The sequence below is a fragment of the Sphingomonas sp. 28-62-11 genome, from assembly GCF_002278865.1.
GTDB lineage: Bacteria > Pseudomonadota > Alphaproteobacteria > Sphingomonadales > Sphingomonadaceae > Sphingomonas.
Genome location: NZ_NCGB01000002.1, coordinates 1 through 109074, shown reverse-complemented (window position 1 = coordinate 109074; position 109074 = coordinate 1). Strand labels below are relative to the sequence as shown.

Sequence of the window (109074 nt, the reverse complement as noted above, 5' to 3'; positions counted from 1 at the left end):
GGTCCGTGGGCGGCGCGAAGTGCGGCGGTTGGCCTATCTGTCGTTCACGGCGCCGGGGCTGCCATGGGGGAAGAGGGCTTGAACTCGCTTTCCTCAAGGCCGATGTAGGCATTTCAGCGCGCACAAGGACCAGCGAGACCCCCATGCATAATCCATTCGAAACCGGCACCTTCACCAACCCCGAGACTGGCGGCCTGGTCCCCATCGTCATTGAACAATCAAATCGCGGCGAACGCAGCTTCGACATTTATTCGCGGCTTTTGCGTGAACGCATCATCTTCGTGACCGGCCAGGTCGAGGATCACATGGCGTCGGTCATCACTGCCCAGCTGCTGTTCCTCGAGTCGGAAAATCCGAAGAAGGACATTTATATGTACATCAACTCGCCGGGCGGTGTCGTCACGGCGGGCATGGCGATTCATGATACGATGCAATATATTCGTCCCCGTGTCGGCACGTTCTGCATCGGTCAGGCAGCATCGATGGGCAGCTTTCTGCTCTCGGCTGGCGAACCCGGCATGCGCGTGGCGCTCACCAATGCGCGGATCATGATACACCAGCCTTCTGGCGGTGCGCAGGGCATGGCGACCGATATCGAGATTCAGGCGCGCGAGATCCTGCGTATTCGGCACAATCTGAACCAGCTATACGCGAAATACACCGGTCAGCCGCTCGACGCGATCGAACTGGCCATGGACCGCGACAAGTTTTTGAGCGCTGATGAGGCCAAGACCTTCGGCCTGATCGACGAAGTGATTGAAAAGCGGCCAATGCCAACCGAAGATGCATCGACGGTAGCCGCCTGACCTGCCCAGATCGTAACGCGATTTTGGTGATTGTACGATTGAAGCGGGGCGGTCTAGTATGATCGCCCCTCGAACGCGCGCGTATTGCGCGAAGGATGGATTGAATGACGAAGCTCAGCGGCGGCGATTCGAAGAGTACGCTCTATTGCTCGTTCTGCGGTAAATCGCAGCATGAGGTACGCAAGCTGATCGCCGGCCCCACGGTGTTCATCTGCGATGAATGCGTGGAACTCTGCAACGACATCATCCGTGAAGAGACCAAATCAGCATTGGTCAGCAAGAAAGATGGCGGCGTGCCGACGCCCCAGGCGATCTGCGATGTGCTCGACGATTATGTCATCGGCCAGAAGCGCGCCAAGCGTGTGCTCTCCGTGGCGGTGCACAACCATTACAAGCGCCTGAACCATGGCCAGAAGGGCGCCGATGTCGAACTGGCTAAGTCGAACATCCTGCTCGTCGGCCCAACCGGCTGCGGCAAGACGTTGCTGGCGCAGACATTGGCGCGCATTCTCGACGTGCCCTTCACCATGGCTGATGCGACCACGCTGACCGAAGCGGGTTATGTCGGTGAGGATGTTGAGAACATCATCCTGAAGCTGCTTCAGGCGTCTGACTACAACGTCGAACGCGCGCAGCGTGGCATCGTCTATATCGACGAGATCGACAAGATCAGCCGCAAGGCCGAAAACCCGTCGATCACGCGCGATGTAAGCGGCGAAGGCGTGCAGCAGGCGCTGCTCAAGCTGATGGAAGGCACCACCGCGAGCGTGCCGCCACAGGGCGGGCGCAAGCATCCGCAGCAGGAGTTCTTGCAGGTCGACACGACGAACATTCTGTTCATCTGCGGCGGCGCTTTTTCGGGCCTCGAAAAGATCATTGGCGATCGCCTGCAGGGCAAGTCGATCGGTTTCGGTGCCTATGTTGCTGCGTCGGAAGAACGGCGCACGGGCGAGGTACTCAAGTCGGTCGAGCCCGAGGATCTCCTCAAATTCGGCCTGATCCCTGAATTTGTCGGCCGCCTGCCGGTGATTGCGACACTGGAAGATCTCGACGTGCCTGCGCTCGTCACGATCCTGACCGAGCCCAAGAATGCGCTGGTGAAGCAGTATCAAAAGCTGTTCGATATGGAATCGGTCCAGCTCGATTTTACCGACGATGCGCTGGTGACGGTCGCCAAAAAGGCGATTGATCGCAAGACCGGTGCGCGCGGACTTCGTTCGATTCTGGAAGGCATCTTGCTCGATACGATGTTCGATCTGCCCGGCATGGACGGCGTTGATGAGGTGATGATCGATAAGGACGTCATCGAGGGCCGCAAGGAACCGATTCGCGTCTATACCAAGAAGGAAAAGGCCGGCGACGCAGCGTGATCGATTGGCGGTCGGTAACCGCGTAGATGCTGCCGGCCGTCCACCTCGCCCGGAACGATCAGCGCCGGATGATTGCCGCGATGCTGTCGCGGGCGTTTTTCGATGATCCGGCGATTGGTTGGATTTTCCCTGATCCGGTGCTGCGATCCAAGCGACTTCCAAAGCTTTTTGCGCTTTTATTCGATTCGGATGCTGACAAGGGCATGCGACTCGTAACCGATCGTGGCGAGGCAGCGACTTTCTGGCGCGCGCCGGGCCAGGTACACACCAGCCTGTTTGAGACATTGCGCTATCTGGTGCCGATGCTGGGGTGTTTCGGATCGGCCATCGGGCGCGGTATGGCCGTGGGCGATGCGATAGATGCACACATGCCCGCGGGCGACTATTGGTATCTGCACATTGCCGGTTGCGATCCCATCCATCAGGGCAAGGGCATTGGCGGTGCGGTGGTGCGGGCTGGCCTGGAACGGGCGGTCGATGGCCGTTTCCCTGCCTATCTCGAAACGCCGCTGGAAAAGAATATCAGCTTTTATCAGGCGATGGGTTTTGCCGTGATTGACGAGTGGACGGTGCCCAAGGGCGGACCACGTTTTTGGTCAATGATGCGGCCCGCCTAAGTGTCGTCAGGGTGACGTGCACTCGAACACGCGAATGTCTCCGCCGCTGGCGCTTTCCCGCCAGGCCGGCCGTGCAGCGACCAGATCGCCGAATTGTGGATTGACGTAGGCGAGCAGGACGGGGCGGGCGCGATCACGCGACTTGGCGACTTCGAGACGTTCGAGGCACCCGGTAAGAATTTCCGCGCCGAACGAGTTGTAAAGATAGCAAAACAGCGGCCCCGCAGGCGGCACATAATCGGCTGCATTGCCCTGCCAGAACTCGGGGGGCACTTTGGCGCCGCCACGTTCGGTAAAGATGATGCTGTTGGTGCGCGCGATCGCCGTCAGCAAGCCCGAATATTCGACACCAATCGCCCGCGCGAACGGCTTGGCCGCGGCGAGCAGAACAACGCGGCCCTTGCCGCAGCCATAATCAATGAAGCTGTACTCTGCAGGATCGATACCGGCGATGCCGATCACCTCATCCAGGATATGTGCGCCGCTTGCCTGATAGTGAAAGCTTCCTTTTTTCAGCTCGGTTGGGAAATCGAGTGCGTTCATGCCGATCTGGCGGCTGGTGTCCGTGCCCCATTGCCGATCGAATGCAGCATCCGCCCGAGCCGCTGCGCGCGCTGCTGGCGTCGCGTTTTTGATGAAGGTGGCGATGGTCTTGAAGCCAGCGGCCGCAAGCTGGGTGGGGGATCGCCCAACCACACCTTGCTTCAGCCGTGCGAAGCGGGACGGAAACGGCGCTGGCCTCATCGACATTGATCAACTCATCGCGGCAGAACAAGAATAGGCCTGTTACTGCAATGGTGGTTGCATTTGCCTTAATCCCGCCGACAGCGGCCCCGTCAAAGCGTCGCTTCGATGGCGCGGGCTGCGAGATCGGGGTCGCTCGCCGCCGTGATCGGTCGACCGATGACGAGGATCGATGCCCCAGCATCAAGCGCGGCACGCGGCGTGACGACCCGCTTTTGATCACCGGCCACGTCATCTGCCGGGCGGACGCCGGGCACGACCAGAAACCCGCGCGGCCACAACCGGTGCACCGCAGCCACTTCAGCGCCGGAACAGACGATGCCATCGACGCCGGCCGTCATTGCCAGCTCGGTTAACCGCATCACCTGATCATGCGGCGTCCCGCCAACCCCGATCGACACCAGGTCTTCGTTGTCCAGGCTCGTCAGCGTCGTGACGGCGACGACTTTGGTGCCGGTGGGGGCAGCGGCCTTGGCGTCTTCGAGCATCGCCCGGCCACCGGCGGCGTGGACCGTCAGGATTGCGGGTTCGAGTCCGGCTAGTGCCTGCACGGCCTTGGCAACGGTGTTCGGGATGTCGTGGAGCTTCAGATCGAGAAAGATCGGCAGGCCGAATTCTGCCATCTCCCGTACGCCTGCGCGACCATTGGCGACGAAAAACTCGAGACCCAGCTTGATCCCGCCAACATGGTGGCGGACCTTTGTTGCCAAAGCGCGCGCGCGATCGAGATCAGGCGTGTCGAGCGCGACATAGATTTTGGTCCTCATCGGGCTACACTCACGTCATGGCTGGCGGGATAGCGGCAGGGGGCAGGGCGGGCGTATCGGGCGCTGGCGTCGATGCGGAAGGTGTCGCTGCCGCCGCAGCACGCAGATCAGCCAGGGCGCGCTCGGCGGCCGACAGCTTCTGGCTCATCCGCCACTTCACCGCATGATGATAGAGCAGCACCGGAAACAACCCGGCAAGAAAGGTCAGGACCAGCAATAGCGGCAGGTTTACCTCGGCAATCAGCCCCGCCCAGAGCCTGATCGGCACCGTCGTCCAGTTCCCGATCGAGAAGACCGCGACCATCACTGCGAGCAGGAACCAGAAGAGCGTTTTCAGAAACTGCATTGGATGCTCCATGCCACCTGCATAGGGTTTAGGACCAAGGCGGCACTTTTGCCAGCCTAGCCAATTTCGGTGCGTAACGATGCGATCAGCGCACCGATTTGAGTCAGCTTGGGCTCCTCTTCGTCGAGAATCGCAAGGAACGCGTCTCGCTTGATCGTGGCAACCCGCCCCGGCTTCATCCGCATCGATGGGGGCAGGGTGGAGATGACGATATCGATCAGACGTTCGGCCCCGTGAAGGCGACCCCAGAGATAATCATTTTCACGATAAGCCCGGCTGAAAAAGGCACCGAAGCTGTTGAACTGAATGCCTTTCAGCGTTGCCTCTGCGCCCCCGGCCCGAATTGAGGTGGCATCATCCGGCGCGATCCGATCGACCTTGATCGCATCGAACTCATCCATGCCTTCGCCCTGCAGCAAGGGGAGCGTGGCAACATCGAAATAGGGAAAGCCGAGATAGGCGAGCAGCATCGGCCGCCGGACTTCGCGCGATGATTGCGCCAGCGCCGCCGACAACCGAACCTCGGTTTCGTCATCAAGCGGCTTGAGGTTGAGCGAGTCGGCGAGGCGGGCGAGGAGAGGGGCTGCATCACTGCGCAGGGCGCGGACATCGCGCTGGAGCGCCAGATGTGTCTCGGTGCGCTTGCACTCGAGATAATCGGCAAGCGATGCATAGACCGCCTCGCGAAGCGGAGCGAGCTGATCTTCGTCGAACCCGCTTTCGACGTCGCTCAGGCGCCGCGCCATCATCCGTAGCCGTCGAATGCGGAATCCGAGATCATAGGAACGCAGGAATGCAATCGTCGCTGCGTTGGTCCCGCCTGCGAAGGTGGGGCCCATGTCATTCATACCCTGCGCCTTCACCGTCGCGGCGATGTGGCGGCGGATCTGATCGAGCCGATCATTCCCCTGTTCGCCACCGACACTGTGAAGCAATTGGGCGATATATTCGATAACACCGGCGAGCTTGAGATGGCCGTAAGCTGCATAGCCATAACCCGCTTTGCTCGCTGCGGCGATCTGGGCACGACGTCGCCACGCCCCCAACCGCGCCACGGTTGGCCGATCGAGGAAAAGCGTATAGCCGAACAATCCTTCGACCTGCTTGTCGACCTCCGGACGGATACCGGCAATGATTTCCGCCATGCGTTCAATGCGATGTGACCGATCGGCGATCGCTTCCAGATTGTCGCGGATCGGCTGTTGGCGGGGAAGCTCGGAAACCGCGCCGATGATCGTCTGGAAAAAGCCCGGCACGCCGCCCTTGCGACCACCGAAGTCCAGCTTTCCGCCCGGATAAGGATCGATATAAACAAAGCGCCGATCAACCTGTCGTCGTGCCGGGCGTTCGCGCAATGCTTCGATGGCGGGGCGGAAAGGCGCGTTGGCGAGCACCGATCCGTCAATCAGCACGGCCTGCTCGGCGCTGTTGGCGGCGAAATGGCGCGGCAGATTGCGTTTCAAAAAGGCCTGGCGCTCGGGCCAGGCGACATCCCGCGCTGACAGTACCTTGTCGATCTCGCCGACGGTGCAGGGTGGAAACGCCCCCGGAAAACTCGATGTGGCACGCGCCGCAAACGTCAATTCACCCGGATGCGCCAGACTGTCGGTCGGGTTGCCGTGATCCGTGAACGAGAAGATCAGCCGATGCTCAGTCTCGATCACCTCTGCCGGCGAATTCAGCGCCAGTCGTTCGGGATGGCCGGCGAAATCGGTGACGGTGACGAACAGGTCGAGCGGTTGATCCTTGGGCAACAAACGTGGTCCCTTGGGCGCCGCTGCCATTGCGTCAAACGCATCGAGCACGAGGTGGCTGAAGCGCTCGCCGCCAAAGGGCGGCTCGAACCAGCGCGAACGGACAAATTTGGAGAGTTTCGTCCGCACTTCGTTACGCGCACCGGCTTCGACGAGAGCATCGATCCGGTCGCCGGACCGGCGCTGCGCCATCCAGGCGATCGGTAGCGCCCAGATTTTTGACATGCCATGTTTGGGCCCCTGCGTCGGATCGATCAGCGCCTCGATATCGGCGCTGTCGAGCCACAAATCGGTCAGCGGTTCGAGCGACTGGCCGGTCGAGATCGCCTGGCCCAGGAAAACGCCGTTGATTCCGCCAGCGCTGGCGCCGGCGATGATATCGACCAGCACGCGCACCCGCAGCCCGTGATCCTGTTCAATTTCCTGCAGCAACGCGCGGTACACGCCCTGGCTGCCGCTGGCAGGGACCCGACCCTCGAGAAACGCGCAGCTGGCGCGGGCGAGCCGCCAGATTTCCTTTGAGATGCCATGCATGTACACGGCCAGACTGATCCCGCCGTAACAGACCAGCGCCAGCCGCAGCTCTTTCTCGCGAATCATCGCACCCCCTCTATCCGCGCCCAGATCGGCAGGTGATCGGACGCCACCTTCGCCAGTTTCCCTGTTTCGACACCACAGGCCGCGATTTTCAGGTCGCGTGATACCATGATCCGGTCGAGCCGCGCCACAGGCCGGCGCGCGTGGAAGCTAGGGCCCGTCTCTGCAATTCGGTAATGGCGGGCGAACTCGTGGAGGCAGCCTGTCGTGGCGCTCCATTCATTGAGGTCGCCCATCAGGATCGTGGGCAATGGCTGCGGGCGGGAGGTGATCTGGGCGATGATCGCCTGGGCCTGGCGCGTTCGGCGCAGGCCGGAAAGGTCAAGATGCATGCCAACGATCCGCAACTGCTGGCCGTGCCGCGTCCGCACATCGGCCATGATCGCGCCGCGCGGTTCGAGCGAGGGGAGGGGAATGGCGGTCTGATCGACCACAGTCATGTCCTTGCGCAGCAACATTAGGTTGCCATGCCAACCCATGCTTGCCGGCCGCGCACCGAAGGTAACGGGTGCCCAGCCGAACCGGTCGAGCAGCGTTCTAGAAAGCACCGCAGCGCGTTTGCCGAACCGCTGATCGGCCTCCTGGAGTGTCACGATGTCGGCATCGATTCCGGCAAGCACCTGCAAAATGCGCTCGGGCATGGCTTGGCGATCGGTGCCGATGCCTTTGTGCATATTGTAACTGGCAACCGTTATCATCGCCGCACTATCAAGCGCGGGGCTCCGCCTGCCAAGCGGATAGCGTGCGCGTCGGTATTTTTGCGGTGGGGGTGGTGCCGGTTGCAGGAATCGAACCCGCGACCTTCGGTTTACAAAACCGCTGCTCTACCAGCTGAGCTAAACCGGCATTTCGACTGATCGACACGCCTCATGCGTCAGACGACGCCGAAGGTCCAGCCCTCGGTACGGGCAATTTCGGGTTTCAGCGGTGTCGGGTTCCAGAGGGCGATGTCATTCGCGCGCGCGCGCAGCCACGCGGCGGTCAGGATCGCATCGGTAGCGTGATCGTCATAGCGATCGAGCCGATCATGTGGGCGGCTGCCGATCGCGGGGTGCGTAAGTGCCGCGTCAAGAGCCGCGGGGCCGCGCATTTTGCTGATCCCCTTGCGCAAACCGGCTGCCCGCGCGGCAATGGTCGTGTAAATTTCCACCACCAGCGCGCCGGCGGGCGGTACCGGATCGATCGGCCAAACCGGCACGTCCCGCCCTAGCTGATGCAGCAGGCGCATGCCCGCAAAACTCGCCTTGGCGACCTGTGCTGCGCCGATCGCATCATATACCGTCGAAGGTTTGCCGCCGCCGCTCGCGTTGAAGTGCGCCTCGCACCGGCGAAAATGCATGAAATCCGCCTTGGGGCCGTCGGCGGCACCAAGGTAGAAATGCCGACCGCGGCGGCTGTGCAGGAATGATGCTGCGCCAAGATCATCATCGTCGCATGCCGCATCGACATAGGCCCAGAAGGGGCGGGCAGTGTCGGGGGTCGGCTCACCGGGCAAATAGGCGCGGCGTTCGATGAACGGCGGCGCAAAGCTGAAATCGAAACCGACCAGCAGGCGTTCGCCGGCCTGTGTCCGCAGCCAATTGAGGATTGCCGTCCGCGACCAGACGCCGTTGGGTGGCTCGATCAGCCGGGGCGCGGCATCACCGGCCTCGCACATGGCGAGTGTAATACCCCGATGGCGGCTGCCCTTGGCGCCTGACCAGTCGATGGCCGCAAATCGATCGAACGACCTCACTTTTTCTTGCGCGGACGGGCCATAGGTCGCGCCGCTGCCTGATCGCGGGCGCGCTCGATCATGGCCCTTACCCTGTCTGGGTCAGTGCTGTCGTAGCGGACGAGCAGCGCGGGCCAGCCTTGATAATGCGGTGTTTCCCAATAGGTATCGGGATCGGTTTCGATCAGCAGTGCCTTGGTATCTTCGTCGATCTGCAGCACGAACGATCCGTCCTCGCGGCTGGGCGAAAGAAAGGCGCGTTCATTGGCGATCACCTTTACCGCCGGCTTGCCGTAATAGGGTGCAACATGTGTACCGGGGAGCGAGAGCGCATAGGCGACCAGCGCGTCCCAATCGCCAATCGGCGTCGTCATTGCACGGCCGACAGCACATCGGCCGTGAATTTGGCGATGTCGAAACTCCCCGGATCTTCGCCGCGCCGGACGATCACGATGCCGCGACTGGGGACGATCACCACGAACTGCCCGCGATTGCCGTTTGCCGAATAGGTATCGGCAGGAACCCCGGGGGACTTGTTCATCAGCCAGAAGGTTGCGCCATAGCCGAAGTCGCCGGGCGGCTGCGGGCCGCTGGGGGTGGTAACATATTTCACCCAGCCGGTGGGCAGCAGTCGTTCACCGTTCCAGACGCCGTCGTTCAGGTAAAACTGACCAAAGCGCGCCAGATCCCGCGCCGTCGTCCAAACCCGGCTCGACAGGATGTAATCACCGCGCAGATCGGCCTCGGCAAAGCTGTGGCGCATCCCGAGCTTGGCAAAGAGGGCGGTGTGCGGGAAAAACTTGTAGCGCGCCTCGCCAAGGCCTGTGCGGATCGAAAGCGTTGCCAGCAGGATATCGTTATTGGCATAACGGAAGCGCGTGCCGGGCTTGGCCTCGAGCGGCCATTGCGCGACATTTTCCTGCACGCCGGTGCCACCAAAATAGATCGCATCGGTGCGGTTGCCCGCCGTGTCGCTGTGCAAGCCGCTGGCCATCCGCAACAGATTGTCGAGCGTGATCGTGCGGCGCGGATCGCGCGGATCGGCCCAGGCCGCAATGGCGACCGGCTGATCGACCCTCACCGCGCCCGCCAACACCGCCATGCCGGCCAGCGTCCCCGTCATACTCTTGGCGACTGACCAGGTGCGTTGCGCCGTGAAGGGACCGAAGCCGGGGGCATATTGTTCGGCGATAATCTGATTGGCCTTGACCACAACCACGCCGGTCGTCTTCGTTCCCCTGCCATAGGCCATTGGATCAAAAGCGCGCGCAACGGGCTCGAGCGGCAGGAGCGCCGTGTTGGGCAGGGCATCGCCGCGCGGCCACATGCCTGGGGCAGGGCCAGCCGGACCGGGGGTGCCGCTGGCGGGCGCCGGCACGGCCTGAACCGGGGTGCCGATCGGCAGGGTGGTGCACCCGGTCCGCGCCGACCAGATCGCGATGCGGGGCGGCAGATCAGCGGCGAAGGGCACCGACACGGCACGGCTGCGCTGGTCGATCGTGGCGGTAAGGGTGGGGACGATCGCAGCATATTCGGGATAGATACCGGCGAGCTCGTCGGCTGCGATCTGCGCCTCGTTCCGTCCCGCGACGAAGACCGCCCCACAGGTGATCGTCGCCTTGTACCCGGCGGCCAGCGCCAGGTCATAGGCCGATGGTTGGCGTGCCACCTGCGCGCTCGCCGGGAGCGCCATTACCGCCAGTGCGATGCCCAGAACGTTAGTCGTCAGCCGCATGTTTCAACCCCTCCCAATAGGCGATGCGTTCGGCGATACGCTTTTCAAAACCGCGATCGGTTGGCCGGTAGAAAATCTGCGCCCCCATCTCCGCCGGCCAGTAATTCGCCCCCGAAAACCCCGTATCGACATCGTGATCATAAGCGTAGCCCTTGCCATAGCCGATATCCTTCATCAGCCTGGTCGGCGCATTCAGGATATTCTGCGGTGGCATCAGCGACCCGGTGTCGCGGGCCGATTTCCAAGCTGCCTTTTGCGCCTTGTACGTGGCATTCGATTTCGGTGCCGTTGCGCAATAGAGGCATGCCTGCGCGATAGCGAGCTCCCCCTCGGGCGAGCCGAGGAAATCATAGGCATCCTTGGCAGCGAGGCACTGAACCAGCGCCTGCGGATCAGCAAGGCCGATATCCTCGCTCGCAAACCGGGTGATCCGGCGGAGCACGTAGAGCGGCTCTTCGCCCGCCGTCAGCATCCGGGCGAGATAATAAAGCGCTGCTTGCGCATCGGAACCGCGCATCGATTTGTGGAGCGCCGAAATGAGGTTGTAATGCCCCTCGCGATCCTTGTCATACACCGGCATGCGTCGCTGGAGGAACGCTGACAGGGCGGCGGGATCGAGCGGTTCGGGCAAATCGACGGCGAACAACGTCTCAGCCTGATTGAGCAGAAACCGCCCGTCGCCATCCGCCCCCGCGATCAGCGCTGTCCGGGCGTCAGGCGTCAACGGCAGCAAGCGTTGCTCGAGCGCTGCAGCGCGATCGAGAAGCTGTCCAAGGGCCGCCTCGTCCAGCCGATTGAGCACCAGCACCTGCGCGCGGCTGAGCAAGGCGGCGTTGAGCTCGAATGACGGGTTCTCCGTCGTCGCGCCGACCAGAATGACGGTGCCGTCCTCGACATAGGGCAGGAAACCATCCTGCTGGGCGCGGTTGAATCGGTGGATTTCATCCACGAACAACAAGGTGCGCTTGCCGATCCGAGCGTGATCGCGCGCCTCGGCAAAGATTTTCTTCAGGTCTGCCACGCCCGAAAACACCGCCGAGATGACCGCGAAACGCAGGTCGACGGCTTCGGCGAGCAAACGCGCAATCGTCGTTTTGCCGGTGCCGGGCGGTCCCCAGAGGATGATCGAAGAGAGTCGGCCTGCTGCGACCATCCGCCCGATCGCGCCCTCAGGGCCGGTGAGGTGATCCTGCCCCACCACTTCGGCAAGCTTTGCCGGGCGCAGTCGGTCCGCCAGCGGTGCACTGGTTGGTGTGGCGGGGGCGGGTTGATCGGTGGGGGGAAACAGGTCGGCCATGCGCCCAAGATAAGCGCGTTGAATTTTATTGCAGCACCTCTTGTATCGTGACGCTCAAGATATATCTTCAACCCATCATAGACACTCAAGAGGATAATAGAATGTTTCATGCTTACGGAAACCGCCATTGCGGTCCGCGCGGATCACGCCGTTGGGGGCCATTTGCGGTCACCTGGGAAGTCGACGCTGCCGACATGGCTGGGCGGGGTCGCGGTCGGCGAGGCCGGATGTTCGACGGCAGCGAGCTGCGGCTCGTGCTGCTCAAGCTGATCGCCGATCAGCCTCGTCACGGCTACGACCTGATCCGCGAGATCGAGGAGCTGACTGGCGGGGCCTATGCGCCGAGCCCGGGCGTCGTTTACCCTACGATCACGTTGCTGGACGATATGGGGCTGATCGAGGAGCAAAAGGCAGAAGGCGCCAAGAAGCAATTCGCGGTGACGGAGGCGGGGACGGCTCATTTGGTTGAGCGGGCCGAGGAGGTCGCTGCCCTTTTCGCGCGGCTGGCTGAATTGGGCGAAGAACGCCAGCGGACCGACAGCGCGTCTGTAAGGCGCGCCATGGGGAACCTCCGCTCCGTGCTGATGCACCGGTTCAGCCGGGGAGATGTCGACAACGCGACCCTGCACCAGATCGTCGCGTTGATCGACGAAACGGCGCAGAAGATCGAGCGGCTGGATTGATCAAGCGCGTGGCGGTGCGGGTTATCCCGCCCGCCGCGCCATCACCTCGAGATATTTGTCGAGCACCTTCTGGTTGATCGCGTCCCAGCCATAGGCGGCACTGCGCGCTTCGCCCGCCAGCCCATCATTATCGGCGAGGTCCCGGTCCTCGGCATAGGCCTGGAGCGCATCGGCATAGCCGGCGATGTCAGTCGGTTCGACGAGCCTGCCGGTAACGCCGTGTTCGACCAGGCTTGAGCTGCCGGTAGCGATGGCCGCGACCACGGGGACGGCGCAGGCCATTGCCTCCAGCGTCACGTTGCCGAAGGTCTCGGTGACGCTGGGATTGAACAAAACATCCATCGAAGCGACGGCCCGGCCCAGATCGGCGCCTGCTTGAAACCCGGCGAAAACTGCATCGGGCACGCGTTCGGCGAACCACTCGCGCGCTGGCCCTTCGCCGACCACGAGCACCCGGTGCGCTACGCCGCGTCGCTCGAGTTCGGCGATGACCGCGGCGAATACATCAAGCCCCTTTTCGAGCACCAAGCGCCCGAGGAAACCGATCGCAACCCGATCGTCCCTGATCCCCAGTTCGCGGCGCCAGATCGTGCTGCGTGCGGCAGGGGTGAAGATCGTCCGGTCGATGCCGCGCGACCAGATGCCGATATCATCATTCATTCGCTGATCGCGCAGCAGATCGGCCATCGATTGCGAGGGTGGCATGATCGCGTCGCAGCGCCGGTAGAAACGCCGCAACAGCGCCACCGCGCCCGGCTCCAGAAAACCAAGGCCGTAATAGGCCAGATACGTCTCGAACCGGGTGTGCACCGAAGCGACCACCGGAATGCCCTTGCCGCGCGCATAGCTGACCGCGCGGTGGCCGAGGATGTCGGGGGCCGAGACGTGCACCATGTTGGGTGCGAACGCATCGAGATCGCGCCGTACCTTTACGGGCAATCCCCGCGCGACTCGGTATTCCTTGCGTGTTGGTATCGCGAACGCGGGTACATCGACCAGATCGCCGGTGGGCGGAAACGCAGGGTTGGGGATGGTCGGCGAATAGACCCGGACCTTGCACCCTTGCGCCAGCAAATGCCCGACCAGCCGGTTCAGCGCCTGGTTCGCGCCGTCACGGACATAGTTATAATTGCCGCTGAACAGGGCAATGCGGAGATCGGTCGCTTTCATCGCGGCGAGCCATAGCGCGCGCGGCTCGGCATGACTATCTCCCGCGCAACCCCGCCCGTTACAGGAACTGTCTCATGGCTGATCTGTCCGCTTTCCCGATCACCGCCCGCTGGCCTGCCGCACAAAAGGATCGGCTCCAGCTTTACGCGATGCCGACGCCCAATGGCGTGAAAGTGTCGATCATGCTCGAGGAAGTGGGCCTGCCTTATGAGCCGCACTTCATCGACATCATGGCGGGTGAAAGCCAGTCCGACGCCTTTCGATCGCTCAACCCCAATGGCAAGATTCCCGCGATCCTCGATCCCGATGGGCCGGGTGGTGCACCGATCGCGCTGTTCGAAAGCGGCGCGATCCTGATTTATCTCGCCGAGAAAATGGGGCGTTTGCTGCCCGAAGACCCGATCGCGCGCTATCAGACGATCCAGTGGGTGATGTTCCAGATGGGCGGCCTTGGCCCGATGACCGGGCAGATGGGCTTCTTCACCAAATTCGCGGGCAAAGACTGGGAAGACAAACGCCCCCGCGACCGCTTCGTCACCGAGGTAAGGCGCATACTCGGCGTGATGGACGGCGTGCTGGCCGACCGCGAATGGTTCATGGGGGAGGATTATACGATCGCTGATGTGTCGATGATCGGCTGGGTGAACGCGATCCCGAATTTCTATGGGGTGTCTGATCTGGTTGGCTTCGACGGCTTCACCAATGTGAACGCGTGGCTGGAACGCGCACTCGCAAGGCCTGCGGTGCAGCGCGGGTTGGGGATTCCGGCGCGGGGGTGACCTGAGCATACGCCCAGAGATTATTTGTTCCCCTCTCGTTCTCATTCTGCTAGTCCCACCCGATGGCCAAGCCGCAGAAACGCTATGTCTGTCAGTCGTGTGGATCGGTGTCGCATCGCTGGGCGGGGCAGTGTGCTGATTGCAGCGAGTGGAATACGCTGGTCGAGGAGACGGGCGGGGCGGTGACGCCGTTTGCGGCGAAGCATAATCTGCAATCCGGCGGGCGGACGATGCAGCTGGTGGGGCTCGACAGCGAGATTGCGCTGCCAGAGCGACTGCCGACTGGCATCGCCGAGCTTGACCGGGCGCTGGGTGGCGGGTTCGTCGAAGGATCGGCCACGCTGATCGGCGGAGATCCGGGGATCGGCAAATCGACATTGCTGTTGCAGGCCGCTGCCAAGCTCGCGCTGGCCGGGCATTCGGTCGCTTATGTGTCGGGCGAGGAAGCCGCCGATCAGGTCCGATTGCGTGCGCGTCGCCTTGGGCTGGGCAATGCGCCGGTGCAGCTTGCGGCGGCAACATCGACCCGCGACATCCTGACGACGCTCGGCATGGACAAACCGCCGGCATTGCTCGTGATCGATTCGATCCAGACGATGCATTCCGACCTGATCGAAGGGGCGCCGGGCACGGTGAGCCAAGTGCGGGCATCGGCGCAGGAATTGATCCGTTTCGCAAAGGAACGCGGCACTGCGGTCGTGTTGGTTGGTCATGTAACCAAGGACGGTAGCATCGCCGGACCCCGGGTGCTCGAGCACATGGTGGACACCGTACTGAGCTTTGAAGGCGAGCGCAGCCACCAATACCGCATATTGCGCGCGATCAAGAACCGGTTCGGCGGAACGGACGAAATCGGCGTGTTCGCGATGGTGGAAGAAGGGCTGGCTGAAGTGTCGAACCCGTCCGCTTTGTTTCTGACCCAGCGTGACGAGGGCGTAACTGGCACCACGGTATTTCCCGCACTGGAGGGCACGCGGCCCGTGCTCGTCGAAATTCAGGCACTGGTGGTGCGGCTGGCGAGCGGGGCAACGCCGCGCCGCGCGGTGGTGGGATGGGATTCGGGACGGCTAGCGATGATCCTCGCGGTGCTCGAAGCACGCTGCGGGCTCAGCTTTTCGAGCAGTGAAGTTTACCTCAACATCGCCGGCGGATATCGTGTGCAAGACCCTGCCGCCGACCTGGCGGTGGCCGCCGCGCTCATATCGGCACTCAGCGAACGACCGGTGCCGATCGATTCGGTCGCGTTCGGCGAAGTCGCGCTATCGGGCGAGATCAGGCCTGTGGCGCATGGGGCATTGCGGCTGAAGGAAGCGGGCAAACTTGGCTTCGAACGCGCACTGGTGCCCGCCGCGTTGGTGGGCGAAAAACAGCCGCTAAAGCTCTCTGGATTCAAGAGCCTCGCCAGTTTCGTTGACCATATGCTCGGGCGTGGCTAGCGCTTCAACCATCGGCACCCCATTTCCCGGTTTCGGGGAACCCTTTGGGGCGCAAGAGGGATGAGCAGATGGGACTGACCGCACTCGATATTGTCGTGCTCCTGCTGGTCGGCGGCGGTGCCGTGCTGGGGCTGAAGCGCGGCTTCGTGACCGAGGTGCTGTCGCTGATGGTCTGGATCTTCATCGTCTTCGCGCTGAAGTTCCTTCACGCACCCGTCACCGCGATGCTGACCGGGATTGTCGGCACGGCGGCAGGAGCGGCGGTGCTGGCCTTCGCGCTGGTAGCGGGCGTTGTGTATTTCGGCGGACGATTGGTCGCGAATATGCTGGGCGAGCGCACGCGCAGCTCGATCCTGGGGCCAATCGACCGTGCGCTCGGTTTCGGTTTCGGGGCGCTGAAGGGCCTCATTTTGGCAAGCCTGGGCTTCCTGCTGATCATCCTGGTCACCGATACGATCGGTGGCGGGCCGAACCGGCGCCCAACCTGGATCACAAAATCGCGCACCTATCCTGTGCTGAACATCACCAGCGCGGGGATCGCCGATTTCGTCGATAAACGCCGCAAAGGCGAAGCGGTGTTCCCGATGGAAGGCAATGCGAGCGCTGCTAACGAAAGCGATTCTGCCCCGTGAATGCGCCGCTCTACAACACGGAAATATTGCGGTTGGCGGCAACGATCCCGTTTGCCGATCGGCTCGATGCGCCGATGGCAAGCGTTGAGAAGCGATCGCCCGTGTGCGGCAGCCGGGTGACGGTCGACGTCAATGTCGATGCGGAGGGGCGCGTGACCGAGATCGGTATGCTCGTGCGTGCCTGTGCGCTTGGACAGGCATCGTCTTCGTTGATGGCGGCGCACGCCATCGGCAAGACAGCGGCGGATTTCGCTACGACGCACACAGCTCTGGCCGATTGGCTGGCTGGCGGGCAGGCCGCCCCCGATTGGCCAGGGCTCGATATCTTCCAACCCGCCCGGCCACATAGCGCGCGCCATGCATCGATCCGTCTCGCGTTCGAAGCGGCAGCAGAAGCCACGGCAATGGCGGCGGCGGCACGGGGCGAAATGCGATGATCGGGTCAACTCTGCGCGATGGTGTGATCCTGCTCGGCTTCGCGCTCGTTTTTGTGTTGTTGTTCCGTCGTCTCGGGCTCGGGGCGACGCTGGGCTTTCTGGTCGCGGGCGCCATGGTCGGGCCGCAGGTGCTTGGTCTGGTGGGGGATGCCGAGCAGAAAATGGGCATTGCCGAGCTTGGCATCACGCTGCTGCTGTTTTTGGTTGGTCTTGAACTGAACCCGTCGCGTTTGTGGCGGATGAAGCAGGACATCTTCGCATTGGGGGCGTTGCAAGTCGCCTTGTGCGGGGCGGCGATCGCGGCGATTGTTTGGATTATCGCAGGCTTCTCCCCCGCGGCGGCGCTTGCGGTGGGTCTGCCGCTCGCGCTGTCATCGACGGCGCAGGTGCTGCCAATGCTGCAATCGGCCGGTCGCTTGAAGACGCCATTCGGCGAGCGCGCTTTTTCGATCCTGTTGTTCCAGGATCTGTCGATCGTCCCGATGATCACGATCGTTGCTGCGCTGTCCCGTGCGCCAGCGCCAGCGGATGCGCCGCCGGGGTGGCTGCTGGCGGTATATACCGTGCTTGCGATCGTCGGGCTGGTGGCGTCGGGGCGGTTCCTGCTGCGGCCGATGTTCCGGCTAATTGGGGTGTTGGGCGAGCGCGAGATGTTCGTGTTTGCGGCCCTGTTCACCGTCATTGCCAGTTCGGCGGTCATGGAAGCGCTGGGGCTCTCCACCGCGCTTGGGGCGTTCATCGCCGGCGTCATGCTGGCTGACAGCCCGTATCGGCACGAGCTCGAAGCCGATGTCGATCCGTTTCGCGCGATCCTGCTTGGGCTATTCTTCCTCAGCGTGGGAATGATGCTCGATCTGAACGCAATCGCCGAACGGCCGATATTCGTGATCGGCATGGCGATTTTGCTGATCGTCACCAAGACGGCGATCATGACCGGCATCGGGATGCTGTTCAAAATGAACTGGCGGCCCGCCCTCGCGCTCGGGCTGTTGCTCAGCCAGGGGGGAGAGTTTGGCTTCGTGCTGTTCGCCCAGGCAAAGGATGCGCTGCTGATCGAGCCCGAGGCCGCTAGCCTGTTCGGCGCGGTTGTGACCCTTTCGATGGCGACGACGCCGTTCCTGATGATGTTCACGCGTCGATTCCGGGCCGAGCCGACGACCAGCACCGAGGGTCTCGACGAGCCGCAGAGTGACGGCGCCAGCGCGCTGGTGATCGGTTATGGCCGCTTCGGGCAGACAGTGGCGCAGTTGCTGATCAGCCAGGGCATCACGGTATCGCTGATCGATCGCGATCCCGAAATGATCGAGACGGCGGGCAGTTTTGGCGCAAAGGTTTATTATGGAGATGGCACGCGGCTCGATCTGCTGCGTCAGGCAGGGGCCGAAAGCGTGCAGCTGCTGCTGTTTTGCATCGACGAGGATCAGGTCGATGCGCCATTGCTGCATGCGGTGAAGGAGTCCTTCCCGTCAGCGTCGGTGTTCGTTCGGGTTTATGATCGCCGCAGTCTGGTGAAGCTGAAGGACGCGCCAATGGCAGGATCGGTGCGCGAAACGCTCGAATCGGCAGTGGCGATGGCGCGGCAGGCGCTGAGCGATGTCGGCGTCGACAGCGAGGAAATCGGGCGGACCGAAGCAGCGTATCGCCAGAAAGATCTTGACCGTTTGAAGGCGCAGGCTGTGGCAGGCGATATGCATGCGGGCGACAGTCACTTGATCAGGGGGCGGTTGAATCCCGTGGAGGAGGCAGGATGAGCTTGCTGTTGGCATTTGCCGCGCTGTCAGGCGCAATCGCGGTCGCAGCGGGGGCATTCGGCGCGCATGGCGCATCGGGGGACGCCGCTGACTGGCTGAAAACCGGGGCGCATTATCAGCTTGCCCATGCGCTTGCCGCGATGGTCGCCGCGCAACTCGGTGGACGTGGCCCGGGCTGGCTGTTCGTTGCGGGCGGCGCGATTTTTGCGGGCACGCTGTATCTGATGGCGATCGGCTTGCCCCGCTGGTTGGGGGCGATTACCCCGATCGGGGGCGTGTTGCTAATTGCGGGATGGATTTGGCTGGCCTGGATCGTGGCATCCAGACCAGCCTAACGTAACCCTTGCCGATCAGTCGATCAGGCCGCGAACCGGGACAATTCGGCCTCAAGCAACCCACCCAGATCGGCGAGTCGTGCACGGTCCCTGTCCGAAAACTCCCGAGGGCGGTCATCGAGGATGCATAACGTGCCAATCGCATGGCCGCTGGGCAGCACCAGCGGCGTGCCGGCGTAGAACCGCACATTGGGCGGCCCGACCACGGTTGGATTGTCCCCAAATCGCGAATCGGTGAGCGCGTCATTCACGACCATCACATCTGGCGCATGGATAGCATGGGCGCAGAACGACACGTCGCGCGGGGTTTGCTCGATCTCGGTACCGTATTTCGATTTGAACCATTGCCGCTCGTCATCGACGATCGAGACCAGCGCATAGGGCACGTCGAACAGCGCCGCTGCAAGGCGCGTATAGCGGTCAAACCGCTCGTCCCCGCTTGCTTCCACGAGATTGAGAGCGCGCAGCGCCTTCAGCCGCTCACTTTCATTCTCCGGGATGCTCGCGCGGAGCCAACGGAAAGCGCCGCGCATCGTCCATGTGCGGATTCGCGAGCGGGCATATTCGACCGAAAAAGGTGCCCGCAACCATTCCGAATGCTCACCGAAATTGCCCAATGTCGGCTCGGTGCCGCCCAGGAACAGGATCGGCGTTGTTGCCATTTCAGGCCGAGCGCGGATTGCGCGAGCGAGCGCCAATGCCCCTGCCGGCAGTTCCCCATCGATCAAAATCAATCCGGCAACTGGCTCATTCTCGCGCGTTTGCGGGACAGAGGCGCTCTCCCGCGCGTGCAGGAAGATCGGCTCGTCAGCGACTGACTGACGCATTTTTTCGAGCAATGCTTGATCCTGTGTGATCAGCAACACGATGGCTTCGCGAGACCCCAGGGCCTGATCGGCCGTGGCGGTATCCTCTTCGACAATGCTGGAGCGGGTGCCGCGATAGTCGAGGATCATGCCCTCGGCAGCCCCAAAAACCTCGATAGCACCCGCTGGGGTGATCGATTCTCGCAGCTTCGCAACAACCTGGTCAATCGCGTCGTCGGTCCGCAACGGATCATGATGCGTGATCGCCAGCTGCTTCACATTGGCGCTCTGGCAAACCTGCAGCGTATATTCGACCGTGCTGTGGCCCCAGCCGACCTTGCCGGCATATTCCGACGCCAGATACTGCGCATCATGGATCACCAGATCGGCATCTCGCAGAAATTCGGCGTGTGCCAGATCCTGCCCGTCGAGCTGACCGACACCGTCCGCCGCTTCGCGCGAATGCGGTTCGTGATCGCATGCATAGATCACCACCGCGCCATCAACTTCGATGCGGAAGGCGATGGTGAGTGCCGGATGGTTCAGATAGCGCGTGCGGATGACGACGTCATCGATGCGGAAAACGCCTTCGGAGAGGTTATTGTAGTTGAGTTCTGCGCCGAACGCCTCCGGCGTGATCGGGAAATAGGTATATTCCATCTGGCCCGCGAGCGTTTCTCGCAATGACTCGCCAAAGCCTTTGGGTGCGTAGAAATCCCATTTGTTGCCGGGGATGAAGAATGGCGTGAAAAAGGGAATGCCCTGAATATGATCCCAATGGGTATGGCTGATCAGCACATGGCCGCGGGCCGGTTTCGGGCCTTCCTTCATCAGGTGCTGGCCAAGCCCATGCGCGCCAGTGCCGCAATCAATGACCAGCAACGTACCGGCGTCTGACGTGACCTGCACACATGACGTATTCCCGCCATAGCGGATGGTATCCGGACCTGGCTTTGCCATGGACCCGCGGGTTCCCCAGAACCGTACCTGCATCAATGCCCCCCTAGAACTGAACCCGGGCCAATACGCGCCCGACACCTTGCATTAACGCTGATTGTGCACCGGTTTGGGGAGAAGGTCTATCCGGGGAGCAATGAAAAAAAATGTTATCGGTCGCGCGGTAAAATCATCGATTATGACTTTGTCATCCTGCACTTATCGGAACAATAGCGTACATTATCCCAGTCGCGAGCCCATTTTTTGCGCCATGTAAACGGCCGCTGACACACCGGACAGGTCTTTGTCGGCAAATCGCGCTTCGCAATCCCGCGCGGCATTAGCGCGGCTGCGCGTCGAGAAAACCTGCTACATCGGCGAGATCGACAGCGCTATCGACATAGGTCTGGCCAATCCCGCGGGCGAGCAGGAAGGGCAACGTGCCAGCCGCCATTTTCTTGTCATGACGCATATGGTCGACCAGCGTGGCGCCGCTTGCCGCAATGCCCGCTGCGGATAGGCCGTCGGGCAGACCGATTGAGCGCAAATGGGCAGCGACCCGTGCGCTATCCTCTGCGCTGCAGCGACTTCGAGCCGCTGAATAGCCAAAGGCCAGTGCCATTCCCGCCGCTACGCCCTCGCCATGAAGAAGCCGGTCGGAAAAGCCCGTTTCCGCCTCCAGCGCATGACCAAAGGTATGCCCCAGATTGAGTAATGCGCGTTTGCCGGTCGTCTCGCGCTCATCTTCGGCGACGATGCGGGCCTTGGCGGCGATACTGTGAGCGATTGCCTGGGTTCGTAGATCAATGTCCCCGGCGATTAATGCGGCGCCGTGGTTTTCGCACCAGTCGAAAAAGGCGGGATCGTCGATCAATCCATATTTCACGACCTCGGCATAGCCGGCACGTAATTCGCGCACCGGCAGGGTGGCGAGTGTTTCCGGATCGATCAGCACCAGCGCCGGTTGATGGAAGGCCCCGATCAGGTTCTTGCCCGCGCGTGCGTTAATCGCGGTCTTGCCGCCCACCGAACTGTCGACCTGGGCGAGCAAGCTAGTGGGGATCTGCACGAACTGGCATCCGCGTTTCAGGATCGAGCAGGCGAAACCAACCAGATCGCCAATCACGCCGCCACCCAGCGCGATGACGTGATCGCCGCGTTCCACCCCCAAGTCGAGCAAATCATCAGTGAGCTTTTCGAGCATCGCCCAGCTTTTGGTGCCTTCGCCCGGCGGCAGTTCAATCAAGGCGGTGGCGACCCCGGCAGCGGTCAAACCCCTTTCAAGTACGTGCCGGTGATGCCGAAGATTGGAATCTGTGACGATCACCATCGTTCGCCCGCGCGCCAGTGGAACCAGCCAGTGCGCGGCGTTGGCCAGCAGGCCCGCTTCGATCACGACCGGATAGCTTCGGTCGCCCAGTTTAACGTCGATTTTGATCACCGATCACTCATTTTCGCTGTTTGGCACCGGTTCCCCATTCAGCGGCAACCCGAGGGCCTTGATGATGGCCGCCACCGTGGCTTCGTGCGGCGCTTGCTGGCTTGAGACATGTATTGGCGCCAGCGCATAGAAGGGATTACGGGTCTGGGCGAGAGCGGTGAGCACCTCGCCCGGGTCTCGACCACGCAACAGCGGCCGCGTATCGCGCCGCCGGACGCGATCGGCCAGTATGCGCGGGTTCGCGTTTAGCCAAACCGCAAGAGCTTGATCGAGAATGAGTGTACGTGTTTCTTCGTTGATGAAGGCGCCGCCGCCGGTCGCGATAACCTTTGGGGTGCCGTCGATTAGCCGGGCGATCACCCGTCGCTCGCCATCGCGAAAATACTCTTCGCCGAATCGTTCGAAAATATCGGCGATCGACATGCCTGCCGCCGCCTCAATTTCCGAATCGGCATCGACAAAGGGAAGATCGAGTCGGGCTGCAAGCCGCCGCCCTACGGTCGATTTGCCAACACCCATCAGGCCGACAAGAACGATAGGCTGGCCGTGCCAGACCGGGGCGTGATGCTTGTTTTGCAACATTATCTCTTGGGCTATACAACGAGCGTCGCGCTCGGGCAAAAGGCGCGTCATCAATCCTCTCCGCTGACAAGGCTTTCGTCATGGCTCGCCCGTTGATCATTGTTGTCGTCCTGGTCATCGCCTTGCTGGGCGGTGTCGCGGTGCTTGCCAGCATGAACGGTGAAAAACCGCTGAAGCGCGTTGAAAAGGTTGTGCCGCTTGCGTCTCTCGAGAAATAGCGTTGGTGCAGGCGCGCTCGCGCTTGGCCTGATCGTCGTCGGCATTCCGGCGATTGGTCAGGATACGCCCGAATCGATCCTGCCGCCCGGTTTTAACGAACCGGTCGCCGCACCGACTTCGGCGCCGACGGCGTCCCCGACCGGAGATCGCCCAACGGCACCCGGCGTTCCCGGACTACCGGCTGGCTTAGCCACCGTGGGTGAAGAGGATGGGACAGTACCCGATGATGCAGGCACGCCCCTGCCGATCGATCCCCGACTGATCGCCGAGTATAACATGCCGAGCTATGCCCGCCGATCGCTGGCGATGGTGGGTGTGGTCGGGGTGCCCGAAGGCGGCCTTAACCCGGCGGCATTCGGGAATGCGGACGGGCGTTTTCTGCAAACGCTGATGCGCAAGCTGAACGCGCCAGTGCCGTCCCGCTGGGTGTCGATCGGGCTGCGGCAGGCACTTGCCTCCAAGGTAAAGACGCCCGCGCGCCTGAACGGTGCGGATTTTGCAGCGGAGCGCGCCTGGCTGCTCGTGCGGATGGGCGAATCAGTGGTCGCACGGGCAATGGTCGAGGCAGTCGATCCGGATCGATACACGCCCAAAATGTATCAAGTGGCGATGCAGGCGGCGCTTGCCAGCGGCGATCCGGCAACAGTGTGCCCGGTCGTCGCCGATGGCCGCAAGGTATCGAGCGAACGCGCCTGGATTCTGGCTGATGCGATGTGCGCATCGCTGTCTGGCGTGCCGGGTGAAGCGGGACCGAAGATCAAGGCCGCACGGCGCAGCGGCGCGGCGCGCGGGATCGATCTGCTGCTTGCCGAAAAAGTCGTCGGAACAGGATCAAAAGGGCAGGGTGCCGTCACGATCGAATGGGACAATGTCGATCGGTTGACGGTGTGGCGTTATGGCCTGGCGATGGCAAGCGGCGCCGAGATTCCGATGCCGCTCTACGCGACTGCCGCCGTTCAGGTGCAGTATTGGCGCGCCCAATCCCCCCGCCTTACCGAAAGTGCACGCGCGTCGTCGGCAGAATTGGCCGCCGCGCAGGGCGTTCTTTCTAATGCGGCGTTGGTTGATCTGTTCGGCAAGATTGACAGCGATGGAGACCAGGGAGCAGCGGAACTGGGCATCGCCCGCGATCTGCGGACCGCCTATGCCGGTCCGGATCGCGACGCGAGGCTGGTGGCGCTGCGGACATTGTGGGACGAACCGAAGCGTCCGCGTGGTCAATATGCGCGACTGGTGCTGACGGCGCGGGCGGCGACCACGATCGCGCCGTACAAGGATGCGCCCGATGCAGATCGGCTGGTAGCGTCGATGCTGAGTGCGGGGCTTGAAGAGCCCGCACTGCGCTGGAAGGGCAATGTGGTGCGCGGCAGCAATGCCTGGGGGCTGTTGGCACTGGTCGATAATGGCGATCCTGTCAGCCGCGGCGATGTCGATACCTATCGCAGCCGCGCAGTGGATATCAGTGGCAGCAAGGTGAAGATGCTGGTCGCGGGGCTCGCCGGTTTGAACCGCATGTCCGCCAGCGACACCGCCAGTCTGGCACGCGCGCTTTCAATCAACCTGGCGATGGAAAACAGCTGGACGCGGGCGATTCAGCGTGCCGCCCAGCGCCGCCAGACCGCGACGGTGCAGTTGCTCGCGGCGGTTGGGATGCAAACCCCCAATTGGGGTGGCGTATCGCCCGAAACGCTGTTCCAGATCGTATCCGCGCTCCGCCAGGTGGGACTTGAGGGGCAGGCGCGGATGATTGCGGTTGAGGCGGTGACTCGGCTTTGACGGGGTCAGGCGATCTGGCGCTGATCGATCGTTTTCTTGAAATGATGGCCGCGCAAGCAGGGGCTGCACCCAACACGATCGCCGCTTATCGTAGCGATTTGCGGCTTGCGTCGGATTTTCTGGGGCGTCGGCTGGTGGACGCCACGGCCGCTGATCTGGCGCGTTTGGGCGATAGCTGGTCGGGCCTGACGCGGTCGACGGCAGCACGCAAAGCGGCCGCGCTGCGGCGCTTCTATGCTTTTCTTGCTGAAGAAGGCCATCGGCAAGATGATCCCGGTAGCGCCTTGCCACGTCCTGGTGCGATCCGTGCGCTGCCAAAGACGCTGGACCATGCCGATGTTGATCGCTTGTTCGCCACCATTAGCGTGCGGCTCGCGCGTGATCCCGTCGACCGGCAGGATCTGCGACTGTCGGCCTTGGTCGAGCTCCTGTACGGCTCGGGATTGCGTGCCAGTGAATTGGTGTCGATTCCACGCAACGCGGTGTCACCCGACCGACCCTTCCTGATTCTGCGCGGCAAGGGTGGTCGAGAGCGCATGGTGCCGATTTCGGATCGAGCACGGGCGGCAGTCGCGTTGTGGCGTTCTGTCGTGCCAGCGGAGTCAGCCTGGCTTTTCCCGGGCGGCAAACGACATTTGTCGCGAATCCGGCTTTACCAGTTGCTGAAGGATCTCGCAGCCGAAGCGGGCATCCCGCCGGACCGGGTAAGCCCCCATATACTACGCCATGCCTTTGCCACGCACCTGCTGGAAGGGGGCGCTGATCTGCGCGCCTTGCAGCTGATGCTTGGCCATGCCGATATCGCCACGACCGAGATTTACACCCATGTCGACAGCGCGCGGCTGGTCGCGCTCGTCAATGCCCGTCATCCACTCGTTGACCTTCCGGCCCGCGGGGCCTAACCGACGCGACCTGATGGCAAGTTTCCTCGACTTTGAAAAACCGATCGCCGAACTGCAGGCTAGGATCGATGAATTGCGCGAGACGGCAGCGACCGGGTCTGTCGATCTCGACGCCGATATCGCCCGGCTGCAGGTCAAATCCGACAAATTGCTGCGCGATACCTATTCGCGTCTGACGCCTTGGCAGAAAACCCAGGTCGCACGGCACGGCGATCGCCCGCATTTCAACCATTATGTCGCCGGGTTGTTCGACAATTTCATGCCGCTGGCGGGCGACCGTGCCTTTGGTGATGATCAGGCTATTTTGGGCGGACTGGCGCATTTTCGCGGCGCACGCGTGGTCGTGATCGGCCATGAAAAGGGTGATGATACCGCCAGTCGGCTGCGCCATAACTTCGGCATGGGCAAGCCCGAGGGCTATCGTAAGGCGATCCGGCTGATGGACTTGGCCGATCGGTTCGGGCTGCCGGTGATTACCCTGGTCGACACGTCAGGCGCATTTCCCGGTATTCAGGCCGAAGAGCGCGGCCAGGCCGAGGCCATTGCGCGGAGCACAGCGCGCTGCCTCTCCCTGGGCGTACCGATGGTCAGTGCGATCGTAGGAGAGGGCGGATCGGGAGGCGCGGTGGCGCTGGCGACGGGCAACCGCGTGCTGATGTTCGAACACGCGGCCTATTCGGTCATCTCACCCGAAGGCTGTGCTTCGATCCTGTGGCGAACATCGGACCGCGCGGCCGATGCCGCCGAGGCGATGAAAGTGACGGCGCAGGACCTGAAGGCGTTGGGGGTGATCGACACAATCGTTCCCGAGCCGCTCGGCGGGGCGCAGCGCGATCCGGCTGCGGCGATTTCATCGCTGGGAACGGCAATTGAGACAGCGCTTGGCAGCATGGCACGCTCAAGCCGTGAAACCCTGATCAGCGAGCGCCGTCGGAAATTCCTGTCAATCGGCAGAATCTGAACTGACGCTGGCCACTTGGCCGATGAAGAAAAAGGGCGGCGGATTTTCATCCGCCGCCCTGCGTCGCGTAAGCTGCTGGGAGAAGCTTACGAAGCCTTCATATTGCTTGATACGTTCGTGAAGGTCGTCTTCAGGCGGTTACCCAGCCCTTGCATGGCGGCAATTGCCGCTACTGCAATAAGCGCAGCGATGAGGCCATATTCGATAGCCGTCGCTGCCTTACGATCCTGAAAAAGACCCAATAGGCGCTTTACCATTTTTGGGTCCAATCTAGAAAAAAGGGGGCGGTGGAACGAGCCTACCGCCCCGCGTTTATCGTAATGTTGGGAAGAGCTTACGAAGCCTTCATGTTCGACGTCACGTTCGAGAACGTGGTCTTCAGCTGGTTGCCCAGGCCCTGCATTGCTGCAATGGCGGCAACGGCGATGAGTGCTGCGATCAGGCCGTATTCGATAGCCGTCGCGCCCTTGTTGTTCTTGATGAACTTGCGAATGGTCTGCATTTTCCGGTCTCCAGTCAAAGTGAGCATTAGTACCCGGCGGACCGGAAGACCGGCCTGCGGTGACCGGGATAAGGGGGTGAGGTTGACAAAGGTTTAAGTCGGCAAACGGGTGCAACGATTTTTTTCAACGGCCGTTGCGGGCGTCGTCCATCTTGGTGTTGACGTTGCTCCAGATGCCCGTCGTCGTGTTTGCAAGCTGGATGAACGAAGCAATCAGCGTGACGACGATCACGGAGGCGATCAGCCCATATTCGATCGCCGTGCCGCCTTTGCGATCTTTTGCCAGTCTTCGAAGCAATTTGAGCATGGCCATCTTCGCCCCGGTTTTTTCCTAGACAGCCAGAAATAAAGAAGCAGGGTTAACGAATGACGAAGATCGCACCAGACGCACCATTGATGTCGACAGGGGTATTGCTGCCAGTGGTCGCTGTCGCGCTGGTGGACGCCGATGGCCGCATCCTGTTGCAGCAGCGCCCGCAGGGTAAAGCATTGGCCGGGCTATGGGAATTTCCTGGTGGAAAAATCGAACCCGGCGAAACTCCTGAGGCGGCGTTGATTCGGGAACTCCACGAGGAGCTGGGTATTTCGGTGGAGCAGTCCTGCCTGGCGCCCGCAACCTTTGCGAGTGCGACGCTGGGTGACCGGCATTTGCTCTTGCTGCTGTTCGTCTGCCGCAAGTGGCAGGGAGAGCCCCGCGCGATCGAGGCATCGGCGCTGACCTGGGTACGCCCCGTTCAGATGTACGCGTTGCCAATGCCACCTGCTGATCGCCCGCTCATCGGGCTGATCGAGGCGTTGATTTAATCCTTGGGGCCTTTGGGCTGGAGAGCCTGGGCGAGGGATTGGGTCGCGCCACCGCGTCGCGCTGGCTGGGGTTGCGATGGGGCAGGGGCCCAACCAGTCATATAGACGATCTCAAACGACTCAGCCGTCCGGCCATCGGCATCGGCCTGATCGGCGAACAATGTCGCTGCCCGCGCAAGCACATCCCGGCGCAGCGGTACCCGGCCGGGCATCACGTTACCGGCGCCCATCGCACGAAGATCCCGCAGCAGGCCGAACAGGCTTGCGTAGCGCACCATGAGAGTCTCGGTATCGGCGACGGGCAGCGCGAACCCGGCACGCATCAGCAAATCACCCGCTGAGCGCACATCGACCTGAGGATGGATGCGGGCGGCTGGCCGATCGCCTTCAGCGGCGCGCAACACCTGACGAAGTGTGGCCAGGCTGCCTGCGCCCGCAAATGCCGCGAGGAATAGGCCGTCGGGCCGCAACACCCGCCGCGCGAGCGCGAGGACACCGGGCAGATCGCCGACACTGTCAAGCACGCCAGCTGAAACCACCAGATCGAATGCGCCATCGCCAAAGGGCAGGCGATCCTCATCGGCCTGCACCCCGCCTGCCTGCGCTGCAAAGCGGAACCCGGCGTCCATCCGCGCGACTCGGGCGCCAGAAGGTGCCGCAAGGCTACCGTTGAAGGAGCCAAGATCGAGGATATCAGTGAAGTCGCGGGAGACACTGCCCAGTCGATCGGCGATGCCATCGAGCATGAAGGCACGAAGGAAATCGGCTTTCTTATAGTCCGAAGCGGCACGATCGCGTGCGATGCGGCGTGCATTCCGATCGAAGATGTCTGGACTGTCCACGCGGGCGCTTGTGCCGCCAAGGGGCGCGCGCGACAAGGGCGCGATGCGCTTGCTGGCACCCTTGGCTTATCTTGCTGATCTGGCGCTGCCGCCGCGATGCCCCGGTTGCGGGACGGTGACGAGCGCCGATCACCGTTTTTGTGCCTTGTGCTGGGGCCAATTGCACTTTCTGACGCCACCTTGGTGCGCGCGCTGCAACCTGCCCTTTGCCTTTGATCGTGGCGTTGACGCCTGTTGTGCCGATTGTCTGGCAACGCCGCCACGGCATCAGGGCATCCGCGCGGCCGTCGCCTATGGTGATATCGCGCGCGAGATGGTGCTCCGCCTGAAATATGGCGGGCGGACTGGCTTTGCCGAAACGGCGGCTCGGTACATGGCGCGGTTGATGCCGGATGATGCCGAACTGATTGTGCCGGTACCGCTGCATCGCTGGCGATTATGGGCTCGCGGATTCAATCAGGCTGCGTTGATTGGGCAGGCGCTTGAACGATTAACGGATACGCCCTGCGATGTTGATGCCCTTACCCGGCCGCGTGCCACGCCGATGCTGCGGGGGCTGGGCAAACGCGCGCGGGCAAAGGCGGTGAGTGGCGCCTTTGCCATCGCGTGTGCCAGTCGTAATCGAGTGCATGGGAAAGCGATCGTCTTGGTCGACGATGTGCATACCAGCGGAGCAACAACCGATGCCTGTACCGCACAACTGCTTCGCGCCGGGGCGGCCAGCGTGACAATTTTGTGCTGGGCGCGGGTGCTGCAGGACGACAGCGGAGATTGACATTGGCCGGTCACGTCCACAATTGTTGGGCATGACCAAGGTTGAGATCTACACCAAGGCGTTCTGCCCCTATTGCTCGCGCGCGATGCGGTTGCTTGGCACCAAGCCCGTCGAGATCGAGGAATATGATATCACGATGGGCGGGCCGAAGCGGCTTGAGATGCTGCAGCGCGCCAATGGTGGTACCACGGTGCCGCAGATTTTTATCGCGGGCAAACATGTCGGCGGATCGGATGATCTTGCCGCGCTCGAAGAGGATGGCAAGCTCGACGCGCTGATCAGCGGATGACCCGCATCGCGCTGTACCAGATGACCAGCGGGATCGATCCTGCTGCCAATGCGCAGGATATTGCGGCGGCGATCGCGGCTGCCGCAGCGGGCGGGGCAGAGATGCTCTTCACGCCTGAAATGTCGAACCTCGTCGATCGGGATCGCGGGCGCGCAGCCGCATCGGTGCATGATGAGGAGCATGATCCGGTGCTTGCCGCGGCGCGGGCCGGGGCAGCCGCCTACGGCATTTGGGTGCATTTGGGATCGATCGCGCTGCGCGGTGCCGATGGGAAATTCGCCAATCGCGCCTTTGTGATCGACTCCTCGGGCGACATTCGGGCGCGCTATGACAAGCTCCACCTGTTCGATGTCGATTTGCCGACCGGAGAGAGCTGGCGGGAATCCTCCGCATATACCGCCGGAGAGGCGGCCGTGGTCGTCAGTACGCCGATCGGCGCGATGGGTCTGTCGATCTGCTATGATCTGCGCTTTGCCGATCTCTATCGTGCGCTGAGCACGGCTGGCGCGACGGTGCTGACGGTGCCCGCGGCGTTTACCCGCCCCACGGGCGAAGCGCATTGGCATATCCTGCTGCGTGCCCGCGCGATCGAAGCGGGAGCATTTCTGATCGCTGCTGCCCAAACCGGCGAGCACGCGGATGGACGCGCCACTTACGGCCATTCGCTGGTGATCGATCCCTGGGGCGACGTGCTGCTCGATATGGGAGACGCGGCGGGTATTGGTTTTGCTGATATCGATCTGAACCGCGTTGCCGATGTCCGTTCCCGCGTGCCCGTGATCGCACATCGCCGAGCCATCCCGGCTGTTCAGGTGATTGCATGATCGTTTTCGATCTACGCTGTAGTGGCGGGCATGTTTTTGAGGCCTGGTTCGCCTCGTCGACGGCCTATGAGGATCAGCGTGCGCGATCCTTGGTGGTATGCCCGGTCTGCGACGATGCGACGATTGAAAAGGCAGTGATGGCGCCAAATATCGCCGCCAAAGGGAACCGATCGACTGCTATCGTTCCTTCAGGTCGGGAAACCGCAATAACGAAACTAGCGGCTGCGCAGGCAAAGTTGCTCGAACAATCGGAATGGGTGGGGCGGGCATTCCCTGATCGCGCGCGCGCAATGCATCTGGGCGATGAGCCCGCGGCGCTGATCCATGGCGAGACCAGCATTGCCGAAGCGGTGGAACTGGCGGAGGAGGGCGTGCCGCTGTTGCCGTTGCCCTTCAAGGTCGTGCCACCATCGGCGCGGAACTAACGCAGTCCAGGGCTATTTGTCGTCGGGGCTATTAACGGCCTGCGTTGACCAGAATCGCGCCGAACACTAGGTGGATCATGCGTGCCCCCGTAGCTCAGCAGGATAGAGCGACGGTTTCCTAAACCGCAGGCCGGAGGTTCGACTCCTCTCGGGGGCACCAATGTTTTCCGAATAACGTCGGGCTGCACCCTCGCAGCCAAGAGGCGCGGGCACCGGAAAGCTTTGCTCCCCGATGCCCGGCGCTACGCATCACGCCTTGACGTGGGCTGCGATGTACTTGTTCATTTCGAACATCGTGCATGATTTGCGGCCGAACACCTTTTCGAGCGCCGCATCGGCCAGAATTTCCCGCTTATTGGCGGGGTTCTGCAGATCATGCTTCTTGATATAGGCCCAGACCTTGCTGATCACTTCGCTGCGCGGCAGCCGGTCATTGCCGACGATCGCGCCGAGTTCGGGTGATGGCTGTACCGGTGCGTGAATACCGCCGGTCTTTGGGGCCGCAGCCTTGGTGGTAGGTTCTTTTGCCATCGTTATCCTCCCGTTGGCAGCCGGCAACAGGCCGGCCATAGGTTTACGCCTGAGCGTGCAGCGCTTTTGCGCTGTCCGACGGGCGTTGTCGCGCTTTACAGTCGATTGGGCAAGTAAAGACAATCCGGTAGCGGCCATAAAATCGTCATCGTCGCCGAACCTTAGTCGCGCCAGCGTTTCGCGCTTGTCGAAAAGGGCCACCTTGTGCGACGGCGTTGAGCAAGCCGGAGAACGAACCGGGCGACGCTTTGCGCGCGATCAACCTGAATCAGATCATGAAAGATACGCAGGATGGCATTGGAAAAATTGATTTCTTCGCGCGCCGATGGCGGCATGCAGGAGGTATATTGTCATGCGTCGACCAGCACGGGCACAGACATGACCTTTTCGGTCTTTGTCCCGCCCCATCCCCCTGGGTCGAAGTTGCCGGTGCTCTGGTATCTTTCGGGGCTTACCTGCACGCACGCGAACGTAACGGACAAAGGCGGTTATCGTGCGGCATGTGCTGAGCATGGCATCATCTTCATCGCGCCCGATACGTCGCCGCGGGGCGAGGGCGTTCCCGATGTTGATGTCTATGATTTTGGGCAGGGGGCTGGCTTTTATGTCGATGCGACTGAGGCTCCCTGGGCAACACATTTCAGGATGCGGACCTATATCGAAACCGAATTGCCTGCACTGATTGCCGAGGCATTGCCGATGGCCGATCTGTCGCGACAGGGGATAACAGGGCACTCGATGGGCGGCCATGGCGCGCTGACGATTGCACTTCGCCATCCAGACCGGTTTCGCAGCGTTTCCGCTTTCGCTCCAATCGTTTCACCGATCCGCTGCCCTTGGGGGCAGAAGGCGCTGAGCGGCTATCTGGGCGAGGATCAGGCTGCCTGGCGCGCCTATGATGCGTGTGCGCTGATTGCGGATGGCGCGCGGTTGCCCGATCTGCTGATTGACCAGGGTGATGCCGACAGCTTCTTGGACGAACAGCTCAAGACCGGGTTGTTGGCCGAAGCCTGCGCGGCGGCGGACATGCCGGTCACGCTGCGGATGCAGCCGGGCTATGATCACAGCTATTTCTTCATCGCCACGTTCATGCCCGATCATATCGCCTGGCATGCCGAGCGAATGAAGGCGTAACACCCAACGACGTCGTCTTAGAAAAAAGGCTCGCGACTAGATGTCGCGAGCCCTTTTCGCTGGCAAGCGGGGTCGGACGAACCGACCCCGAGCCATCAGAACTTGAAGCGCACCGTGCCGCCATACGTGACTGGCTGGCTGGGATAGCCCGAAAGGCTTCCTGCCTGAGCGACCGATGGGAAGATCGTCGTCAGATACTGCGCATTCAGCATGTTACGACCCCAAACCGAAACTTCCAGATTCTTGCGGAACTGGCCAGTGAGCGACATGTTCAGCGACTGGATAGACCGCGTGAACTGCGGCAGACCTTCGGAGATGATGACGGGGCTGTTGTACTGATAATCGCCGCGCAGGAACATCTTGAAATCGTTCGAGAACTCATGATTGAACGTCCAGCCGCCTGACACCGAGAATTCAGGAATACCGGATGGGCGCAGGCCGGTGAGGTTTGCAGGAACAACGCCGAAGGTCGGGCTGAACTGCGAGCCGTTGACGAACGAATTGAAGACGGGATCGAGATACGTCACAGCGGCGTTGAACGTAATTGCCTTCGAAGGCGAGTAGCTGCCGTCAAATTCGATACCAAAGGTCGACTGGGCACCGGCATTGTTGAGTACAAAGCCCGTGCCAGTGAAGATGTTGCCCTGGAAACCTTCGATCTGCTGGTCGAAAATCGCGATGTTGAAAGCAACACCGGGGAACTGCCCCTTGATGCCGCCTTCATAAACGCGCGACTTTTCCGGACCGGCGAAGCGCGAACCCGATGTCAGGTTAGTGGTCGCGATGCCGGCTGTCTGGATGCGAACAAGATCAGCTGGCGTCGGACGGCTATCGCGCGACAGGTTGACCGAGCTTGCTTTAAAGCCAGTGGCATAAGTGACGTAGACGCTGAGGTTCGAGTTCAGCTTGTACGACAAGCGAGCCGTGTAGGACACGTTGTCGTCGCTTGTCCGGCCAGGCTCGACCGAATTCGGCACGTTGAGGAATGGCGGCAGGAACTGCAGGCCGCGCAAGCCGTTCAGCGGGTTCTGCGCCGGGTTGTTCTGGCCAGCAAGGGCAATCGCCTGAGCCTGTGCCAGCGGCACGCCAGCGGCAAGTGCACCGCCCAGGATCAATTGGTTACGGAACGGCGCATAGCGCGGATCATTGAAGTTGATGCCGGCAAAAACGTCGCTGCTGATAATGTTGGTACGGAACTGCTTGCGGTCATCGGTGTAGTTGATGCCGCCCGTCAGGGTCAGTCGATCAGTGATCTTGAAATCGACGGTACCGAAGATCGAGAAGGATTCATCGGCCAAGCGGTAAGCTTCGTCCAGACCATCGCCGGTGCGGAAGAAGGTGTTGACGTAACGCGTCGGTGCACCTTCAAGCGCGCCGAACGTGCCCTCAAGCAAGGCCACATTAAGCGTATTGCCGGTTGCGCCGCGGATCAGGGCGTCACCATAAGGACGGAACTGCGTACCGAAGTTGATGTCGTTCTGCTGGTTGATCTTTTCGTTGAAGTAATACCCACCGACCAGGAAGTTCAGCGGCCCTTCAAAATCCGACGTCAGGCGAATTTCCTGCGTGAAGGTGTCGATCTTCAGATCCTGGCTGTTGTTGCTGATCAGGTTGGCGCTCGTGAAATCCGAGTCCTGGTTCGTCAACGAATCGACCTTGCGATAGGCCGTGATCGAGGTCAGCGAGAGCGACCCCATCGTGTAATCGCCCTGCAGCGAGCCACCATAGTTCTTAATGTCGTTCGACGATGGGAAGTTGCTGAACGTGACATAGGAGAACGGGTTGTTGGCATCGAGCCCACGACCACCGGCCAGGCCGTTGATGATCGCTGCGGTTGGACCGGCAACGATGTTGGCGATGGCGCAGCAATTTTCGTCAATCTGATCAAAGTCACCGATCAGGCGGAACTTCAGATCAGCATTTGGCTGCCAGAGCAGCTGGCCACGTACGCCGTAACGGTTGCGATCGCTTGAATCGGTGTTCAGACCAGCGTCGAAGACGTAGCCGTCGCGGCGGTTGTAGTTACCAGCCAGCGAGAAAGCGACGGTCTCGGAAATCGGGCCCGTGATATCGGCCTTGGCAACGAAAGCGTTATAATTGCCATAGGAAAGTTCAGCCGAGCCGCCGAACTTGAAGGCTGGCTCAGCGGTTACGATGCTGATGATACCTGCCGATGCGTTCTTGCCGAACAGGGTAGCCTGTGGGCCGCGCAGCACTTCGACGCGCTTCAGGTTGGGCAGATCGGCGATGGCAGCAGCCGAGCGCGAACGATAGACGCCGTCGATGAACACACCGACCGAAGGCTCGATGCCTGCATTGTTCGCGCCGTTGCCGAAACCGCGGATGATGAAGTTGGTGTTAGCCGATGACTGAAGCTGCGACACGCGCAGCGACGGAACGACCGTCTGCAGATCGATAAGATCGCGGATCTGGGCGTCCTGGATCGTCTTGCCCGAGGTCACCGAAACGGCGATCGGGGTGTCAAGCAACGTGGTTTCGCGCTTGCTGGCGGTAACGACGATGTCGGAATCGGCGGTTTCGTCAGCTTCCTGGGCGGCGCTTGGCGCGGCGGTCTGGGCGAAAGCGGGCGTCGTGCAAAACATCACCAGTGCAGACGCGGCGAGCAGTTCAAATTTCTTCATCGAGAATTCCCCTCCTGATCCGCTGTCGATCGACGTCGATTTCCGCGGCGCTATTGATACTCCGGCTGGCAAAATAGCGGTCATCAAATCATGCCGTCAATCGATTATGCGCGGAAAACTGCGCACTTGCGTCAATGTTGCCCAAATGAGACAGTTTGAAAATCGAACTGGTTCGGCGCTGAATCGCGGTTGACGTAGCGTATTTTTCGAATCGGTCGACACGGAGGATGAATGATTGACGAAGTTGGCGCGGTGGAAGCCGAAAAAAATATGGCCCCACCGCAGAAAATAGCAGTTCCAGAAGACGTTGCGGATGCCGTTCGAACCCTGATCCGTTGGGCAGGCGATGATCCGGCACGCGAGGGTTTGATCGATACGCCGCAGCGCGTGGCGCGTGCATGGAAGGAATATTGCGCCGGATACAGCGATGATCCGGCCTATCATTTGTCGCGAATTTTTGAGGAAGTCGGCGGCTATGACGAAATTGTCCTGTTAAAGGACATCCCGTTTCAATCGCATTGCGAGCATCACATGGCCCCGATCATCGGCAAGGCGCACATCGCCTATTTGCCGAGCAACTGGGTCGTCGGTATTTCGAAACTGGCGCGCGTTCTCCACACTTATGCCCGGCGGTTGCAGGTGCAGGAACGGCTGACGGCAGAAGTCGCCAACTGCATCTGGGAAAATCTGAAGCCGCTGGGCGTGGCTGTGGTCATCGAAGCGAGCCATGCCTGCATGACGGCACGGGGCGTGCGGACGCCCGGCGTCTCGATGACCACCAGCCGCATGATGGGCGTGTTCCGCGATGATGAACGCAGCCGCAAAGAAGTGCTGGCGTTGATGGGCGTATAGGATAGCGTCGAACGCACCTGATTCAGGCAATGAAGGACTTGGGCAATCGTGGCGATCAGTGAAGGCTGCGTCATCGTCACGGGCGGTGCGCGGCGGATGGGGGCGACGATTGCCCGTCGGTTGGTGGATGATGGCTACCGCGTCGTCATCCACCACCGCCAGTCTCAGGCAGAAGCCGACGCAATTGTCGCCGCGCTCGGTTCAGGCGCCATAGCGATCGAGCAGGATTTGGCGGACGCGGATGCGGCGACATCACTGATTGCCAATGCCCGCGCCGCCTTTGGCGTGCCGGTGGCAGGGCTGGTCAACAATGCTTCGTTGTTCGCTTATGATACCCCGCCCATCACAAGCGGGGCAGAGATTGACCGGCATATGCAGGTCAATCTGACGGCACCGGTGCTGCTTGCCTGTGCGATGGCTGATCAAGCCGATCTGGCCCACGGCGCGGTTGTCAATCTGCTCGATCAGAAGCTCGCCAATCTGAACCCTGATTTCTTTTCCTATACCTGCAGCAAACTCGCGCTTGCCGGGGCCACCCCGATGCTGGCGCAGGCGTTCGCTGATCGGATTACGGTCAACGCCGTGGCCCCCGGGCTGACCTTGCCCAGCCTGGATCAGACCGAGGCGGAGTTCGCTGCTGTGGCGGCGGAAAATCTGCTTCGCCGCCCGGTCGGTGCCGATCAGGTGGCAGCGGCGGTGGCGTTCCTGGTTGGCGCGCGCGGCATTACCGGCCAGACGATCTTTGTGGATGCGGGGCAGCGCTTCGTGCCACTCGCGCGCGACATAATGTTTTCGACGCGAGGAACGGCGCATGGCTGAATTTACGACGGTACTCGACGGCCTGTCGCTGCTGATGCGGATCGGCATCCATCCCGAAGAACTTGCCGCGCCGCAGCGCGTGACGATATCGGTTTGGCTCCATTGCCGTTATGATGATGCCAGCTTGCCGGATGCGATCAACGCCGTGGTCGATTATGATTTCCTGCGCCGTGAGATATTAGCGCTGGCAGCGAGCCGCCATTTCAATCTTCAGGAAACATTGTGCGAGGCGATCGCCACCATCGCGCTTGTCGATCCGCGCGTACAGCGGGTTCGGGTGCGATCATCAAAGCCCGATGTCTATCCTGACGCCGCGGTCGGCTGCCAGATTGATCGCCAGCGCGAGTAGGTCTGTTGTGTCGCGCAGGTCAGTGCGAGGCCAATCGATCGGGGGTTGGTGGCGAAACCACGTATATTGCCTTTTGGCATAGCGCCGCGTCGCAAGCTGCGCCTGCGCAAGCGCTGTGGCCCGGTCGACCGCGCCATCGAGCCATCCCGCGATTTCGCGCACGCCGATCGCGCGCATGATCGGCGCATTCGGCGCTATATCCGTGCGTGCGCGCAGGGCCGCGACCTCGGCCTCGGCGCCACCATCGAACATCGCTGCCAACCGGGCATCGCACCGATCGATGAGCCAGTCCCGATCGGGCAACAGAATAAGCGGAACCAGCGTGATCCGATTGCCGATGCCACCGCTTAACTGGCGCTGCCAGTCGGCAAGCGTTCGTCCCGTCGACCGCACGACTTCAAGCGCGCGGGCGATGCGGGTTGTGTCTGCTGGTGCCAGTCGATCGGCGGCGGCCGGGTCGAGCGCTTGGAGCTGCTCGTATGCGGAGACTACCGACAGCGCCCGCACCGCCGCGCGGACCGAAGGATCGATATCCGGCACCGGCGCAATCCCATCGAGCAATGTCCGCAAATACAGCCCAGTGCCGCCGACCAGGATGGGCAGCGAACCGGCGGCATGGGCTTCATCAATGGCGTTCGTCGCCTCGGTCGCCCAGCGCGCGGCGGAATAGATGTCGGTTGCCTCGACATGACCGAACAGCCGGTGCGGCACGCGGGCTTCATCGAGGGTGCTGGGGCGCGCCGAAAGCACCCGCAAATCGGCATAGACCTGCGCTGAATCTGCGTTGATGACTGTACCGCCGGTCGCTTCGGCGAGCGCCATTGCCAACGCAGACTTGCCGCTGGCGGTTGGCCCTGCGATGAGCGCAACGCGCGGTGCCAGAGGGGAAACGGCCATGTTCATTGCAACGCTGATAGCAGCAGACCGGCTCGATGCAGGCCATATTTCTGAGGCGCTAGATCGGCTGAACGCGGCTGGATGCGCGGTCGTCGGATCGGGCTGGGTCGAGCCCGAACGCGCGGCGGACCTGATGTTCGGCCAAGCGCCCGATATGGCGCGAACGGCGCTGGAGGGCACTTTTGATCGCACCGATGTGGTGGTGCAGGGGATGATGGCGCGGCCGAAATCATTGCTGATTGCCGACATGGATTCGACGATGATCACGGTCGAATGCATCGATGAACTCGCCGATTATGCAGGCATCAAACCCCAGATCGCAGCGGTGACTGAAGCCGCGATGCGCGGCGAGCTCGATTTTGCCGAGGCACTCGACGCGCGGGTTGCGTTGCTGAAGGGGCTTGATGAGGCGGCGATCGACAAGTGCCTAGCCGATCGCGTGATGATCATGCCCGGTGCGATCGCGCTGGTGCGGACCATGCGAGCGCGCGGCGGCACAGCCATCTTGGTCTCGGGCGGCTTCACCCGCTTTGCAGATCCGGTTGGCAAGGCGATCGGCTTCGACCGGGTGATCGCCAATCGATTGGGGATCGCTGATGGCAAGCTCGACGGCCTCGTGGCGCGTCCGATCGTCGATTCTGGAACCAAGGAGGCGACCCTGCTCGCAGCGATCGCCCAACTCGCAATCCCCCCCGAAGCGACGATGGCGGTGGGTGACGGTGCGAACGATCTGGCGATGATCTGCCGGGCAGGGCTTGGCTGTGCCTATCATGCCAAGCCAGTGGTCGCCGCAGCGGCGGCCGTCAGGATCGACCATAACGACCTGACGGCCTTGCTCTATGCGCAGGGAATACCGTCGAGCGAGTGGGTCACGTCCTAGGGCGCAACGGGGACGCAGGGGGTACCCGGTGCTTTGGCGCTGACCGCGCGGCACAGTTGTGCTGCATCGGCACTTGACGCGAGCGGTCCGGCCTGGAGTTTGGTGAGCGTGCCGACGCGCGCATAGATTGGTTGAAGCGCATTCATGCCGCCAACCTTGGCCTGCAATTGCTGCCACAGCCCCCGTGCATTGCCTTCATCACGAAACGCACCGAACTGAACGCGCCAGCCCTTGCCCGAAACCGGACGGGGAACGGCAGGCGCAACCTGGGCCGGCGTAATGGCAGGGGCTGGCGCTTTGGCAACGACCGGCGGCTTTATGGGCTTGGTGGGCGCCTTGGTCGCATTGAGTGCGGGGCGTGCCTCTCCGCCTTCCGCAAATGTCGAAGCGGGCAGTTCGGTGCCACGCAGCCCTGACGATCCCTGACCTGCGACTTCGGGAACATCGCGTGGCCGTTCTGCTGCTGCTTCATAATCACGGGCAAGTGCAATGCCCTGTTGCCGCACGTCCGCCGGGATATATTGGTCCATCTGGCCCAAGGTCTGCCCGCCCTGCGGCAGGCCCGATGCCGCCGCCCGGGTAACCAGTGCATAAGCGCGGACCCAATCCTTCTTCACCGCATCGCCATTGAAGAACATCGTACCGAGCACGAGCTGGGCGCGGGGTTCGCCTCTGCCAGCGGATCGTTCGAGCCAGCGGACGGCTTCGTCGCGCTTGTTGTTCTGAAACAGGGTCAAGCCATAGGAATCCTCGGCCTGAAGATGGCCCTGGAAAGCCGCCTTGCGATACCATTCCTCCGCCAGCGCCAGATCGACCGGCACACCGCGACCTAGTTTATAGGCCTGGCCAAGGTTGAACTGGGCATCGGCATCTCCGGCAATGGCGAGCGGGCGCCAATTCTCGACAGCCTTTTTATACTCGCCCCGGCTCCAGGCATCCACGCCTGACTTCACATCGGCGCGGGCGGGCGCGCTGATCGCGACCATGCCTATCGCGGCCAATGCCATCGCTGCTGTGCTGATCATCGCGCGTCGCTTGATCATGTTCCGTCCCCATCCGCCCAAGCTGGTCAATTCAATATGGCTGTTTAATCGAAAATTGGGTAATAAATGGTTAGCCATATGTCCCGAGGGGCTCATTTCGGGGCGATTTTGCGTTGGTCGCTGCGCCCAGAGCACCGCCTGCACCCGCCACGCGGATGTTAACCACTTCTTATCACTCGACATGGCATTTTCCCCGCTGAAACAGGTAAGACCGGGGAAATAATGCGCGTTCTCGCGATGGCTTCTCAAAAAGGTGGTTCGGGTAAGACCACATTGTCCGGGCACCTCGCCGTTCAGGCGCAGCGTTCGGGCGGTGGTCCCGTCGTTCTGATCGATATCGATCCGCAAGGATCGCTGTCGGACTGGTGGAACGAGCGCGAAAGCGAGTTTCCGGCCTTTGCCCAAACTACCGTGGCCCGGCTCGCTGCCGATCTCGAGGTGCTGCGCCAGCAGGGCTTTCGGCTTGCGATGATCGACACCCCACCGGCCATCACCATGGCGATCCAGAGCGTGATCGCGGTGGCCGAGCTGATCGTTATCCCGACCCGCCCCAGCCCGCATGATCTGCGCGCCGTTGGCGCCACCGTTGATTTGTGTGACCGCGCGGGAAAACCGCTGATCTTTGTGGTCAACGGAGCCACGCCAAAGGCCAAGATCACCAGTGAGGCGGCTGTCGCGCTCTCTCAGCACGGCACCGTCGCGCCGATCACCATTCATCACCGTACCGATTTTGCTGCATCGATGATTGATGGGCGTACCGTGATGGAGGTCGATCCCGGCGGGCGGTCTGCTGCCGAGATCGAGCAGCTCTGGGGCTATATCGCCGACCGGCTCGAAAAGAATTTCCGCCGCACCGTTTTCAGCGCCCCGCAGGCGCCGGGCGGGTTTGCGCCGAACCGCCAGATGGGTGGCTTCGGCCGCCGCGTCGTAAGCTGAGGTGGTGGCGATGATGGGACAACCCAAACCTTTCGCTTCGCTCTCTTCGGGCCTGCTGGCACGCAAGGGTCAGGCGAAGCCGGCGATGCGTCCGCAAGGCTTTTCGGGTTTTGGTGCCGTATCGGAGGCGATCGACGATCTCGGCTGGAATGACATGGGCCATAATGACAGCCAGCCCGGCCCAGCGCCGGCCGAGCCGCTGCCATTGCCGCCTGTGCTGCGCCAGCGTGAAGCGTTGAGCCAGGAAATCGAGGCTGCAGCACCAGCGCCTGAGGGCGTTGCCCCGGTCCTGATTCAGGCGGCATCGCATTCGATTTCCCCTGCCGTACCAATGGCGATGCCGCGCGACGTTTCGTCGTCAACCGAGCGCTCGCCAAAGCGGCGGGGCGGTGGCGGCATTGCGCCACCTGCCGGTAGTTCCAAAGCGGCATTCACGCTTCGGCTCGATGCCGATCGCCATTTACGCCTGCGCCTTGCCAGCGCGCTGCACCGCCAGTCGGCGCAGCAACTGGTGACTGAGGCGCTCGATAGTTTCTTGAAGACGCTGCCCGAGGTGGAAGCGATGGCATACCGGCTGTCGACTGGGGCGGATGATGACCAGAGTAATGGGGGCTGATGCCATGAAGAGCCGGACAATTGCGACCTTGGGCCTATCCGCCCTTATCATCGGCGGGGCGACCGTCGGCACCGCGTTGACGCAGACGAGCATCGCGATTGCCGGGGCGCTCGATGCCAAAGCGTTGAAACAGGCGGCAAGCGATGCCGCCAAAGCGCAGAAGGCGCTGTCAAAGGACAGGATCGCGGCCGCGATCGCTTTTGCCGAGCGCGCGGTACATTTCAGCCCGCAGGATGCGAGCTACCGGGCATTGCTGGGCACGGCCTATCTCCGCGCTGGGCGATTCTCCTCTGCACGCGATGCCTTTACCGATTCGGTCACGCTATCGCCCGCCGACGGCCCGACCGCGCTCAACCTGGCGCTGGCGCAGACGGCGACGGGGGATTGGGCATCGGCACGCAAAACGCTTGAGGACCATGCAGCGATTATCCCCGTGGCTGATCGCGGTTTGGCGATGGCGCTGGCGGGTGACCCCGTAACGGCTGTCGAACTGCTGACTGAGGCGGCGCGTGGCCCGGCCACCGACGCCAAGACCCGGCAGAATCTGGCACTCGCCTTGGCACTCGCCGGGCGCTGGCCAGAGGCAAAGAGCGTCGCCGCACTGGATGTAACGCCTGGTGAAATCGATCAGCGGATCATGGAATGGGCGGCATTCGCGCATCCCAAGGCGGCATCGGACCAGGTGGCGAGCCTAATCGGCGTGCGCGCTGTTGAGGATCAGGGCCAGCCAGTTGCGCTAGCGCTTAACGCGCAGGTCTCCCCGCAGCCCCAGGTGGCCGAATCCGTCGACGCCTATATGCCTGGCAAGCCCGGTGAACCTGTCGCAACGCCACTCGCCGTTGCACAGACGGTTCCCGCCGAAGATATGTCGATGCCTGCCGCATCGCCTGAGCCGGTCCAGGTCGCCGAGGTATCGGCTCGTCCATCGATCGTGTTCGGGGCGCGCAATCCGGTCGTCCAGGCGCTTCCAGCCAATTATGTGCGGGCCAAGGCCAGCGGCATCGCAGCACGCCGCTTCTCATCATCGACTGCCGCAGCCATCGCCCATGTCGAACCGGCAGTGGCGACGACGATGCCTGCAAAGGGCAGCTATTTCGTTCAGCTCGGCGCCTATGCCAATTCGGCGATTGCCCGCGATGGCTGGATGAAGGCAACCCGCCGTTATCCGGCGCTGGCCGAGCAAAAGCCGTCAGGCGTTGCCGTTCGTACCGCTGCTGGGCAATTTTACCGCCTATCGGTCGGCAGTTTTGCGCGCGCCGATGCTGTCGCGATGTGCGGTGCGTATCGCGCGCACGGCGGTACCTGCTTCGTGCGGGCAGGGGCGGGGGACCAGATCGCCCGTTGGGTCCAGGCCCCACGCCAGCTCGCGTCGCGGTAGGTTGAGCTACCCGGTTAGCGCAACCGGTTGCCACCTTTGAATAACATCACCGGTTTGCCCTGAACGGGCAGGCCGTCAAACGGTGTATTGCCTGCGCGGCCGATCAGGGTGTCGGTGGTGATTTGCCAGGGCTTTTCGTCATCTACGACGACCAGATCGGCCGGCATGCCGATCGCGATGGAGCCTGCTTCAATGCCCAGTAATCGCGCTGGATGGGTCGCCAACAGTCCGAATAGTCGTTCGATCGTCACCACCCCGTCGCGCACCAATCCAAGCCCAAGCGCTAGCAACGTCTCGGCCCCCGCCATCCCGGGTGCTGAGTCGGCGAAGGGCAAGCGCTTCTCTTCAGGTCCACGTGGATCATGCCCCGATGACACTATATCGATCGTTCCATCAGCGAGTGCCGCCAGCGCCGCCTGACGATCTGACTCAGCCCGAAGAGGGGGGGAAAGGTGCGCGAAACTGCGAAAATCGCTCATCGCGATATCCGACAACAACAAATGGGCTGGCGTAATGCCGCACGTCACCCGCACGCCGCGCGCCTTGGCCGCGCGTACCAGCGCAAAACCTGCCGCTGTTGTCACTTGGCGGAAATGAAGCGCGGCACCGGTTTCCTCCGCCAGCATCACATCGCGCGCAATCGCCAGCGCTTCGGCAATTGCAGGGGCGGCAGGCAGGCCGAGCCGTGTCGCCGTTTCGCCCTCGGTCGCAACACTGCCGGCAGCGAGCCCGCCATCCTCGGCATGGGCGATCACCGTCAGGCCCAGATCGGCGGCGTAGCGCAGCACTTTGCGCATCACGCCTGCATCGCCAATCCAGCCGCGACCGGTGCCGATTGCGCGGGCGCCTGCATCCCGGTTGATCGCCATTTCGGCAATGTCGCGCCCGGCCAGTCCACGCGTCGCCGCCGCAATCGGGTGAATCCACAGATCAGGTCGCCCGATCAGCGCAGCCCGCTGCACGATGCCGGGATCGTCGAGGACCGGCGACTGATCAGGCATCAGGCCAATGCGAACGATTCCACCAGCATGGCAGGCGGCCAGATCGACCGCGAACACGCCCAGATCAATAATGGCGGGCGCCAGCAGCTTGCCTCCCACATTGTAAATATCGGCATCCGAGGGCAGATCGACCGTGCCGATCCCAGTGATCACGCCGTCCTCGACGAGGAGCGATCCATTGCGAAAGCCATCCGCCAGCACCAGCCGAGCATTAGTGAAGGCAAGCGCCGTCATGCCCAACCTTCCACGCCGCGCGCGCGCCGGGTGAGAACATCAAGGCAGGCCATCCGCACCGCCACGCCCATTTCGACCTGCTCGGTAATTGCCGACCGTTCGGGGTGATCGGCAACGGCCGAGCTGATTTCGACGCCCCGGTTCATCGGGCCGGGGTGCATCACCAGCGCATCGGGCTTGGCCCGCCGCAGCCGCTCGCTATTGAGGCCATAGCGCAGATGAAACTCGCGGGTGGAGGGAATGAAGCCACCATCCATCCGCTCATTCTGCAAGCGCAGCATCATCACGACATCAGCGCCGTCGAGCGCAGCATCGAAATCGGTGAACGGCGTCACGCCCATCCGCTCGATTGCGGCAGGCATCAAGGTCGAAGGCGCAACGACGCGCACTTCGGCGGCAAGCGCGGTTAGCGCGAGGATGTTTGATCGGGCGACGCGGCTGTGCATCAGATCACCGCAGATCACGACGCGCTGCCCGGCAACAGATCCGCGCCGCCGCCGGATCGTCAGGGCATCGAGCAGCGCTTGGGTCGGGTGTTCGTGCCAGCCGTCTCCTGCATTGAGCACCGGGCAATCGACCTTGCTCGCGATCAGCTTCACCGCGCCCGAGCTCGAATGGCGGATCACCAGCATATCGGCGCGCATCGCGTTGAGCGTGACGGCGGTGTCGATCAGCGTCTCGCCCTTTTTGACGCTCGATTGGGCGGCATGCATGTTGACAACATCGGCCCCCATGCGTTTCCCGGCGATTTCGAACGACAGCAGCGTGCGTGTGCTGTTTTCGAAAAAGGCGTTGATCAGGGTCAGCCCGTCGAGCGGCCGTTCGCTCTTGGCGCGGCTGCGGTTCACCTCGATCCATTGTTCCGCCTCATCGAGCAGAAAAGTGATCTCGTGCGGCTGAAGCCCGTCAATTCCCGTCAAATCGCGGTGCGGAAACACGGCGCGTCCAGGGATGAGCGACCCCGGCTTGTGGGAGGCTGAGCGATGATCGGGCGGTTGCATTAAAGCGGCTGGGTAGCGGGGGAGGGGCGGGTGCGCAAGCCGCACCGGTGCCTCACTTGCGCTGTTCGATCGATCAGAAGCAGCTGCCCCACCAGCTGGGGCTCGCCTGACACTCTGACAGGCATTCCCTTGCTGTTGCCGAACGGATGTTTGCCTCAGGTCCGGCCGCTTGCTGCGCCTGATCCGCGGCTATTGTTGGCGGCGCGCTAGAATTTGGTGCTTCGGACTTTACAGTGTCTGGTGCCGCAGAATAATCGTCGACCTTCATTGTGGCTGCCAGTTGGTCTGTGCGCCGCAGGTGTTGGGCATAGGCTTGACGAATGGCTGTTGAGGGCACCGATCGTCATGAACGCAATGCACCAATCTAGGTGACACCGCGATCATCCTCCATGCTCCTCTCATCGGTTCCTGGTTACGCGCAACTGCCGAATGCCGCTATCCAAGATTCTCATTGAAATTCACATAATAGACTTTTTGTATAAAGTTCAATGAATAACTTTAAATCAGATTTTATCCCCGAACATAGTGACCGAGCGCGAGTGACGCCTGGTGGGCGGCAGTGCGCAGAGGCTCGCGGACCTTCACTTCAACAGCGGATTCGTCGCGGCTGGCAAAATAAGTGACGCTGATCGCGCCTGCCACCAGCCCGCTTGCCGAGAAAACCGGCGCGGCAATGGCATGAACGCTGTCGTTCCACTCACCGCGGTCATGGCTCAATTGCTCGGCCCGGATCAGCTCCAGCTCATCCGACAAAGCCGATGTGTCGATCAAGGTTCGATCGGTATAGCGTTGACGGGGTTGGGCCATGACATCGTTGAACAATTTCGTACCACCAAAGGCCAGCAGCAGCTTTGACGCAGCACCCGCGTGGAGATCGAATTTGGCACCAACGCGCGACGTTGGCGACATCGCGCTGGCCCCCTGCACCACATCCATCACTGACGCTTTAAGGCCATCCAATACGGAAAACTTACATGTTTCGCCGGTTTCTACCGCGAGCCTTTCCAAATGGGGATGAACCGCGTCGTGGAGTTCTTCCTGACTCATTTCGACCGTAACGCTCGCAGCCAGGCCAACCAAGCGATAGCCAAGCGTGTAACTTCCCTTGGCTGACCGAATCAGTAGCGCGTGCGAGGTCAGGGTATTGAGGATTCGATATACCGTCGATCTGGGCAGCGCGGTTGCCGTGACAAGATCGCCAATTGTTGCGCCTGAGCCATTTGACGCTTGGATAAAGTCGATCAGGATCATCATTTTGTCGATGATCGGTACATGGTGCGCTTCACTCGCATTGCGCAGTGAGGGCTCGGGTAATTTTGTCGACGGCCTTGGCATTTGGTCTTCCCACTGATCTTCGCACGAGGATGCGTGCGGCAAAACGCTGCGTTGCAATCCACTACTGGTACAGGACCGAGAAAAATCAAGTTTTATGCGCGCAGCGGGTTTTGAGGTCAGGTTGGACCTCGGCTCGGGCCGATTCAACGGCAACTATGCAAAGCTGTTCAAGCGGCCTGTGTGTGATTAATGTCATTCATATCAGAACATGTGGCGCAAAAGTTCCTAAACGGATTGACATGGCTTCGGTTCAGGATTTATGCAGCTGGCCAAGCCCGTCAGTGGCGACAACAGGAGATGGTAATGGAAGGCAATGGCCAGCGCCGTGAGGCGGGCATGATGAACCTCGATGAACTGATTGCGACGCGTGAAGGCTTGGCGCAGGCGGAGTTCACCGTCCCGCAAAGTGCCATCCTTGAACGTTTCGAGAATCTCTACACGGGCCTGGTCAGTGACGTGCTTCGCGAATTTTGCCTGCTCAACCAGGCCCTCCCCAGCTATTTGATCCCGCTTCGCCCTGAAAAGACGGTGGCTGGCGTTGCCTTCACCGTGAAGAGCGCGCCGAATGTGCGCATCACCGGCGAAATGGAAACGCGGACCCGGATGCTCGGCGAACTCACGCCCGACGCCTTTGTGATGTGGGACGCATCGGGCGATTATCGCGCCACCCTGTGGGGCGGCGTGATGACGGCCACATCGGTGCGGATGGGCGTGCGCAGTGCCTGCATAGATGGCGGCATTCGCGACATCCACCAGATCATGGAAAAGGATTTCCCGGTTTTCTACCGGTATCGCAGCCCCAACGGCTCGCTGGGTCGGTGCCAGATCAGCGATTATCAGATCCCCATTCTGATTGGTGATGTCGTGATCAAGCCGGGCGACGTCGTGCTGGGCGATATCGACGGCGTGGTCGTCGTGCCACGCGACATCGCTGAAGCTGTGCTGTTACGCGCTGAGGCGATGAAGAAGGGCGAAGATGAAATCTTCAGCTGGGTCGCCGCGGGCCAGTCGATCGAAGAAATCACTGGGAAGGGTGGTTACTTCTAAGCGGCCGTAGCTGTCTAAATTATTGTCAATAAGCACAAATAACATAAACACGACATAGGAGGGGAATGATGAACGGTAAGTCGATTGGAATCGCGCGCATCCGGATGATGAAGGCCGCGCTTTACGGTGCCACTGCCTTGATGCTGTGCGCATCGCTAGGGGCAACCGCATCAGCGCAAACCGCTGGCGTGCCTGCTGATATGGAAGAAACGTCGGCGGAGCCCGATATCCTGGTGACAGGCAGCCGCATCAAGCAACCTAACCTCAAATCGGAAGCACCGCTCCAGTCGCTTAGCGAAGCTGATTTTGCGCGCAAGGGCGATGTGCTGATCAGCGATGCGCTGAATGATCTGCCACAATTTGGCAACGCGCTCACCAATGCCGGCCAAAGCCAGGCAACCGCCAACGCCGGGTTCAACACCGGCGTCGAACTGATCAACCTGCGCAACCTTGGTGTTCAACGCACCTTGGTGCTCGTCAATGGTCGCCGCCATATCGGTGGTGATCCGGGCACGTCGTCGGTCGATCTCAACTCGATCCCGGGATCGATGATCAAGCAGCTCGATGTCGTCACCGGCGCCGCCTCGGCCATTTACGGCGCGGACGCGGTCAGCGGCGTGGTCAACATCATCCTCAAGACCGATTTCGAAGGCCTTCGCCTGGGTGCGCGCGGTGGCATCAGCGATCGCGGCGATGCGGGTGAGCGCCAGCTTACCGCGTTGCTCGGCAGCAAATTTGCTGATGATCGCGGGCATTTCGTGGTCGGTGCCGAATATTACAAATCGGACGGCTTTTTGCTCGGCGACCGGCCTTACGGCCAGCTTGATGCGATCAACAATCTGCAGAACGGCCTTGGTGGCTCAAGCGGCATTCCGGGCGGGCGTATCACTGGCGGTGCCAACGGAATCTTCATTTTCAATTCGGCCAATCAGCTGGTCCCAGCCGCCACCGCGCCGATTTCGGAGACTTTTTTCCAGCGCTCACCTATCCGCAGCCAGCAGGCTGCCAATGAACGCTATATCGCATCGTTCAACACCAGCTATAAACTGGTCGATGGCGATGGGTTTACGGCGGAGGCCTATCTCGAAAGCAGCTATGCCAACGCCAAAACGAGCATGCAGATCGAGCCGCAGGTGATCTTCTTCCAAGGGCTTCCCCGGTTCGGTACGCCGTTTGAAGCACCCGCTGATGGTCCTCGGATCCCGGCGAACAACCCGTTCCTGTTGCCGCTCATTCCGACGATCGGCGCGATTCCGGCGGCGGGTGTCCAGGTCAACCGCCGATTCAGCGAGCAGGGTCCGCGCTTCATTGATGTCGAACGCGATACGTTCCGCATTCTGGGTGGCGTTCGCGGTAACCTCTTCGGAACGTGGACTTATGACGGCTATTACCAATATGGTAATGTGAAGTCCGCGCAGACCGAAACCGGCGTTCTCGATCGCTTCCGGTTGGCGGCGGCGGTCGATGTCGATAACAATGGCACACCTGGCAATCTGGCGGACGATCGCTGCGCCGATCCACGCTTTGTCGCGCTAGGCTGTATCCCGCTGAACGTCTTCGGCGTGGGTTCGGTTAGCCAGCAATTCCTAGATTATGCGACGATCCCCTCCATCTCGCTTACCGATGCGAAACAGACCGTCGTCTCGGGCTTTGTCAGCGGCGAGGTATTCAATCTGCCGGCTGGACCCGTCAGCGTCGTGCTGGGGGCCGAATATCGCCGGGAATCGTCACGGATCGATCCGGCACCATCTTATCTCGATCGTTCGAGCTCGGTCCGCTTCCTCGATGGGGCTGACGGCAGTTATTCGGTGACCGAACAGTTTGCCGAAGTGCGCGTGCCCGTGCTGAAGGACAAGCCCTTTTTCAAGTCGCTTGCCTTTGGTGCCGCTGTTCGCTTCAGCGATTATACCACGGTTGGCAACGAGTTTTCGTGGAATGTGCGCGGCGATTGGCAGGTCAATGATGCCATCCGCATCCGGGGCACGACCGGCACGGCAGTGCGCGCGCCAAACATCAACGAATTGTTCGCACCCGTCGGTCGCGCCAATGCCGCCTCTTTCGATCCGTGCGACACGGTCGATGATTTTGGTCGGCCGATTGCAAGAACGGGGAACCGTCTGGCGAATTGTAACGCGCAGCTTGGCGCGCTCGCAGCCACGCTTGATCAAACCCAGGCCCAGCGTGGTACATTGGTCTCGATCAACTCGGGCAACGCAAATCTCGACGCAGAAGCGGCATTTACCTATACTGGTGGCGTCGTCTTCACGCCTTCGGGCGCACTGACCGGGCTGTCGCTCTCTGTCGATTACTACAATATCAAAATCGACAACGTTATCTCAGCCCTGGCCGTGCAGGATACGATCAACCAGTGTTACGATCAGCCAAACCTGCCAGCGGTTTTTTGTAGCCGCGTTCAACGCGATCCGGTGAACGGACAGCTGCTCGGCGTGCAGAACCAGCTGTTCAACGCCGCGACCGAGCAGCTTTCGGGCATTGATGTGCAGTTCAACTATGGCTTCAAGCCCGAAAAGGTAATCAGCGCGATACCGGGTCGGCTTGATCTGCGCGCGAACTACGCTCTGTTGCTCCAGCATGATTTCGTCGCCCGGGCTGGGGCGGCACTCGATGATCGTGTCGGTCAGGTGGGCGATTTCCGCCATCGCTTCCAGTTTGGCGGCACCTACACCGTTTCGAAGGTGAGCCTGAGCCTTGACACGCGTTACCTGTCGCCATCGGTCTCCGACACGACGGCAACCGGGGCGCTGCTGGCGAACAACCGGATCGGCGATTACTGGATCAGCGATGGCCAGATCGCGTTCAATCTGAGCGATCGGTTCAGCTTTACGCTTGGCGCCACCAACCTGTTCGATCGCCAGCCGCCGATCGTATCACCACCAGCGCGGACCTCGACCGAGAATGTGATCGGTGGTCTATACGATGTGCGTGGCCGGTTCGTTTATGCGGGCATTTCGGCAAAGTTCTGATCTGGGGGGTGGCGAGCTAAGCGCTCGCCCCCTTGTTTTTGTGGTGGCCGATCGATGATCAAGCTGACGATGCTCATCCCACCAGCGGTTGATCGCCGCTGGCCGCTCGCCAGCCAGATGGGCATCCGCCACGTCATCGCCAAGCTTGCACCTGAACTCACCGGCAAGCTGCCGCCCTGGGATTATGACAGCCTTCGTTCGGAGGTTGATCGTTATGCCGAGGGCGGTTTCCGGATTGCGGGGATGGAGGGCGACCAGTTCGACATGACCCGTATCAAGCTCGGCCAGCCCGGGCGCGATGATGATATCGAGCTGTACAAGCGGATGCTCCAGAATATGGGCCGCTGCGGGATCGATTTGCTTTGCTATAATTTCATGCCGCTCGGCTGGCTGCGCAACCGGCTGAACATCGCTGATCGCGGCGGGGCGACGACCACTGGCTATACCCATGCCGATGAGGGGGAGCTCGACACGCCCGTCACGCTTGATGCCGATAGTTTATGGGACAATTATAACTACTTCATCCAGCGTGTGATTCCCGCGGCCGAGGATGCCGGGGTGCGCATGGCGATGCATCCCGATGATCCGCCAGCGCCAATGATCCGAGGGATTGCCCGCATCTTCATAAACGCCGATGCCAGCCAGCGCGCGCTCGATCTGGTCGATAGCCCGATGCACGGCCTCACCTTTTGCCAGGCGACGTACAAGACGATGGGTGAGGATGTGGAGGCGCTGGTTCGCCGCTTCGGCGCGCAGAACAAGATTTTCTATGTCCATATCCGCGACGTGAAAGGCATCTGGACCGATTTCGTCGAGACCTTTCCCGAATCCGGTGACACCGACATGGCGGCGATGTTCCGCGCCTATCGCGACATCGGCTTCGACGGCTATCTGCGCCCTGACCATGCCCCGTCAATGGTCGGCGCACCGACGCCACAGAGTTTCGAGGGTGGCGTCAGCGTTGGCTATGAACCCGAGGGCATGGTCTATACGATTGGGTACATCAAAGGCCTGATGCAGGCGACCGGGATGCAATGGTGCTGATGCCGTGATCTACCATGGCGATCAGATATGCATGCCGCCGTCGATGGGTATGGTTGCGCCGGTAATGTAACGTCCGGCCTCAGAACAAAGCAGCAGAACGGCGCCGACAATATCCCGAGGTTCACCATAAGCGCGTGCCGGGATGCGTTCGATCACTTGTCGGGCATATTCGGGATCGGCCAATGGTGCTTGATTGCGGCGGGTGACGATGACGCCGGGCGCAACATTGTTCACGGTAACGCCGTCGGCGGCGAGTTGCAGGGCAAGGTTGCGGACGAGGTTTTCCTGCGCGCCCTTCAGCGCGGCATAGGTGACCATTTGCGGATGCGGTTTGGCCTCCTGCACGCTGCCAATCACCACAATTCGCCCCCATCGCTTTGCGCGCATTTGGGGGAGAACCGCCTGGATGAGTTGAAGCGCCGACTGGAAGTTCAACCGAAATTGCAGATCCACGGCATCCATCGTCACCTCGCCCAGCGGCTGCCGGACTTGAGTGGCGACGGTCGATATCAACATGTCGATCGGCCCGGTCGTCGCGATAAGTGTTTCCAGCGCTTCCGGATCGGCCAGATCGGCAGCGGTGTAGCGGCCACGCTCACCGACCTCGGCCAAGGCGGCTTGGGCAAGGGGGTGATCGGGAGCTTCGATGCCGTGGAGTTGCACATGAGCCCCAGCACGGGCCAGTTTGGTCGCAATCGCAAGGCCGATGCCTTCGCTTGATCCGGTCACCAACGCGCGTTTTCCGGCCAGATTGAAGTCAGACATTGCCCACCGTTTGTATCAAGCGTTGCCATTCCGCATCGATCTTATCGAGCACCATCTCAGCCGGGCTGCGCTGCTGAACCATCGCATGCAGCGCATTGGCCGACCGGGTTTGGAATGCATGGAAACCGGGCATGTTCGGTCGATGGTAGCAATTCGTCATCGTTGCGAGCGTATCTGCATAAAAGCCGCCTGCAAGCGCATCCTGCACCGGGTTTGTCCAACCTGCGCGCGCTGCGGGCTGACCGCCGAATTGCGGGTAGAGTTGGCCCTGGATCGAATCCGATGTCAGCCAGGCGGCGAGTTGAGCAGCCGCCTGGGGGTTTTGGCTTCCTGCCAGAACACCAATGCCCGCGCCCCCCAGAATGGCGCCATTGGGCGATTGCCCGACATCGATCCGAATATCCCCGAAACGCAGCGGATGCTGTGCATAGCCCTGCATCGCATACACCGAATAGCCATAGGTGAGGGGGCAATAGCCAAAATCGTCGGTCATGCTCATGCGGTTCAGCACTGCGACGGGCGAAGCCTTGAAGCACCATGACGGCAATTCCACCGCGAGGGCGGCGATGTCGGAAAGTGCTGCGACGGCGATGTCTCGGTTAAAAGCGGTTTCGGCCTGAAGGTCCATCGGTGGCGCGCCACGGTGCGCGCAGAGCGTGATCAACGCGCCCCAGATCGCCGTTGGCGTCATCGGCATAACGACTTTGCCTGTTGATCGGGCCAGCGCGATGGTTTCCGCCCAATTGCTCGGGAGAACGGGCGATAGATCTTCGCGCCATGCGCACACATGCGTTGCCGCATCGATGGGCAATGCGGCGATGCCCCCTTGCCATTCGAATGACGCCAGGGTGCGTCCCACACATCCCTGCCGACGCGCTTCAATCACCTGCGGATCGAGCAAAGTCTCCATGCCAATCACCCAGCCTTCGTCCAGGGCCTCGCCGGCGAACGGATAATCGAAGATAATCAGATCGTAATCGGGGTATTCATCAAGCGGCGTTTCCGCAAAGGCCTTGAGCGAGCGGCTATCCCAGGTCACGATCGACTGGCCCCGCAAGTCACGCCAAACCTCGCTCAGCGCATGCAAGGGGGCCATTGCACGGGTATGCTGCCAGGCGATCCCCTTCAGCATCGGTTACAACGCATCGACAAGCGCGGTTCGGGAAAGGGGAGCCAGCGGGTGTTTGTGCGGCCTCAATATCGGGACCAAGCCGCCCCTCGCGCGCTGCCCGAACCGCAGCGATGGTTGCCTTGAGATAACCGATCGTGAAGGCACGCGCCGCAAAGCCGCCCATGGGGTGGCGATAGGGTGTCTTGGCTGACGACAGCTCGGTTCGCCATTCCTCGTCCATGTCGATTTGCGGGACATGGCCGGGGATCATGACACCGTTGAAGCCCACCTCATCGAGCACCTTGATCAGCTCGATCGGATCATAATCAGCATCGTCAATAAAGCTCTCGGTGAAGTTAGGCACGCAGCCGCGGGTTGCCTGAAAGTGGACATAGAGCAGCTTACCAGCCGGGCCGAGCTTGCGGATCCAGTGGGTGAGATCAACCCCCATCGCGCCCCAGTTCCCCAGGCAGAAGGTAAGGCCGTGCGCGTCGCTGGGTTGGATCGCCATCGCCCGTTCGAGATTTTCGGGGCTGCGCATCAGACAGGGAAGGCCGCCAAGCTTGGGGACCGGCGGATCGCTGGGATGAATGGCGAGTTTGACGCCCTCGGCCTCGGCTGCCGGCAGCACGCGCCGGATGAAATATTCGTAATTGTCCCAGAATTCCTCTTCAGAATAGTCGCGGTCGGCGATGAGCGGCGCGTCGCGCATCTGGGCGTAATCGAACGCGGTAGCCCGCGCTCCGCCGCGCACCGGCCGCGAATAGGTCGATCGCCATACGCCGTTGATCATCCAGTTATACCCCAGCACGGGGATGCCGGCGCGGCCACAGGCTTGAATGATCCGCTTATAGGCCTCGATCTGTTCGTCGCGGCCATCTTTGCCCAAGACGATTTTGTCATAGAAATGCGCTGACACGCTTTCGAGAGCGAACAGGCGGATGCCATGTTCTTCGTACAGGTGCCGGATGCGCACGAGTTCCTTGAAGTTCACCGCCTCAGGCGTCGGGAAAGTGGTTGCCCATAACAACCCGTCCTGAATGCCGAGCTGGGCCATGAACCGGAGCCGATCCTCGGTAGGCGGCCAAAAGGTGGCAATGGCGGTCCGCATCGGCAGCGCGTTGAAGGGATGGGCGCGATCGTTGAATTCCACCATGATCTGTCTCTCCAGCCTTGAGGCTCGTCTTTTTATCGGCAATCAAATATTCAAATACGGTTTTGTCTATGATTTCACCGTATTCGAATAGGGCCGTGGGTTGGATCACGCAATAGGCTATCGCGGCGTGCGTTGAGGATCGACGTGATTATCCACCCGGTTGCGACGTTGGCTTGGTTCGGAAAAGCGGGGCGCCTCGAACATCGGTCCGGTATTGGAGCAGCCGCCCTTGATCGGCTTCGGTAATCACGAGTCCAAGGGTGCCGGCGGGATCAAAGGCGAGGTTGGTGGGGCACTGGCCGTCAACCGCGATCCGCCGAATAAGGGGGGTGTCGCCTTCGACCACGGCGACCGCCCCCAGCCCGTACAGCGCCACGAACAGCGCACCGGTCTCGCAAAACGCCATGCCGTCGGGGCCAATCGGTCCGCCGACTTCCGCCCATGGCGTGGCACCGATCCATTGGGTCGTTTCAGCGTTCCAAACCCCGCGCCACAACCGATGTCGATAGGTTTCGGCGATCACCAGCGTTTTCCCATCGGCACTGAACGCCAAGCCATTCGGGAAATACATGCCCTGCGCGATCGCGCGTAATGATCCATCAGGGCGGCGGCACCAGACGGATCCCGTTGGCTCGGTTCGCGAATTTCCGGGGCACGTAAAGACCAGATTCCCTGCCGCATCAAAGGCCAGATCATTAGGTCTATCAGGCGCCACGCCGTCAACGGCATCGACGATGGTCTCGCAAATGCCATCTTCGTTGAGTCGCCGGATGCTTCTTTGGTCGGCGTCGCAGAACCAGGCTTGGTCATCCCAAAAGGCAAGGCCATTGGGCGCCCCGCCAACGGCGATGCGTTCGACCACGCCATCGTTCATGCGCAGCAGCGCGCCGCCCTTCAGTTCGACAGCCCATAACCGATTCTGCCCATCAAACGCCGGACCTTCCGGAAAGCGAAGGCCATTCGCCAAAACGATTGGCGCTCGTTCAAACTGCGAGAGATCTAGTCTTCCGATCATGCAACGTTCCGATCTGGGCTTGTCGAAGGTGTATCGCCGATCTACTCTGGACAAAAATACATATTGTTCAAATAGGAAAATTAATGGATCGGGAGAGCGCGGTCGCTGGACGGCCGGATCGGACGCCTTTGACGGGTAGGGGGCATCCTTCGCCCGTTGGCCGATGGGAAATTGTCGCGCTGTTATGGGTCGCTTTTTTTCTCAACCAGGCGGATCGCCAAGTTTTCAATGTCGTTCTGCCGTTAATTCGAACCGACCTGCAGATCAGGGATGCCGCCTTGGGTGCGATCGCGACGACCTTCACCATCGTTTATGGATTGCTGGTGCCGCTCTCTGGCTGGCTGGGTGATGTCATCGATCGCCGCAAGGTCGTTGTGATCAGCTTGTTGACGTTCAGCACGGGGACGTTGCTGACGGGTTTCGCGTCGAGTTTCCTGCTGCTGCTGATGTATCGCGGCATTGCGACTGGGGCAGGCGAGGCGCTTTATGCCCCCGCGGCAGCGTCACTGATTGGCGAGGCACATGTCAAAACCCGCGCCCGCGCATTATCGCTGCACCAGACGGCCAACTACACCGGGATTGTGCTGGGCAGCTTGATCTCGGGCCTTACCGCTCAGGCACTTGGCTGGCGTGCCGCCTTTCTGATTTACGGTATCGCCGGCCTTGCCTGGGGCATTTTTCTGATGTGGCGATTGCGTGGCCATCAGCCGTTGCGCGACGCGGCGGCGGCACCGAAGGATTGGGCGACGACCCGGGCGACGGTTCGCGACTCGCTTGCAGTGATTGCGGGCACGCCAACCATCATCGCCCATATGATTGGCTTTGGCGGGCTGATTTTTGTGCTCGTTGGCTTCCTGACCTGGACCCCCACGCTCCTGTTCGAGCGCTTCGGTGTACCGATTGCCTATGCCGGTTTCGAAGCCGTCGTTTATCATCACATCGGCGCCTATGCCGGTCTTGCGCTTACAAGTTGGGCGACTGACCGGCTGATGGGGCGCTGGCCGCGTGTGCGTTTGCTCTCGATGGCATTCGGATTGATCGGGATGGTGCCGTTCATCTGGTGGGCAGCGTCGGCATCCACCGCGTGGCAGGCCTATGTCGCGCTCGGCTTGTTTGGCTTTTTCCGGGGGATTTACGATGCCGGTATCTTCGCGGCGATCTTTGATGTGGTGGAGGACCGGCTTCGCTCGACCGTGACGGGCATATTGCTGGCATCAGGGTTCCTGATCGGTGCAGCATCGCCATCGATCATGGGGGCGATGAAGGCAAGCTATGGCCTGGAAGGCGGTATGCAGGTGCTTGCGATTGCTGCCCTGATTGCAGGGATGGTGTTGGGCATAACCACCTTGCTCGATCGCCCCAACCGTGCGGTCGGGGCATTATGAGCTTCAGCCATTAGTCTTTAGCATGGCGCCAGCGGTTCAAGGCTCGGCTTTGAAGGGCAAAGCACCGCCTTCGTGCAGTTCGAATAACTAATCTTGCGTGTCATGCTGAAAAGGTAGCGCGTGAGTGCAAGGTTACGCCGGGCTAAAATCGCCCTTCTCGTCCATCACGTGCAGCACCCCGTCGGCGATCGCGAAATAGGCGCCGCGAATCTTCAACCGACCATCGGCTTCGCGCGGCGTGATGAAGGGGAAGGTCCGTAGATTGGCGATGCTGACGCGCACCGCTTCCAGTTCCATCGCGTGGACGGCTTCAGGGCCATCGCCATATTCAGCGATGATTCGTTCGCGCGCGTCGGCGAGCAAATCGACCCAATGCGCAATGAACCCGCCTTCGCCGGGCTTGCATCCATCGAATGCCTTGGACAGTGCCGCCTTGGCACCGCCGCAGGCACCGTGGCCCATAACGACGATCTCGTTCACTTCGAGCTGGGTCACCGCGAACTCGAGCGCTGCTGACACACCGTGGCGCGAGCCATCGGTTTCGAACGGCGGCACCAGATTGGCGACGTTGCGAACGACGAAAATCTCGCCCGGAGACGTATCGAAAATCTGCGATGGGTCGACTCGGCTATCGGAACAGGAAATGACCATCACACCAGGGCTTTGGCCCTCTTTGAGCTTTGCCCAGCGGTCGCGCTCCCGGGGCCAGTCAGTGTCGCGGAAACGGTGATAACCGCCGATGAGATTGTTCAAGTCAGGCATCGGGTTGGTTTATCGCCGACCCGTGGGGCTGGCAACCCGTGCGAAGCATCGCTATGTCATCAACATGAACGAGATGTCATCGCTTGCCCCAAAACCTGCGGGGCCGGAACGCCAGCGCAAGCCCGACTGGATCAGGGTAAAGGCACCGACGAGCACCGGCTTTGCCGAAACCAAGGCGATGATGCGCCGCCTGAACCTGAACACGGTGTGCGAAGAGGCCGCTTGCCCCAATATCGGCGAATGCTGGACGAAAAAGCACGCCACGGTGATGATCCTGGGCGACACCTGCACCCGCGCCTGTGCCTTCTGTAACGTGAAGACGGGGATGCCCCGTGCGGTCGACGCGATGGAGCCCCAGCATACCGCTGATGCCGCTGCCGAGCTTGGGCTTGAACATATCGTCATCACCTCGGTTGACCGCGACGATCTGCCCGATGGTGGAGCGAGCCAGTTCGTCAAGGTGATCCAGGCGCTGCGTCGGACCACGCCCAACACGACGATCGAGATTTTGACCCCCGATTTCCGCAACAAGGCGCAGGCCGCGATTGAATCGATCGTCGAGGCTGGACCGGAAGTCTACAACCATAATCTCGAGACCGTTCCTCGTCTGTACCCGACGATCCGGCCCGGCGCGCGCTACTATGCGTCGCTGCGTCTGCTCGAGAGCGTGAAGCGCCATGATCCGTCGATCTTCACCAAATCTGGCGTCATGCTCGGGCTGGGGGAAGAGCGGCTCGAAGTGCATCAGGTGATGGACGATATGCGCAGCGCCGATATCGATTTCCTGACGATGGGCCAGTATCTGCAACCCACGCCGCGCCACGCCAAGGTCATCGATTTCGTGCCGCCGGCCGGGTTCGATGCCTTTGCCGCGATCGCCCGTGCCAAGGGATTTTTGTTGGTCGCCAGTTCACCACTGACGCGCTCAAGCTATCACGCCGGGGATGATTTCGCCCGGTTGCGGGCAGCGCGCGAGGCACAGTTGGCGCGCGCCTGATGCCGCGCCACACCGAAACGCGGCGACTGCCCTATCCGCCGGAACAAATGTTTGCGCTGGTCGGTGATGTCGCGCGTTATCCTGATTTTCTGCCTTGGGTTACGGCGATCCGGGTGCGATCGAACAGCGAGACGCAGTTGGTGGCCGACATGGTGGTTGGTTTCAAGGGCTTACGCGAGACGTTTACGTCAAAGGTGCAAAAGACCCGGCCGTCGCGGATTATGGTCGAATATGTCGACGGTCCGCTGAAGTATCTGCGGAATGAATGGGGTTTCAGGCCGGATGGGAAGGGCGGCTGCCTGGTCGATTTTTCCGTCGATTTCGCGTTCAAGAACCGCGTGTTCGAAGCGTTGGCAGGCCAGGTTTTCGATCGCGCGCTCCGCAAGATGATCGGCGCGTTCGAGGATCGGGCAGCGGTTCTTTATGCGCCGGAAGCCGGCTCTGGCGGCATTAGCAGTTCGAGTGCACACAGCGCCGCCTGAAGCCTGATTCCGCCGCGCCCCAGATCGCCGAAATCGCGGCGATCGGCGACAACGTTTGACGGATCGTCGCCCTTTTCAGCGCGGGCGAACACCACGGTGCCGACCGGCTTTTTCTCAGTGCCGCCGCCTGGACCGGCAACGCCTGTGATTGCCACAGCAACGTCTGCGCCCGATGCCGCCAGCGCGCCTTGTGCCATGCTCCAGGCAACCGCGATCGAGACGGCACCGAATGTGTCGAGGACGTCTTGGTTTACCTTAAGCAACGCCGCCTTGGCGTCGTTCGAATAGGTGACGAAGCCGGTGTGCATGACGCCCGACGAGCCCGGAATCTCAGTGATGGCAGCAGCAACCATACCGCCGGTGCAGCTTTCGGCGATTGAAATGGTTCGCCCCGCAGCAAGATTCGCGGTCACAACGCGGCGTGCAGCCTCGACCAGTTCGGCGGGCAGGATCGTATCCATATCAGCGCGGTCCCTGTTGACAGATCGGCAGGCGGGGCTTGTTTGTGCCCGTTCGCTTGGCATCGACCAGCTGAATGATCGAGACGAACAGCGCAGCGCTGTTGCGGGCCGGAAGCGGCTGGGCGAGCGTGACGATCCGCTCGATCGCGGGGCAATCGACCGGCTGTAGCCCGCGCGTCAGCGCGGGGGTAACCAGTGTTGCGAGCAAAGGCCGGGCGACATCGGTGCTAAGCAACGAAGCGATGTCGGGTCCCGTGATCTTGGCGATGGCACTCCGCCCGCGCGGCCAGGCGAGGTCTGCCTCGGCGCGGTATTTGGCGATGAAGGAGCCCGATGTTTGCCGTAGTAGCGCTGTTTCAGGCAGCGCACTGGCGCATACCCTGCCGATATCGCCAATCAGTTCGGGCACGACCGCGGCGACCAGCGCCTCGGCCTCGGTCGGGGTGACGCAAGGCAGGGTAACCGTCGCCACAACCGACTGGGCCGAAGCAGCACTGGCACCGAGGATGAGCAACAGCGCAGCGGGGATCGATCTGCGCGTCATGCCCGTGCAGGCACCCGGATCGACGCGACTGCCTGGGCAGCAATGCCTTCGCCACGCCCCGTAAAGCCGAGCTTTTCGGTGGTGGTCGCCTTAATGCTCACCTGATCGTTATCCAGGGAAAGCAGTTCAGCAATCCGTGCGCGCATCGCGTCTCGGTGCGGGCCGATCTTGGGAGCCTCGCAGATCAGCGTCAGGTCGACAAAATCGATGATGCCGCCGCGCTCTGCAATCAGGTCGGCGGCATGCTGGAGGAATTTGTAGGAGGCAGCACCACGCCATTGTGGATCGCTGGGGGGGAAGTGCGTGCCGATATCGCCTGCGCCGATCGTACCGAGCAGCGCATCGGTAAGCGCATGCAGCCCGACATCGGCGTCGCTATGGCCCGACAGGCCCTTGTCATGGGGGATCAGGATGCCACCCAGCCACAGCTCTTCGCCCACTTCGAGCCGGTGCACGTCATATCCCATCGCGGTGCGCGACACGAACGTCGCCCCGTGCCGCGCCTCAGCGGCGGCGAAATCGGCGGGATAGGTGACTTTTTCGAGCATTACATCGCCTTCTACCATTGCAACCTCGCCACCGAAACGGCGAACCATCTGTGCATCATCGGTCGCGTCTTCGCCATCGGGCCATTGTCGGTGCGCCTCGAGCACGGCCTGAAAGTGGAAGGCCTGCGGGGTCTGCACCCGAAACAGACGGTCGCGCGGCACTGTTGCCCCCAGAATCTCGATGCCCGTTGCCAGCGTATCGGCCACCGGGAGCACCGGCACGGCACCTGCGCTGTCGACCAACGCCGCGATCAGACGGTCGATCACACTCGCCGACAAAAAGGGGCGGGCGGCATCGTGGATCAGCACCAGATCGGCACCGCCCTCAGCCGCGATCCTCTCGAGACCCGCGCGCACCGAATGACGGCGCGTGGCGCCACCGGCGAGTCGAGGCACTGGCCCAATTGCCTCGTCGAGCAGCGCCTCCTGTCCTTCACCGATCGCGATGAGGACCTTACTTATCTGCGGATGGCCTGACAGTGCGGCGTGGCTGTGCGCGATCATGGGTTTGCCCGCCAGACTCGCGAACTGCTTTGGCATAGTGCCGCCCGCCCGCGTGCCGGTGCCGGCCGCGACGATCAGCGCCACAATATTGGGTTGCTCCGTCATGCCGCCCGCCTAGCGCAACCGCTTGCTGCTCGCCAGTCTTGCCAGCAGGAGCAGCTATGGGTAAACGCTGCCTGTTTTTCAGGCAGATCATGACGACGCTATCCCCCATTCAGATCGGTCCCGTGCGGATCGACAGCCCCGTGCTGCTCGCCCCGATGACGGGCGTCACCGATATGCCGTTCCGGCGGATCGTGCGGCGCTATGGATCGGGCCTCAACATATCAGAAATGATCGCCAGCCAGGCGATGATCCGCGAAACCCGCCAGTCGCTGCAAAAGGCGGCCTGGGACCCGGTCGAAGAGCCGATCTCGATGCAACTCGCCGGGTGCAGCCCTTATGAAATGGCCGAAGCCGCGAAACTCAACGAGGATCGCGGCGCGCAGATCATCGACATCAATATGGGCTGCCCCGTCAAGAAGATCGTCAATGGCGATGCCGGCTCTGCGCTGATGCGCGACCTGCCGCTCGCTGCCAGTCTGATCGAAGCGACGGTGAAGGCCGTCAAGGTACCGGTGACGGTGAAGATGCGGATGGGGTGGGATCACACCAGCCTGAACGCGCCCGAGCTCGCGCGGATCGCGCAGGATCTGGGCGCGCAGATGATCACCGTTCACGGACGCACCCGGAACCAGATGTATAAAGGGAGCGCCGACTGGGCGTTCGTCCGGCGGGTGAAGGACGCGGTGACGCTGCCGGTGATCGTCAACGGTGATATCTGCTCGATTGCCGATGCCGAGATGGCGCTTGAGCAATCGGGCGCCGACGGCGTGATGATAGGGCGCGGTGCTTACGGCAAGCCTTGGCTGCTCGGCCAGGTGATGGATTGGTTTGCAACTGGCCGGGTTCGACCCGATCCGAGCCTTGATGAACAATATCGCGTTATCATAGAGCATTATGAGGCGATGCTCGCGCTCTATGGTAACGAAACTGGCGTCAATCTCGCTCGGAAACATATCGGCTGGTACACGCGCGGACTGCACGGATCGGCTGAATTCCGCAATCGGGTGAACCAGCAGGGCGATCCCAAGGTCGTGCTGGCGATGCTGGCGGAATTCTATGCGCCGTACCGCGCCGGTTACGCCACGCTGCAAGCGGCCTGACGGGATTGCCGCAATCGGGCACCCCCGCTTATGTCGATTTCGCGCCACGACCGCTGTTTGCCGAACTGCTGGCAGCACTGCCGGTCGCTGTCCTGCTGGTCGATCCGGCAGGGCGGATCGGCTATGCCAATAGCGAGGCGGAACTGCTCCTCAATATCTCCGAACGCGCGATGCAGGGGCATGGGCTCGATCATGTGATGGTGCCACCCGCCGGCTATGGCGATCGTCGTGCTGGGCTGGGCTTTGCGGTCTATGATAGCGTGATCGAAACGACCCGGGGCGGGCGCGTACGGATCGACTTTATTGAGGCGATGGTCGCCGATCACCCCGGCTGGCGAATCATTACGCTCCACAACGGCGCGGCATCGCGGCGGCTGGGGCAGGCCGACCGGGCGGCGGCGCGGTCTGCGGTTGGCGCAGCGGCAATGCTTGCGCACGAGATCAAGAACCCGCTTTCGGGCATTCGCGGTGCCGCACAGTTGCTGGCGGACGGGGCGAGCGGCGGTGACGCTGGCGAATTGACGACGCTGATCGTGACCGAGGTCGACCGAATCGCCGCGCTGATCGACCGGATGCAGGATTTTACGGATACACGCCCGCTGTCGCTCGGCGCGCATAATGTCTATCCGATGCTCGATCACGCCCGCCGTGTCGCGCTGGCGGGCTTTGCACGCGGGATGACGATCGAAGAGCGGTTCGATCCGTCGTTGCCGCCCGTAATGGTCGATCCGGATGCCCTGATGCAGGTCATGATCAACCTCCTCAAAAATGCGCGTGAGGCGACACTTCGCCAAGCCAACGCGCGGATCAAGCTGACAACGGCATACCGTCACGGCATGGCGGTGCCCGCGACCCCGGGCAAACCGCGCCAGCGCTTGCCGATCGAGCTTTGTGTGATCGACAACGGCCCCGGCGCGCCCGCCGACATTGCCGATCACCTGTTCGATCCGTTCGTGTCGGGCAAGCCAGAGGGGCAGGGGCTTGGCCTTGCGCTGGTTGAAAAGCTGGTTCGCGATATGGGCGGGATCGTCCAATATGCGCGCGAGGGCGCCCCCGAACAAACGGTTTTCCGTATCTTGCTGCCGGCGGCTGCCAAATGAGTGGGCGCATTCTGGTCGTCGATGATGATGCCGCGATCCGAACCGTGGTCGGTCAGGCGCTGCGAAGGCTAGGCCATGACGTTAAGACGGTCGGTACGCTGGCGGATATGCACCAACAGCTTGCGGGTGGCCTGCCGGATGTGCTGATTACCGATGTCGTGCTGCCCGATGGCAACGGGCTTGATATGATATCAAGCCTGCTCATGACGCATCCAGGGCTCCCGGTAATTGTGCTGTCCGCCCAGAATACGCTGACAACAGCCGTCCGCGCGACCGAGGTGGGGGCGTTCGATTATCTGCCCAAGCCGTTCGATCTCGATATGCTGGCACGGACGGTGAAAGGCGCGCTCGATCGAGGCCATGCTGCCGCGATCAGCATCGATCCCGACGGCGACGGCCTGCCGCTGATTGGTCGGTCCCCCGCCATGCAGGATGTGTACCGCATCATCGCCCGCGTCGTGTCGAATGATCTGACCGTGTTAATCTCGGGCGAATCGGGCACCGGCAAGGAACTGGTGGCGCGCGCGGTGCATGATCTCGGGCCACGGCGTCATGCACCGTTCCTGGCGATCAACATGGCCGCCATTCCGCGCGAGCTGATCGAGGCGGAGCTTTTCGGGCATGAACGTGGCGCTTTTACCGGGGCGCAAGCGCGGTCGGCAGGGCGGTTCGAGCAGGCCGCTGGCGGTACCTTGTTCCTCGACGAAATTGGCGACATGCCGATGGAGGCGCAAACGCGCCTGCTGCGCGTGCTGCAATCGGGGGAATTCACCACGGTCGGCGGGGCACGGACGATCCGCGCCGATGTACGCATCGTTGCGGCGACCAACCGCGATCTGGCGCAGTTCGTCGCGCAGGGGCGGTTTCGCGAGGATCTGTTCTACCGGCTAAACGTCGTGCCAATCGCGCTGCCCGCTTTGCGCGAACGCCGCCAGGATATCGCGTTGCTCGCACGCTATTTCCTCGATCAGGCCGCGCAGCAGGGTTTACCGCGCAAACAGCTCGACGATGCCGCCATGGCGCTGCTCGAAAGCTATGACTGGCCGGGCAATGTTCGCGAGCTCGAGAACACGATGCGGCGTGTGGCGGTGCTTGGTCGCGATGAGGTGATCGGCGCAGACGGGGTCCAGGAAATGCTTGGCAGCGCTGGATCGGTTTCAGCCCCAACGCTTGCTGATCCTGGTATTGCCGCGGCCGTGCGCGCCCGGCTCGATCGGCTTGCGCGCGAAGAACCGACCGTACTTGACGATGGCACGCTGTATGATCGGATCATTGGTGAGGTCGAACGCCCGCTGATCGAGGCGGTACTTGCGCGTCATGGCGGCAATCAGCTGCGCGCGGCGCGAGCGCTGGGCATTAATCGCAACACGCTGCGCAAGCGGCTCGACACGCTCGACATCGACGCAACACCACAAAACGACCCTGGGTGACCCGTTCCGGTACGACCGTGCGAGCCTGGGGCACGGCGGTTGGCGAGAATATGTGTTCTCGTTGCAACTGTTGCGTTGTATAAATGCAACGATGACGTCGTCGATCGCCCCTGTTGCCGCCTCGGCGCCGCAGCGAACACTTTTTTCGGTCACTCCGTTTGTTGAGCTTGCGGTGCTGGCTGGTGCCATCGGGATTGGCATTGCGACCTATTTCATTATCGACTCCGACAAATCTGTTCAGCACCTGTTATCGCCTCCGCTGGTCGCGTTGCTGTTGGTCGCCAATCTGGTGCCGGGCGTGGCATTGCTTGTGCTAATTGGGCGGCGGGTTGCCCATCGTCGTGCGGCGCTTTCGCCAATCGGCGGCAGCGGGCGGCTCCATGTCCGCCTCGTCGCGCTGTTTTCCGTCATCGCGGCTGTGCCGATGCTGCTGGTGACGATCTTCGCCTCGCTTCTGTTCCAGTACGGCGTCGAATTCTGGTTTTCGGACAAGGCCAGCAAGATGCTGGAGAACACAACGGCCTTGGCGCGCGTGTCGTACAGCCAGATGCTCAATCGCTGGGAAGAGGCCACAGTGACGATGGCGGGGGATATGTCCACCGCGCTTAATCAACGCCAACTCAGCGATACCGCGCTCGCTGGGATATTTGCCCAGCAGGTGTTCTTTCGCAGCTTGTCGGAAGGCGTGATGTTCAAGGTGCTGCCGAGCGGTGAAATCCAGACCTTCGCGCTCGTCAATCCTTATGAAGTCGATCTCGCCAAACAGATCAGTCCGATGGCGATTGCGGCGGTCCGTGCAGGAAAGCGCAGTTATGTCTCGGTCGGTGGCGATCGCATCCGCACGGTCACGATGATTCCGCAGACCGACCAGCTTTTCCTCTATGCGGCGCGGGTTACCGACGTGAAGGTGATGGCGGACCAAACCCGACGCGCTGATGCGGTGCTCGCTGACTATCGTTCGCTGATCAAGCGATCGCGCTCGCTTCAGCTGCAATTCAATGCGGCCCTGCTGGGTATTTCGCTGATCATCGTCGGAATTGCTGTGTGGATCGCCCTTGCCGTTGCCGATCGACTGGTGCGCCCCGTGGGTGAGCTGGTGTCAGCGGCGCGTCGGGTTGAGGGTGGCGATTTGACCGCACGGGTCGCCGCGCCGACAGCGCAGGATGAGGTGGGGACGCTCGCCAACGCCTTTAACGCGATGACGAGTAGGCTGCAGCAACAAACGAGCGCGCTGGTGACCGCCAATGACCAGCTCGATAGTCGCCGCGCGCTCATTGAGGCGGTGATGTCTGGCGTCACGGCGGGCGTGATCTCGATCAGCCATGACGGCATGGTGCGGCTGATCAACAGCTCGGCGATCGCATTGTTGGGGGTGGGGGACGAAGCGCCAGTCGGCCAGCCGTTGGAAGCCGTCTCCGCCGACCTTGATGCGCTTCGCCACGGGGATGCCCGCGAAGCCGTGATCCAGATCACGGCCCGAGGGGAGGCCCGGACGTTGGCGGTGAAGATTACCGGTGACGAAGCGGGGCAAGTGCTCACCTTTGACGATATCACACAGCAATTGCTCGATCAGCGTCGCGCCGCCTGGTCCGATGTTGCACGCCGGATCGCGCATGAGATCAAGAACCCGCTGACGCCGATCCAACTCGCGGCTGAGCGGCTCCAGCGTCGGTATGGCAAGCAGATCGCCGCAGATGACGGCACCTTCGCGCGACTGACTGAAACGATCGTGCGTCAAGTGGGTGACTTGCGGCGGATGGTCGACGAATTCTCCTCCTTCGCACGGATGCCCAAGCCCGTGTTCCGTGAAGAGTCGCTGGTGGATCTCGCCCGACAATCGCTTTTCCTGCACGAAGTTGCACATGGCGATATCCGCTTTTCGCTGGTCCATGATGAGCCGCCACCATTGCTCGTCTGCGATCGCCGTCAGATCGGCCAGGCGCTGACCAACCTTGTCAAAAACGCCGTCGAGGCAATCGAGGCGGTCGAGGTGGAAACAGAACGCGAAGTCGTGATGACGCTGTCGTCCGCCAGCGACGGTCGCCAAGTGATCATTGCCGTGGCCGATAGCGGCGTCGGCTTGCCGTTCGAGCGCGACCGGATCATCGAGCCCTATATGACCACGCGTGCACGCGGCACCGGGCTCGGCCTGGCTATCGTCAAAAAAATCGTCGAGGAACATTTTGGCACGATGGCCTTTGGTGATCGAGAGGGCGGCGGGACGATCGTAACGATGACGTTCGATGCCACCATGCTCGCAACGCTCAACAGCGGCGCTGATCCGGATTGCGGTGCCGCCGAGGAAAGCCGCCTGTCGGCCCTTACCAGAAATCGGAACAGCTAATGGCGATCGATATCTTAGTCGTCGATGACGAACGCGATATTCGCGAACTCGTATCGGGTGTGCTGGAGGATGAGGGGTATGAGACACGCTGCGCTGCCGACAGCGATGCCGCGCTGGAGGCCATTGCGACTCGTCGCCCGTCGCTCGTGCTGCTCGACGTTTGGCTCAAGGATTCGCGCCTCGATGGGCTCGAGTTGCTCGATGAGCTGAAAAGGCGCGATCCGACAATTCCGGTGCTGGTTATTTCAGGCCATGGCAATCTCGACACCGCCGTTTCGGCGATCAGGCGCGGCGCGGCGGACTTTATCGAAAAGCCGTTCGAGGCCGAACGGCTCCTCTTGCTCGTCGAGCGGGCGACGGAGACCGAGCGGCTGAAGCGTGAAATCGCCTCGCTGCGCGCATCGGCGGGGCGGGAGGACGACCTGACCGGCAATTCAGGGGCGATCAACGCCGTGCGCGCGACGCTGAAGCGCGTTGCCTCGACTGGCAGCCGCGTATTGGTGATGGGCGGCGCGGGCGTTGGCAAGGAAGTCGCGGCGCGGCTCCTCCACGGGTGGAGCACGCGTGCATCGGCGCCGTTCATCGTCGTGAGCGCCGCGCGAATGACGCCGGAACGAGTCGAGGAAGAGTTATTCGGGGTGGAGGAGGGGGGCTATGTTGTCCGCCCTGGCCTGCTCGAACAGGCGCATGGCGGCACCCTGTTTCTCGATGAAATTGCTGACATGCCGCTGGCAACCCAGGGCCGCATTCTAAGAGTGCTGACTGAACAGAGTTTTACCCGTGTCGGTGGGCAGCGCCAGGTACGGGTGGACGTCCGTGTCGTTTCGGCCACCGCGCGTGACCTGACGATCGAGATATCGGAAGGGCGGTTCCGAGAAGATTTATACTATCGGCTGAACGTTGTGCCGGTCCTTATTCCGGGGCTGAGCGAGCGGCGCGAGGATATTCCAGCACTGGTCGAGCATTTCGTGGCGCATTACGCTGCGCAGCGCCGCGTGCCGACTCCAGAGGTCGCAGCTGATGCGATGGTCGCGCTGCAAAGCTATGAATGGCCTGGCAATGTTCGCCAGCTGAGGAACGTGGTCGAACGCACGGTCATCCTCGCCCCGGGCGATCGGATCGGGCGGATCGACGTCGATCTGCTGCCGGTTGAAGTGCTTGGCGATCGCGGTGATCTGGGCGCGGCAGGAGCCAATGCGATCATGGCATCACCCTTGCGTGAAGCCAGAGAGACGTTTGAGCGCGAATATCTGCGCGTTCAGATTCGGCGGTTTTCCGGGAACATTTCGCGCACGGCGACCTTTATCGGCATGGAACGATCAGCGCTCCACCGGAAGCTGAAACTGCTGGGGATCACGGAAACGCGGGACGAATAAGCAATCGTCGTGCTATGGACGCGCGGGTTGTGGCTACCTAGATTGCTGGTCTGATACTTCTGTCGCACATGTTGGTGCGATCAATCCGACGCCGGGAACCGGCGCATCGCGGGGCACCCCCCGCCAATAACAAGGAAGCCGATATGGCCGACAAGCAAACCTCGCTTCAGGATTTGTTCCTCAACGCCCTGCGCCGCTCAAAGGCGCCGGTGACGATGTTCCTCGTCAAGGGCGTGAAGCTGCAGGGCATCGTGACCTGGTTCGATAATTTTTCGGTGCTGCTGCGCCGCGATGGCCAGTCGCAGCTGATCTACAAGCACGCGATCTCCACGATCATGCCGTCGGGTCCGATCGACGTCGACGCAATTCTCGACGCTGTGGGCGAAGCGCAGAAAAAGCAGCCGCTGCTGCAGGAAATTTTCCTGAATGCCGTCCGCAAATCGGCTGACCCGGTGACGATGTTTCTGGTCAACGGCGTGATGTTGCAGGGGCATATCGCCGCGTTCGACTTGTTCTGCATGTTGTTGCAGCGCGATGGCATGGCACAGCTTGTGTACAAGCACGCGGTGTCGACGATCCAGCCGGCGCATCCGCTGAACCTGGCCGAAGAAACAACCGACACGGACGACGATTGAGTACCGGGTTTGACCGGGACCGTGATGATTTCGCGCGCGGTGCCCGAGCCATTATCGTCCTGCCAGAACATGGCCTGAACCCGCGCGATGCCGACGCCCGACTGGCCGAGACGGCGGGTCTTGCCGAGGCGATTGGCTTGGTCGTCGTCGACCGGGTCGCCGTGCGCGTGCGGGCTCCCAAGCCCGCCACGCTGATCGGCAGCGGCCAGATCGAAACGATCGCGGCGGTGGTGCGGATGGAAGAGGCGGGGCTGGTTATCTTTGATGCCGCGCTCACCCCCGTTCAGCAGCGTAACCTGGAAAAGGCACTCGAAGCCAAGGTGATCGACCGAACCGGCTTGATCCTCGAGATTTTCGGCGAGCGCGCCGCGACAGCCGAGGGGCGGTTACAGGTGGAACTCGCCCATCTCGATTATCAGGCGGGGCGACTGGTGCGCAGCTGGACCCATCTTGAGCGCCAGCGCGGTGGCTTCGGCTTCCTGGGTGGCCCGGGCGAAACCCAGATCGAGGCCGATCGTCGTCTGATCCGTGACCGGATGGCGCGCCTCAAGCGTGAGCTCGAAGCAGTGACGCGGACGCGAGGGCTCCACCGCGATCGCCGCCAGCGCGCGCCATGGCCGGTGGTGGCATTGGTCGGCTATACCAACGCCGGGAAATCAACGTTGTTTAACCGCGTAACGGGTGCTGACGTCATGGCGGAAGACCTGCTGTTCGCCACGCTTGACCCGACGCTCAGGCAGATATCATTGCCCGGGATCGACAAGGCGATCCTGTCTGACACGGTGGGGTTCGTTTCTGATCTGCCGACGCAGTTGGTCGCCGCGTTCAAGGCGACGCTTGAGGAAGTGGTGTCGGCCGATTTCCTGATCCACGTGCGCGATATCGCGCATCCAGACAGCGCCGCGCAATGCGCAGATGTTGAAAAGGTGCTGCGCGAGATTGGCGTGGCAGAGACGACCCCGCGGTTTGAGGCATGGAACAAGCTCGATTTGCTGAGCGGTGATGTGCGCGCGGATGTGATCGGCGATGCGGAACGTCGTGACGACGTCATGCTGATTTCCGCGCTCGACGGGGAAGGGGTGAGTGACCTGCTTACCCGGGTGGCTGCGCGGCTGACCGAGGGGCATCGGCGGTACCAGGTCGCGCTGGCATCATCCGACGGCGCGGGGGCGGCTTGGCTGCACGCGCATGGGGAAGTGATTGGTTCGATCGTCGAGGGAGACGCGGCCGTTTACGACGTGCGATTGGCTGCGCGCGATTACGAACGTTTCATGCAGCGGTCGATTTGACCCGTTGCCAAAGGACTTCCTTCTCATCGAGCGACATTTCTTCAAACGTTTCGCCAGCAATTGATTCCATCGCACTGAAACGGTGCTCGAATTTGCTGTTGGCGCGGCGAAGAGCGGCCTCGGCGTCGACACCCAGGTGACGTGCCCAGTTAACGACGGCGAACAACAGGTCACCGACCTCCTCGGTGCGGTGATCCGCGCTGGTTGCTGATTCAACCTCAGCGATCTCTTCATCGATCTTCGCACGCGGACCATCGGTATCCGGCCAGTCGAATCCCGTCCGTGCAGCGCGCTTCTGGAGCTTTTCAGCGCGCATCAGCGCGGGCAGGCCGCGCGCAACGCCATCAAGCGCCCCGGATCGGGCCTTGGCGGCGCGTTCGTCGGCCTTGATTTGTTCCCATAGGTGAGGGCCGGTACCGGCGCGTTCTTCATCGCTGCCGAAAATATGCGGATGTCGCCGTTCCATCTTGTCGCTGATCGCTGCGACGACGTCGGCGAGCGCGAAATGGCCTTTCTCCTCGGCCATACGGCTGTGGAACACGACCTGGAGCAGCAGATCGCCGAGTTCATCCTTCAGATCCGTCATGTCGCCACGGTCGATTGCGTCGGCGACTTCATGCGCTTCTTCGATCGTGTACGGTGCGATCGAGGCGAAATCCTGGGCAAGATCCCACGAACAGCCCGTGGCCGGATCACGCAACTGCGCCATGATGGTTACCAGCCTGTCAACCATGATGGGGGCCTTTCCGGTTCATTGCGATCTCAGTTCGATAATATACATTATGTTAAATGAGACTCATGTCGCAGGATGAGGTTCGAGGATCATCCTGTCCCCCTCGACCCGCCAGCTTTTTAGCGACGACAGGAAGTTCATCCCGATCAGACCATCGCCAAAGGTCGGCGCGACGCTCACTGATAATTCATTGGCATGGATTGGTCCCACGTCGAACGATGTGACCGTCGCGCGTTTCGCCACGATCGTGCCGTTTGCCGTGTCAACGATTGTGCCAAATGGATCACTGACTTCGATCCCGGCGGCACGTGCTGTTGCTTCCGAAATCGCCGTCACGGTTGCGCCGCTATCGATCAGCATGCGTTGGCGGTGTCCATTGATCGACACCGTCGTCCAAAAATGGCCGTCATCGCTGCGCTGGATAATGACCGTGCTGCCGCTGACCTGTTGATCCACCAGCCCAAGTGCCACCGGTACATCGGTGAGCCTGACGCCGTTGCGCAGTGTCGCCGTGACGGCCAACAGCGCGACCGCAAAGATCGCCGCCCAAGCCGCAGCCATTTTTAGCGTCGCGCTCATCGGTAAGCGGCGTGCCAGCAGCGCGCTAAGCGGCAGGATCAGCATCAACGCCATCATTGCGGCGGAAAAGCCCGTATCCCCGTTCATGCGCTTAGCTCCAGTCCGTCATAGCCTGGTTCGACCTCGGCGGGCAGCGTGGCGACAAGCGTATCATAGTCCATTGTCTGATCCATATGGATCAAAGCCGCGCGCTTTGGCGCGAGCGCCTCAATTTGCGCCAGAGTGTAATCGAGGTGCGCGTGTGACGGATGCGGCGCGCGGCGAAGCGCATCGACCACCCAGATGTCGAGACCATGGTAAAGCGCCGCCATGGCCGACGTGACGGCATGGAAATCCGTGGCATAGCCGATAGCGGCGCCGTCGGCCTCGAACCGCAATCCCGCACTCATGATCGCGCCGTGTGGCTGATCGGCTACTGAGACGGTAATGTCGCCGATGATGATTTGATCGGGCAGTTCTTCGCCCGCAACCGTTGGCGGGTAGCCCGTGCGCCCGGAAAAGGCATAGCTGAACCGGCTTTGCAGATGGGAGAGCGTCTCGGCGCGCGCCAACCCCCGCACTGGCGCACCGCGGGCGTGATAGAGCTGTCGAAGGTCGTCGATGCCGTGACAGTGATCGGCATGGTCATGGGTCCAGATCACGGCGTCGATATGGCTCACATCGGCACGCAACAGCTGTTCGCGCATATCAGGGCTGGTATCGACCAGAATGCGCGTCGTCGCCGTTTCGACCAGCACAGAGGCTCGCGTGCGGCGATTGCGCGGATTGGTGGGGTCGCACGCGCCCCAGTCATTGCCGATCCGGGGCACACCCGATGATGTACCGCTCCCCAGAATGCGGACCTTCATGGCGTCACTTTGGTAAACAGCCGATGAAAATTGGCGCTGGTCGCGGCTGCCAGCGTCATGACGTCAACGCCGCGCAGATCGGCAAGAAACCGCGCCGTATCAGCGACAAAGGCCGGTTCACCGGTCTTTCCGCGGTGCGGTACCGGTGCCAGGAACGGCGCGTCGGTTTCAATGAGCAGCCGCTCGATCGGCACCCGCGCGGCAGTTCCCTGAAGCGCCTTTGCGTTCTTGAACGTCACGATGCCGGAGATCGAAATGTAGAAACCTAGGTCGAGCGCGATATCGGCAAAGGCGTCGCTGGCGGTGAAGCAATGGATGACGCCGGGATACGCCCCCTTCCCCATTTCGTCGCGCAGGATGGCGGCGGTATCATCCTCGGCATCGCGGGTGTGGACGATGATCGGCAGCCCGGTTTCGCGGGCCGCGGCGATATGTGCGCGAAAGCTCGTTTGCTGCTGGTCGCGGTCGCGATGGTCGTAATAATAATCCAGCCCGCTTTCGCCAATGCCGACGACGCGGGGATGCTGCGCACGATCGACCAGTTTCGCCGTATCGACATGGGCATGGCTGTCCGCCTCATGCGGGTGAATGCCGACGGTCGCCCAGATAGCGGTCTCGCGCTCGGCGATGCCGATGACGTCATCCCATTCGCTTTCGCGGGTGGAGATCGTGAGCATCGTGCCAACACCGGCCGCGCGCGCGCGTTCGAGCACTTCCTGCTGTTGCTCAACCAAGCCCTTGTAATTCAAGTGACAATGACTGTCGATGAAGGTCATACCACGACCTCCACCGGCACCTCTAGCCGCGGAAATAACGGCACAGGCTGGTCGAGGCGGAAGTCGCTTTCGGCCAGGGGCGAATACCAATGGCTGGCAATCCCTTCGGGCGTGCGCAGCGCCGGATCGATCCCCATCGCGTCGAGCAACTTGTTCGCGCTGCCGGGGATCACCGGCAGGATCGCCACGGCAAGCTGCGCGATGCAGATGTAAAGCGTCGCGAGCACCGTCTCCATCCGCTCTGGATCGGTCTTTTTCAGTGCCCACGGGGCTTGCTCGTCGACATAGGCATTGCAGGCGAACACGGCCTGAATCCATGCCTCCGTCGCCTGAGAGAGTGCGAGATCAGCAAAGGCACGCGGCATCGTGTCGCGGACCGTGGTGTCGACCAGCGCGAACAATGCGGAATCGGCGGGTATATGGCCCCGGATCTGGGGCAAATAAGCGTCGCAATTCTTGAAAATCTGCGACAGCGTTCGCTGCGCCAGATTACCGAAACTATTCGCCAGATCGGCATTGGCGCGGGTCACGATCGCCTCGGCCGAAAAACTGCCATCCTGCCCGAAGCTGATATCGCGCAGCAGGAAGTAGCGCAGCGCATCGACGCCATAGAGCCGCGCAAGATCGAGCGGATCGACGACGTTGCCGGCCGATTTGCTCATTTTTTCGCCCGATCGGCTCAGCACGAAGCCATGCCCGTACACCGTTTTGGGTAGTGGCAGCCCGGCCGACATCAGGAATGCGGGCCAGTACACGGCGTGGAACCGCACGATATCCTTGCCGATCAAGTGCAGATCGGCCGGCCAGCGCTTCGCAAACTCTCCTTGCACGTCATCAGGATAGCCAAGGCCCGTAATGTAATTGGTCAGCGCATCGACCCACACATACATCACATGACCTGGGCTGCCCGGTACTGGCACGCCCCAGTCGAAACTGGTCCGCGATACCGACAGATCGGATAGCCCCCCTTCCACAAAGCGCATCGTTTCGTTGCGGCGGCTTTCGGGCTGGATGAACTCAGGATGGGCGGCATAATGATCGAGCAGCGGTTGCTGGTATTTCGAGAGGCGGAAGAACCACGTTTCCTCTGCTGTCCAATCGACTGGTGTGCCTTGCGGGGATAGCTTGACGCCCCCTTCCCCCTCGACCAGTTCCTTCTCGTCGTAAAAGGCTTCGTCGCGGACGGAGTACCAGCCTTCGTAGCGATCAAGATACAAGTCGCCCGCATCCGCCATCGCTTGCCACAGCGCCTGGCTGGCCGCGTAATGATCCTCATCGGTGGTACGAATGAAACGATCATAGCTGATGTTAAGTGTATCAGCCATTTCACGGAAATAGCCTGACATTTCGGTTGCCAGCGCACGCGTCTCCATGCCGCGGTCACGCGCGGTCTGCACCATTTTCAGGCCGTGTTCGTCCGTACCCGTCTGAAACCGCACGTCGCGCCCCATTTGGCGGTGAAAGCGCGCAATGGTATCCGCGGCGATCGCTTCATAGGCATGGCCGATATGCGGCCGTCCATTGGGGTAATTGATCGCGGTGGTGATGTAATAGGGTTCGGCCATCCCGCGTCCCTAAAGCAACATCGCACTCAATTGAAGCCTAGCGCGCCGCCAGTTTCGCGACGAGGCCCGCCATCTCATAGACGGTCGCCTGCTGGTCAAGCGACAGCGCGCGCGCGCTGATCGCCAGCGCGCGGGCACCGTCATAGGCATCGAGCGCTGTTTTCAACGACTCCCCGGTGCGATCGGCGCTCGCCTCGGCAATGAAGGTCGGGACGCGGTCAAGAAACGCCTCATAGCGCGGTTGGGCGGCTTTCAGCGAAAGTGCCTTGGCGAGTTTGGTGCGATGCGCGTTGGCGCGGTCGCCGTCACGCGCGATTGCCGTCATAACGCCATCAAGCGCGGCCATATCCAGCCCAGCATAGCCCAGCGCGCGCCCCGGAGAACCATCGGCAGCGCGCACCAGCGCGCCGATCTCGGCCTCACTTGTTTCGGGAAGTTTGGCGCGCAGCACCCCGGCGAGCGCCTCATCGCTCAACGGATCAAACCGCAACCGGCGGCACCGTGAGCGGATGGTGGGAAGCAATCGGCCCGGCGAATGACTGATCAGCAGAAAAATCGTTCCAGCGGGCGGTTCCTCAAGATTCTTGAGCAGCGCATTCGACGCGCCCGGACGTTCGAGATCGTCGACCGAATCGATTAGGATCACGCGTCGTGGCGACATCGACGGGGTGGTCGCAAACAACGGCTGCAACGCGCGGACCTGTGCAATCGTGATCGATCGGGCGAGATCCTGTCCCGGTTTGTCGGGATCTTTGGGTAGGCGCACCAGCTCACGGTAATCGGGATGGGATCCGGCGGCGATCAGGGCGCGAGTGCGATCATCATCGGGCACGTCAAAGCCAGGCGCCAGCTTGCCGGGATGGGCAGCGTCCACGAGCATGCGTAGCGCAGCAGTCCGGGCGAAACTCGCCTTGCCCACCCCCTGCGGCCCGGTGAACAGCCAGGCATGATGCAAGGCGGATCCCGTCATGGCGGCAAGGAACGCGGCGTGTGCATCGGCATTGCCTTGGGGTATAGTCATGGCAGCAGATCGGCGAGCTGGTGCAGGATGGCGGTGGTGACGGCGTCGGGGCTGGCGGCGGCATTGATCAACCGGCAGCGTTCGGGTTCATCAGTTGCGATCCGCCGAAAGGCAGCGGCAACATCGGCATGAAAGCGGTCGCCGCGCGCCGCAAACCGGTCGGCCGCTGCGCCATCGCGGCTCGCGGCGCGTGCCCGGCCCTCGTCAATGGGCACTTCGAGGATGAGCGTCCGATCGGGCAGGAGTCCGCCGGTGCAGAAGTCATGAATCGCCAGCACCGCGGCGTCATCAATGCCCCCGGCAACGCCTTGATAGGCGCGTGTGCTGTCGATGAAGCGATCGCAGATCACCCATTGTCCGGCTGCGAGTGCCGGCTTGATCCGTTTCTCGATATGGTCGGCGCGGGCAGCGGCGAACAGCAACGTTTCGGTGCGCGCGCTCCAGCGGGTGACATCCCCCTGCATCAGCAGCGCACGGATCGCCTCCGCCCCCTCTGTGCCGCCGGGTTCACGCGTCACCAGCATGTTGATGCCGCGATCGGCGAGCGCCGCTGCCAGCCGCGCCACCTGGGTCGATTTACCGGCCCCTTCGCCGCCTTCCAGCGAAATGAAACGACCGGAGGAGGATCCTGCGTTCACATGCCGAACAGCGAAAGGAAGCCAGCCCAGGCGCGGCCGAAAAACTCCGCTTCGGCAACATCGGTTTCGGCGACCAGCGGCAGATATTGCGGCTCCATATCGGGTGACATCACCATCAGATCGGCGATGTGCTGCCCCTTCTTGATTGGGGCCTTGATCGGGCCGTTATACACCACCCGAAGCTGCAAATCAGGCACGGCACCGCCGGGCAATGTCGCGGTCAGATCGCGGGGCGCGACCAGGTTGACCCGCGTTGACGATCCGCCCTGAACCTCGGCAGTCTCCACCTTGCGACCCGCCTTTACGATCGGCTTGGCCTGCCAGGCGCGAAAGCCCCAGTCCATAAAGCGAACCGATTCCTCGATCCGCTGATTGAAGCTCGTCAGCCCGGCCATCACCATCACCAGTCGGCGTCCGTTCTGTTCGGCCGATCCGGTAAAGCCATAGCCGGCCTCTTCGGTGTGCCCTGTCTTCAGGCCGTCCGCGCCGGCGACCCGACCCAGGATTGGATCACGATTGGCCTGGGTGATCGCCTGGCCCGATCCCATAGTCCGCCCCCAAGTGAAGTTCGGCTTGGAATAGAACTCCTTGTAGAGTTTCGGAAACTTCTGGATTGTCGCAGTCGCCAGCGCAGACAGATCGCGCGCGGTGACATAGGTGATGCCACCATCCGGCCAGCCGTTCGAATTGCCGAAATGGCTGTTGCGCAAGCCGAGCTTCTTGGCCTGTTCGTTCATCCGGGAAACAAAGGCTTCCTCGGTCCCCGAAATACCCTCGGCAAGCACGACGCAGGCGTCGTTGCCGGACAAGGTGATGATTCCATAGAGGAGGTTAGCGACGCTGACATTCTCATTGACTGAAAGGAACATGGTCGAACCCGCTGCAGGACCATGCCATTTCTTCCACGTCTCCGGTCGCACCGCGAAGGTCTGATCGAGCTTCAGCTCGCCCCGGCTGATCATATCGAAGGCGACATAGACCGTCATGATCTTCGCCATCGACGCTGGCGGCATGCGTCGATCGGCAGCCTTGGCATAGAGCACGGCGCCGCTCGACAAATCCTGCATGAACGCGACCGGCGCGGGCGTATCGAACGGAGGCTTTGCCGCCATGGCAGGCGCCGTGATGAGCGACGTTGCGAGCAACAGGGCGGTGGCAGATCTTTTCATCGGGGTGCTATATTCCATCTTCGGGCAAGAAAGGGCGGGTCTTTCAGTCGCGGACGATGCGGGCGTCGGCATAGCCCCGATTGGCGATATCCGCGCGCGCACGATCGGCACTGACCTGGTCCGCATAGGGGCCCAGTCGAACGCGGTAAATGCCACCGTTTGCCTGCACGCTGGCGCCAAGGCTCTGCGCAAGCGCCGTCGCGCGCTCGGGCGACGACAGTGCGGCGATTTGGACGAATAACCCGGTACCGGTGGTTGCTGGCGCGGCAATTGCTGCGGCGCGCCCCGGTACCGGATAGGGCGCGCCTGGAGCGACGCGCGCTGGCCTAGGTTTCGATACGGCGCTGGCAGGGCTCGCATCGCGAGGTGATGACGGTAACCGCTTGCGCAGTGCACGCAGCAACACTGGAGGCGCATCAATTCGCTCGCTGGCGGCACGCCCTTCGCGCAGCGCCGACTGATCGAGGCCGGGTGGGTCAAGCCGACGGACCCGCACCGCAATCATCGTGCTTGACCCAGCGTTGAGCAATTGCGCGGCACCGGGCGATAGCGTGAGTAACCAGCCGTCGCGCGGTGGTGGGCCGTCGGCGATGATGACGATAATCGTCTTGCCGCTATCGAGGCCGGTCAACTCGACAAAGCTGCCTACGGGCAGACCGGCGTGAGTAGCGCTGATTTGCGGTATCTGGCCCAATTCTCCGCCCGCCATCACGGTCGCATATCCGACCGCATCATAGCGGCTGGGGCCGGGCGGTGGCGGCGTGACGTCGTTGGGCGTATATTGCTCGGTAACCGGCGCATTCTGTGGAGCAAGCGTCGCTGCGAACTCGATGTCGCTGCCTCCACCGCATCCGGCGAGCAGCATCGCAATTGCGATCATTCCGGTTGCCCCCATCATCGTTCGTGCCTCAACGTTCAACAGCATCGGCGAGCAGGCCAACCGAAAGCGCGTAAAAATTGGAGCAATTGTAATCAAGGATAACCCGGTAATTGCTCGTCAAGAGATAGCCGGTCTTGCCCGGCCCATCGGGCTCGATCAGCGTCGCTTGCACCTGATCGTTTGGCCAAACCTTATCGAGCGGTATCAGGCCGAGCGCGCGCCATTCGGCAATCGTTTTCCAGCCACTATGCCGTTCGAACACGCGTGCGCAACGCGGCGCAACACTGCGGTTACGGATGGCCTGTCGATCGAGCGTACCGGGCACGGCAACCGCCAATCCCCAAGGCTGCCCTGCCCGCCAACCGGCATTGACGAAGTAATTGGCGATCGAAGCCAGCGTATCGGCCTCATTCGTCCAGATGTCGGCGCGGCCATCGCCATCACCGTCGCGAGCAAGCCGGATATAGACCGATGGCAGGAATTGGGGATTGCCCGTTGCTCCTGCCCAGCTACCTTTCAATTGTTCGCGCGGGACGCCGCGATCGAGCATCTGCAACGTCGCAATGAACTCTGCCGAAAACAGCTCGCGCCGGCGCCCTTCATAGGCAAGCGATGCCAGTGCCCGGGGTAAATCGAAATTGCCGGTGACGGCGCCATAATTGGTTTCATGGCCCCAGATCGCGATCATGATCGATTCCGGTACGCCGGTTTCGCGCTCAATCGCGGCAAGCCGGGGACGGAGCGCCTGATAGGCCTGCCGACCACGGTTGATGCGGGCGCTATCAACATGGCGGGCGCGATAGGGCTCAAAATCGGGCACGGGCGCATTGGGGTTCGCCCCCGGTTGCGCTCGATCGAGCTCGACCACCCGAGGATGATAGGAAAGCGTTGGGACCACGGTGTCGATCGTGGACCGGGAGACGCCGCGCGCTTCTGCCTGTGCGGCCAACGTCTGCAGATAGGCCTGAAAGCCGGCTTCATCCTGCGCCGTCGCACTGGTGCCCATCACCAGCCCACCGATGAGGACCACGATAGCAGTGCTGAGTCGACGAAAGGCGGCGCTCGAACGGGTCATGGCGCTTATGTGCCACAGCGCTTGCGCGCAATGAACCCCTTGCGACGCTGCTATTGCACAAAAGATCATACCCGGCGTAAGGCCCTGCCCATCCTTGGGACAGGTGGCCGAGTGGTTTAAGGCAGCGGTCTTGAAAACCGCCGTGGGTGGAAGCTCACCGTGGGTTCGAATCCCACCCTGTCCGCCAACGACGAGGCATCCGGTGAGGGTGTCGCTACAGCAGCCGTTATAGGGGCTTCCAGCACAGCGCCTTGATTTGGGGGTGGTCGTTGCAGGCGACGCGCGTGATCGACGAATCGTTTTTCACCTGGATCATCCAATCGCCCGACCCTTCGCAGCGTACGTTCCAGAAGGCCAAGCCGTCGCGGCTGCCGGCAAAGAAAGAACGTTTTACATTGGCGCAGGGCTGACCTGATTTGGTCATCAGCTTGCCGAGCATCATGGCGCGGGCAGGGCCCTTCAGCGCGGGAAGGCTTTCGGCAAAGGCGTTGCGCGTCGGGAAGGGCTTTACGGGCGGCGCCACAACGATCTTCTCCTCGCGTGGCAGGCTGGCGATCAGCGAGCCGGCCGCATAGGTCAGCACGACGCCAAAGCCGAGTATCATCAACACCGATTTCAGGCTGAACATCGAAAAGCCATAGCCGCATGCCGGGCACATGGTCGTTTCGTCTCGGACCGAGATCTTACATTTTGGGCAGGCTTTCACCCCCGCACCCCTCAACCGGCCTTGCGCGTGGTCTGATCGAGTTCGATCAGCGCGTCATACGCGTCCTGCCCAATCGGCTCCTGAAACTGGCAACCCGCAGCAAAATCGTCCGACCAGATAATGCTCGCGGCGACGGGGCCAACCTGCGGCAGGGTAAGCCAGATCATCGTCCCAACGCGCAGCGCTGAATAGGTCTGCAGCCGAGCGCCGAATGGTGAGAGATCAACAACGCGGCACAAGGTACGATCGAGCCCGCCCCGCCCGATCCGGGCGTCGAGCGACACCGGCGCGCGCGGGCTGCGGCGCCGTCCGTTTGTTTCAGCAGGCTCGAATTCGGCAGCGAACATTGGCAATCCTCATGGGTGTCATGGGGAAGCCTATCGCGACAGGGCTAACGCGCCGTTAACGACGACGCGTCAGCCGAGGCGTTGTTCTTACTTTTTGCCGAGTGAAAGACCACCAAACCGCTTGTTGAAGCGTGCGACCTGGCCGCCGCTATCCATCAGGCGCGAATTGCCACCGGTCCATGCTGGATGCGCCAGCGGATCGATTTCCAGCGTCATCAGATCGCCTTCCTTGCCCCAGGTCGAGCGCGTCTGATAGCTGGAGCCGTCCGTCATTTGAACGGTGATGAAGTGGTAATCGGGATGGGTATCTTTTTTCACGATGAAAGCCTTTGTCAGTGGCTGGTTACCGACCAGCCGGACGTTTTGGAGGCGCGCGCCTAGCATGGACTGACGAGCGCTGCAATCGGGCGCATCGTTTCGCCTCAAGCGGCAAGGCCGATCAGGGCCGCGCTGTCATTCCATAGCGCCGCACACGCCGCGTCATCGCGCGCCAGTGTCGACGGTTTTCGTTCGATCGCGCGACCCTTTTCCATCGACCAGTATAATCCGCGACCTCCAGCATAGACCGGATCGGTCGCCAGCGCGGCGAGCGCCCGCCCCGATAGCGGCGCTGTGCTGACATGCGAGCCGCGAATGACGACCGGGAGGACGTTGCGGAACAGCCAGTTGATCAGCGGACCATAGCTGCGGGCGAGCCCCGTGCCGGGAACGAAGCCCGGATCGAATGCGAGGATCGTCAGATCCGGCCGATCGCTTCGTCGGTGCGCTAGTTCGCGGATCGTCATCAGGTTGCACAGTTTCGACGTCGAATAGGCCCGACGGCCAGCGACCCCCGCTGCCTTGTCGAGCTCAGGATCGCGTTCGGGATAGGCCAAGCGTTCGGCATTGGCATGGCGCGGGGCGGGAATGCCGGTTTCTTCGGCAGGATCATGCGTGCCGCTCGATGTCAGGATGATCCGGCCTGACGGGGAAATATGGTCGGCGACCCGACGGGCCAGCAGATAATGTGCAAGATGATTAGTGGCGAAGGTCAGTTCGAACCCTTGGGCGCTGCGCTGTGGTGCGTTCAATTGGATTCCGGCATTGCCGATAAGCACATCAATTGGCCCCAGCGCGATAGCCTCGTCTGCAAAATGGTCGACGCTCGCCAGATCGGCCAGATCGAGCGGCAATGCCTTAACCCTTCCCGCCAACGCGACAGGAAGAGCGCTCGGCTGCCGGACGCCGATGATCAGCGAAACATCTGGCATCGCGATCAATGTCTTAGCTGCCGCCAGCCCAATTCCGCTGGTTGCCCCGGTCATCACAATGCGCATAGCAGTTCCTTAGTTGGTCAACCGACCAATAGGTGAAATCGGCGCGGGGATCAACCAGGCAGTCGGACTTGCCATTACCTACAGAAGCCGAGGCTCTCGCGCCGACGTCACGGTGGCCTGTTCCAGGATGTCCCCTGCTGTGTCGATGGGAAACTGGGGATCGTTGATCCATGCGAGCATGATGCCGTCGAATGCCGCCTTCAGCGTCGCTGCAATAGCCAGATCGCTCGTCTCGGCGATGGTCTCTCCCCGTGCAGCGGCGAACACCAGAGCCACTTCCTCGATTGCCGCGCGATTGATTGCGCCCATCGCCGATGCCAGCGCGGGATCGGTCATCGCCCGCGCTGCCAGCGCTAGCCGGACTTTGAAAAAATCGCGATCTGGCTGGATGGCTTCGCGCGCGGCCGCAAAAAAGGCTTCAATCTGTTTGTGTGGCGGCGTGGCCAGGCGCCGGTCCCGGTTTCGGGCAAGATAATCTTCCAGCCCTCGGTGTAGCGCCGCTTCCAGCATCGCTTCCTTGGTGGCGAAGTGATAATGAACCAGCCCGGACGTCACCCCCGCCTCGGCGGCGATGACTTTCACGCTCGCCGCTTCCAGCCCCTCGCGCGCCACCACGCGAAAGGCAGCGTCGATCAGCCGATCGCGAGTGGATGTGGCGGATGGGATAGCGGCGATCGACATTGTTGGCGTTACCACCCGGTCGGCTTGCCCTTGTTCTGCGTGTCGAGCCATTTCTTCAACGGCGCGAAATAAGCCGCCATCGGTTTTGCGGACATTTCCCGGCTGCCGGTAAAGGCCTGCAGCGCGTCGGGCCAAGGCTTTGATTGGCCAAATTCCAGCATCGCGTTCAGCCGCTGGCCAACATCCTTGTTGCCGAAAAAGGAACAGCGATGGAGGGGACCCTTCCACCCGGCCTGCTTGCATGCTGCCTCATAAAACTGGAATTGCAGCAATCTTGCGAGGAAATAGCGCGTGTAAGGCACCGCCGCGGGCACGTGATATTTCGCACCGGGATCGAATCGCGTGTCATCGCGCTCTACCGGGGGTACGATACCCTGATACTTCAGCCGCATCGCGTTCCACGCGCTTTCATAGGCCTGTGGCTTGATCTCACCCGAATAGACCCCCCAGCGCCAGCGATCGATAAGCAGGCCGAAGGGAAGAAACGCGACCTTGTCCATCGCCTGTTTCAGCAACAGGCCGATGTCCTTGTCCGGGCTCGGTACCTTTTCTTTTGCCAGCAGGCCGATATCGACGAGATATTGCGGTGTGATCGACAGCGCGACGAAATCGCCGATCGCTTCATGGAAGCCGTCATTTGCGCCATTTTTGTAGAGATAGGGCTGCGCCTTGTAGGCCCGCTGATAGTAGTTGTGGCCAAGCTCATGGTGGATCGTGACGAAATCGTCGCCGTTGACCTTGGTGCACATTTTGATCCGGATATCGTGCTGATTGTCGAGATCCCATGCCGACGCGTGGCAGATGACCTCTCGGTCAGCGGGCTTGGTAATCTGTGATCGCGCCCAGAACGTGTCCGGCAGCGGTGCAAGGCCGAGCGAGGAATAGAACCCCTCCCCTGCGCGCACCATCTTGATGGGGTCGAAACCCTTTTCCTTCAGCAGCTCGCCGGTATCGAAGCCCAGGTCACCCGCGCCTTTTGGTGCGACGAGTTCATAGATATTGCCCCACTCTTGCGCCCACATATTGCCGAGCAGATCGGCGCGGATCGGCCCCGTTTTTGGCTGGACCGCATCGCCATATTTCTCGTTCAGCTTGGTGCGCGTATAGGCGTGGAGCGCGCGGTACAGTGGCTCGACTTCGCGCCACAGCTTTTCCGTCAGCGCGGCGAATTCTTCCGGGCTCATGTCATAGCCTGAACGCCACATCGCACCGACATCGGTATAGCCAAGCTCGACGGCGCCCTTGTTGGCGATCTCCACCCCGCGGGCATAATCGGCATGCATCTGTGCGCCGACATTGTCGTGCCAGCTGACCCACATTTCCTTCAGCTTGGCGGGATCGCGCTCGGTGCCCATCGCGGCCTCGATATCGCTGCCGTTGATCGGCTTGCCATCAAGTGTGCCCTTGCCCTTGCCATATTGAGAGGACATCCGCGTCACGATCGTCGCGAGTTCGGTCGCGGCGCCGGGCATGGTCGGCGCTGGCAGCGAAATGCCACCGCGCAGCAGATCGAGCTTGCGGCGCGTATCGGGCGATAGCCCGGCAGCCTTTTGAAATTGCGCCGCCTCCAGCGCGAGCTTCACCGATAGCTCGGTGCCTTGCGCATTGCTCTTGGCGGCAAGTGCGTCGGTATCATCGGTGATATAGGTGGCGTTGATCCACTGCGTGCGATTGGCATCGAGCGAGAAATCGGCGAGTTGTTTTTCGGCATCCGCAATGAACGCGTCCGCCGCAGCGGCAGTCGGCACCGTCGGTTCAGCCTGCTGCGCGATGGCCGGTGCAGTGACGAGCGCGGCGGCAAATGCCAGAGTGGAGATTCCGGTGCGGATCATTGGCTTTCCTCGATAAGCGATACTGTTGGCGCGCAAGTGAGCAGCCACGGCCTGTGACGTCAAGCGGCCAGAAATTCTGCGATTGCCTGGCCCAGTTCGGGCTTCACCACAGCGCTCATGTGGTTGCCTGGGACAATGACATAAGTCGCCATGGGCAACGCCTTCGCCAGCGCCTCGGCCGATCCGTTATCGAAATCATCGGCGCCCGACAGCACGAGCACGGATTGCGTGATCCCCGCCAGTTCGGCGTCAGTCATATTGACGAACGTATCGAGGATATGGACCAGCGCCTTGGCATCGCCGCCGCTGGTTTTCAGGAAAGCCTCCGCCAGCCATTCGGGCGTACCGCGCTCGAAGCTGCCCGGATTGGTGAGGATGTTGCGGAAAAATTCGCTGCGCTTGCCCGTCTGCGTCAGCCCCTCAAATCCCATGCCCGAGATGACGACGCGCCGCGGGGTCGCGCCCAGCGCGAGCATGCGCGCGGTGGTCCGCCCGCCAAGCGAGTAACCGCCGAGATCATAATCAGTCAGACCCAAATGCGTGACGAGTGCCAATCCGTCCTTTGCAAGCGCATCGGGCGGATAAGCGGTGGGGTCATGCGGCCTGGCGCTCCCCCCATGCGCGCGCAGATCGGGCATGATGACGCGAAAGCCCCTCGCCGCAATCGACTCGGCATGGCCGTAGCGGATCCAGTTGGTCTGTGCGTCGGAGAAGAAGCCATGGAGGAGCACCACCGGCCGCCCCTCCCCCATTTCACGCCAGACAAGCTCGGCACCGTCGAAACCGGCGAAACGATGGATCTTGGGGGTGGTCATCGTTTCACCAAGCTCGTCCGCCAGGCTGCGACATCGTCGGGCTGGGTGTCGAACGCAGGTACATCCTTGGCGATCGCGATGCCCGGTTGTATCTTGGACATCCAGAGATGCCCCATCGGTTCGATCCCCACAGTGTCATCAAGCGTGCCCACTTTCAGCGACGCCGCCGCGCTATCCTCGCTACCGCGGTGCCACAGTCGCGTCCCGCAGTTTGCGCAGAAATAGCAGAGCTTGCGCGCGCCGCTGAACGCGACCGTCTCGAACATCGCGGGATCGCCGGTCCAGCGCAGATTAGCCGTGTCGATGGCTACCGACATCGAAAAGGCGCTCGCCGACTGCTTCTTGCACTCGCCGCAATGGCAGGAATAGGCGGCGGGCAACGCACCCTCGAGACTATAGCGAACCGCGCCGCACTGGCAGCCGCCGGTGATTGCCAAGTTCAGGCAGCCTTCTTCAAATGCCGCCGACCGAGCAACTCGGCGATCTGCACCGCGTTCAGCGCCGCGCCCTTGCGTAGATTGTCGGACACGCACCAAAGCACCAGACCGTTATCGACGGTCGGGTCTTCCCGCACGCGACTGACGAACGTCGCATAATCGCCGACGCATTCGATCGGGGTGACGTAGCCGCCGTTTTCCCGCTTATCGACCAGCATCACACCGGGGGCCTCGCGGAGGATGCTTTGCGCCTTCTTCGCCGAAATCTCGTTCTCGAACTCGATTGTGATCGCCTCCGAATGGCCGACAAACACGGGCACGCGCACGCACGTCGCCACCACTTTGATCTTGGGATCGAGGATCTTCTTCGTCTCGACCACCATCTTCCATTCTTCCTTGGTGAAGCCGTCGTCAAGAAAGCTGTCGATATGCGGGATCACGTTGAACGCGATCTGCTTGGTGAACTTGTGCGGCTCGGCGCTGTCACCGACGAAAATGTTGCGGCTCTGTTCGAACAGCTCGTCCATGCCCGACTTCCCAGCACCCGATACCGATTGATAGGTCGAGACGACGACGCGCTTGATCGTCGCGTAATCATGCAGCGGCTTCAGCGCGACGACCATCTGCGCGGTCGAGCAATTGGGGTTGGCGATGATGTTCTTGCGGCGGTAGCCGTCGATGTCCTGCGGGTTCACCTCGGGCACGATCAACGGCACATCGGGGTCCATCCGGTATTCCGATGCGTTGTCGATGACCGTACAACCAGCCGCCGCAAAACGCGGAGCGTGCAGCCGCGATCCTTCGGATCCGATCGCAAACAGCGCCATGTCCCAGCCGGTCGGGTCGAAATGCTCGAGGCTTTGCACCTTGAGCATCCGGCCGCTGTCGCCGAAATCGATCTCCGTGCCCTGGCTGCGCGACGACGCCACCGCAGCGACATCCGCCAGCGGGAATTCGCGTTCAGCGAGAATGTTGAGCATTTCGCGCCCGACATTGCCTGTCGCGCCGACAACGACGATCCGGTACCCCATAACTCGCTCCAAAACTTACGTAAGGCGGTCGCATACGCCTCAGTGCATTTTTGTCCAGCGCGGATGTCAGCCGGGCTGGGGGGGCGGGTGCCGGAACGGCTGCCATTTGAGATAGGACAGGCTGCGCCACAGCCATTCGAGCGGCCCCATCGCGAAATAGCGCACCCAGATGTTGGCGACGACGAGCAGGCCAACGAACATTGCAGCTGCAATACCGGTCATCTCCGCCCAGCCAAATCGCCCCCACAGGTTGAAACCATAGGGGGAGAACAGGATGTGCAGCCCGATAATCTGCTCAATGTAGTAAAGCGAAAACGCTGTCCGGCCCGCCGCGCGGAACGGCGACAGGATCAGCCACCCGGCGCGCGACTTCACGAGCAAATTGAATAGTGCCAAATGCCCCACGCCCACTGCCAGCCGCGCGAATTCGGCGGTGATCCAGATCGTTTTCGGTTGCGGCGAGAACGCCATGATCTCCTGCGCGCCCATCCAGCGCGCCGTAATGCCGAAACCGTACGCAAGTCCTCCGAGGATCAGATAGAATAGCGCACTGCGCTGCCCCTGAATGATCCCCCATTTCCACATCGCGACGCCAATCAGCATCGCACAGAATGCTTCGACGACGGTCAGCCAGAAAAACCCGCCAAGCCAGAAAAATTCGACCCATTGGCCCCACATCAACTGGGCATAGGCAAGGGCACCGCCCTGATGCGCCTTCTTTTCGTCTGCGATCTTCTTGGCATCTTCCTTAGACAGTTTGAACCGGTCGAGCTTCTTCTGCCACTCGGCGAGCACCGTCGCTTCGGCTTTGGTTAGGGGCGTGTTGGTCGCCTTGTGCTGCTGTGCGATCGTAACCTGCCCCACCAGCGATGCCCGGCTCGAATATTCGATTGCCCCACCGACCGCCGTTACCAGCGCAAAGCTGAGCCCCAAACCAAGCAGCACACGCGGCCCGAGCGTGCGGAACGGAAACAGGAACAGCCCAGCCACGGCATAAACCGACAGAATGTCGCCAACCCACAGCACCAGAAAAATGTCGATCGCGCCAAACAGCAGCAGCCACATCGTCCGCCGCATATAAAGATCGGCGATCGCGACGGGGCCGTCCGGGGCCATCGCCTTGGTGGCGATCACCATCATGCCCGCGCCGAACAGGAATTCGAGCAGGCAGCGCTGGGTGCCCTCAAACAGGATCTGGATCGTCGCCCAGCTCGTCTGATCGGCGGCAGACCAGCCGATCAGCCGGATATCGGCAAACTGAGCATAGGTCGACGCGGCTTGGAACGGGATGTTCATGAAGAAGATGCCCAGGATCGCAAACCCGCGCATCATATCGAGCACATCGATACGCGCCTTGCCGCGCACTGGTGCCAGTTCCGTCGCTGCCGTCATTACGTCCCCCCGAACGATCGGAGGGACGCTAGGTTAGCGGTTAACGGGCGTCAATCGGCTCGAGACGGCGCTATTGTTTCTTCGTCGGCATCCGCCGGTCGAGGAACTCGAGGATCGTCGTCCAAAGATGCTCGCTGATGCCCGGCCCGCCGACGCGGTGGGTTTGGCCGGGATAAAACATCATCTCGAACGGGCGCGCTTTTTTTTGCATCTCGGCGGCAAAGGCGGTCGCATTTTCGAACACAACATTATCGTCCGACATGCCGTGGATCAGCAACAAAGGATCGCTGATCTTGACGGCATCGGCGAGCGCGTTGGAGCTGGCATAGCTGTTGGGGTCCTTGTTGGGATCGCCCAGATAGCGTTCGGTGTAATGGGTGTCGTACAATTCCCATTTGGTCACGGGTGCGCCGGAAATACCGGCAGCATACACGCCCGGATTCGCCTGAAGCATCTTGATCGTCATATAACCGCCATAGGACCAGCCGTAAGTCGCGATCCGATCGGCATCGACGAAGGGCTGTTCCTTCAGGAACTTCGCTCCTGCGAGTTGATCGGTGACCTCGACGGTGCCCATCGCGTGATAGATGTGATCCTCAAACGCCTTGCCGCGATTAAACGAACCACGGTTGTCGATCTGGAAAAAGATATAGCCCCGATCGGCCAGATACTGCGCAAGCGCGCCATTCCACCCGCGCGTCACCTGCTGGCCCGTACCGGGGCCGCCATAATGCTGGAAAAAAACCGGATACTTCTTGCCCGGCTCCAGCTTCGGCGTGATCATTTCCCAATAAAGCGTGGTGCCATCCTCTGCCTTCAGCGTGCCGAACTGACGCGGCTCATGGCTCGCGAGATAGGGGTGATAGGGATGGCCCGGCTTGATGGCATTCTCGTTGATCCACGCGATCCGCTTGCCGGTGGTGTCCGCGAGATAGGTTTGCGCGGGCTGGTTGGGGTTTGATCGCGTGATGATGAAGCGGCTTGCAGCGGCGTCCATGCTCGCGCCATTGGTCCAGCCGCGCTCGGTCAGGAGCGTTACCGTTTTGGGGCGGGCGATATCGACGGCGTAGAGATGCTGTTCGAGCGCATCGTCTCTATTGCCGCTGAAATACAGCCGCCCCTTTTTCTCATCGACGCCGACCAGCCGGGTTACGACCCAGTCACCGCTCGTCAGCGGCGTCCATTTGCCGCGCCGATAATGATAGAGATGGCCATAGCCGCTGCGTTCCGATCGCCAGATCAGGCTGCCATCGGCCATCGCGCGGTAATCGTCGCTCAAGTTGATCCAGCTGCGCCCGCCCGACTTTTCGGTGAACATCACCGTCGACTTGCCGGTCTCCGGATCGACACGGAGCATATCGAGCGTCTTTTGGTCGCGTGACTGTCGCTGGACAAGCAACGTCTTGCCATCGGGCGTCCAATCGACCCGAGCGAGATAGATATCGGGGTCGTCGCCCAGATCGACCTTCACGTGCGCCGAGCCATCGGGCTTCATGACATAAAGCTCGACGAGCGCGTTGGGCGTGCCTGCGGCGGGATAGCGTTGATCGAACACCTTGGTGCCCTCTGCACCAATTGCGGTACGAGTCACGACGCCGACCGGCGCATCGTCGAACCGTTCGACCGCGATCAGCTTGTCGCCCGGCGACCACCAATAGCCGGTACGACGATCCATTTCCTCCTGCGCGACGAATTCGGCCTCGCCCCAATGGACGGTGCCTGCGCCTGTCGTCGTCAGCTGGCGTGCCGCGCCGCCGGCGATGGGCTGCACATAAAGGTTCTGATCGCGCACGAAGCTGACGAAGCCGCCCGCTGGGCTGATCACGGGGTTGAGCTCACCATCCTTGGTATCGGTCAGCCGAGATACCTTGCCGTCGAGCGTGGCGAGGAACAGGTCACCATCGAGCGGGACGAGGATCGATTTGCCATCGGGTGCCCAGTCATAGGCGACAATCCCGCGCGAACCGCCGATCCGCGCCCGTTCGCGCTGCATTTTTTCGGCTTCGGAAAGCTCGGCGCCTGATCCGATTTTCTTGGAATCGACCAGCATATGTTCTTTGCCGGTCTTTGTATCGAGCGCCCAAAGATCGAACCGGTCCTTTTCGTCAGTACGCGCGCGGAGCGACGTTAGCAGGCTACCGTCGGGTGATAGCCGAAGCGCTCGGGGCTGCGGGCCAGAAAGATCGGGGCTGGCGAACAACCGCTTCAGCGTCAGCGGAGTGGCGACGACCGGTTCAACGGCCATCGCCGCACTCGCCGTCACACCGGAAATACACAGCACCGGCAGCATCGCTGCTGACAACCACAACCCAACGCTCAAGCTCTTTGCCACCGTGCATCCCCGATTCCGATTTTTTGTCGCCCTATGACTTCAGACGTGTTGCAGCGCGTTATTGCGGGTTGGATCCACGGCGTAAAGGGTCGCCAACATTGGCAGCGATGACGACCGGCCCTTAGCGTCGGCGCCAGGGCAGCGCTCGCCATTCGATCAGCGATCGCCACGCCCATTCGACCGGGCCGATGTCAAGATAACGCATGTAAAGGTTTGCTAGCACCAAGAGGATCACATTGATGGCGACGGCTGACAGCATCAAGGGTGCCCAGGTGAGTTGCCCGTAGAGGTGAAACCCGAACGGCGGGAACAGCACCCACAACGTGATCAATGTTTGTGCGATGTACACGGATAGCGCCGTCTTTCCAGCCGCCTCGAATGGGCGCAACAGCCTGTGGCCGGCGACGCTGGAGATGATGAGATGCACCAGCCCGACATGGCCAAGCGTCATTAGCAGTCGTGCGATCTCCGATGTGAACCAGATGAGATATGGCCCCTCGCCGAAGCGGGTCTGTTCCCAGGCGCCGATCGTTCGCAAAGGTATCGCGATACCATAAGCGATCAGGGTCATCGTCCGATAGAAATGTCGCGATCGTCCACCCTGAATGATCCCGAGCTTGAACAGCGCTGCGCCGATTAGCATCGTGCCGGCGGCTTCCCACATCACGAAGATTTCCATGAACGCTGGGAAGCGATCTCGCGAGACCACGATCTGCGTGTTTACCCAGCTCCAGGTGTCGCCTGAGCGCCCTTTATCTTCGGCGGCGATCTGTGCGGTAGATTCAGCGTTGTCTTTGGCGCGTTCGGCTTTGTTTTCCGCAGACTTTTTCAGCAGCTTGCGGTCAGCGGGGCTGATTTTCTGCCCAGCCTGTACGCGTTGTTCGATCGCGGCGATTTCAGCCTTGCGGACCACCGACTGGTAATAACCAAAATAGCCCCCGCCGAGCAGCTGGAAAAAGGCCAGCGATAGCCCCAGCGTCAACAGCCAATGCGGCCGCCAGCTGCGCGCAAACACGGCAACAAGCGCTGCCAGACCATAGCTATGCAGAATGTCGCCCGGCCACAGTAGGATGTACATGTGGATGACGCCAAACAGGAACAGCACGATGTTGCGGACATAATAGCGGCGCAGCACCGCCCATTCGCTAGCCTCGGTCGCGAAACGATCGGTCAGGATGACCATGCCGACGCCGAATAGCATCTCGAGCAGACAGCGTGCGGTGCCATTGGCGAGAACTTCGCGCAGCCACCACGCCGCCTGGTCCCAAGGTCTCCATCCTAGATGCCGGATATCGTCTGACGATGCATAGAGCGACTGCCCCATGTCGTTGATGTTCATGAACAGTATACCGATGATGGCGATACCGCGCAGGATATCGACGACGGCAACGCGGGGCGTGCGAACGGGCGCAACAACGGGTGCGCCGTCCGGCTCGGCAACGCCGGTCAAATTCACGCTGCTCATGGGATGCCCGCCCTTCTTGTTCGGGTGTGATATAAGTGTAATACAGCGCCTGTTGCAAACCAAATAAAAAGCCGCGCCGAAATGGATCGGCGCGGCTCCTTTATCGGTGCTGGCGTTGGCCGATTATTCGGCGGCAGCGGTGCCCTTTTCAGGGCGGGCATCGCGGCGCTCGGCGATGCGAGCGCGCTTGCCGCGCAGGCCGCGCAGATAATAGAGCTTGGCACGCCGAACGACGCCCTTACGAACGACTTCGATGCTGTCGATATTTGGCGAATAGAGCGGGAAAACGCGCTCCACGCCTTCACCGAAGCTGATCTTGCGGACGGTGAAGTTGCTGCCCATGCCCTTGTTCGAACGCGCGATGCATACGCCTTCGTAATTCTGAACGCGGGTGCGCTCGCCTTCGACGACCTTCACGCCGACCTTAAGCGTATCGCCGGGGCGGAAATCAGGAATCGTCTTGTTCGCCAGAAACTTGGCAATGTTCTCGGCTTCGATCGTCTGGATGAGATTCATCTCATTCTTCCTTCGTCTGTTCGTGCGCGCCAGAGGGAGGTTGAACCCGAACGCCCTCATAGCGCTCCCAAAGGTCCGGCCTCCTTAGCCGTGTATCGGTTTCGGCCATCGACTTGCGCCATGCCGAAACCCTCGCATGATCCCCCGATCGCAGCACTTCGGGGATCGTGCGTCCTTCCCACATCGGTGGTCGGGTATATTGCGGGTATTCGAGCAAGCCGCTTTCGAAGCTCTCGTCATCTCCGCTAGAAGCCGCGCCCATTACGCCGGGAAGCAGCCGAATGCAAGCATCAAGCAGCACCAGCGCGCCCATCTCCCCGCCCGACAGCACGTAATCGCCAATGGAGATCTGCTCGATCGGCCGCGCGTCGAAAATCCGTTCGTCAAACCCCTCGAACCGCCCGCACAGGATGATCGCGCCCGGCCCCGCTGCAAGCTGGCGAACGCGCGCCTGGGTGAGCGGCGCGCCGCGCGGGGTCATCGCCAGGATCGGGCGCCCCTGACCCTTGGCGTCCGCAACGCTGTCGATCGCGACGGCGAGCACATCGGCACGCAGCACCATCCCTGCCCCGCCCCCTGCCGGGGTGTCATCGACGGTCCGGTGCTTGTCGGTCGCGAAGTTGCGGATGTTGCGGGTATCGAGCGACCAGCGGCCTTCGGATAGCGCCCGCCCCGCGATCGACTGCCCGAGCGGCCCGGGAAACATGTCTGGATAGAGGGTGAGGATGGTCGCGGCGAAGGATTCTTGCTCGGTCACAGCGTCCAGTTCTCGACCCGCAAGCCCGGAACATCGGCGAAATCGGCCTCGTTGTTGGTCACGATCGTCGCGCCCAAGCTCAAAGCATGCGCCGCCAGCAGTCGATCGAACCGCGCGCGCTTGAAGGGCAGCCGCGCATATTCCCTTGCTGCCGCCACATCGAACGGCAGCAAGGGAATGGCGGCCAGAAAGGCATCGACGACCTCGCTCGGCGGAGGTTTGCCGCGTTCAGTGCCCACAACAACTTCGGCAAAACTGATCGCGGATATGCCAATGTCCCCAGGTTCGCATCCAGCGATCCGGGTGGTCAGCGCTGGGTGGCTTCCGACCATGGCGTAAACGGCGCAGTCAGCGTCGATCAGATAACGAGTCACTCCTCGCCACGCGCCTGCCGCTCGCGCCGCGCGATTGTGCTCGGCCGCTCCTCGAAGTCTTCCCGGGGCGCCAATTTCAGCCACGGCGCTTTGCCCGCGAAACCGCTGATATCGATCGTTCGCCTCGGCGCTTCGACGGGTTCGACACGAAATGACATTGCGGCCTCCTTGACCATCCGAACCTCGGTGCCTTCGGGAATGCCCATTCCCTTCGGCAGGCGCAAAGCGACCGAATTGCCTGATTTGAATGTCTTACCCAAATATTCGTCGTCGCTCATGCGAGCCTCCGTATACACGTTATGTATATACTAAACCGCATAGTCCGCGTCAACGACCATCCGTGCATCATCCCATTCGGGCACCGCGTTGATATTCATCGGTACCATGAAGCGCTTCTTGTCAGGGCGTTCGATTTCGATCACGTCGCCCGCGCCGAAATTGTCGATCGCCACGACCTGACCTAGCGGCTCGCCATCGGTAGAGATCGCGGGCAGGCCGAGCAGATCGGCATGGTAGTATTCGCCTTCACCCAGCGCGGGCAGGTCGGCGCGCGGAACGGTGAGTTCGGTGCCGCGCATGGCCTCCGCGGCATTCCGATCGGTGACTTCGGTGATGCGCGCGATTGCACCGTTGCTGCCGTGGCGCACCGATTTCAGGGTCAGTCTGCCCTGATTGAAGCTTTTGTAGCGGCCCAAATCGTCCGTGAAGACTTTCAAGCGGACCTCGCCCGTCACGCCGTGCGCGCCGATGATGACGGCTAGCGCGACGGGGCGATCGGCGCGCATTACGCGTCGGCGGGCTTTTCTTCGGTTTCAGCAGCGGCTTCGGGCGCGGCTTCCTCGACGACGGCAGCCGGTGCTTCTTCGGCGACAGGTTCAGCCGCGACTTCGACCGGGGTTTCCTCAGCGGCGACTTCTTCGACCAATTCGGGTTCTGGTTCAGGCGCGGGGGCTGCTGCTGCTTCGGCGGCGGCTTCCTCAGCTGCCTTCAGCTTTTCGGCGCGCTCTTCGGCACGTTCTGTGGCCTTTTCGCCTGGCTTACCCTTGTTCGGGTTGTTGCGGGCGGGGCGTTCCTTAACGCCGAGCACATCGAGGAAGCGCGCGACGCGGTCGGTCGGCTGCGCGCCGACGCTCAGCCAATGCTTGGCGCGATCGGTATCGAGCTTGATCCGCTCAGGCGAATCCTTGGCGAGCAGCGGGTTATAGATGCCGATCTTCTCGATGAAGCGGCCATCGCGCGGGCTGCGCGCATCGGCAACTACAACGCGGTAATAAGGACGCTTCTTGGAACCGCCACGCGACAAACGAATGCTAAGAGACATGATATTTCCTTCTTTCTGATCAGATAATTGGTGGCCGAAGCCGTTATTTCTTCTTGTTGATGAAATTCTCGAAACCGGGCGGCAATTTTGGCATGCCGCCCATGGGGTTGCCGCCGCCAAGCCCCGGCAGACCACCACTGGACTTGCCGAGCATGTCGCCGAGTTCGGGGCCACCGATGGCGTTGCCGAGACCGCCCAGGCCGCCGCCCATCCCGCCCTTGCCGAGCATCGCCATCATGCCCTTCATGCCGCCCATTTTCTTGATCTTCTTCATGGCGGTGGCCATTTCCTGGTGCATCTTCAGCAGCTTGTTGACGTCCTGCACCGTGGTGCCGCTACCCTTGGCAACGCGGATCTTGCGCTTGGCGTTGATGATTTCCGGTTTGGCGCGTTCCTTGGGAGTCATTGAGGTGATGATCGCGTCCATGCGCACCAGAATGCGTTCGTCCATCGCCCCGCCGGCCATTGCAGCCTGCGCTTTTTTGGCGCCGGGAATCATGCCCGCCAGTGCGCCAAGGCCGCCCATCCGGCGCATCTGCGCCAGCTGACCGCGCAGATCGTCCATGTCGAACTGCCCTTTGGCCATCTTGGCGGCCATTTTTTCGGCATCTTCGATCTGGATAGATTCGGCGGCACGTTCGACCAGACTGACGACATCGCCCATGCCGAGAATGCGTCCAGCGACCCGACCGGGATGGAACGCCTCAAGCGCGTCCATCTTTTCGCCGGTACCGGCAAATTTGATCGGCTTGCCCGTCACCGCACGCATCGACAGCGCAGCACCGCCGCGCGCATCGCCGTCCATCCGGGTCAGGACGACACCAGTAAGCGGCACCTGATCAGAGAAATTCTGCGCGACGTTAACCGCGTCCTGCCCGGTCAGCGCATCGACGACGAGCAGGATTTCGTTCGGCGTCGCGACCTTGGCGATCTCCTGCATCTCGTCCATCAGGGCCTGATCGACATGCAGCCGGCCCGCCGTGTCGAGCATCAGCACGTCATAGCCCTGCAGCTTGGCAGCCTGAAGTGCACGCCGGGCGATCTCAACCGGGCGCTGGCCCGCGATGATCGGTAGCGTCGCCACCTCGGTCTGCGTCCCGAGCGTCGCCAGCTGCTCCTGTGCGGCCGGACGATTGACGTCGAGCGACGCCATTAACACCTTTTTGCCGTCACGCTTGGTGAGCCGGCGCGCGATCTTGGCCGTCGTGGTCGTTTTGCCCGATCCCTGCAGCCCGACCATCATGATGATCGCCGGCGGGGTAACCCCGAGAGCCAGCTCGCTCTCGTCAGCGCCGAGCATTTCGGTCAGTGCATCATTGACGATCTTGACGACCTGTTGCCCCGGCGTAACCGAGCGCAGCACATTCTGACCGACTGCCTTTTCGGTAACCTTGTCAACGAAATCGCGGGCGACCGGCAGCGCCACGTCTGCCTCAAGCAGCGCTACACGCACTTCGCGCATCGCGGCGCGCACGTCTGCCTCGGTCAGCGCGCCGCGCCCCCGAAGGCGGTCGAATACGCCGCCAAGCCGTTCGCTGAGACTGTCGAACATCACCAAACTCCGTTGCCGATCGCGGGCCCGCCATAAACGCAAAAGAAGCTGGCGGACGAAACCTCGTCGGCCAGCTTATGCCCTTGGGCATGCTCCTATTGCGTCCTGAAAGGATGCGATTGGCGCTGCCCTATCCCAATCGACATCCTTTCGCAACCATATGATTTAAGCCCATCTATACGCTCGCACGCCATAACCTGTCCCATGAAAATGTCGGGGCATGCGCGCATGGCACCAGAACAGACCGATCCTACGCCCCGAGCGAATGGCGCGCGGCGGGATATGTTGAGCGGTGCGATTACAATCGCGGCGATCCTGCTTTTTGTGGGCACCGGCAGCTCGGTGCTGTCCAGTGCGGTGCGCTATTATATCGCTGATGGTGATCCGACGGATCGGACGCTGGTTATCGCGCTGTTGCTTAACGTGGCGCTGATCCTGTTCGGGTGGCGGCGCCACACTGACTTGCAGCGCGAAGTCGAAGTGCGGGCGGCGGCGGAGGAGCGCGCACAACTCCTGGCGGCGCGTGATCCGTTGACCGGCTTCCTTAATCGCCGTTCGCTTTCCGAAGATGGCGCCGCCCTGATCGCGCAGGCGACTCGCCGCCAAAAAGCGCTGGCGTTGCTGATGATCGACCTCGATCACTTCAAGACCATTAACGACATGCACGGCCATGCCACTGGCGACGGCCTGTTGCGCTTGGTCGCCGAAGAAATTGCCCATGCCATGCCCTCGGTCTCCCTGACGGCGCGACTGGGCGGCGATGAATTTGCATGCGCCTTCATGTTCGATCCTGCGCATCCCGATACCGTCGAGCGCATCGCCGAAAAACTGGTATCGCGGATTGCCCAGCCTTTTGTGTCTGACGGGCTGCAGCTGCATGTCAGCGCGTCGATCGGCATTGCCCGGTCCGATAGCGGATGCGCCAGCATTGATGCGCTGATGCGCAGCGCCGATATCGCGATGTACGCCGCTAAAAATGCGGGCCGCAACCGCTTTGCCTGGTTCGATCAATCGATGGAGCGCGAGCTGAAAGCGCGCAACGAGCTTGAGGTGGGGCTGCGCACCGCGATCCCGCGGCAGGAGATCGTTCCCTATTTCGAACAGCAGATTGACCTCACTACCGGTCGTCTGTTTGGCTTCGAAGTGCTGGCACGCTGGGAACACCCGATCCGCGGGTTGATCGCGCCCGAAAAGTTCATCTCGATTGCCGAGGACACCGGTCTGATCAGCGATCTGTCGCTCTCGGTTATGCGGCAAGCGTTCATGGCGGCAAGGGATTGGGAAGCGGGCCTGACACTTTCGGTCAATATTTCGCCCCTCCAGCTGAAGGATCCGTGGCTCGCGCAAAAGATATTGAAGGTGCTCACCGAAACGGGCTTTCCCGCCAGTCGGCTCGAACTGGAGATTACTGAGGTGGCGCTGTTCGAGAATCTGGCGCTCGCGCAGTCGATTGTTGGCAGCTTGAAAAATCAGGGCATCCGTATTGCGCTCGACGATTTCGGCACAGGGTACAGCTCACTCGCGCATTTGCGGGCGGTGCCGTTCGATCGGATCAAAATCGATTGCAGCTTTGTCGGTTCGGTGAATGTGAACGCTGAAAGTGCTGCGATCGTCAATGCGATCGTCCGGCTGGGCGAAAGCCTGAACCTGCCGATCACCGCTGAAGGGATTGAGGATAGCGCGATCGAGGAACGGTTGCGCGCGATGGGGTGCAGCAAGGGACAGGGTTATCTTTATGGCCGCCCGTTGAGTGTTGGCAATGCGCGCACATTGCTTGCTGAGAAGCGCCTGCTCCGCCCGTCGATCACCAAATCGGCGCCGAGTGCCGATCCGGAGGAAACCCGCCAAGCGGGCTGAGCTGGGCCGCAAGGTGGACTTCGCTCCACGGCGTGCCTAGATCGACGGCGATGCCTGCCCCCCTTTGTGCCCCTGCCCCCGAAATCATCAGCCTTGGCTGCCGCTTGAACCTGGCGGAGAGCGAGACGATCCGCTCGATCAACGCTGAGCGCGATATCGTGATCATCAACAGCTGCGCGGTGACGAACAACGCCGTTAGCGAAACACGCGCCGCCATCCGGCGGGCGGCGCGAGCACGGCCGGGGATCGACATCATTGTCACCGGCTGTGCGGCGCAGATCGATCCACAGGGCTTTGCGGCGATGCCCGAGGTCGCCCGTGTAATCGGCAATGCGGAAAAGCTTGATCCGGCCGCTTGGCAGTCGCTCGACAAGGTGATCGTGAGCGACATCATGGCGGTGCGCGCCACCGCGCCGCATCTGGCAACCAGCTTCGATTCCCATGCGCGCGCGTTTGTGGAGGTGCAGAATGGCTGCGATCATCGCTGTACCTTTTGCATCATCCCCTATGGCCGGGGAAACAGTCGGTCGGTGCCTATGCATGCAGTGGTTGAGCGGATCGCCGGGCTGGTCGAACGCGGGTACCGGGAAGTGGTGCTCACCGGGGTCGATCTGACGAGCTACGGGCCCGATCTGCCAGGCTCGCCGACGCTGGCGGTGCTGGTGGAGCAAATTCTGGCGGAGGTGCCGCGGCTCGAACGCCTGCGGCTGTCGTCGCTCGATTCGATCGAGATTGACGACCGGCTATTCGATCTCATCACGGGGGAGGTGCGGATCATGCCGCACCTTCACCTTTCGCTCCAGGCTGGTGATGACATGGTGCTGAAGCGAATGCGCCGTCGCCATAATCGCGCCGACGCGGTGCGGATTGTCGAGCGGCTCAAGCGCGCACGGCCCGATATTGCGATCGGTGCCGATCTGATCGCAGGCTTCCCAACCGAGACTGACACCATGTTTGCCAACACGACCGCGCTGATCGACGATTGCGACATCGTCCACGCGCACATCTTTCCCTACTCGCCGCGTGAAGGCACGCCGGCAGCGCGCATGCCGCAAGTGCCAGCCGAGACTCGCAAATACCGAGCGGCGCAGCTTCGTGCGCGGGCGGCGGCGCGGCGCCAGCGTTGGCTGGAGTCGCTGGTCGGCACGGTTCAGCCGATGCTGGTTGAACGACCCGGCGATCGCGGCCACGCCCCTAATTTTGCTGAGCTGCGGGTGAAAAATGGCGATCGGCTCGCCCACCGTGTTGGAGACATCATCCCCATGACCGTGACCGGCATCGATACCGCCAGCCTGATCGGGGTAGCGGCATGAGCACCCCGGCCTGGCATGAAAAGCTGCTCGGCGGCTTCAAGCGCACATCGGACCGGCTGATCGGCAATCTGGCTGGGCTCGGCACGGCGCGGCTTGATAATGCGACTCTCGACGAGATCGAAGAGGCGCTGATCGCGTCGGACCTTGGCCCTGCTACGGCCGCGCGCATTCGCGCTCGGTTGGCCGATGGAGCGTTCGAACGGAACATGGAGGAGCTCGGCATCCGCCTGATTGTGGCGGAGGAGATCGAGAAGGTCCTCGAAAAGGTCGCTCGCCCGATCGAGATCAGCGCGTTCCCCCGACCCCACGTCATCCTCGTTATTGGGGTCAACGGATCGGGCAAGACGACGACGATCGCCAAGCTCGCGCACCTATTCACCGAACAGGATTACGGGGTGATGCTGGCGGCGGGCGACACCTTCCGCGCCGCCGCGATCGGCCAGCTCGCAACTTGGGCCGATCGGATCGGCGTGCCGATCGTGCGCGGCGAGCAGGGTGGCGACGCGGCGGGGATTGTGTTCGACGCCGTCAAGAAAGCGACCGCCACGGGCATCGATGCGCTGATTGTCGACACCGCCGGGCGGCTGCAGAACAAGCGCGAGCTGATGGACGAGCTTGCCAAGATCAAGCGGATGCTCGGCAAGATCGATTCCGCCTCCCCGCATGACATCATTCTGGTCCTCGATGCGACCACCGGGCAGAACGCCCTGTCGCAAATCGAGGTTTTCAAAGAGGTCGCCGGTGTGACCGGGCTGGTGATGACCAAGCTGGACGGGACGGCGCGGGGCGGCGTGCTTGTTGCCGCCGCCGAGCAGTTCGGCCTGCCGATCCACGCCATCGGCATTGGCGAAGGCGTCGGCGATCTGCGGCCCTTCAACGCAAATGAGGTTGCACGGATCATCGCTGGCGTGGAAAGACCGACCAATGGCTAGTCAGACCCCTTCCAAAGCCCCTGATCCCGCGCTGCGCATGGCAATCGATTTCGGGCCGCTGATCGTGTTTTTCGCGGTCAACTTCCTGGTGGGTGGCGAACAGATCAGCCGCGTCGTTGCCGCAACGGTTGCCTTCATGACCGCAACTGCGATCGCCATGGCGGTATCGCAGTGGAAGACCGGCCATATCTCACCGATGCTGTGGTTATCGGGCGTGCTTGTGCTCGTGTTCGGCGGGCTGACGATCTATTTTCACGATGAAACCTTCATCAAGATCAAACCGACGATCATCTATCTGATGTTCGCCAGCGTCCTGATCTTTGGCCTGCTGACGGGTCGGCCGCTGCTGCAATATGTACTGGAGAGCGCCTATCCGGGGCTGAGCCCGAAGGGATGGCGACAGCTGACGATCAATTGGGCGCTGTTTTTCGTCGCGCAGGCGGCGCTGAACGAAACGGTGTGGCGCAACACCAGCTGGGATTTCTGGGTCGCCTATAAATTATGGGGCGTAATCCCGATGACGCTGATCTTCGCGGTCGCCAATCTACCGATGCTGATGAAGCACGGGATGCAGGTATCGGGCGACACGCCGCCACCGATTCCGCCAGAGGGTTGAGGCTCCGCCGCGAACAGCGGAGCCTCCTACCAATCATCCTTGGCCAATCAGCCCTGATCGGCGCGCGATACGCCTGCACCATCGAGGTTCTGGGCCGCAAATTCCCAGTTGAGGATCTTGCCGGTCACCGCTTCCAGGTAGCCCGGGCGCGCATTGCGGTAATCGATGTAATAAGCGTGCTCCCACACGTCGATCGTCAGCAGCGGCTTCATGCCATCATAGGCAACCGGCGTGTCGGCATCGTGCAGTGACGTTACCTTCAGCTTGCCGCCATCGAGCACCAGCCAACCCCAGCCGCTTGCAAAGTGATTGGTCGATTCAGCGACCAGTGCCTTCACCAGCGCCTCGGTCGAACCAAATTCGGCGTTGATCATCTCGGCCAATTTGCCCGACGGCGCGGCGTAGTTCGGCGTCAGCGAATGCCAGAAGAAAGTGTGGTTCCAGATCTGCGCCGAATTGTTGAAAAGGCCCTTTTCGCCCTTGTCCTTGGCGTATTTGATCACGTCGCTCAGCTTCGCGTTTTCGAGGCCGTGCGCGACGAGCATGCCATTGGTCTTGTCGACATAGGCCTTGTGATGCTTGCCGTGGTGAAAATCGAACGTCTCTTCGGACATCACGGGTGCAAGGGCGTCCTTGGCGTAAGGCAGTGCTGGAAGTTCGAAAGCCATCGGATAGTCTCCAGTTGAGGGCCACGCTGAAGGGTGCGTGCCGGGAATACGCTAACGCTGCTCAATTGGGTCTGGCCGCGCGATTACGCAACCGATTCGTCGCATATTCTATCCGGGCAGCAGGTCGTGCCGCCGCAACGCATGGCGAAGCTGGTCATAGCTGAGCCCCAAGGCCTCAGCAGTGGCACGCTGATTAAAGCGGTGCTCGGCCATCGCCTTGGCGAGCAGATCATGCTCGAAACGCGAGACCAGTGACTTGAAATCCGACGGGCCATCGGCCTCGCAAGCGGCGAGTGGTTCGTCCGGATGAGCATCGGCATCAGCAAGATCGACATGCGCGGGAGCCGAAAGTTGCGGCACGCGCGGCGCGCTCACCGGTGCATAGGGTGATTGAAAAGGATCGAACTGGATTTCGTCGATCGGCCCCTGCCGTTCCCATCGATAGACCGCACGACCCACCACATTGCGCAGTTCACGGACGTTGCCCGGCCACGGATACGTCATAAGCGCCTCGATCGCCGCCGGACTGAAACCGGGCCAATCCTCCCAGCCCAGCTCAGATGCCATCCGGCGGCCGAAATGCTCGGCGAGCACCAGCACATCACCTGCGCGCGCCCGCAGCGGCGGAAGCGTGACGACTTCGAACGACAGCCGATCAAGCAGATCTGCGCGAAACTGATGGCGATCGACCTTATCGGGCAAATGCTCGTTGGTGGCAGCGACGATGCGGACATCGACGCGGATCGGTCGCGACGAGCCGATGCGAGTCACTTCACCATATTCGACCGCCCGGAGCAGCCGATCCTGTGCGGCCATCGACAGCGTCCCGAGCTCGTCGAGAAACAGCGTGCCGCCATGCGCTTCCTCGAACCGCCCTGCCCGCGCCTTGGTTGCACCGGTAAAGGCGCCCGCCTCATGCCCGAACAATTCGGCTTCGATCAGCGTTTCCGGTAGCGCGGCGCAGTTCATGATAACCAGCGGCTGATCCCAGCGCGGGCTGAGCCGGTGAAGGCGTTCCGCCACGAGTTCCTTGCCCGTGCCGCGTTCGCCGATCACCAGAACCGGCCGATCGAGCGCCGCCGCCCGGCTCGCGCGTTCCAGCACGTCCAGGAACACCCCCGATTGCCCGATAACCTGTGACGTTCGTTCCATGACCGAAGACTTGGCGTAAAATCCCAAACCTTGGCAAGGGAGAATTGGCGCAGATTGACAGCTTAGGTTCAGGAATGGCGCAAATCAGCCATTTCAAAAACTGGCACGCTTCCTGCTGTACTGGTTGCAACTGCCGAAAGGGCAGCAAGACAGAAACCAGATCAGGAAGAATTACGATGAATACCACCAACCAATCGACCGCTGCCCTTCGCAACCTCACCGCCCTTGTGCTGGCGGTTGTGTTCAGCGCGACCTGCGTGATGGGGGCTATTGCCCCAGCCACGCTTCAGTCGGCGCAGACAGCGAGCCTGGTTGCCGAAGCCCCCGTCGCCTAAACTATAGGTGACGCCCCTGGCCGGGGTGTAGCGCCCCCTGTGCTACTACACCCACGCTGCACCCCGGTCCTTTATCCAACCTTCCTTCAGTAACAGTCAGGAGTTCCCCGATGGGCATTTTTTCGCGAACCCGAGACATCATCGCCGCCAACGTCACCGATCTGCTCGACAAGGCCGAAGACCCCGCGAAGATGATCCGCATGATCATCCTCGAAATGGAGGAAACGCTGGTTGAGGTGCGCGCCTCCGCTGCCCGCACGATCGCTGATCAAAAGGAGATGCGTCGCCACATCGCCAAGCTGGAAAAGCTGCAGGACAGCTGGACCGAAAAGGCCGAACTGGCGCTGTCGAAGGATCGCGAGGACTTGGCCAAGGCCGCGTTGGTGGAACGCCAGAAGGCCGTCGATATGGCGGATCAGCTGAGCGCCGAAATCGGTGTGCTCGATGATACGCTGCGTAGCGCTGAAGAGGACATCACCAAGCTGCAGAACAAGCTGCGCGAGGCACGCACCCGCCAGAACTCGATCACGACGCGGCTCGAATCCGCGCACAACCGGGTGAAGATGCGCGAAGCCTATGCCGGCCCCAAGGTGCAGGATGCGTTCTCGCGCTTCGAAGTTATGGAACGTCGGGTCGATTTCGCCGAAGGCCGCGCCGATGCACTCAGCCTGGGCGCACCCCCCAAGACGCTCGAGGAAGAGATCGCCGAGCTCAAGTCAAGCGAGAAGGTCGATGCCGATCTCGCCGCGCTGAAGGCCCGTATCGGCAAGGCGAACTGAGATGGAAGAGTTCATGACGGTCGCCATCGTCATCAGCATCCTGTTCATCGGGCTGCCCTGGCTGGTGCTCCATTACATTACGCAGTGGAAGAAGACCTCGTCGCTGACGGGCGAGGACGAGAAGCTGCTCGACGAAATGCATTACACCGCGCGTCGGCTCGAAGATCGGCTCAACACGATCGAACGGATCATCGCCGCGGATCACCCCGAGTGGAAGCTGGGCAGTGCCAACATGCCCGAAGCCCTCGATTATGACATTAGCAGGAGGAATTGAGATGAGCGCCAGCCGCACCAAATTCTATCTCGACAAGCAGAACCGCAAATGGCTGGGTGTCTGCTCCGGGATTGCCGATTACACCGGCGTCGACGTTACCCTGGTCCGCATCGGCACTGTGCTGCTGACGCTGGCGACGAGCGGCAACTTGATCATCGCCTATTTCGTGATCGCCTGGATCGCTAATCCGAAGCCAAACGGTCTGTACGAAACGCCTGAAGAGCAGAAATTCTGGCAGGGCGTGCGTTCCAATCCGGCGCGCAGTACCCGCGACGTCCGCTCAAAGTTCCGCGACATCGATCGTCGGCTCGCCGATATCGAGACCGCCTATACCAGCCGCAACACGCGCCTTGCCGATGAGATCGACAGCCTGCGCTGATCGGGTCCGCGGTAAAGAGGGAGGGACATTTCAATGAGTAATGGTCAGACATTCATCATCGCCATCATCGCGATATCGACGGTGGGTTGGATCATCACCACCTGGATCCGCGCCAAGCACGGCTATCCGCTGGAAAATGAATTCGGTGGCCGGGTCGCGCGGGATCTCGACGATCCCGAAGCCGAACGCGCCATCAACCTGCTGTCGAACGAAAACCAGCGGCTGACCGGCCAGATCGGTCGCCTGGAAGAGCGGATTGCGGTGCTCGAACGGATCGCCACTGATCCCGCCGATCACATCGCCCGCGATATCGACGCGCTGCGCTAAGGGGGAACTGACACATGGAATCGATGGAAGCAGTGATGCGCATCGCGCCATTGATCGTCACCATCACGATGATCGGGACGGTCGGCTGGATGTTCACCACCTGGCTGCGGATCAAGAACGGGTACCCGCTTGATGGCAACTGGGGACAGGCACTCTACCCCAAGACCGATCAGGAATCGATCGAACGGATCAAGCTGCTGAGCCAGGAAAACGCCCAGCTGCGCGCCGAACTGGGATCAATCAAGGATCGATTGGCCAATGTGGAGCGGATCGTCACCGACGGTTCACACAGTCTCCACGCAGAGATTGAAGCGTTGCGCATCAAGCCGAATTGAGGATCGCATCATGAACTACGGTGTCTTTATTCCCATACTCGCGCTGATGATCCCGATCGTGGCGATCGTCTCCAAGCAGATCGTTCAGCCCTGGTTGCGGCTTCGTGAAAAGCAGCTCGAAAACGAAGCGAGCCTGGTTGCCGAAAAGGCCGCGCAATATGCGGCTCAGACCGAACGGCTCGAACAGCGGGTGCGGGTGCTCGAACGGATCACGACTGATCGCGGCATCGACATTGCTGACGAGATCGAAAAACTGCGCGATACCCCGCTGAACTAGAACGAGTCTCTGGACCACCGTTGTTCAGATGGTGGTTGTGGTGATGGGTGCGCGGGTTTTGCGTGCCCGGTACGAAGCGACCGGCTCAACGCCGTCGCTCGCCAGCGATCCCGATGCGCGCCGCCTGCGCGATGAAGTGAACAGGTTGAAAGAGCGGATCGCCGTGCTCGAAAGGCTCGCGACCGATGAAGATAACTCCGCCCGCCTCGATCGTGAGATCGAGAAGCTGCGCGACAATCGCTAGGAGCATTGATGATGGACCCGACTATCTATGTCACGCTCGCCACCGCAACGCTTGCCGGGCTGGCGATGGTAACCTTCGCGGCGCTGGCCGGCTGGCGCGGCTGGCTCTCGCTCAAGCAGCAGGAGTTGATGCGCGGTGAGCACCAGTCCCTGCCCGCGGTACAGGGCCCCAGCGCCAGCGCCCGCATCGAAATCGCCGATCTGAAAGAACGCATCCGCAAGCTGGAAGCGATCGCCGCCGGGGTGGACCTCTAGGGTCCATCCCGCTAGCGGGGCTGGCATGACCAGCCTGACCGAACTTCACGAAGAATATGAATTTCTCGACGCCGATGATCGGTATCGCCTGCTGATCGATCTGGGCCGCGCGCTGGAGCCAATGCCCGATGCGTTGAAGACCGAAGCCACATTGGTGCGGGGATGCTCCGCCTCGGTCTGGGTCTATCCGATGCGCCGCGATGACGGCACGTTGCATTTTCTGGCCGACAGCAATGCGGCGATCACCAAAGGCATCATCGCGCTGGTGCTGACGACGGTGCAGGATCAGGCGCCTGCTCAGATCACTGCGGTCGATATCGAGGGCGCACTAGCACCGTTCGACTTGAAGAATCAGCTGAGTTCCAACCGCACCCAGGGTATCCCCAACATGATCGGGCTAATCCGCGAAACGGCGGCACGCTATTCTGGCGATTGAGCTTTCGGACTGGAGTCTGCAAGCCCTAACGTGTCGACCAGCACCGCGAGATCGGCACCGGCCTGGACCAACCGCCAATTGCCGGCATCACGTGCATCGACCAACGTAACGGCCCCGCGCGGACAGACCCCCAGGCACTTCACCTCGACCACGCCGACCGGGCTCTTGCGGAAGCGCTTGACGCCCAGCTGTTGCCGCAACGCCTTGGCGAGCGATTGCTTGCCCTTCTTACCGAAACCGCCATCAATTCGTTTCGAACATTTGGCGCAAACCAACAGCGCGGTCGTCCAGTTGGATTTGACGAAATGCTTCACGCAGGTCCCCGCCATTGCCGATTTTCCTCGGCAACGCGCAGAACATCATAGGCGGCTTGGATCGCCTGGAAACGTGCGGCCGCATCCTTGTCTCCGGGGCGAACATCGGGATGGTTGGCCTTTGCCATCTTGCGCCACGCCACCCGAACGGCTTCGAAATCGGCATCGGGTTCAAGCTCAAACAAATCGAGCGCGCGCATTTCGTCGCGCGATCGGCTGCCGTCACCCGGCCCTGCCCAACTATTGTGGCGGGATTCGGTGTAGCCTGAGGTGTCACGGGTTTCCTCGGCCTCACGCGCTGCAGCCTCCTCGGCGGTCAGCCCTTCGAAGTAATTCCAGCCGCGATTATACTCGCCGGCGTGCACCTGGCAGAAATACCAGCGTTCAGGGCTGTTCGGCGATTTCGGGGCTGGGCAGTTGCCCGGCTCGGTACAGCCATGACGGTCGCACAGGCGCACCTGGGTGGCTTCGCGGCCGCTGCCATAGCCACGCCAGCGCGGGAATCCCCAATCTACAGAGCGTGTCGAACGTGCCATGATCGCTCACTTAGGCAAGATTGATGCGGAATGCCATGACGGCGTATACCATAGCGAACGCGGATCGCCTTCAGACGCAAAGCGTTGCTGATCGGCAATCATTTGAAACATTTTCAGGGGTTCCGCGTCCTGCAAGGCAATTGCATAGAGTTTGCGATTGTCGACAGCGCTGATGCATCTTCGATGACGCGGGAGTCCAATGACTAAACCTGTTTCGATGTTAACCGCCTGGCGGGCCGATGTGCCTGCTTCCATTGTCGTTTCGCTGGTGGCTTTGCCACTTTGCCTCGGCATCGCGCTCGCTTCCGGCGCGCCACTGTTTTCCGGACTTATAGCCGGTATTGTTGGCGGCATTGTGGTCGGCCTGCTGTCGCGCTCGCCGCTCTCGGTCAGCGGTCCGGCAGCTGGATTGACGGTGATCGTGCTTGAGGCGATTCAAAGCCTGCCAAGTTATCAGGTATTTCTGGCCGCGGTGGTGATCGCCGGTGCGCTCCAAATCGCCTTCTCGATCTCGCGGGCCGGTATTCTGGGCGAATTCGTGCCGTCATCGGTGATCACCGGGATGCTGGCGGCGATCGGCCTTATCCTGATCCTGAAACAGATCCCCTTTGCGGTTGGTTTCGAAAAGGAATTTGTTGGCAGCGAGAACTTCATCGAAGCTGACGGCGGCAACACGCTGTCTTCCTTATGGATTAGCCTTACCGAACGGCTGACCCCCGGGGCGGCCATTATCGGCATAACCTGTACCGTTTTTCTGTTTGCCTGGGATAAGTTTAAGCCCAAGCAGGGGCCGTTCAAGCTGCTCCCCGGCCCGCTTGTCGTTGTCGTGATGGGTGTTGTCGGCAATGCCTTGCTGGCGTTGTTTAAGCCTGAATGGGCGCTTGGGCCAAAACATCTGGTGCAGGTGCCGATCGCCGCAGACTTCGACGCCTTCGTTGGGTTGTTCACTTTCCCTGACTTTTCGGCGATCGGCTCCACGGCGCTGTGGACCACGGCGATCAC

General features: G+C 61.6%; 121 protein-coding genes and 3 tRNA genes. 57 read left to right on the top strand and 67 right to left on the bottom strand.

Going from position 1 to position 109074, the window contains the following annotated elements:
• Nucleotides 1–143: 143 nt before the first annotated feature.
• From clpP to B7Y49_RS01440, 3 genes are all read left to right on the top strand, one after another.
• The gene (gene clpP / locus B7Y49_RS01450; RefSeq protein ID WP_374125777.1) at nt 144–806 is read left to right on the top strand and encodes an ATP-dependent Clp protease proteolytic subunit; all 663 of its coding nucleotides are present in this window, start codon (nt 144–146) and stop codon (nt 804–806) included.
• Between the two features lie 104 nt (nt 807–910).
• Nucleotides 911–2176: an ATP-dependent Clp protease ATP-binding subunit ClpX gene (gene clpX / locus B7Y49_RS01445; protein WP_374125776.1), complete on the top strand. Its 1266-nt coding sequence runs from the start codon at nt 911–913 to the stop codon at nt 2174–2176.
• Between the two features lie 26 nt (nt 2177–2202).
• Nucleotides 2203–2793, top strand: coding sequence for a GNAT family N-acetyltransferase (locus B7Y49_RS01440; protein ID WP_374125775.1), 591 nt, complete (start codon nt 2203–2205; stop codon nt 2791–2793).
• A gap of 6 nt (nt 2794–2799) precedes the next feature.
• Here the strand turns inward: B7Y49_RS01440 and B7Y49_RS01435 are convergent, their stop codons facing one another.
• From B7Y49_RS01435 to B7Y49_RS01390, 10 genes are all read right to left on the bottom strand, one after another.
• Entirely contained in the window at nt 2800–3543 is a 744-nt protein-coding gene (locus B7Y49_RS01435; RefSeq protein ID WP_374125774.1) for a class I SAM-dependent methyltransferase, read from the bottom strand.
• An 86-nt stretch (nt 3544–3629) separates the two neighbouring features.
• Entirely contained in the window at nt 3630–4304 is a 675-nt protein-coding gene (gene pyrF, locus B7Y49_RS01430; protein ID WP_374125773.1) for an orotidine-5'-phosphate decarboxylase, read from the bottom strand.
• 10 nt (nt 4305–4314) lie between these two features.
• A complete protein-coding gene (locus tag B7Y49_RS01425) occupies nt 4315–4650 on the bottom strand; it encodes a hypothetical protein (protein WP_374125772.1) in 336 nt (111 codons plus the stop codon).
• A gap of 56 nt (nt 4651–4706) precedes the next feature.
• Nucleotides 4707–7004, bottom strand: coding sequence for a patatin-like protein (locus B7Y49_RS01420; RefSeq protein ID WP_374125771.1), 2298 nt, complete (start codon nt 7002–7004; stop codon nt 4707–4709).
• A complete protein-coding gene (locus B7Y49_RS01415) occupies nt 7001–7675 on the bottom strand; it encodes an endonuclease/exonuclease/phosphatase family protein (RefSeq protein WP_374125770.1) in 675 nt (224 codons plus the stop codon). Before B7Y49_RS01415 ends, B7Y49_RS01420 begins: the two co-directional genes overlap by 4 nt.
• A gap of 96 nt (nt 7676–7771) precedes the next feature.
• A tRNA-Thr gene (locus B7Y49_RS01410) sits at nt 7772–7847 on the bottom strand.
• A 28-nt stretch (nt 7848–7875) separates the two neighbouring features.
• Entirely contained in the window at nt 7876–8736 is an 861-nt protein-coding gene (locus tag B7Y49_RS01405) for a hypothetical protein (protein ID WP_374125769.1), read from the bottom strand.
• A complete protein-coding gene (locus B7Y49_RS01400; RefSeq protein WP_374125768.1) occupies nt 8733–9089 on the bottom strand; it encodes a hypothetical protein in 357 nt (118 codons plus the stop codon). Before B7Y49_RS01400 ends, B7Y49_RS01405 begins: the two co-directional genes overlap by 4 nt.
• Complete coding sequence (locus B7Y49_RS01395) at nt 9086–10450, bottom strand: serine hydrolase (protein ID WP_374125767.1); 1365 nt, start codon at nt 10448–10450, stop codon at nt 9086–9088. Before B7Y49_RS01395 ends, B7Y49_RS01400 begins: the two co-directional genes overlap by 4 nt.
• Entirely contained in the window at nt 10434–11747 is a 1314-nt protein-coding gene (locus B7Y49_RS01390; RefSeq protein ID WP_374125766.1) for a replication-associated recombination protein A, read from the bottom strand. The genes B7Y49_RS01395 and B7Y49_RS01390 overlap by 17 nt, the downstream gene beginning before the upstream one ends.
• Nucleotides 11748–11848: 101 nt before the next feature.
• On the opposite strand from B7Y49_RS01390, the gene B7Y49_RS01385 reads away from it, so the two are divergent.
• The gene (locus B7Y49_RS01385; protein ID WP_374125765.1) at nt 11849–12430 is read left to right on the top strand and encodes a PadR family transcriptional regulator; all 582 of its coding nucleotides are present in this window, start codon (nt 11849–11851) and stop codon (nt 12428–12430) included.
• Between the two features lie 21 nt (nt 12431–12451).
• Here B7Y49_RS01385 and B7Y49_RS01380 read toward each other — a convergent pair whose 3' ends face one another.
• Nucleotides 12452–13600 (bottom strand): glycosyltransferase family 1 protein, encoded by a 1149-nt coding sequence (locus B7Y49_RS01380; RefSeq protein ID WP_374125764.1) that lies wholly within the window; start codon nt 13598–13600, stop codon nt 12452–12454.
• Nucleotides 13601–13674: 74 nt separating this feature from the next.
• On the opposite strand from B7Y49_RS01380, the gene B7Y49_RS01375 reads away from it, so the two are divergent.
• The 6 genes from B7Y49_RS01375 to B7Y49_RS01350 all read left to right on the top strand — a co-directional run bounded on the left by B7Y49_RS01375 (nt 13675) and on the right by B7Y49_RS01350 (nt 18970).
• Nucleotides 13675–14379, top strand: a complete 705-nt coding sequence (locus B7Y49_RS01375) for a glutathione S-transferase family protein (RefSeq protein WP_374125763.1) — start codon at nt 13675–13677, stop codon at nt 14377–14379.
• A gap of 62 nt (nt 14380–14441) precedes the next feature.
• Nucleotides 14442–15815 (top strand): DNA repair protein RadA, encoded by a 1374-nt coding sequence (gene radA, locus B7Y49_RS01370; protein ID WP_374125762.1) that lies wholly within the window; start codon nt 14442–14444, stop codon nt 15813–15815.
• 68 nt (nt 15816–15883) lie between these two features.
• Nucleotides 15884–16447, top strand: coding sequence for a CvpA family protein (locus B7Y49_RS01365; protein WP_374125761.1), 564 nt, complete (start codon nt 15884–15886; stop codon nt 16445–16447).
• Nucleotides 16444–16884: an iron-sulfur cluster assembly scaffold protein gene (locus tag B7Y49_RS01360; RefSeq protein ID WP_374125760.1), complete on the top strand. Its 441-nt coding sequence runs from the start codon at nt 16444–16446 to the stop codon at nt 16882–16884. Before B7Y49_RS01365 ends, B7Y49_RS01360 begins: the two co-directional genes overlap by 4 nt.
• Nucleotides 16881–18635 carry a cation:proton antiporter gene (locus B7Y49_RS01355; protein ID WP_374125759.1) on the top strand — a complete coding sequence of 585 codons (1755 nt, stop codon included), beginning with the start codon at nt 16881–16883 and terminating at the stop codon, nt 18633–18635. The genes B7Y49_RS01360 and B7Y49_RS01355 overlap by 4 nt, the downstream gene beginning before the upstream one ends.
• On the top strand, nt 18632–18970 hold the full coding sequence (locus B7Y49_RS01350) for a DUF423 domain-containing protein (protein WP_374125758.1): 339 nt from the start codon (nt 18632–18634) through the stop codon (nt 18968–18970). Before B7Y49_RS01355 ends, B7Y49_RS01350 begins: the two co-directional genes overlap by 4 nt.
• Before the next feature lie 23 nt (nt 18971–18993).
• Here B7Y49_RS01350 and B7Y49_RS01345 read toward each other — a convergent pair whose 3' ends face one another.
• From B7Y49_RS01345 to B7Y49_RS01330, 4 genes are all read right to left on the bottom strand, one after another.
• Nucleotides 18994–20736 carry a GAF domain-containing protein gene (locus tag B7Y49_RS01345; protein ID WP_374125757.1) on the bottom strand — a complete coding sequence of 581 codons (1743 nt, stop codon included), beginning with the start codon at nt 20734–20736 and terminating at the stop codon, nt 18994–18996.
• Nucleotides 20737–20909: 173 nt separating this feature from the next.
• Nucleotides 20910–21053 carry a DUF2256 domain-containing protein gene (locus B7Y49_RS01340; RefSeq protein ID WP_374125756.1) on the bottom strand — a complete coding sequence of 48 codons (144 nt, stop codon included), beginning with the start codon at nt 21051–21053 and terminating at the stop codon, nt 20910–20912.
• Nucleotides 21053–22150 (bottom strand): 3-dehydroquinate synthase, encoded by a 1098-nt coding sequence (gene aroB / locus B7Y49_RS01335; protein ID WP_374125806.1) that lies wholly within the window; start codon nt 22148–22150, stop codon nt 21053–21055. Before aroB ends, B7Y49_RS01340 begins: the two co-directional genes overlap by 1 nt.
• Nucleotides 22151–22156: 6 nt before the next feature.
• Nucleotides 22157–22735, bottom strand: a complete 579-nt coding sequence (locus B7Y49_RS01330; protein ID WP_374125805.1) for a shikimate kinase — start codon at nt 22733–22735, stop codon at nt 22157–22159.
• 80 nt (nt 22736–22815) lie between these two features.
• On the opposite strand from B7Y49_RS01330, the gene B7Y49_RS01325 reads away from it, so the two are divergent.
• The 4 genes from B7Y49_RS01325 to B7Y49_RS01310 are packed head-to-tail and all read left to right on the top strand — an operon-like array spanning nt 22816 to nt 26593.
• Entirely contained in the window at nt 22816–22953 is a 138-nt protein-coding gene (locus tag B7Y49_RS01325) for a hypothetical protein (RefSeq protein WP_374125755.1), read from the top strand.
• Nucleotides 22934–24730: a hypothetical protein gene (locus B7Y49_RS01320; RefSeq protein ID WP_374125754.1), complete on the top strand. Its 1797-nt coding sequence runs from the start codon at nt 22934–22936 to the stop codon at nt 24728–24730. Before B7Y49_RS01325 ends, B7Y49_RS01320 begins: the two co-directional genes overlap by 20 nt.
• Complete coding sequence (locus B7Y49_RS01315; protein ID WP_374125753.1) at nt 24727–25632, top strand: tyrosine-type recombinase/integrase; 906 nt, start codon at nt 24727–24729, stop codon at nt 25630–25632. Before B7Y49_RS01320 ends, B7Y49_RS01315 begins: the two co-directional genes overlap by 4 nt.
• A gap of 13 nt (nt 25633–25645) precedes the next feature.
• Entirely contained in the window at nt 25646–26593 is a 948-nt protein-coding gene (locus B7Y49_RS01310; protein WP_374125752.1) for an acetyl-CoA carboxylase carboxyltransferase subunit alpha, read from the top strand.
• A gap of 86 nt (nt 26594–26679) precedes the next feature.
• Here the strand turns inward: B7Y49_RS01310 and B7Y49_RS01305 are convergent, their stop codons facing one another.
• The 3 genes from B7Y49_RS01305 to B7Y49_RS01295 form a co-directional block, all read right to left on the bottom strand.
• Nucleotides 26680–26850 carry a Flp family type IVb pilin gene (locus tag B7Y49_RS01305; protein ID WP_374125751.1) on the bottom strand — a complete coding sequence of 57 codons (171 nt, stop codon included), beginning with the start codon at nt 26848–26850 and terminating at the stop codon, nt 26680–26682.
• A gap of 77 nt (nt 26851–26927) precedes the next feature.
• The gene (locus B7Y49_RS01300) at nt 26928–27095 is read right to left on the bottom strand and encodes a Flp family type IVb pilin (RefSeq protein WP_374125750.1); all 168 of its coding nucleotides are present in this window, start codon (nt 27093–27095) and stop codon (nt 26928–26930) included.
• 124 nt (nt 27096–27219) lie between these two features.
• Nucleotides 27220–27402 (bottom strand): Flp family type IVb pilin, encoded by a 183-nt coding sequence (locus B7Y49_RS01295; RefSeq protein WP_374125749.1) that lies wholly within the window; start codon nt 27400–27402, stop codon nt 27220–27222.
• Nucleotides 27403–27491: 89 nt separating this feature from the next.
• Between B7Y49_RS01295 and B7Y49_RS01290 the strand changes: the two genes are divergently transcribed.
• A complete protein-coding gene (locus tag B7Y49_RS01290) occupies nt 27492–27899 on the top strand; it encodes a (deoxy)nucleoside triphosphate pyrophosphohydrolase (protein WP_374125804.1) in 408 nt (135 codons plus the stop codon).
• Here the strand turns inward: B7Y49_RS01290 and B7Y49_RS01285 are convergent.
• Complete coding sequence (locus B7Y49_RS01285; RefSeq protein WP_374125748.1) at nt 27896–28741, bottom strand: class I SAM-dependent methyltransferase; 846 nt, start codon at nt 28739–28741, stop codon at nt 27896–27898. The genes B7Y49_RS01290 and B7Y49_RS01285 overlap by 4 nt on opposite strands.
• Nucleotides 28742–28784: 43 nt before the next feature.
• Here B7Y49_RS01285 and B7Y49_RS01280 point away from each other — a divergent pair, with 43 nt between their 5' ends.
• The 5 genes from B7Y49_RS01280 (at nt 28785) to B7Y49_RS01260 (ending at nt 31214) form a co-directional block, all read left to right on the top strand.
• Nucleotides 28785–29516, top strand: a complete 732-nt coding sequence (locus B7Y49_RS01280; protein ID WP_374125803.1) for a ComF family protein — start codon at nt 28785–28787, stop codon at nt 29514–29516.
• 31 nt (nt 29517–29547) lie between these two features.
• Nucleotides 29548–29805 carry a glutaredoxin gene (grxC, locus tag B7Y49_RS01275; protein ID WP_374125747.1) on the top strand — a complete coding sequence of 86 codons (258 nt, stop codon included), beginning with the start codon at nt 29548–29550 and terminating at the stop codon, nt 29803–29805.
• Nucleotides 29802–30629 carry a carbon-nitrogen hydrolase family protein gene (locus B7Y49_RS01270; RefSeq protein ID WP_374125746.1) on the top strand — a complete coding sequence of 276 codons (828 nt, stop codon included), beginning with the start codon at nt 29802–29804 and terminating at the stop codon, nt 30627–30629. The genes grxC and B7Y49_RS01270 overlap by 4 nt, the downstream gene beginning before the upstream one ends.
• Nucleotides 30626–31054, top strand: coding sequence for a DUF1178 family protein (locus B7Y49_RS01265; protein ID WP_374125745.1), 429 nt, complete (start codon nt 30626–30628; stop codon nt 31052–31054). Before B7Y49_RS01270 ends, B7Y49_RS01265 begins: the two co-directional genes overlap by 4 nt.
• Before the next feature lie 83 nt (nt 31055–31137).
• Nucleotides 31138–31214, top strand: a tRNA-Arg gene (locus B7Y49_RS01260).
• 89 nt (nt 31215–31303) lie between these two features.
• Here the strand turns inward: B7Y49_RS01260 and B7Y49_RS01255 are convergent.
• The gene (locus tag B7Y49_RS01255; RefSeq protein ID WP_374125744.1) at nt 31304–31585 is read right to left on the bottom strand and encodes an SWIB/MDM2 domain-containing protein; all 282 of its coding nucleotides are present in this window, start codon (nt 31583–31585) and stop codon (nt 31304–31306) included.
• Between the two features lie 291 nt (nt 31586–31876).
• On the opposite strand from B7Y49_RS01255, the gene fghA reads away from it, so the two are divergent.
• Nucleotides 31877–32719: an S-formylglutathione hydrolase gene (gene fghA, locus B7Y49_RS01250; protein ID WP_374125743.1), complete on the top strand. Its 843-nt coding sequence runs from the start codon at nt 31877–31879 to the stop codon at nt 32717–32719.
• 95 nt (nt 32720–32814) lie between these two features.
• On the opposite strand, the gene B7Y49_RS01245 is transcribed toward fghA, so the two are convergent.
• Nucleotides 32815–35361: a TonB-dependent receptor gene (locus B7Y49_RS01245; protein WP_374125742.1), complete on the bottom strand. Its 2547-nt coding sequence runs from the start codon at nt 35359–35361 to the stop codon at nt 32815–32817.
• Between the two features lie 231 nt (nt 35362–35592).
• Between B7Y49_RS01245 and folE the strand changes: the two genes are divergently transcribed.
• Genes folE through B7Y49_RS01230 form a run of 3 tightly spaced genes read left to right on the top strand, consistent with a single transcriptional unit; the run spans nt 35593 to nt 37381 of the window.
• The gene (folE, locus tag B7Y49_RS01240) at nt 35593–36213 is read left to right on the top strand and encodes a GTP cyclohydrolase I (RefSeq protein ID WP_374125741.1); all 621 of its coding nucleotides are present in this window, start codon (nt 35593–35595) and stop codon (nt 36211–36213) included.
• Nucleotides 36214–36261: 48 nt separating this feature from the next.
• Entirely contained in the window at nt 36262–37032 is a 771-nt protein-coding gene (locus B7Y49_RS01235; RefSeq protein ID WP_374125740.1) for an SDR family NAD(P)-dependent oxidoreductase, read from the top strand.
• Nucleotides 37025–37381 (top strand): dihydroneopterin aldolase, encoded by a 357-nt coding sequence (locus tag B7Y49_RS01230; RefSeq protein ID WP_374125739.1) that lies wholly within the window; start codon nt 37025–37027, stop codon nt 37379–37381. Before B7Y49_RS01235 ends, B7Y49_RS01230 begins: the two co-directional genes overlap by 8 nt.
• On the opposite strand, the gene miaA is transcribed toward B7Y49_RS01230, so the two are convergent.
• The gene (gene miaA / locus B7Y49_RS01225; protein ID WP_374125738.1) at nt 37319–38284 is read right to left on the bottom strand and encodes a tRNA (adenosine(37)-N6)-dimethylallyltransferase MiaA; all 966 of its coding nucleotides are present in this window, start codon (nt 38282–38284) and stop codon (nt 37319–37321) included. The two genes, B7Y49_RS01230 and miaA, sit on opposite strands and share 63 nt — an antisense overlap.
• Here miaA and serB point away from each other — a divergent pair.
• Entirely contained in the window at nt 38277–39158 is an 882-nt protein-coding gene (gene serB / locus B7Y49_RS01220; RefSeq protein ID WP_374125737.1) for a phosphoserine phosphatase SerB, read from the top strand. The two genes, miaA and serB, sit on opposite strands and share 8 nt — an antisense overlap.
• Here the strand turns inward: serB and B7Y49_RS01215 are convergent.
• Nucleotides 39155–40201 (bottom strand): SPOR domain-containing protein, encoded by a 1047-nt coding sequence (locus B7Y49_RS01215; protein WP_374125736.1) that lies wholly within the window; start codon nt 40199–40201, stop codon nt 39155–39157. The two genes, serB and B7Y49_RS01215, sit on opposite strands and share 4 nt — an antisense overlap.
• A 222-nt stretch (nt 40202–40423) precedes the next feature.
• Between B7Y49_RS01215 and B7Y49_RS01210 the strand changes: the two genes are divergently transcribed.
• From B7Y49_RS01210 to B7Y49_RS01200, 3 genes are read left to right on the top strand one after another with little or no spacing between them, the layout of a single operon-like run.
• On the top strand, nt 40424–41137 hold the full coding sequence (locus tag B7Y49_RS01210) for a ParA family protein (RefSeq protein ID WP_374125735.1): 714 nt from the start codon (nt 40424–40426) through the stop codon (nt 41135–41137).
• 10 nt (nt 41138–41147) lie between these two features.
• Nucleotides 41148–41753, top strand: coding sequence for a hypothetical protein (locus B7Y49_RS01205; protein WP_374125734.1), 606 nt, complete (start codon nt 41148–41150; stop codon nt 41751–41753).
• Nucleotides 41731–43131, top strand: coding sequence for a tetratricopeptide repeat protein (locus tag B7Y49_RS01200; protein ID WP_374125733.1), 1401 nt, complete (start codon nt 41731–41733; stop codon nt 43129–43131). Before B7Y49_RS01205 ends, B7Y49_RS01200 begins: the two co-directional genes overlap by 23 nt.
• A 14-nt stretch (nt 43132–43145) precedes the next feature.
• Here the strand turns inward: B7Y49_RS01200 and B7Y49_RS01195 are convergent, their stop codons facing one another.
• The 3 genes from B7Y49_RS01195 to B7Y49_RS01185 form a co-directional block, all read right to left on the bottom strand.
• Nucleotides 43146–44366, bottom strand: coding sequence for a dihydroorotase family protein (locus B7Y49_RS01195; protein WP_374125732.1), 1221 nt, complete (start codon nt 44364–44366; stop codon nt 43146–43148).
• Complete coding sequence (locus B7Y49_RS01190; protein WP_374125731.1) at nt 44363–45367, bottom strand: aspartate carbamoyltransferase catalytic subunit; 1005 nt, start codon at nt 45365–45367, stop codon at nt 44363–44365. The genes B7Y49_RS01195 and B7Y49_RS01190 overlap by 4 nt, the downstream gene beginning before the upstream one ends.
• Nucleotides 45368–45877: 510 nt before the next feature.
• Nucleotides 45878–46618, bottom strand: a complete 741-nt coding sequence (locus B7Y49_RS01185; protein WP_374125730.1) for an IclR family transcriptional regulator — start codon at nt 46616–46618, stop codon at nt 45878–45880.
• Between the two features lie 387 nt (nt 46619–47005).
• Here B7Y49_RS01185 and B7Y49_RS01180 point away from each other — a divergent pair, with 387 nt between their 5' ends.
• The 3 genes from B7Y49_RS01180 (at nt 47006) to B7Y49_RS01170 (ending at nt 51777) form a co-directional block, all read left to right on the top strand.
• Nucleotides 47006–47749 (top strand): RraA family protein, encoded by a 744-nt coding sequence (locus B7Y49_RS01180; RefSeq protein WP_374125729.1) that lies wholly within the window; start codon nt 47006–47008, stop codon nt 47747–47749.
• A 68-nt stretch (nt 47750–47817) separates the two neighbouring features.
• Nucleotides 47818–50733 (top strand): TonB-dependent receptor plug domain-containing protein, encoded by a 2916-nt coding sequence (locus B7Y49_RS01175; RefSeq protein WP_374125728.1) that lies wholly within the window; start codon nt 47818–47820, stop codon nt 50731–50733.
• 54 nt (nt 50734–50787) lie between these two features.
• Nucleotides 50788–51777, top strand: coding sequence for a mannonate dehydratase (locus tag B7Y49_RS01170; protein ID WP_374125727.1), 990 nt, complete (start codon nt 50788–50790; stop codon nt 51775–51777).
• 21 nt (nt 51778–51798) lie between these two features.
• Here the strand turns inward: B7Y49_RS01170 and B7Y49_RS01165 are convergent, their stop codons facing one another.
• The 4 genes from B7Y49_RS01165 to B7Y49_RS01150 all read right to left on the bottom strand — a co-directional run bounded on the left by B7Y49_RS01165 (nt 51799) and on the right by B7Y49_RS01150 (nt 55776).
• Nucleotides 51799–52542, bottom strand: a complete 744-nt coding sequence (locus B7Y49_RS01165; RefSeq protein WP_374125726.1) for an SDR family NAD(P)-dependent oxidoreductase — start codon at nt 52540–52542, stop codon at nt 51799–51801.
• Nucleotides 52535–53638, bottom strand: a complete 1104-nt coding sequence (locus B7Y49_RS01160; protein ID WP_374125725.1) for an extracellular solute-binding protein — start codon at nt 53636–53638, stop codon at nt 52535–52537. The genes B7Y49_RS01165 and B7Y49_RS01160 overlap by 8 nt, the downstream gene beginning before the upstream one ends.
• Nucleotides 53601–54809 (bottom strand): mannonate dehydratase, encoded by a 1209-nt coding sequence (locus B7Y49_RS01155; RefSeq protein WP_374125724.1) that lies wholly within the window; start codon nt 54807–54809, stop codon nt 53601–53603. The genes B7Y49_RS01160 and B7Y49_RS01155 overlap by 38 nt, the downstream gene beginning before the upstream one ends.
• A gap of 148 nt (nt 54810–54957) precedes the next feature.
• On the bottom strand, nt 54958–55776 hold the full coding sequence (locus B7Y49_RS01150; RefSeq protein ID WP_374125723.1) for an SMP-30/gluconolactonase/LRE family protein: 819 nt from the start codon (nt 55774–55776) through the stop codon (nt 54958–54960).
• A 131-nt stretch (nt 55777–55907) separates the two neighbouring features.
• Between B7Y49_RS01150 and B7Y49_RS01145 the strand changes: the two genes are divergently transcribed.
• Nucleotides 55908–57209, top strand: coding sequence for an MFS transporter (locus B7Y49_RS01145; protein ID WP_374125722.1), 1302 nt, complete (start codon nt 55908–55910; stop codon nt 57207–57209).
• Between the two features lie 132 nt (nt 57210–57341).
• Here the strand turns inward: B7Y49_RS01145 and B7Y49_RS01140 are convergent, their stop codons facing one another.
• A complete protein-coding gene (locus tag B7Y49_RS01140) occupies nt 57342–57971 on the bottom strand; it encodes a carbonic anhydrase (protein WP_374125721.1) in 630 nt (209 codons plus the stop codon).
• Between the two features lie 64 nt (nt 57972–58035).
• Between B7Y49_RS01140 and lipA the strand changes: the two genes are divergently transcribed.
• Both lipA and B7Y49_RS01130 read left to right on the top strand, forming a co-directional pair.
• Nucleotides 58036–58968 carry a lipoyl synthase gene (gene lipA, locus B7Y49_RS01135; RefSeq protein ID WP_374125720.1) on the top strand — a complete coding sequence of 311 codons (933 nt, stop codon included), beginning with the start codon at nt 58036–58038 and terminating at the stop codon, nt 58966–58968.
• Nucleotides 58968–59450 carry a type II toxin-antitoxin system RatA family toxin gene (locus B7Y49_RS01130; RefSeq protein WP_374125719.1) on the top strand — a complete coding sequence of 161 codons (483 nt, stop codon included), beginning with the start codon at nt 58968–58970 and terminating at the stop codon, nt 59448–59450. Before lipA ends, B7Y49_RS01130 begins: the two co-directional genes overlap by 1 nt.
• Here the strand turns inward: B7Y49_RS01130 and B7Y49_RS01125 are convergent.
• Genes B7Y49_RS01125 through B7Y49_RS01115 form a run of 3 tightly spaced genes read right to left on the bottom strand, consistent with a single transcriptional unit; the run spans nt 59390 to nt 61612 of the window.
• Nucleotides 59390–59911, bottom strand: coding sequence for a CinA family protein (locus B7Y49_RS01125; RefSeq protein WP_374125718.1), 522 nt, complete (start codon nt 59909–59911; stop codon nt 59390–59392). The two genes, B7Y49_RS01130 and B7Y49_RS01125, sit on opposite strands and share 61 nt — an antisense overlap.
• Before the next feature lies 1 nt (nt 59912).
• A complete protein-coding gene (locus B7Y49_RS01120; protein WP_374125717.1) occupies nt 59913–60455 on the bottom strand; it encodes a hypothetical protein in 543 nt (180 codons plus the stop codon).
• Nucleotides 60452–61612, bottom strand: coding sequence for a bifunctional 2-C-methyl-D-erythritol 4-phosphate cytidylyltransferase/2-C-methyl-D-erythritol 2,4-cyclodiphosphate synthase (locus tag B7Y49_RS01115; RefSeq protein ID WP_374125716.1), 1161 nt, complete (start codon nt 61610–61612; stop codon nt 60452–60454). Before B7Y49_RS01115 ends, B7Y49_RS01120 begins: the two co-directional genes overlap by 4 nt.
• A gap of 89 nt (nt 61613–61701) precedes the next feature.
• Between B7Y49_RS01115 and dusB the strand changes: the two genes are divergently transcribed.
• From dusB to hflX, 7 genes are all read left to right on the top strand, one after another.
• Nucleotides 61702–62712 (top strand): tRNA-dihydrouridine synthase, encoded by a 1011-nt coding sequence (dusB, locus tag B7Y49_RS01110; protein ID WP_374125802.1) that lies wholly within the window; start codon nt 61702–61704, stop codon nt 62710–62712.
• Between the two features lie 5 nt (nt 62713–62717).
• Nucleotides 62718–63812 carry a nitrogen regulation protein NR(II) gene (locus B7Y49_RS01105; RefSeq protein WP_374125715.1) on the top strand — a complete coding sequence of 365 codons (1095 nt, stop codon included), beginning with the start codon at nt 62718–62720 and terminating at the stop codon, nt 63810–63812.
• Nucleotides 63809–65242: a nitrogen regulation protein NR(I) gene (gene ntrC, locus B7Y49_RS01100; RefSeq protein ID WP_374125714.1), complete on the top strand. Its 1434-nt coding sequence runs from the start codon at nt 63809–63811 to the stop codon at nt 65240–65242. Before B7Y49_RS01105 ends, ntrC begins: the two co-directional genes overlap by 4 nt.
• A 91-nt stretch (nt 65243–65333) precedes the next feature.
• A complete protein-coding gene (locus tag B7Y49_RS01095) occupies nt 65334–67586 on the top strand; it encodes an ATP-binding protein (protein ID WP_374125713.1) in 2253 nt (750 codons plus the stop codon).
• Nucleotides 67586–68962, top strand: a complete 1377-nt coding sequence (locus B7Y49_RS01090; protein WP_374125712.1) for a sigma-54 dependent transcriptional regulator — start codon at nt 67586–67588, stop codon at nt 68960–68962. The genes B7Y49_RS01095 and B7Y49_RS01090 overlap by 1 nt, the downstream gene beginning before the upstream one ends.
• A gap of 68 nt (nt 68963–69030) precedes the next feature.
• Nucleotides 69031–69597: an RNA chaperone Hfq gene (gene hfq, locus B7Y49_RS01085; RefSeq protein WP_374125711.1), complete on the top strand. Its 567-nt coding sequence runs from the start codon at nt 69031–69033 to the stop codon at nt 69595–69597.
• Nucleotides 69594–70886, top strand: a complete 1293-nt coding sequence (gene hflX / locus B7Y49_RS01080; RefSeq protein WP_374125710.1) for a GTPase HflX — start codon at nt 69594–69596, stop codon at nt 70884–70886. The genes hfq and hflX overlap by 4 nt, the downstream gene beginning before the upstream one ends.
• On the opposite strand, the gene mazG is transcribed toward hflX, so the two are convergent.
• The 10 genes from mazG to B7Y49_RS01030 form a co-directional block, all read right to left on the bottom strand.
• A complete protein-coding gene (gene mazG, locus B7Y49_RS01075) occupies nt 70867–71619 on the bottom strand; it encodes a YabN family protein (RefSeq protein WP_374125709.1) in 753 nt (250 codons plus the stop codon). The two genes, hflX and mazG, sit on opposite strands and share 20 nt — an antisense overlap.
• A 63-nt stretch (nt 71620–71682) precedes the next feature.
• Complete coding sequence (locus B7Y49_RS01070) at nt 71683–72285, bottom strand: TIGR02281 family clan AA aspartic protease (RefSeq protein ID WP_374125708.1); 603 nt, start codon at nt 72283–72285, stop codon at nt 71683–71685.
• Nucleotides 72282–73046: an MBL fold metallo-hydrolase gene (locus tag B7Y49_RS01065; protein ID WP_374125707.1), complete on the bottom strand. Its 765-nt coding sequence runs from the start codon at nt 73044–73046 to the stop codon at nt 72282–72284. Before B7Y49_RS01065 ends, B7Y49_RS01070 begins: the two co-directional genes overlap by 4 nt.
• The gene (locus B7Y49_RS01060) at nt 73043–73822 is read right to left on the bottom strand and encodes a TatD family hydrolase (protein ID WP_374125706.1); all 780 of its coding nucleotides are present in this window, start codon (nt 73820–73822) and stop codon (nt 73043–73045) included. Before B7Y49_RS01060 ends, B7Y49_RS01065 begins: the two co-directional genes overlap by 4 nt.
• Nucleotides 73819–75387: a methionine--tRNA ligase gene (gene metG, locus B7Y49_RS01055; RefSeq protein WP_374125705.1), complete on the bottom strand. Its 1569-nt coding sequence runs from the start codon at nt 75385–75387 to the stop codon at nt 73819–73821. The genes B7Y49_RS01060 and metG overlap by 4 nt, the downstream gene beginning before the upstream one ends.
• A gap of 37 nt (nt 75388–75424) precedes the next feature.
• Nucleotides 75425–76408: an AAA family ATPase gene (locus B7Y49_RS01050; RefSeq protein WP_374125704.1), complete on the bottom strand. Its 984-nt coding sequence runs from the start codon at nt 76406–76408 to the stop codon at nt 75425–75427.
• A complete protein-coding gene (tmk, locus tag B7Y49_RS01045) occupies nt 76405–77046 on the bottom strand; it encodes a dTMP kinase (protein ID WP_374125703.1) in 642 nt (213 codons plus the stop codon). The genes B7Y49_RS01050 and tmk overlap by 4 nt, the downstream gene beginning before the upstream one ends.
• Nucleotides 77043–78215, bottom strand: coding sequence for a D-alanyl-D-alanine carboxypeptidase family protein (locus tag B7Y49_RS01040; protein ID WP_374125702.1), 1173 nt, complete (start codon nt 78213–78215; stop codon nt 77043–77045). Before B7Y49_RS01040 ends, tmk begins: the two co-directional genes overlap by 4 nt.
• A gap of 43 nt (nt 78216–78258) precedes the next feature.
• The gene (locus tag B7Y49_RS01035; RefSeq protein ID WP_374125701.1) at nt 78259–79140 is read right to left on the bottom strand and encodes an SPOR domain-containing protein; all 882 of its coding nucleotides are present in this window, start codon (nt 79138–79140) and stop codon (nt 78259–78261) included.
• On the bottom strand, nt 79124–80101 hold the full coding sequence (locus tag B7Y49_RS01030; protein WP_374125801.1) for a lytic transglycosylase domain-containing protein: 978 nt from the start codon (nt 80099–80101) through the stop codon (nt 79124–79126). The genes B7Y49_RS01035 and B7Y49_RS01030 overlap by 17 nt, the downstream gene beginning before the upstream one ends.
• Before the next feature lie 166 nt (nt 80102–80267).
• Here B7Y49_RS01030 and B7Y49_RS01025 point away from each other — a divergent pair.
• Nucleotides 80268–80357, top strand: a tRNA-Ser gene (locus B7Y49_RS01025).
• A gap of 39 nt (nt 80358–80396) precedes the next feature.
• Here B7Y49_RS01025 and B7Y49_RS01020 read toward each other — a convergent pair.
• From B7Y49_RS01020 to ffh, 19 genes are all read right to left on the bottom strand, one after another.
• Nucleotides 80397–80798 (bottom strand): hypothetical protein, encoded by a 402-nt coding sequence (locus B7Y49_RS01020; protein ID WP_374125700.1) that lies wholly within the window; start codon nt 80796–80798, stop codon nt 80397–80399.
• Between the two features lie 89 nt (nt 80799–80887).
• Nucleotides 80888–81223, bottom strand: a complete 336-nt coding sequence (locus B7Y49_RS01015) for a PilZ domain-containing protein (protein WP_374125699.1) — start codon at nt 81221–81223, stop codon at nt 80888–80890.
• Between the two features lie 87 nt (nt 81224–81310).
• On the bottom strand, nt 81311–81541 hold the full coding sequence (gene rpmE, locus B7Y49_RS01010; protein WP_374125698.1) for a 50S ribosomal protein L31: 231 nt from the start codon (nt 81539–81541) through the stop codon (nt 81311–81313).
• A 104-nt stretch (nt 81542–81645) separates the two neighbouring features.
• The gene (locus B7Y49_RS01005; protein WP_374125697.1) at nt 81646–82539 is read right to left on the bottom strand and encodes an SDR family NAD(P)-dependent oxidoreductase; all 894 of its coding nucleotides are present in this window, start codon (nt 82537–82539) and stop codon (nt 81646–81648) included.
• 78 nt (nt 82540–82617) lie between these two features.
• Entirely contained in the window at nt 82618–83235 is a 618-nt protein-coding gene (locus tag B7Y49_RS01000) for a TetR/AcrR family transcriptional regulator (protein ID WP_374125696.1), read from the bottom strand.
• Nucleotides 83229–85052 (bottom strand): M2 family metallopeptidase, encoded by a 1824-nt coding sequence (locus B7Y49_RS00995; RefSeq protein ID WP_374125695.1) that lies wholly within the window; start codon nt 85050–85052, stop codon nt 83229–83231. The genes B7Y49_RS01000 and B7Y49_RS00995 overlap by 7 nt, the downstream gene beginning before the upstream one ends.
• Before the next feature lie 59 nt (nt 85053–85111).
• Nucleotides 85112–85867 carry an alpha/beta fold hydrolase gene (locus B7Y49_RS00990; RefSeq protein ID WP_374125694.1) on the bottom strand — a complete coding sequence of 252 codons (756 nt, stop codon included), beginning with the start codon at nt 85865–85867 and terminating at the stop codon, nt 85112–85114.
• Nucleotides 85864–86304, bottom strand: a complete 441-nt coding sequence (locus tag B7Y49_RS00985; protein WP_374125693.1) for a GFA family protein — start codon at nt 86302–86304, stop codon at nt 85864–85866. The genes B7Y49_RS00990 and B7Y49_RS00985 overlap by 4 nt, the downstream gene beginning before the upstream one ends.
• Before the next feature lie 2 nt (nt 86305–86306).
• Nucleotides 86307–87335, bottom strand: a complete 1029-nt coding sequence (locus tag B7Y49_RS00980) for an aspartate-semialdehyde dehydrogenase (RefSeq protein ID WP_374125692.1) — start codon at nt 87333–87335, stop codon at nt 86307–86309.
• A 66-nt stretch (nt 87336–87401) separates the two neighbouring features.
• Entirely contained in the window at nt 87402–88727 is a 1326-nt protein-coding gene (locus B7Y49_RS00975) for a DUF418 domain-containing protein (RefSeq protein ID WP_374125691.1), read from the bottom strand.
• A 70-nt stretch (nt 88728–88797) separates the two neighbouring features.
• Nucleotides 88798–91017 (bottom strand): DPP IV N-terminal domain-containing protein, encoded by a 2220-nt coding sequence (locus tag B7Y49_RS00970; protein WP_374125800.1) that lies wholly within the window; start codon nt 91015–91017, stop codon nt 88798–88800.
• 163 nt (nt 91018–91180) lie between these two features.
• Nucleotides 91181–92524 carry a DUF418 domain-containing protein gene (locus B7Y49_RS00965; protein ID WP_374125690.1) on the bottom strand — a complete coding sequence of 448 codons (1344 nt, stop codon included), beginning with the start codon at nt 92522–92524 and terminating at the stop codon, nt 91181–91183.
• A 123-nt stretch (nt 92525–92647) separates the two neighbouring features.
• Entirely contained in the window at nt 92648–93040 is a 393-nt protein-coding gene (gene rplS / locus B7Y49_RS00960; protein WP_374125689.1) for a 50S ribosomal protein L19, read from the bottom strand.
• Between the two features lies 1 nt (nt 93041).
• Nucleotides 93042–93797, bottom strand: coding sequence for a tRNA (guanosine(37)-N1)-methyltransferase TrmD (gene trmD, locus B7Y49_RS00955; protein ID WP_374125688.1), 756 nt, complete (start codon nt 93795–93797; stop codon nt 93042–93044).
• The gene (locus tag B7Y49_RS00950) at nt 93794–94171 is read right to left on the bottom strand and encodes a type II toxin-antitoxin system VapC family toxin (RefSeq protein WP_374125687.1); all 378 of its coding nucleotides are present in this window, start codon (nt 94169–94171) and stop codon (nt 93794–93796) included. Before B7Y49_RS00950 ends, trmD begins: the two co-directional genes overlap by 4 nt.
• Entirely contained in the window at nt 94168–94449 is a 282-nt protein-coding gene (locus B7Y49_RS00945) for an AbrB/MazE/SpoVT family DNA-binding domain-containing protein (protein ID WP_374125686.1), read from the bottom strand. The genes B7Y49_RS00950 and B7Y49_RS00945 overlap by 4 nt, the downstream gene beginning before the upstream one ends.
• Nucleotides 94450–94479: 30 nt before the next feature.
• A complete protein-coding gene (rimM, locus tag B7Y49_RS00940; RefSeq protein WP_374125685.1) occupies nt 94480–94956 on the bottom strand; it encodes a ribosome maturation factor RimM in 477 nt (158 codons plus the stop codon).
• Nucleotides 94956–95492: a 30S ribosomal protein S16 gene (gene rpsP, locus B7Y49_RS00935; RefSeq protein ID WP_374125684.1), complete on the bottom strand. Its 537-nt coding sequence runs from the start codon at nt 95490–95492 to the stop codon at nt 94956–94958. The genes rimM and rpsP overlap by 1 nt, the downstream gene beginning before the upstream one ends.
• 43 nt (nt 95493–95535) lie before the next feature.
• Nucleotides 95536–97044, bottom strand: coding sequence for a signal recognition particle protein (gene ffh, locus B7Y49_RS00930; RefSeq protein ID WP_374125683.1), 1509 nt, complete (start codon nt 97042–97044; stop codon nt 95536–95538).
• A gap of 228 nt (nt 97045–97272) precedes the next feature.
• Between ffh and B7Y49_RS00925 the strand changes: the two genes are divergently transcribed.
• From B7Y49_RS00925 to B7Y49_RS00910, 4 genes are read left to right on the top strand one after another with little or no spacing between them, the layout of a single operon-like run.
• Nucleotides 97273–98901 carry a putative bifunctional diguanylate cyclase/phosphodiesterase gene (locus B7Y49_RS00925; RefSeq protein ID WP_374125682.1) on the top strand — a complete coding sequence of 543 codons (1629 nt, stop codon included), beginning with the start codon at nt 97273–97275 and terminating at the stop codon, nt 98899–98901.
• Between the two features lie 50 nt (nt 98902–98951).
• Complete coding sequence (gene mtaB, locus B7Y49_RS00920) at nt 98952–100214, top strand: MiaB/RimO family radical SAM methylthiotransferase (protein ID WP_374125681.1); 1263 nt, start codon at nt 98952–98954, stop codon at nt 100212–100214.
• Nucleotides 100211–101146 (top strand): signaling recognition particle receptor family protein, encoded by a 936-nt coding sequence (ftsY, locus tag B7Y49_RS00915; protein ID WP_374125680.1) that lies wholly within the window; start codon nt 100211–100213, stop codon nt 101144–101146. Before mtaB ends, ftsY begins: the two co-directional genes overlap by 4 nt.
• A complete protein-coding gene (locus B7Y49_RS00910) occupies nt 101139–101762 on the top strand; it encodes an inner membrane-spanning protein YciB (RefSeq protein WP_374125679.1) in 624 nt (207 codons plus the stop codon). Before ftsY ends, B7Y49_RS00910 begins: the two co-directional genes overlap by 8 nt.
• Before the next feature lie 47 nt (nt 101763–101809).
• On the opposite strand, the gene B7Y49_RS00905 is transcribed toward B7Y49_RS00910, so the two are convergent.
• Entirely contained in the window at nt 101810–102430 is a 621-nt protein-coding gene (locus B7Y49_RS00905) for a superoxide dismutase (protein ID WP_374125678.1), read from the bottom strand.
• A 108-nt stretch (nt 102431–102538) separates the two neighbouring features.
• A complete protein-coding gene (gene pspF / locus B7Y49_RS00900) occupies nt 102539–103582 on the bottom strand; it encodes a phage shock protein operon transcriptional activator (RefSeq protein ID WP_374125677.1) in 1044 nt (347 codons plus the stop codon).
• A 176-nt stretch (nt 103583–103758) separates the two neighbouring features.
• On the opposite strand from pspF, the gene B7Y49_RS00895 reads away from it, so the two are divergent.
• From B7Y49_RS00895 to B7Y49_RS00850, 10 genes are all read left to right on the top strand, one after another.
• Complete coding sequence (locus B7Y49_RS00895; RefSeq protein ID WP_374125676.1) at nt 103759–103917, top strand: hypothetical protein; 159 nt, start codon at nt 103759–103761, stop codon at nt 103915–103917.
• 110 nt (nt 103918–104027) lie between these two features.
• Complete coding sequence (gene pspA, locus B7Y49_RS00890; RefSeq protein ID WP_374125675.1) at nt 104028–104696, top strand: phage shock protein PspA; 669 nt, start codon at nt 104028–104030, stop codon at nt 104694–104696.
• A gap of 1 nt (nt 104697) precedes the next feature.
• Nucleotides 104698–104970 carry a phage shock protein B gene (pspB, locus tag B7Y49_RS00885; protein ID WP_374125674.1) on the top strand — a complete coding sequence of 91 codons (273 nt, stop codon included), beginning with the start codon at nt 104698–104700 and terminating at the stop codon, nt 104968–104970.
• 1 nt (nt 104971) lies between these two features.
• Entirely contained in the window at nt 104972–105349 is a 378-nt protein-coding gene (gene pspC / locus B7Y49_RS00880) for an envelope stress response membrane protein PspC (RefSeq protein ID WP_374125673.1), read from the top strand.
• Nucleotides 105350–105382: 33 nt separating this feature from the next.
• Nucleotides 105383–105676: a hypothetical protein gene (locus tag B7Y49_RS00875; protein ID WP_374125672.1), complete on the top strand. Its 294-nt coding sequence runs from the start codon at nt 105383–105385 to the stop codon at nt 105674–105676.
• A gap of 23 nt (nt 105677–105699) precedes the next feature.
• Nucleotides 105700–106011, top strand: a complete 312-nt coding sequence (locus tag B7Y49_RS00870; RefSeq protein WP_374125799.1) for a hypothetical protein — start codon at nt 105700–105702, stop codon at nt 106009–106011.
• Nucleotides 106012–106021: 10 nt separating this feature from the next.
• Nucleotides 106022–106288: a hypothetical protein gene (locus B7Y49_RS00865; RefSeq protein WP_374125671.1), complete on the top strand. Its 267-nt coding sequence runs from the start codon at nt 106022–106024 to the stop codon at nt 106286–106288.
• Nucleotides 106289–106316: 28 nt separating this feature from the next.
• A complete protein-coding gene (locus B7Y49_RS00860) occupies nt 106317–106532 on the top strand; it encodes a hypothetical protein (protein ID WP_374125670.1) in 216 nt (71 codons plus the stop codon).
• Between the two features lie 8 nt (nt 106533–106540).
• Complete coding sequence (locus tag B7Y49_RS00855; protein ID WP_374125669.1) at nt 106541–106786, top strand: hypothetical protein; 246 nt, start codon at nt 106541–106543, stop codon at nt 106784–106786.
• Between the two features lie 25 nt (nt 106787–106811).
• Nucleotides 106812–107222 carry a SufE family protein gene (locus tag B7Y49_RS00850; RefSeq protein WP_374125668.1) on the top strand — a complete coding sequence of 137 codons (411 nt, stop codon included), beginning with the start codon at nt 106812–106814 and terminating at the stop codon, nt 107220–107222.
• Here B7Y49_RS00850 and B7Y49_RS00845 read toward each other — a convergent pair.
• Nucleotides 107207–107551: a hypothetical protein gene (locus tag B7Y49_RS00845; protein ID WP_374125667.1), complete on the bottom strand. Its 345-nt coding sequence runs from the start codon at nt 107549–107551 to the stop codon at nt 107207–107209. The two genes, B7Y49_RS00850 and B7Y49_RS00845, sit on opposite strands and share 16 nt — an antisense overlap.
• Nucleotides 107533–108072, bottom strand: a complete 540-nt coding sequence (locus B7Y49_RS00840) for a J domain-containing protein (protein ID WP_374125666.1) — start codon at nt 108070–108072, stop codon at nt 107533–107535. The genes B7Y49_RS00845 and B7Y49_RS00840 overlap by 19 nt, the downstream gene beginning before the upstream one ends.
• 199 nt (nt 108073–108271) lie before the next feature.
• Here B7Y49_RS00840 and B7Y49_RS00835 point away from each other — a divergent pair.
• On the top strand, nt 108272–109074 hold an 803-nt coding region (locus B7Y49_RS00835; RefSeq protein ID WP_374125665.1), incomplete at its 3' end, for a SulP family inorganic anion transporter.

Bases quoted from the DNA above. Each gene is read 5' to 3' on its own strand.
- clpP (WP_374125777.1), top strand. From the start codon at position 144: ATGCATAATCCATTCGAAACCGGCACCTTCACCAACCCCGAGACTGGC.
- clpX (WP_374125776.1), top strand. From the start codon at position 911: ATGACGAAGCTCAGCGGCGGCGATTCGAAGAGTACGCTCTATTGCTCG.
- B7Y49_RS01440 (WP_374125775.1), top strand. From the start codon at position 2,203: ATGCTGCCGGCCGTCCACCTCGCCCGGAACGATCAGCGCCGGATGATT.
- B7Y49_RS01435 (WP_374125774.1), bottom strand. From the start codon at position 3,543: ATGTCGATGAGGCCAGCGCCGTTTCCGTCCCGCTTCGCACGGCTGAAG.
- pyrF (WP_374125773.1), bottom strand. From the start codon at position 4,304: ATGAGGACCAAAATCTATGTCGCGCTCGACACGCCTGATCTCGATCGC.
- B7Y49_RS01425 (WP_374125772.1), bottom strand. From the start codon at position 4,650: ATGCAGTTTCTGAAAACGCTCTTCTGGTTCCTGCTCGCAGTGATGGTC.
- B7Y49_RS01420 (WP_374125771.1), bottom strand. From the start codon at position 7,004: ATGATTCGCGAGAAAGAGCTGCGGCTGGCGCTGGTCTGTTACGGCGGG.
- B7Y49_RS01415 (WP_374125770.1), bottom strand. From the start codon at position 7,675: ATGCACAAAGGCATCGGCACCGATCGCCAAGCCATGCCCGAGCGCATT.
- B7Y49_RS01400 (WP_374125768.1), bottom strand. From the start codon at position 9,089: ATGACGACGCCGATTGGCGATTGGGACGCGCTGGTCGCCTATGCGCTC.
- B7Y49_RS01395 (WP_374125767.1), bottom strand. From the start codon at position 10,450: ATGCGGCTGACGACTAACGTTCTGGGCATCGCACTGGCGGTAATGGCG.
- B7Y49_RS01390 (WP_374125766.1), bottom strand. From the start codon at position 11,747: ATGGCCGACCTGTTTCCCCCCACCGATCAACCCGCCCCCGCCACACCA.
- B7Y49_RS01385 (WP_374125765.1), top strand. From the start codon at position 11,849: ATGTTTCATGCTTACGGAAACCGCCATTGCGGTCCGCGCGGATCACGC.
- B7Y49_RS01380 (WP_374125764.1), bottom strand. From the start codon at position 13,600: ATGAAAGCGACCGATCTCCGCATTGCCCTGTTCAGCGGCAATTATAAC.
- B7Y49_RS01375 (WP_374125763.1), top strand. From the start codon at position 13,675: ATGGCTGATCTGTCCGCTTTCCCGATCACCGCCCGCTGGCCTGCCGCA.
- radA (WP_374125762.1), top strand. From the start codon at position 14,442: ATGGCCAAGCCGCAGAAACGCTATGTCTGTCAGTCGTGTGGATCGGTG.
- B7Y49_RS01365 (WP_374125761.1), top strand. From the start codon at position 15,884: ATGGGACTGACCGCACTCGATATTGTCGTGCTCCTGCTGGTCGGCGGC.
- B7Y49_RS01355 (WP_374125759.1), top strand. From the start codon at position 16,881: ATGATCGGGTCAACTCTGCGCGATGGTGTGATCCTGCTCGGCTTCGCG.
- B7Y49_RS01350 (WP_374125758.1), top strand. From the start codon at position 18,632: ATGAGCTTGCTGTTGGCATTTGCCGCGCTGTCAGGCGCAATCGCGGTC.
- B7Y49_RS01345 (WP_374125757.1), bottom strand. From the start codon at position 20,736: ATGGCAAAGCCAGGTCCGGATACCATCCGCTATGGCGGGAATACGTCA.
- B7Y49_RS01340 (WP_374125756.1), bottom strand. From the start codon at position 21,053: ATGCCGCGCGGGATTGCGAAGCGCGATTTGCCGACAAAGACCTGTCCG.
- B7Y49_RS01330 (WP_374125805.1), bottom strand. From the start codon at position 22,735: ATGTTGCAAAACAAGCATCACGCCCCGGTCTGGCACGGCCAGCCTATC.
- B7Y49_RS01325 (WP_374125755.1), top strand. From the start codon at position 22,816: ATGGCTCGCCCGTTGATCATTGTTGTCGTCCTGGTCATCGCCTTGCTG.
- B7Y49_RS01310 (WP_374125752.1), top strand. From the start codon at position 25,646: ATGGCAAGTTTCCTCGACTTTGAAAAACCGATCGCCGAACTGCAGGCT.
- B7Y49_RS01305 (WP_374125751.1), bottom strand. From the start codon at position 26,850: ATGGTAAAGCGCCTATTGGGTCTTTTTCAGGATCGTAAGGCAGCGACG.
- B7Y49_RS01300 (WP_374125750.1), bottom strand. From the start codon at position 27,095: ATGCAGACCATTCGCAAGTTCATCAAGAACAACAAGGGCGCGACGGCT.
- B7Y49_RS01295 (WP_374125749.1), bottom strand. From the start codon at position 27,402: ATGCTCAAATTGCTTCGAAGACTGGCAAAAGATCGCAAAGGCGGCACG.
- B7Y49_RS01290 (WP_374125804.1), top strand. From the start codon at position 27,492: ATGTCGACAGGGGTATTGCTGCCAGTGGTCGCTGTCGCGCTGGTGGAC.
- B7Y49_RS01280 (WP_374125803.1), top strand. From the start codon at position 28,785: ATGCGCTTGCTGGCACCCTTGGCTTATCTTGCTGATCTGGCGCTGCCG.
- grxC (WP_374125747.1), top strand. From the start codon at position 29,548: ATGACCAAGGTTGAGATCTACACCAAGGCGTTCTGCCCCTATTGCTCG.
- B7Y49_RS01270 (WP_374125746.1), top strand. From the start codon at position 29,802: ATGACCCGCATCGCGCTGTACCAGATGACCAGCGGGATCGATCCTGCT.
- B7Y49_RS01265 (WP_374125745.1), top strand. From the start codon at position 30,626: ATGATCGTTTTCGATCTACGCTGTAGTGGCGGGCATGTTTTTGAGGCC.
- B7Y49_RS01255 (WP_374125744.1), bottom strand. From the start codon at position 31,585: ATGGCAAAAGAACCTACCACCAAGGCTGCGGCCCCAAAGACCGGCGGT.
- fghA (WP_374125743.1), top strand. From the start codon at position 31,877: ATGGCATTGGAAAAATTGATTTCTTCGCGCGCCGATGGCGGCATGCAG.
- B7Y49_RS01245 (WP_374125742.1), bottom strand. From the start codon at position 35,361: ATGAAGAAATTTGAACTGCTCGCCGCGTCTGCACTGGTGATGTTTTGC.
- folE (WP_374125741.1), top strand. From the start codon at position 35,593: ATGATTGACGAAGTTGGCGCGGTGGAAGCCGAAAAAAATATGGCCCCA.
- B7Y49_RS01230 (WP_374125739.1), top strand. From the start codon at position 37,025: ATGGCTGAATTTACGACGGTACTCGACGGCCTGTCGCTGCTGATGCGG.
- serB (WP_374125737.1), top strand. From the start codon at position 38,277: ATGTTCATTGCAACGCTGATAGCAGCAGACCGGCTCGATGCAGGCCAT.
- miaA (WP_374125738.1), bottom strand. From the start codon at position 38,284: ATGAACATGGCCGTTTCCCCTCTGGCACCGCGCGTTGCGCTCATCGCA.
- B7Y49_RS01215 (WP_374125736.1), bottom strand. From the start codon at position 40,201: ATGATCAAGCGACGCGCGATGATCAGCACAGCAGCGATGGCATTGGCC.
- B7Y49_RS01210 (WP_374125735.1), top strand. From the start codon at position 40,424: ATGCGCGTTCTCGCGATGGCTTCTCAAAAAGGTGGTTCGGGTAAGACC.
- B7Y49_RS01205 (WP_374125734.1), top strand. From the start codon at position 41,148: ATGATGGGACAACCCAAACCTTTCGCTTCGCTCTCTTCGGGCCTGCTG.
- B7Y49_RS01200 (WP_374125733.1), top strand. From the start codon at position 41,731: ATGACCAGAGTAATGGGGGCTGATGCCATGAAGAGCCGGACAATTGCG.
- B7Y49_RS01195 (WP_374125732.1), bottom strand. From the start codon at position 44,366: ATGACGGCGCTTGCCTTCACTAATGCTCGGCTGGTGCTGGCGGATGGC.
- B7Y49_RS01190 (WP_374125731.1), bottom strand. From the start codon at position 45,367: ATGCAACCGCCCGATCATCGCTCAGCCTCCCACAAGCCGGGGTCGCTC.
- B7Y49_RS01185 (WP_374125730.1), bottom strand. From the start codon at position 46,618: ATGATCCTGATCGACTTTATCCAAGCGTCAAATGGCTCAGGCGCAACA.
- B7Y49_RS01180 (WP_374125729.1), top strand. From the start codon at position 47,006: ATGGAAGGCAATGGCCAGCGCCGTGAGGCGGGCATGATGAACCTCGAT.
- B7Y49_RS01175 (WP_374125728.1), top strand. From the start codon at position 47,818: ATGAACGGTAAGTCGATTGGAATCGCGCGCATCCGGATGATGAAGGCC.
- B7Y49_RS01170 (WP_374125727.1), top strand. From the start codon at position 50,788: ATGATCAAGCTGACGATGCTCATCCCACCAGCGGTTGATCGCCGCTGG.
- B7Y49_RS01165 (WP_374125726.1), bottom strand. From the start codon at position 52,542: ATGTCTGACTTCAATCTGGCCGGAAAACGCGCGTTGGTGACCGGATCA.
- B7Y49_RS01160 (WP_374125725.1), bottom strand. From the start codon at position 53,638: ATGGCCCCCTTGCATGCGCTGAGCGAGGTTTGGCGTGACTTGCGGGGC.
- B7Y49_RS01155 (WP_374125724.1), bottom strand. From the start codon at position 54,809: ATGGTGGAATTCAACGATCGCGCCCATCCCTTCAACGCGCTGCCGATG.
- B7Y49_RS01145 (WP_374125722.1), top strand. From the start codon at position 55,908: ATGGATCGGGAGAGCGCGGTCGCTGGACGGCCGGATCGGACGCCTTTG.
- B7Y49_RS01140 (WP_374125721.1), bottom strand. From the start codon at position 57,971: ATGCCTGACTTGAACAATCTCATCGGCGGTTATCACCGTTTCCGCGAC.
- lipA (WP_374125720.1), top strand. From the start codon at position 58,036: ATGAACGAGATGTCATCGCTTGCCCCAAAACCTGCGGGGCCGGAACGC.
- B7Y49_RS01130 (WP_374125719.1), top strand. From the start codon at position 58,968: ATGCCGCGCCACACCGAAACGCGGCGACTGCCCTATCCGCCGGAACAA.
- B7Y49_RS01125 (WP_374125718.1), bottom strand. From the start codon at position 59,911: ATGGATACGATCCTGCCCGCCGAACTGGTCGAGGCTGCACGCCGCGTT.
- B7Y49_RS01120 (WP_374125717.1), bottom strand. From the start codon at position 60,455: ATGACGCGCAGATCGATCCCCGCTGCGCTGTTGCTCATCCTCGGTGCC.
- B7Y49_RS01115 (WP_374125716.1), bottom strand. From the start codon at position 61,612: ATGACGGAGCAACCCAATATTGTGGCGCTGATCGTCGCGGCCGGCACC.
- dusB (WP_374125802.1), top strand. From the start codon at position 61,702: ATGACGACGCTATCCCCCATTCAGATCGGTCCCGTGCGGATCGACAGC.
- ntrC (WP_374125714.1), top strand. From the start codon at position 63,809: ATGAGTGGGCGCATTCTGGTCGTCGATGATGATGCCGCGATCCGAACC.
- B7Y49_RS01095 (WP_374125713.1), top strand. From the start codon at position 65,334: ATGACGTCGTCGATCGCCCCTGTTGCCGCCTCGGCGCCGCAGCGAACA.
- B7Y49_RS01090 (WP_374125712.1), top strand. From the start codon at position 67,586: ATGGCGATCGATATCTTAGTCGTCGATGACGAACGCGATATTCGCGAA.
- hfq (WP_374125711.1), top strand. From the start codon at position 69,031: ATGTTGGTGCGATCAATCCGACGCCGGGAACCGGCGCATCGCGGGGCA.
- mazG (WP_374125709.1), bottom strand. From the start codon at position 71,619: ATGGTTGACAGGCTGGTAACCATCATGGCGCAGTTGCGTGATCCGGCC.
- B7Y49_RS01070 (WP_374125708.1), bottom strand. From the start codon at position 72,285: ATGAACGGGGATACGGGCTTTTCCGCCGCAATGATGGCGTTGATGCTG.
- B7Y49_RS01065 (WP_374125707.1), bottom strand. From the start codon at position 73,046: ATGAAGGTCCGCATTCTGGGGAGCGGTACATCATCGGGTGTGCCCCGG.
- B7Y49_RS01060 (WP_374125706.1), bottom strand. From the start codon at position 73,822: ATGACCTTCATCGACAGTCATTGTCACTTGAATTACAAGGGCTTGGTT.
- metG (WP_374125705.1), bottom strand. From the start codon at position 75,387: ATGGCCGAACCCTATTACATCACCACCGCGATCAATTACCCCAATGGA.
- B7Y49_RS01050 (WP_374125704.1), bottom strand. From the start codon at position 76,408: ATGACTATACCCCAAGGCAATGCCGATGCACACGCCGCGTTCCTTGCC.
- B7Y49_RS01040 (WP_374125702.1), bottom strand. From the start codon at position 78,215: ATGAAAAGATCTGCCACCGCCCTGTTGCTCGCAACGTCGCTCATCACG.
- B7Y49_RS01035 (WP_374125701.1), bottom strand. From the start codon at position 79,140: ATGCTGTTGAACGTTGAGGCACGAACGATGATGGGGGCAACCGGAATG.
- B7Y49_RS01030 (WP_374125801.1), bottom strand. From the start codon at position 80,101: ATGGGCACCAGTGCGACGGCGCAGGATGAAGCCGGCTTTCAGGCCTAT.
- B7Y49_RS01020 (WP_374125700.1), bottom strand. From the start codon at position 80,798: ATGTTCAGCCTGAAATCGGTGTTGATGATACTCGGCTTTGGCGTCGTG.
- B7Y49_RS01015 (WP_374125699.1), bottom strand. From the start codon at position 81,223: ATGTTCGCTGCCGAATTCGAGCCTGCTGAAACAAACGGACGGCGCCGC.
- B7Y49_RS01005 (WP_374125697.1), bottom strand. From the start codon at position 82,539: ATGCGCATTGTGATGACCGGGGCAACCAGCGGAATTGGGCTGGCGGCA.
- B7Y49_RS00995 (WP_374125695.1), bottom strand. From the start codon at position 85,052: ATGATCCGCACCGGAATCTCCACTCTGGCATTTGCCGCCGCGCTCGTC.
- B7Y49_RS00990 (WP_374125694.1), bottom strand. From the start codon at position 85,867: ATGACCACCCCCAAGATCCATCGTTTCGCCGGTTTCGACGGTGCCGAG.
- B7Y49_RS00980 (WP_374125692.1), bottom strand. From the start codon at position 87,335: ATGGGGTACCGGATCGTCGTTGTCGGCGCGACAGGCAATGTCGGGCGC.
- B7Y49_RS00975 (WP_374125691.1), bottom strand. From the start codon at position 88,727: ATGACGGCAGCGACGGAACTGGCACCAGTGCGCGGCAAGGCGCGTATC.
- B7Y49_RS00970 (WP_374125800.1), bottom strand. From the start codon at position 91,017: ATGCTGCCGGTGCTGTGTATTTCCGGTGTGACGGCGAGTGCGGCGATG.
- B7Y49_RS00965 (WP_374125690.1), bottom strand. From the start codon at position 92,524: ATGAGCAGCGTGAATTTGACCGGCGTTGCCGAGCCGGACGGCGCACCC.
- rplS (WP_374125689.1), bottom strand. From the start codon at position 93,040: ATGAATCTCATCCAGACGATCGAAGCCGAGAACATTGCCAAGTTTCTG.
- B7Y49_RS00945 (WP_374125686.1), bottom strand. From the start codon at position 94,449: ATGAGCGACGACGAATATTTGGGTAAGACATTCAAATCAGGCAATTCG.
- rimM (WP_374125685.1), bottom strand. From the start codon at position 94,956: ATGCGCGCCGATCGCCCCGTCGCGCTAGCCGTCATCATCGGCGCGCAC.
- rpsP (WP_374125684.1), bottom strand. From the start codon at position 95,492: ATGTCTCTTAGCATTCGTTTGTCGCGTGGCGGTTCCAAGAAGCGTCCT.
- ffh (WP_374125683.1), bottom strand. From the start codon at position 97,044: ATGTTCGACAGTCTCAGCGAACGGCTTGGCGGCGTATTCGACCGCCTT.
- B7Y49_RS00925 (WP_374125682.1), top strand. From the start codon at position 97,273: ATGGCACCAGAACAGACCGATCCTACGCCCCGAGCGAATGGCGCGCGG.
- mtaB (WP_374125681.1), top strand. From the start codon at position 98,952: ATGCCTGCCCCCCTTTGTGCCCCTGCCCCCGAAATCATCAGCCTTGGC.
- ftsY (WP_374125680.1), top strand. From the start codon at position 100,211: ATGAGCACCCCGGCCTGGCATGAAAAGCTGCTCGGCGGCTTCAAGCGC.
- B7Y49_RS00910 (WP_374125679.1), top strand. From the start codon at position 101,139: ATGGCTAGTCAGACCCCTTCCAAAGCCCCTGATCCCGCGCTGCGCATG.
- B7Y49_RS00905 (WP_374125678.1), bottom strand. From the start codon at position 102,430: ATGGCTTTCGAACTTCCAGCACTGCCTTACGCCAAGGACGCCCTTGCA.
- pspF (WP_374125677.1), bottom strand. From the start codon at position 103,582: ATGGAACGAACGTCACAGGTTATCGGGCAATCGGGGGTGTTCCTGGAC.
- B7Y49_RS00895 (WP_374125676.1), top strand. From the start codon at position 103,759: ATGAATACCACCAACCAATCGACCGCTGCCCTTCGCAACCTCACCGCC.
- pspA (WP_374125675.1), top strand. From the start codon at position 104,028: ATGGGCATTTTTTCGCGAACCCGAGACATCATCGCCGCCAACGTCACC.
- pspB (WP_374125674.1), top strand. From the start codon at position 104,698: ATGGAAGAGTTCATGACGGTCGCCATCGTCATCAGCATCCTGTTCATC.
- pspC (WP_374125673.1), top strand. From the start codon at position 104,972: ATGAGCGCCAGCCGCACCAAATTCTATCTCGACAAGCAGAACCGCAAA.
- B7Y49_RS00875 (WP_374125672.1), top strand. From the start codon at position 105,383: ATGAGTAATGGTCAGACATTCATCATCGCCATCATCGCGATATCGACG.
- B7Y49_RS00870 (WP_374125799.1), top strand. From the start codon at position 105,700: ATGGAAGCAGTGATGCGCATCGCGCCATTGATCGTCACCATCACGATG.
- B7Y49_RS00865 (WP_374125671.1), top strand. From the start codon at position 106,022: ATGAACTACGGTGTCTTTATTCCCATACTCGCGCTGATGATCCCGATC.
- B7Y49_RS00860 (WP_374125670.1), top strand. From the start codon at position 106,317: ATGGTGGTTGTGGTGATGGGTGCGCGGGTTTTGCGTGCCCGGTACGAA.
- B7Y49_RS00855 (WP_374125669.1), top strand. From the start codon at position 106,541: ATGATGGACCCGACTATCTATGTCACGCTCGCCACCGCAACGCTTGCC.
- B7Y49_RS00850 (WP_374125668.1), top strand. From the start codon at position 106,812: ATGACCAGCCTGACCGAACTTCACGAAGAATATGAATTTCTCGACGCC.
- B7Y49_RS00845 (WP_374125667.1), bottom strand. From the start codon at position 107,551: ATGGCGGGGACCTGCGTGAAGCATTTCGTCAAATCCAACTGGACGACC.
- B7Y49_RS00840 (WP_374125666.1), bottom strand. From the start codon at position 108,072: ATGGCACGTTCGACACGCTCTGTAGATTGGGGATTCCCGCGCTGGCGT.